At 58.4% G+C, this 109,526-nt stretch carries 121 protein-coding genes and 2 tRNA genes (2 of these 123 cut by a window edge); 50 read left to right on the top strand and 73 right to left on the bottom strand.

Going from position 1 to position 109,526, the window contains the following annotated elements; translation table 11 throughout:
• Positions 1-253: the 5' end (the start) of an exodeoxyribonuclease III gene (gene xthA / locus BK658_RS19135; protein ID WP_123583632.1), read on the bottom strand. It extends 560 nt beyond the left edge of the window; only the first 253 of its 813 coding nucleotides appear in the window; its start codon is at positions 251-253; the stop codon falls past the left edge of the window.
• A gap of 174 nt (positions 254-427) precedes the next feature.
• Between xthA and BK658_RS19130 the strand changes: the two genes are divergently transcribed.
• The 7 genes from BK658_RS19130 to BK658_RS19100 all read left to right on the top strand — a co-directional run bounded on the left by BK658_RS19130 (position 428) and on the right by BK658_RS19100 (position 11,552).
• Complete coding sequence (locus tag BK658_RS19130) at positions 428-1,078, top strand: GNAT family N-acetyltransferase (protein WP_123583631.1); 651 nt, start codon at positions 428-430, stop codon at positions 1,076-1,078.
• Between the two features lie 65 nt (positions 1,079-1,143).
• The gene (locus tag BK658_RS19125; RefSeq protein WP_123583630.1) at positions 1,144-2,871 is read left to right on the top strand and encodes an autotransporter assembly complex protein TamA; all 1,728 of its coding nucleotides are present in this window, start codon (positions 1,144-1,146) and stop codon (positions 2,869-2,871) included.
• Positions 2,868-6,539, top strand: coding sequence for a translocation/assembly module TamB domain-containing protein (locus BK658_RS19120; protein WP_123583629.1), 3,672 nt, complete (start codon positions 2,868-2,870; stop codon positions 6,537-6,539). The genes BK658_RS19125 and BK658_RS19120 overlap by 4 nt, the downstream gene beginning before the upstream one ends.
• Before the next feature lie 255 nt (positions 6,540-6,794).
• Positions 6,795-7,268 carry a MarR family winged helix-turn-helix transcriptional regulator gene (locus tag BK658_RS19115; RefSeq protein ID WP_123583790.1) on the top strand — a complete coding sequence of 158 codons (474 nt, stop codon included), beginning with the start codon at positions 6,795-6,797 and terminating at the stop codon, positions 7,266-7,268.
• The gene (locus BK658_RS19110; protein WP_123583628.1) at positions 7,265-8,740 is read left to right on the top strand and encodes an efflux transporter outer membrane subunit; all 1,476 of its coding nucleotides are present in this window, start codon (positions 7,265-7,267) and stop codon (positions 8,738-8,740) included. The genes BK658_RS19115 and BK658_RS19110 overlap by 4 nt, the downstream gene beginning before the upstream one ends.
• Positions 8,741-8,755: 15 nt before the next feature.
• The gene (locus tag BK658_RS19105) at positions 8,756-9,958 is read left to right on the top strand and encodes an HlyD/EmrA/EmrK family protein (RefSeq protein WP_123583627.1); all 1,203 of its coding nucleotides are present in this window, start codon (positions 8,756-8,758) and stop codon (positions 9,956-9,958) included.
• 64 nt (positions 9,959-10,022) lie between these two features.
• On the top strand, positions 10,023-11,552 hold the full coding sequence (locus BK658_RS19100) for a DHA2 family efflux MFS transporter permease subunit (RefSeq protein ID WP_123583626.1): 1,530 nt from the start codon (positions 10,023-10,025) through the stop codon (positions 11,550-11,552).
• 124 nt (positions 11,553-11,676) lie between these two features.
• Here BK658_RS19100 and BK658_RS19095 read toward each other — a convergent pair whose 3' ends face one another.
• Together BK658_RS19095 and BK658_RS19090 are read right to left on the bottom strand one after the other, a co-directional pair.
• Positions 11,677-12,429 (bottom strand): UDP-2,3-diacylglucosamine diphosphatase, encoded by a 753-nt coding sequence (locus BK658_RS19095; RefSeq protein ID WP_123583625.1) that lies wholly within the window; start codon positions 12,427-12,429, stop codon positions 11,677-11,679.
• On the bottom strand, positions 12,426-12,929 hold the full coding sequence (locus BK658_RS19090) for a peptidylprolyl isomerase (protein WP_054597864.1): 504 nt from the start codon (positions 12,927-12,929) through the stop codon (positions 12,426-12,428). The genes BK658_RS19095 and BK658_RS19090 overlap by 4 nt, the downstream gene beginning before the upstream one ends.
• Before the next feature lie 278 nt (positions 12,930-13,207).
• On the opposite strand from BK658_RS19090, the gene BK658_RS19085 reads away from it, so the two are divergent.
• Positions 13,208-14,905, top strand: a complete 1,698-nt coding sequence (locus BK658_RS19085) for a glutamine--tRNA ligase/YqeY domain fusion protein (protein WP_123583624.1) — start codon at positions 13,208-13,210, stop codon at positions 14,903-14,905.
• Positions 14,906-14,948: 43 nt separating this feature from the next.
• A complete protein-coding gene (gene cysS / locus BK658_RS19080) occupies positions 14,949-16,331 on the top strand; it encodes a cysteine--tRNA ligase (protein WP_123583623.1) in 1,383 nt (460 codons plus the stop codon).
• A gap of 336 nt (positions 16,332-16,667) precedes the next feature.
• Here the strand turns inward: cysS and BK658_RS30040 are convergent, their stop codons facing one another.
• From BK658_RS30040 to BK658_RS18965, 23 genes are all read right to left on the bottom strand, one after another.
• Positions 16,668-16,904 (bottom strand): hypothetical protein, encoded by a 237-nt coding sequence (locus BK658_RS30040; protein ID WP_185019859.1) that lies wholly within the window; start codon positions 16,902-16,904, stop codon positions 16,668-16,670.
• Positions 16,905-17,079: 175 nt separating this feature from the next.
• A complete protein-coding gene (gene nuoN / locus BK658_RS19070) occupies positions 17,080-18,543 on the bottom strand; it encodes an NADH-quinone oxidoreductase subunit NuoN (RefSeq protein ID WP_019689813.1) in 1,464 nt (487 codons plus the stop codon).
• A 7-nt stretch (positions 18,544-18,550) separates the two neighbouring features.
• Entirely contained in the window at positions 18,551-20,083 is a 1,533-nt protein-coding gene (gene nuoM, locus BK658_RS19065; RefSeq protein WP_123583622.1) for an NADH-quinone oxidoreductase subunit M, read from the bottom strand.
• A gap of 39 nt (positions 20,084-20,122) precedes the next feature.
• Complete coding sequence (nuoL, locus tag BK658_RS19060; RefSeq protein ID WP_123583621.1) at positions 20,123-21,976, bottom strand: NADH-quinone oxidoreductase subunit L; 1,854 nt, start codon at positions 21,974-21,976, stop codon at positions 20,123-20,125.
• The gene (gene nuoK / locus BK658_RS19055) at positions 21,973-22,281 is read right to left on the bottom strand and encodes an NADH-quinone oxidoreductase subunit NuoK (protein ID WP_054597859.1); all 309 of its coding nucleotides are present in this window, start codon (positions 22,279-22,281) and stop codon (positions 21,973-21,975) included. The genes nuoL and nuoK overlap by 4 nt, the downstream gene beginning before the upstream one ends.
• A 4-nt stretch (positions 22,282-22,285) precedes the next feature.
• Complete coding sequence (nuoJ, locus tag BK658_RS19050; protein ID WP_123583620.1) at positions 22,286-22,786, bottom strand: NADH-quinone oxidoreductase subunit J; 501 nt, start codon at positions 22,784-22,786, stop codon at positions 22,286-22,288.
• 9 nt (positions 22,787-22,795) lie between these two features.
• Positions 22,796-23,341, bottom strand: a complete 546-nt coding sequence (gene nuoI / locus BK658_RS19045; protein WP_218570730.1) for an NADH-quinone oxidoreductase subunit NuoI — start codon at positions 23,339-23,341, stop codon at positions 22,796-22,798.
• A gap of 12 nt (positions 23,342-23,353) precedes the next feature.
• Positions 23,354-24,361, bottom strand: a complete 1,008-nt coding sequence (gene nuoH / locus BK658_RS19040) for an NADH-quinone oxidoreductase subunit NuoH (protein WP_019689819.1) — start codon at positions 24,359-24,361, stop codon at positions 23,354-23,356.
• On the bottom strand, positions 24,358-27,072 hold the full coding sequence (nuoG, locus tag BK658_RS19035; protein ID WP_123583618.1) for an NADH-quinone oxidoreductase subunit NuoG: 2,715 nt from the start codon (positions 27,070-27,072) through the stop codon (positions 24,358-24,360). Before nuoG ends, nuoH begins: the two co-directional genes overlap by 4 nt.
• Before the next feature lie 136 nt (positions 27,073-27,208).
• A complete protein-coding gene (gene nuoF / locus BK658_RS19030; protein WP_123583617.1) occupies positions 27,209-28,564 on the bottom strand; it encodes an NADH-quinone oxidoreductase subunit NuoF in 1,356 nt (451 codons plus the stop codon).
• The gene (gene nuoE / locus BK658_RS19025; protein WP_007970445.1) at positions 28,561-29,058 is read right to left on the bottom strand and encodes an NADH-quinone oxidoreductase subunit NuoE; all 498 of its coding nucleotides are present in this window, start codon (positions 29,056-29,058) and stop codon (positions 28,561-28,563) included. Before nuoE ends, nuoF begins: the two co-directional genes overlap by 4 nt.
• Positions 29,059-29,060: 2 nt before the next feature.
• A complete protein-coding gene (gene nuoC / locus BK658_RS19020) occupies positions 29,061-30,845 on the bottom strand; it encodes an NADH-quinone oxidoreductase subunit C/D (RefSeq protein ID WP_123583616.1) in 1,785 nt (594 codons plus the stop codon).
• 72 nt (positions 30,846-30,917) lie between these two features.
• Positions 30,918-31,592 (bottom strand): NuoB/complex I 20 kDa subunit family protein, encoded by a 675-nt coding sequence (locus BK658_RS19015; protein WP_019689823.1) that lies wholly within the window; start codon positions 31,590-31,592, stop codon positions 30,918-30,920.
• Positions 31,593-31,602: 10 nt separating this feature from the next.
• Complete coding sequence (locus BK658_RS19010; RefSeq protein WP_007905050.1) at positions 31,603-32,016, bottom strand: NADH-quinone oxidoreductase subunit A; 414 nt, start codon at positions 32,014-32,016, stop codon at positions 31,603-31,605.
• A gap of 635 nt (positions 32,017-32,651) precedes the next feature.
• Positions 32,652-33,977 (bottom strand): isocitrate lyase, encoded by a 1,326-nt coding sequence (aceA, locus tag BK658_RS19005; protein ID WP_054597855.1) that lies wholly within the window; start codon positions 33,975-33,977, stop codon positions 32,652-32,654.
• A gap of 498 nt (positions 33,978-34,475) precedes the next feature.
• Positions 34,476-35,309, bottom strand: a complete 834-nt coding sequence (locus BK658_RS19000; protein ID WP_123583615.1) for a secretin N-terminal domain-containing protein — start codon at positions 35,307-35,309, stop codon at positions 34,476-34,478.
• Between the two features lie 261 nt (positions 35,310-35,570).
• The gene (locus tag BK658_RS18995; RefSeq protein ID WP_123583614.1) at positions 35,571-35,996 is read right to left on the bottom strand and encodes a GNAT family N-acetyltransferase; all 426 of its coding nucleotides are present in this window, start codon (positions 35,994-35,996) and stop codon (positions 35,571-35,573) included.
• The gene (locus BK658_RS18990; RefSeq protein WP_123583613.1) at positions 35,989-37,155 is read right to left on the bottom strand and encodes a ribosomal protein uL16 3-hydroxylase; all 1,167 of its coding nucleotides are present in this window, start codon (positions 37,153-37,155) and stop codon (positions 35,989-35,991) included. The genes BK658_RS18995 and BK658_RS18990 overlap by 8 nt, the downstream gene beginning before the upstream one ends.
• A gap of 85 nt (positions 37,156-37,240) precedes the next feature.
• Positions 37,241-38,611 (bottom strand): adenylosuccinate lyase, encoded by a 1,371-nt coding sequence (gene purB / locus BK658_RS18985; RefSeq protein ID WP_103319869.1) that lies wholly within the window; start codon positions 38,609-38,611, stop codon positions 37,241-37,243.
• Between the two features lie 128 nt (positions 38,612-38,739).
• On the bottom strand, positions 38,740-39,363 hold the full coding sequence (hflD, locus tag BK658_RS18980) for a high frequency lysogenization protein HflD (RefSeq protein ID WP_123583612.1): 624 nt from the start codon (positions 39,361-39,363) through the stop codon (positions 38,740-38,742).
• Entirely contained in the window at positions 39,360-40,493 is a 1,134-nt protein-coding gene (gene mnmA, locus BK658_RS18975; RefSeq protein WP_123583611.1) for a tRNA 2-thiouridine(34) synthase MnmA, read from the bottom strand. The genes hflD and mnmA overlap by 4 nt, the downstream gene beginning before the upstream one ends.
• A gap of 59 nt (positions 40,494-40,552) precedes the next feature.
• Positions 40,553-40,999, bottom strand: coding sequence for an NUDIX hydrolase (locus tag BK658_RS18970; protein WP_123583610.1), 447 nt, complete (start codon positions 40,997-40,999; stop codon positions 40,553-40,555).
• Between the two features lie 212 nt (positions 41,000-41,211).
• Positions 41,212-43,437: an NADP-dependent isocitrate dehydrogenase gene (locus BK658_RS18965; protein ID WP_123583609.1), complete on the bottom strand. Its 2,226-nt coding sequence runs from the start codon at positions 43,435-43,437 to the stop codon at positions 41,212-41,214.
• Positions 43,438-43,940: 503 nt separating this feature from the next.
• Here BK658_RS18965 and icd point away from each other — a divergent pair.
• Complete coding sequence (icd, locus tag BK658_RS18955) at positions 43,941-45,197, top strand: NADP-dependent isocitrate dehydrogenase (RefSeq protein ID WP_123583607.1); 1,257 nt, start codon at positions 43,941-43,943, stop codon at positions 45,195-45,197.
• Positions 45,198-45,277: 80 nt separating this feature from the next.
• Here the strand turns inward: icd and cspD are convergent, their stop codons facing one another.
• Positions 45,278-45,541 (bottom strand): cold shock domain-containing protein CspD, encoded by a 264-nt coding sequence (gene cspD / locus BK658_RS18950; protein WP_123583789.1) that lies wholly within the window; start codon positions 45,539-45,541, stop codon positions 45,278-45,280.
• Positions 45,542-45,764: 223 nt separating this feature from the next.
• On the opposite strand from cspD, the gene clpS reads away from it, so the two are divergent.
• Both clpS and clpA read left to right on the top strand, forming a co-directional pair.
• Positions 45,765-46,127 carry an ATP-dependent Clp protease adapter ClpS gene (clpS, locus tag BK658_RS18945; RefSeq protein ID WP_015094394.1) on the top strand — a complete coding sequence of 121 codons (363 nt, stop codon included), beginning with the start codon at positions 45,765-45,767 and terminating at the stop codon, positions 46,125-46,127.
• 29 nt (positions 46,128-46,156) lie between these two features.
• Positions 46,157-48,427: an ATP-dependent Clp protease ATP-binding subunit ClpA gene (gene clpA / locus BK658_RS18940; protein WP_123583606.1), complete on the top strand. Its 2,271-nt coding sequence runs from the start codon at positions 46,157-46,159 to the stop codon at positions 48,425-48,427.
• Between the two features lie 1,003 nt (positions 48,428-49,430).
• On the opposite strand, the gene infA is transcribed toward clpA, so the two are convergent.
• The 4 genes from infA to trxB form a co-directional block, all read right to left on the bottom strand.
• Complete coding sequence (gene infA, locus BK658_RS18935; protein WP_002553999.1) at positions 49,431-49,649, bottom strand: translation initiation factor IF-1; 219 nt, start codon at positions 49,647-49,649, stop codon at positions 49,431-49,433.
• 111 nt (positions 49,650-49,760) lie between these two features.
• A complete protein-coding gene (locus tag BK658_RS18930) occupies positions 49,761-50,468 on the bottom strand; it encodes an arginyltransferase (protein WP_123583605.1) in 708 nt (235 codons plus the stop codon).
• A gap of 58 nt (positions 50,469-50,526) precedes the next feature.
• A complete protein-coding gene (aat, locus tag BK658_RS18925; RefSeq protein WP_123583604.1) occupies positions 50,527-51,207 on the bottom strand; it encodes a leucyl/phenylalanyl-tRNA--protein transferase in 681 nt (226 codons plus the stop codon).
• Between the two features lie 64 nt (positions 51,208-51,271).
• Positions 51,272-52,222, bottom strand: a complete 951-nt coding sequence (gene trxB, locus BK658_RS18920) for a thioredoxin-disulfide reductase (RefSeq protein ID WP_123583603.1) — start codon at positions 52,220-52,222, stop codon at positions 51,272-51,274.
• A 333-nt stretch (positions 52,223-52,555) separates the two neighbouring features.
• On the opposite strand from trxB, the gene ftsK reads away from it, so the two are divergent.
• The 6 genes from ftsK (at position 52,556) to cysG (ending at position 60,246) form a co-directional block, all read left to right on the top strand.
• Positions 52,556-54,961 carry a DNA translocase FtsK gene (gene ftsK / locus BK658_RS18915; RefSeq protein WP_103316443.1) on the top strand — a complete coding sequence of 802 codons (2,406 nt, stop codon included), beginning with the start codon at positions 52,556-52,558 and terminating at the stop codon, positions 54,959-54,961.
• 58 nt (positions 54,962-55,019) lie between these two features.
• Positions 55,020-55,643: an outer membrane lipoprotein periplasmic chaperone LolA gene (gene lolA, locus BK658_RS18910; RefSeq protein ID WP_019689841.1), complete on the top strand. Its 624-nt coding sequence runs from the start codon at positions 55,020-55,022 to the stop codon at positions 55,641-55,643.
• Positions 55,644-55,857: 214 nt separating this feature from the next.
• Positions 55,858-57,183: a replication-associated recombination protein A gene (locus tag BK658_RS18905; RefSeq protein WP_020723510.1), complete on the top strand. Its 1,326-nt coding sequence runs from the start codon at positions 55,858-55,860 to the stop codon at positions 57,181-57,183.
• On the top strand, positions 57,180-57,554 hold the full coding sequence (crcB, locus tag BK658_RS18900) for a fluoride efflux transporter CrcB (protein WP_054597839.1): 375 nt from the start codon (positions 57,180-57,182) through the stop codon (positions 57,552-57,554). The genes BK658_RS18905 and crcB overlap by 4 nt, the downstream gene beginning before the upstream one ends.
• Before the next feature lie 16 nt (positions 57,555-57,570).
• On the top strand, positions 57,571-58,851 hold the full coding sequence (gene serS, locus BK658_RS18895) for a serine--tRNA ligase (RefSeq protein WP_123583602.1): 1,281 nt from the start codon (positions 57,571-57,573) through the stop codon (positions 58,849-58,851).
• The gene (cysG, locus tag BK658_RS18890; RefSeq protein WP_123583601.1) at positions 58,852-60,246 is read left to right on the top strand and encodes a siroheme synthase CysG; all 1,395 of its coding nucleotides are present in this window, start codon (positions 58,852-58,854) and stop codon (positions 60,244-60,246) included.
• Between the two features lie 117 nt (positions 60,247-60,363).
• On the opposite strand, the gene BK658_RS18885 is transcribed toward cysG, so the two are convergent.
• The 9 genes from BK658_RS18885 to BK658_RS18845 all read right to left on the bottom strand — a co-directional run bounded on the left by BK658_RS18885 (position 60,364) and on the right by BK658_RS18845 (position 65,252).
• Entirely contained in the window at positions 60,364-61,365 is a 1,002-nt protein-coding gene (locus BK658_RS18885) for a glutathione S-transferase family protein (protein WP_123583600.1), read from the bottom strand.
• Positions 61,366-61,453: 88 nt separating this feature from the next.
• Entirely contained in the window at positions 61,454-62,455 is a 1,002-nt protein-coding gene (locus BK658_RS18880) for a glycosyl transferase family protein (RefSeq protein ID WP_123583599.1), read from the bottom strand.
• Complete coding sequence (locus BK658_RS18875; protein WP_123583598.1) at positions 62,452-62,787, bottom strand: TusE/DsrC/DsvC family sulfur relay protein; 336 nt, start codon at positions 62,785-62,787, stop codon at positions 62,452-62,454. The genes BK658_RS18880 and BK658_RS18875 overlap by 4 nt, the downstream gene beginning before the upstream one ends.
• Positions 62,784-63,083: a sulfurtransferase complex subunit TusB gene (gene tusB / locus BK658_RS18870; protein ID WP_123583597.1), complete on the bottom strand. Its 300-nt coding sequence runs from the start codon at positions 63,081-63,083 to the stop codon at positions 62,784-62,786. Before tusB ends, BK658_RS18875 begins: the two co-directional genes overlap by 4 nt.
• On the bottom strand, positions 63,083-63,445 hold the full coding sequence (gene tusC, locus BK658_RS18865) for a sulfurtransferase complex subunit TusC (protein WP_123583596.1): 363 nt from the start codon (positions 63,443-63,445) through the stop codon (positions 63,083-63,085). Before tusC ends, tusB begins: the two co-directional genes overlap by 1 nt.
• A gap of 3 nt (positions 63,446-63,448) precedes the next feature.
• Positions 63,449-63,841, bottom strand: a complete 393-nt coding sequence (gene tusD / locus BK658_RS18860; protein ID WP_123583788.1) for a sulfurtransferase complex subunit TusD — start codon at positions 63,839-63,841, stop codon at positions 63,449-63,451.
• 65 nt (positions 63,842-63,906) lie between these two features.
• The gene (locus BK658_RS18855; RefSeq protein ID WP_123583595.1) at positions 63,907-64,611 is read right to left on the bottom strand and encodes a YoaK family protein; all 705 of its coding nucleotides are present in this window, start codon (positions 64,609-64,611) and stop codon (positions 63,907-63,909) included.
• Between the two features lie 3 nt (positions 64,612-64,614).
• A complete protein-coding gene (locus BK658_RS18850) occupies positions 64,615-64,944 on the bottom strand; it encodes a DUF6388 family protein (protein ID WP_123583594.1) in 330 nt (109 codons plus the stop codon).
• A 59-nt stretch (positions 64,945-65,003) separates the two neighbouring features.
• Positions 65,004-65,252 (bottom strand): hypothetical protein, encoded by a 249-nt coding sequence (locus tag BK658_RS18845; protein WP_019689854.1) that lies wholly within the window; start codon positions 65,250-65,252, stop codon positions 65,004-65,006.
• A gap of 188 nt (positions 65,253-65,440) precedes the next feature.
• Here BK658_RS18845 and BK658_RS18840 point away from each other — a divergent pair, with 188 nt between their 5' ends.
• The 3 genes from BK658_RS18840 to BK658_RS18830 all read left to right on the top strand — a co-directional run bounded on the left by BK658_RS18840 (position 65,441) and on the right by BK658_RS18830 (position 67,181).
• Positions 65,441-65,779 (top strand): hypothetical protein, encoded by a 339-nt coding sequence (locus tag BK658_RS18840; protein ID WP_123583593.1) that lies wholly within the window; start codon positions 65,441-65,443, stop codon positions 65,777-65,779.
• Positions 65,780-66,036: 257 nt separating this feature from the next.
• A complete protein-coding gene (locus BK658_RS18835; RefSeq protein ID WP_123583592.1) occupies positions 66,037-66,672 on the top strand; it encodes a lytic polysaccharide monooxygenase auxiliary activity family 9 protein in 636 nt (211 codons plus the stop codon).
• Between the two features lie 317 nt (positions 66,673-66,989).
• Positions 66,990-67,181, top strand: a complete 192-nt coding sequence (locus BK658_RS18830; RefSeq protein WP_123583591.1) for a DUF2188 domain-containing protein — start codon at positions 66,990-66,992, stop codon at positions 67,179-67,181.
• A gap of 80 nt (positions 67,182-67,261) precedes the next feature.
• Here the strand turns inward: BK658_RS18830 and BK658_RS18825 are convergent, their stop codons facing one another.
• From BK658_RS18825 to BK658_RS18805, 5 genes are all read right to left on the bottom strand, one after another.
• Complete coding sequence (locus BK658_RS18825) at positions 67,262-67,462, bottom strand: hypothetical protein (RefSeq protein ID WP_123583787.1); 201 nt, start codon at positions 67,460-67,462, stop codon at positions 67,262-67,264.
• 91 nt (positions 67,463-67,553) lie between these two features.
• Complete coding sequence (locus BK658_RS18820; RefSeq protein WP_123583590.1) at positions 67,554-68,267, bottom strand: SOS response-associated peptidase family protein; 714 nt, start codon at positions 68,265-68,267, stop codon at positions 67,554-67,556.
• 28 nt (positions 68,268-68,295) lie between these two features.
• Positions 68,296-68,949, bottom strand: coding sequence for a TetR/AcrR family transcriptional regulator (locus tag BK658_RS18815; protein WP_185019864.1), 654 nt, complete (start codon positions 68,947-68,949; stop codon positions 68,296-68,298).
• Positions 68,936-69,787 carry a 3-hydroxybutyryl-CoA dehydrogenase gene (locus tag BK658_RS18810; protein WP_123583588.1) on the bottom strand — a complete coding sequence of 284 codons (852 nt, stop codon included), beginning with the start codon at positions 69,785-69,787 and terminating at the stop codon, positions 68,936-68,938. Before BK658_RS18810 ends, BK658_RS18815 begins: the two co-directional genes overlap by 14 nt.
• A gap of 16 nt (positions 69,788-69,803) precedes the next feature.
• Positions 69,804-70,988, bottom strand: a complete 1,185-nt coding sequence (locus tag BK658_RS18805; protein ID WP_123583587.1) for an acetyl-CoA C-acyltransferase family protein — start codon at positions 70,986-70,988, stop codon at positions 69,804-69,806.
• A gap of 133 nt (positions 70,989-71,121) precedes the next feature.
• Here BK658_RS18805 and BK658_RS18800 point away from each other — a divergent pair, with 133 nt between their 5' ends.
• Positions 71,122-72,144 carry an AraC family transcriptional regulator gene (locus BK658_RS18800; RefSeq protein WP_123583586.1) on the top strand — a complete coding sequence of 341 codons (1,023 nt, stop codon included), beginning with the start codon at positions 71,122-71,124 and terminating at the stop codon, positions 72,142-72,144.
• Positions 72,145-72,225: 81 nt separating this feature from the next.
• Here BK658_RS18800 and BK658_RS18795 read toward each other — a convergent pair whose 3' ends face one another.
• The 6 genes from BK658_RS18795 to BK658_RS18770 all read right to left on the bottom strand — a co-directional run bounded on the left by BK658_RS18795 (position 72,226) and on the right by BK658_RS18770 (position 77,834).
• Positions 72,226-72,648: a VOC family protein gene (locus BK658_RS18795; protein WP_123583585.1), complete on the bottom strand. Its 423-nt coding sequence runs from the start codon at positions 72,646-72,648 to the stop codon at positions 72,226-72,228.
• A gap of 218 nt (positions 72,649-72,866) precedes the next feature.
• Entirely contained in the window at positions 72,867-74,330 is a 1,464-nt protein-coding gene (locus tag BK658_RS18790) for a GDL motif peptide-associated radical SAM/SPASM maturase (protein WP_123583584.1), read from the bottom strand.
• 152 nt (positions 74,331-74,482) lie between these two features.
• Positions 74,483-75,067, bottom strand: a complete 585-nt coding sequence (locus BK658_RS18785; protein ID WP_123583583.1) for a DUF1842 domain-containing protein — start codon at positions 75,065-75,067, stop codon at positions 74,483-74,485.
• Between the two features lie 53 nt (positions 75,068-75,120).
• The gene (locus tag BK658_RS18780; RefSeq protein WP_123583582.1) at positions 75,121-75,753 is read right to left on the bottom strand and encodes a DUF1842 domain-containing protein; all 633 of its coding nucleotides are present in this window, start codon (positions 75,751-75,753) and stop codon (positions 75,121-75,123) included.
• A 40-nt stretch (positions 75,754-75,793) separates the two neighbouring features.
• Positions 75,794-75,982 carry a DUF1843 domain-containing protein gene (locus tag BK658_RS18775; RefSeq protein ID WP_123583581.1) on the bottom strand — a complete coding sequence of 63 codons (189 nt, stop codon included), beginning with the start codon at positions 75,980-75,982 and terminating at the stop codon, positions 75,794-75,796.
• A gap of 310 nt (positions 75,983-76,292) precedes the next feature.
• A complete protein-coding gene (locus tag BK658_RS18770; protein WP_123583580.1) occupies positions 76,293-77,834 on the bottom strand; it encodes an FAD-dependent oxidoreductase in 1,542 nt (513 codons plus the stop codon).
• A gap of 214 nt (positions 77,835-78,048) precedes the next feature.
• Here BK658_RS18770 and BK658_RS18765 point away from each other — a divergent pair, with 214 nt between their 5' ends.
• From BK658_RS18765 to BK658_RS18750, 4 genes are all read left to right on the top strand, one after another.
• On the top strand, positions 78,049-78,573 hold the full coding sequence (locus BK658_RS18765) for a cupin domain-containing protein (RefSeq protein ID WP_123583579.1): 525 nt from the start codon (positions 78,049-78,051) through the stop codon (positions 78,571-78,573).
• Between the two features lie 149 nt (positions 78,574-78,722).
• Entirely contained in the window at positions 78,723-80,012 is a 1,290-nt protein-coding gene (locus tag BK658_RS18760; protein ID WP_123583578.1) for an NAD(P)/FAD-dependent oxidoreductase, read from the top strand.
• 25 nt (positions 80,013-80,037) lie between these two features.
• Complete coding sequence (locus BK658_RS18755; protein ID WP_123583577.1) at positions 80,038-80,595, top strand: helix-turn-helix domain-containing protein; 558 nt, start codon at positions 80,038-80,040, stop codon at positions 80,593-80,595.
• A 23-nt stretch (positions 80,596-80,618) separates the two neighbouring features.
• On the top strand, positions 80,619-81,965 hold the full coding sequence (locus BK658_RS18750; RefSeq protein ID WP_123583576.1) for a glutamine synthetase family protein: 1,347 nt from the start codon (positions 80,619-80,621) through the stop codon (positions 81,963-81,965).
• A 47-nt stretch (positions 81,966-82,012) separates the two neighbouring features.
• Here BK658_RS18750 and BK658_RS18745 read toward each other — a convergent pair whose 3' ends face one another.
• Complete coding sequence (locus BK658_RS18745; protein ID WP_123583575.1) at positions 82,013-82,687, bottom strand: DUF3313 domain-containing protein; 675 nt, start codon at positions 82,685-82,687, stop codon at positions 82,013-82,015.
• 405 nt (positions 82,688-83,092) lie between these two features.
• Here BK658_RS18745 and BK658_RS18740 point away from each other — a divergent pair.
• Together BK658_RS18740 and BK658_RS18735 are read left to right on the top strand one after the other, a co-directional pair.
• Positions 83,093-83,166, top strand: a tRNA-Cys gene (locus BK658_RS18740).
• A 193-nt stretch (positions 83,167-83,359) separates the two neighbouring features.
• Positions 83,360-83,446 (top strand) — tRNA-Leu (locus BK658_RS18735).
• Between the two features lie 81 nt (positions 83,447-83,527).
• Here the strand turns inward: BK658_RS18735 and BK658_RS18730 are convergent.
• Genes BK658_RS18730 through BK658_RS18710 form a run of 6 tightly spaced genes read right to left on the bottom strand, consistent with a single transcriptional unit; the run spans position 83,528 to position 85,884 of the window.
• Positions 83,528-84,562, bottom strand: coding sequence for a site-specific integrase (locus tag BK658_RS18730; RefSeq protein WP_123583574.1), 1,035 nt, complete (start codon positions 84,560-84,562; stop codon positions 83,528-83,530).
• The gene (locus BK658_RS18725; RefSeq protein ID WP_123583573.1) at positions 84,563-84,772 is read right to left on the bottom strand and encodes a DUF4224 domain-containing protein; all 210 of its coding nucleotides are present in this window, start codon (positions 84,770-84,772) and stop codon (positions 84,563-84,565) included.
• A gap of 42 nt (positions 84,773-84,814) precedes the next feature.
• On the bottom strand, positions 84,815-84,985 hold the full coding sequence (locus BK658_RS30035; protein ID WP_185019858.1) for a hypothetical protein: 171 nt from the start codon (positions 84,983-84,985) through the stop codon (positions 84,815-84,817).
• A gap of 50 nt (positions 84,986-85,035) precedes the next feature.
• Positions 85,036-85,224, bottom strand: a complete 189-nt coding sequence (locus BK658_RS18720; RefSeq protein WP_123583572.1) for a hypothetical protein — start codon at positions 85,222-85,224, stop codon at positions 85,036-85,038.
• Between the two features lie 46 nt (positions 85,225-85,270).
• The gene (locus BK658_RS18715; RefSeq protein WP_123583571.1) at positions 85,271-85,555 is read right to left on the bottom strand and encodes a hypothetical protein; all 285 of its coding nucleotides are present in this window, start codon (positions 85,553-85,555) and stop codon (positions 85,271-85,273) included.
• Entirely contained in the window at positions 85,552-85,884 is a 333-nt protein-coding gene (locus tag BK658_RS18710; RefSeq protein WP_123583570.1) for a hypothetical protein, read from the bottom strand. The genes BK658_RS18715 and BK658_RS18710 overlap by 4 nt, the downstream gene beginning before the upstream one ends.
• A 112-nt stretch (positions 85,885-85,996) precedes the next feature.
• Between BK658_RS18710 and BK658_RS18705 the strand changes: the two genes are divergently transcribed.
• Positions 85,997-86,638 (top strand): hypothetical protein, encoded by a 642-nt coding sequence (locus BK658_RS18705; RefSeq protein WP_123583569.1) that lies wholly within the window; start codon positions 85,997-85,999, stop codon positions 86,636-86,638.
• A 21-nt stretch (positions 86,639-86,659) separates the two neighbouring features.
• Here the strand turns inward: BK658_RS18705 and BK658_RS18700 are convergent, their stop codons facing one another.
• Positions 86,660-87,283 carry a hypothetical protein gene (locus BK658_RS18700; protein ID WP_123583568.1) on the bottom strand — a complete coding sequence of 208 codons (624 nt, stop codon included), beginning with the start codon at positions 87,281-87,283 and terminating at the stop codon, positions 86,660-86,662.
• Positions 87,284-87,800: 517 nt separating this feature from the next.
• Positions 87,801-89,447 carry a DNA cytosine methyltransferase gene (locus BK658_RS18690; protein ID WP_404943189.1) on the bottom strand — a complete coding sequence of 549 codons (1,647 nt, stop codon included), beginning with the start codon at positions 89,445-89,447 and terminating at the stop codon, positions 87,801-87,803.
• An 81-nt stretch (positions 89,448-89,528) separates the two neighbouring features.
• On the opposite strand from BK658_RS18690, the gene BK658_RS18685 reads away from it, so the two are divergent.
• Both BK658_RS18685 and BK658_RS18680 read left to right on the top strand, forming a co-directional pair.
• Positions 89,529-89,804 (top strand): hypothetical protein, encoded by a 276-nt coding sequence (locus BK658_RS18685; protein ID WP_123583565.1) that lies wholly within the window; start codon positions 89,529-89,531, stop codon positions 89,802-89,804.
• An 81-nt stretch (positions 89,805-89,885) separates the two neighbouring features.
• On the top strand, positions 89,886-90,071 hold the full coding sequence (locus tag BK658_RS18680; RefSeq protein WP_123583786.1) for a hypothetical protein: 186 nt from the start codon (positions 89,886-89,888) through the stop codon (positions 90,069-90,071).
• A gap of 11 nt (positions 90,072-90,082) precedes the next feature.
• On the opposite strand, the gene BK658_RS18675 is transcribed toward BK658_RS18680, so the two are convergent.
• Positions 90,083-90,487, bottom strand: coding sequence for a hypothetical protein (locus BK658_RS18675; RefSeq protein ID WP_123583564.1), 405 nt, complete (start codon positions 90,485-90,487; stop codon positions 90,083-90,085).
• A 101-nt stretch (positions 90,488-90,588) separates the two neighbouring features.
• On the opposite strand from BK658_RS18675, the gene BK658_RS18670 reads away from it, so the two are divergent.
• Both BK658_RS18670 and BK658_RS18665 read left to right on the top strand, forming a co-directional pair.
• A complete protein-coding gene (locus tag BK658_RS18670) occupies positions 90,589-91,146 on the top strand; it encodes a hypothetical protein (protein WP_123583563.1) in 558 nt (185 codons plus the stop codon).
• Positions 91,147-91,241: 95 nt separating this feature from the next.
• Positions 91,242-91,637 carry a hypothetical protein gene (locus BK658_RS18665; RefSeq protein WP_123583562.1) on the top strand — a complete coding sequence of 132 codons (396 nt, stop codon included), beginning with the start codon at positions 91,242-91,244 and terminating at the stop codon, positions 91,635-91,637.
• 32 nt (positions 91,638-91,669) lie between these two features.
• Here the strand turns inward: BK658_RS18665 and BK658_RS18660 are convergent, their stop codons facing one another.
• From BK658_RS18660 to BK658_RS18640, 5 genes are all read right to left on the bottom strand, one after another.
• Positions 91,670-91,978: a hypothetical protein gene (locus BK658_RS18660; protein ID WP_123583561.1), complete on the bottom strand. Its 309-nt coding sequence runs from the start codon at positions 91,976-91,978 to the stop codon at positions 91,670-91,672.
• 81 nt (positions 91,979-92,059) lie between these two features.
• A complete protein-coding gene (locus tag BK658_RS18655) occupies positions 92,060-93,688 on the bottom strand; it encodes a YqaJ viral recombinase family protein (RefSeq protein WP_123583560.1) in 1,629 nt (542 codons plus the stop codon).
• On the bottom strand, positions 93,685-94,575 hold the full coding sequence (locus BK658_RS18650; RefSeq protein ID WP_123583559.1) for a RecT family recombinase: 891 nt from the start codon (positions 94,573-94,575) through the stop codon (positions 93,685-93,687). The genes BK658_RS18655 and BK658_RS18650 overlap by 4 nt, the downstream gene beginning before the upstream one ends.
• 323 nt (positions 94,576-94,898) lie before the next feature.
• The gene (locus BK658_RS18645) at positions 94,899-95,348 is read right to left on the bottom strand and encodes a hypothetical protein (protein WP_123583558.1); all 450 of its coding nucleotides are present in this window, start codon (positions 95,346-95,348) and stop codon (positions 94,899-94,901) included.
• 3 nt (positions 95,349-95,351) lie between these two features.
• Positions 95,352-95,600 carry a hypothetical protein gene (locus BK658_RS18640; protein ID WP_123583557.1) on the bottom strand — a complete coding sequence of 83 codons (249 nt, stop codon included), beginning with the start codon at positions 95,598-95,600 and terminating at the stop codon, positions 95,352-95,354.
• A gap of 93 nt (positions 95,601-95,693) precedes the next feature.
• On the opposite strand from BK658_RS18640, the gene BK658_RS18635 reads away from it, so the two are divergent.
• Both BK658_RS18635 and BK658_RS18630 read left to right on the top strand, forming a co-directional pair.
• Positions 95,694-96,053: a VOC family protein gene (locus BK658_RS18635; protein WP_123583556.1), complete on the top strand. Its 360-nt coding sequence runs from the start codon at positions 95,694-95,696 to the stop codon at positions 96,051-96,053.
• 205 nt (positions 96,054-96,258) lie between these two features.
• On the top strand, positions 96,259-96,777 hold the full coding sequence (locus BK658_RS18630) for a DUF1993 domain-containing protein (protein WP_123583555.1): 519 nt from the start codon (positions 96,259-96,261) through the stop codon (positions 96,775-96,777).
• A gap of 133 nt (positions 96,778-96,910) precedes the next feature.
• Here BK658_RS18630 and BK658_RS18625 read toward each other — a convergent pair whose 3' ends face one another.
• The 5 genes from BK658_RS18625 to BK658_RS30815 all read right to left on the bottom strand — a co-directional run bounded on the left by BK658_RS18625 (position 96,911) and on the right by BK658_RS30815 (position 100,131).
• Positions 96,911-97,288, bottom strand: coding sequence for a hypothetical protein (locus BK658_RS18625; protein ID WP_221178613.1), 378 nt, complete (start codon positions 97,286-97,288; stop codon positions 96,911-96,913).
• A 78-nt stretch (positions 97,289-97,366) separates the two neighbouring features.
• Positions 97,367-97,570, bottom strand: a complete 204-nt coding sequence (locus BK658_RS18620; RefSeq protein WP_123583553.1) for a hypothetical protein — start codon at positions 97,568-97,570, stop codon at positions 97,367-97,369.
• Positions 97,571-98,004: 434 nt separating this feature from the next.
• On the bottom strand, positions 98,005-98,832 hold the full coding sequence (locus BK658_RS18615; protein ID WP_123583552.1) for a hypothetical protein: 828 nt from the start codon (positions 98,830-98,832) through the stop codon (positions 98,005-98,007).
• Between the two features lie 38 nt (positions 98,833-98,870).
• Positions 98,871-99,737, bottom strand: a complete 867-nt coding sequence (locus BK658_RS18610) for a hypothetical protein (RefSeq protein ID WP_148049732.1) — start codon at positions 99,735-99,737, stop codon at positions 98,871-98,873.
• The gene (locus BK658_RS30815) at positions 99,688-100,131 is read right to left on the bottom strand and encodes a helix-turn-helix domain-containing protein (RefSeq protein ID WP_404943031.1); all 444 of its coding nucleotides are present in this window, start codon (positions 100,129-100,131) and stop codon (positions 99,688-99,690) included. Before BK658_RS30815 ends, BK658_RS18610 begins: the two co-directional genes overlap by 50 nt.
• 88 nt (positions 100,132-100,219) lie before the next feature.
• Here BK658_RS30815 and BK658_RS18600 point away from each other — a divergent pair, with 88 nt between their 5' ends.
• The 13 genes from BK658_RS18600 to BK658_RS18545 all read left to right on the top strand — a co-directional run bounded on the left by BK658_RS18600 (position 100,220) and on the right by BK658_RS18545 (position 107,429).
• Complete coding sequence (locus BK658_RS18600; protein WP_123583550.1) at positions 100,220-100,432, top strand: transcriptional regulator; 213 nt, start codon at positions 100,220-100,222, stop codon at positions 100,430-100,432.
• 81 nt (positions 100,433-100,513) lie between these two features.
• Entirely contained in the window at positions 100,514-100,939 is a 426-nt protein-coding gene (locus BK658_RS18595) for a phage regulatory CII family protein (protein ID WP_123583549.1), read from the top strand.
• 63 nt (positions 100,940-101,002) lie between these two features.
• On the top strand, positions 101,003-101,821 hold the full coding sequence (locus BK658_RS18590) for a phage antirepressor KilAC domain-containing protein (RefSeq protein WP_123583548.1): 819 nt from the start codon (positions 101,003-101,005) through the stop codon (positions 101,819-101,821).
• A complete protein-coding gene (locus tag BK658_RS18585) occupies positions 101,818-102,150 on the top strand; it encodes a hypothetical protein (RefSeq protein WP_123583547.1) in 333 nt (110 codons plus the stop codon). Before BK658_RS18590 ends, BK658_RS18585 begins: the two co-directional genes overlap by 4 nt.
• Positions 102,147-102,905, top strand: a complete 759-nt coding sequence (locus BK658_RS18580; protein ID WP_404943188.1) for a YdaU family protein — start codon at positions 102,147-102,149, stop codon at positions 102,903-102,905. The genes BK658_RS18585 and BK658_RS18580 overlap by 4 nt, the downstream gene beginning before the upstream one ends.
• Positions 102,886-103,704, top strand: a complete 819-nt coding sequence (locus BK658_RS18575) for an ATP-binding protein (protein ID WP_185019857.1) — start codon at positions 102,886-102,888, stop codon at positions 103,702-103,704. The genes BK658_RS18580 and BK658_RS18575 overlap by 20 nt, the downstream gene beginning before the upstream one ends.
• Positions 103,704-103,871, top strand: coding sequence for a hypothetical protein (locus BK658_RS30030; protein WP_185019856.1), 168 nt, complete (start codon positions 103,704-103,706; stop codon positions 103,869-103,871). The genes BK658_RS18575 and BK658_RS30030 overlap by 1 nt, the downstream gene beginning before the upstream one ends.
• The gene (locus BK658_RS18570; RefSeq protein WP_123583545.1) at positions 103,871-104,359 is read left to right on the top strand and encodes a hypothetical protein; all 489 of its coding nucleotides are present in this window, start codon (positions 103,871-103,873) and stop codon (positions 104,357-104,359) included. The genes BK658_RS30030 and BK658_RS18570 overlap by 1 nt, the downstream gene beginning before the upstream one ends.
• Before the next feature lie 109 nt (positions 104,360-104,468).
• Positions 104,469-104,939: a hypothetical protein gene (locus BK658_RS18565; protein WP_123583544.1), complete on the top strand. Its 471-nt coding sequence runs from the start codon at positions 104,469-104,471 to the stop codon at positions 104,937-104,939.
• Complete coding sequence (locus BK658_RS18560; protein WP_123583543.1) at positions 104,936-105,547, top strand: recombination protein NinG; 612 nt, start codon at positions 104,936-104,938, stop codon at positions 105,545-105,547. Before BK658_RS18565 ends, BK658_RS18560 begins: the two co-directional genes overlap by 4 nt.
• Complete coding sequence (locus BK658_RS18555; protein ID WP_123583542.1) at positions 105,544-106,221, top strand: hypothetical protein; 678 nt, start codon at positions 105,544-105,546, stop codon at positions 106,219-106,221. The genes BK658_RS18560 and BK658_RS18555 overlap by 4 nt, the downstream gene beginning before the upstream one ends.
• Before the next feature lie 207 nt (positions 106,222-106,428).
• Positions 106,429-106,773, top strand: coding sequence for a hypothetical protein (locus tag BK658_RS18550; protein WP_123583541.1), 345 nt, complete (start codon positions 106,429-106,431; stop codon positions 106,771-106,773).
• Between the two features lie 323 nt (positions 106,774-107,096).
• Positions 107,097-107,429 carry a phage holin, lambda family gene (locus BK658_RS18545; RefSeq protein WP_085747314.1) on the top strand — a complete coding sequence of 111 codons (333 nt, stop codon included), beginning with the start codon at positions 107,097-107,099 and terminating at the stop codon, positions 107,427-107,429.
• Positions 107,430-107,496: 67 nt separating this feature from the next.
• On the opposite strand, the gene BK658_RS18540 is transcribed toward BK658_RS18545, so the two are convergent.
• On the bottom strand, positions 107,497-107,937 hold the full coding sequence (locus tag BK658_RS18540) for a hypothetical protein (RefSeq protein ID WP_123583540.1): 441 nt from the start codon (positions 107,935-107,937) through the stop codon (positions 107,497-107,499).
• A gap of 133 nt (positions 107,938-108,070) precedes the next feature.
• Positions 108,071-108,508: a hypothetical protein gene (locus BK658_RS18535; RefSeq protein WP_123583539.1), complete on the bottom strand. Its 438-nt coding sequence runs from the start codon at positions 108,506-108,508 to the stop codon at positions 108,071-108,073.
• 254 nt (positions 108,509-108,762) lie between these two features.
• On the opposite strand from BK658_RS18535, the gene BK658_RS18530 reads away from it, so the two are divergent.
• The gene (locus BK658_RS18530) at positions 108,763-109,293 is read left to right on the top strand and encodes an HGGxSTG domain-containing protein (protein ID WP_123583538.1); all 531 of its coding nucleotides are present in this window, start codon (positions 108,763-108,765) and stop codon (positions 109,291-109,293) included.
• Positions 109,268-109,526: the start of a terminase large subunit domain-containing protein gene (locus BK658_RS18525; protein ID WP_123583537.1), read on the top strand. 1,031 nt of this gene lie beyond the right edge of the window; the window shows 259 of its 1,290 coding nt (coding positions 1-259); its start codon is at positions 109,268-109,270; the stop codon falls past the right edge of the window. The genes BK658_RS18530 and BK658_RS18525 overlap by 26 nt, the downstream gene beginning before the upstream one ends.

The following is a 109,526-nucleotide window of genomic DNA, read 5'->3' as shown; positions in this document are numbered from 1 at the left end:
CTTCATCGCCGGCAAAGCCTTTGTGCAACGCGAGCGGTGCCTGACGTGACATAAGGGCGACGCCGTAATGACCTTTCTGGCCGTGGAAGCTCACGTGATAGCCCAGCGCCTCAAGCTCGGCGAGCGGGAACTGGTCATCATGCACCTTGGTTTCCTGCAAACCGATGACGTCCGGCTGGTGCTTCTCGATCAGTGCCGCCAGTTGATGGGGGCGGGCGCGCAGGCCATTGATGTTGAACGAGACGATCTTCATGGTCGGCAGTCCTGGCAAAAGTGCGATGCTAGCTGACATGTAGGAAGGGAGCCAGCGTGGCAGTAGTCTGGATGCACTGCTAATGTCCTTTAGCGTGGGAACGATCGCTGCTATGCCGGGTTCGTACTAACAGAAGCGGGCCATTCGAGTCCCGCCCAGGGGAGATAGACCGTCATGCCTGAAACCTCTAACGCGATGGCCGACGTTCATCGGCTCGACAGTGGCTATTCGCACGAGGCCCGCTCCTTGCTGTACCACGCCTATCGACATGAGCCGGTCTTCAAGTACCTGTTCGAGGCTGAACGCCCAGGCTATGAACACCGGGTCCGAGCCACGGTACGGGAACTGGTCGAACAGCATTTTGCGCAGGATTTGCCGGCGATCGGTCTGCTGGTCAATGACCGGCTGATCGGCATTGCACTGATCGCACCGCCGCAACGTCGTCTAGGCATCACCGAGAGCTGGGCCTGGCGCCTGAAGATGGTACTGAGCGCCGGGTTGCGTTGCACCCGACGTTATCTGGAGTACCACGCGGCGGTGGCCGCCTGTGTGCCATCGGACTCGGTGCATGTCTTGCCGTTGCTGGGGATTCATCCAGAATTTCAAGGCCAGCACTTTGGCGAGCAGTTGCTCGAAGCGGTGCATAACTGGTGCGCGGTCGATGAGCATTCCCAGGGTGTGGTACTCGACACCGGAAATCCGCGTTATCTGGAGTTCTACAAGCGGCAGGGTTATGAAGAGATTGGCGAGGTGGCGGTAGGGCCTGTTCTCGAACACGTGTTTTTCCACGCCAATCCACAGGTGCTACATAGCGCAACAGGTTAAGGTCGAACTTTTGTTCAGATTGTTCGCTCTATCACGCCCCTACGCTCGTGATAGCATCCGTGCCTATGAAGTTTCCAGGAAGATTTACCAGCGGTTTGCTCGTGCTGTTCAGTAGTGTAGCGGCCCTGGCGCAAAGTGAATTGGACGTCAGGATCAAACCGTCCAACGATGAACTGAAGGCCAATATAGAGGGCTATATCGGCAGCCTCGGCGATCGCGATGAGGAAGCCTTGTTGCGCTTTCGTCGTGGCGCCGAAGAGCAAGCCCGCAAAGCCGCCCAGGCCTTGGGTTATTACCAGCCCCATATAGAAAGCGAAGTCAAAAACGGCAAATCGCCAACGTTGGTGTTGAACATCGACCCCGGCGAGCCGGTGCATTTGCGCAACGTGACCATTCGTGTCGACGGTCCGGCTGCCAGCCTCAAATCCTTTCGTGTGCCCAAGAGCGACCTGCTCAAATCCGGTGCTGTGCTCAATCACGGCCATTACGAAGACGCCAAGCGGCTGATCCAGAATCAGGCTTCGCGCTTCGGCTTTTTCAGTGGGCGTTTTACCAGCCAGAAACTGTTGGTCGACCCTCGGGCCGGTGTCGCGGACATTGAGCTGATTTACGACAGCGGCCCGCGTTATGCCTTGGGCAAGGTCAGTTTTACCGGCGATACGCCGTTTGACGAAGACCTGCTGCAACGCATGGTGCCATTCAAGAGCGGGGCACCGTATGACTCCGAACTGATCGCCGAACTCAATCAGGCGTTGCAATCGAGCGGTTATTTCGACGCGGTGCGAGTTGATGCGGCGCCAACCGCTGCGGCCAATGACGTGATTCCGGTGGCGGTCAAACTCGATACGCGCAAGCCGCGCACCATGGGCCTGGGGCTGGGCTTTTCGACTGACGTCGGGCCGCGAGCCAAGGCCAACTGGACGCGGCACTGGGTCAACGCCGAAGGCCACAGTTATGGTTGGGAAGCGGAAGTCTCGGCGCCACGGCAGAACGTTGGCCTCTGGTATGACGTACCACTGGATCCGCCGCTCACCGACAAGCTGCGCTTTGCTGGTGGTTATCAAAATGAAGAGCTGGCCAACACCGACAGCCTGAGCAAGTTGCTGACTCTTGGGCCTGAATGGCACAGCAAATTGCCCAGCGGCTGGCAGCGGGTGATTTCGTTGAAATGGCAGCGCGAGGAGTATCGCCTTGGCGACGATTCGGGCCTGAGTACCTTGCTGATGCCCGGCATCAGTTATTCCTATCTGCGCAGTGATAACCGCATCGACCCGCACAACGGTTATCGCCTGCAATTCGAGAGCAAGGTGGCCAAGCAAGGGTTGGGTTCGGACAACAACGTGGTGTATGGCACTGCATTGATCAAAGGCATCACCACGGTCTGGGACAACCATCGGTTCCTCGCTCGTGCGCAGCTCGGTGGCAGTGCCACCAATGGTTATCGAACCATTCCGCCGTCATTGCGCTTCTTTGCCGGTGGCGATCAGAGCGTGCGCGGTTACGACTATCAGAGTTTGTCCCCGGAAAACTCCGCCGGCGAGCGCGTGGGTGGGCGTTACATGGTGGCTGGCAGCGTCGAATATCAATATTCCATCGCCGAAAAATGGCGCATCGCAACCTTTGTCGATCAGGGCAACTCGTTCAACACGCTGGACCTGCCGAGCCTCAAGACCGGGGTCGGTGTCGGCGTGCGCTGGGTCTCGCCGGTCGGGCCGATCCGCCTTGACCTGGCTCATGCGCTGGATGATCCCGGTGGTATTCGTTTGCACTTTTCCATGGGGCCTGAGCTGTGAAGCGTGGTTTGAAAATAGCGTTGCTGGCGATGCTCTCGCTGGTGGCGTTGCTGTTGCTGAGCATCGGCGCCTTGCTCGGAACGCAAACCGGCAGCCGTTGGACGCTGGATCGGGTGCCGGGTTTGAGCGTGGAGAATTTCCAGGGACGCCTGGGCGGCCAATGGAGTGCCGATCATTTGCTCTGGCAGCAAACGGGCAGTCGGGTCGAGCTGAACAAGCCGGTGTTTGCCTGGTCGCCGCTGTGCCTGCTGCGCATGACCCTGTGCATCGAGCAATTGAAGGCTGAGCAAGTCATTCTGCAATTTGCCCCAAGCAACGAAGCCAGCAGCGGGCCGATCAGCCTGCCGGAGTTGAAATTGCCGGTGGCGATCCAGTTGGGCGAGGTGCAGATCGGCAGCCTGTTGCTCAACGGCAGCGAGCAGCTCAAAGACCTGCAACTGGCCGCGCACTGGACGACCAGGGGGTTGCAGATCGACTCTGTGCATCTGCAACGCGACGACCTCAGCCTGGATTTGTCCGGGCTGCTGCAACCAATCGGCAACTGGCCGCTCAGCGCCGAAGGCAAGCTGACCTTGCCGGCACCGGGTAAAGCACCGTGGACGCTGGCGCTGAAAGTCGACGGCGATTTGCTGAAAACCCTGAACCTGCGCGCCGACAGCAGCGGTTACCTGCAAGGTCAACTGACGGGTGAGTTGCAACCGTTGGTGGAGAACCTGCCGGCCAAGGTGCGGATTACCGCCGATGGCTTCAAGGCCAGCGCCGACTTGCCAGACACCTTGCAGCTCAATCAGCTGGAACTGACCGGCAACGGTGACCTGAAAAACGGGTACCAGTTGCTCGGCAAAGCGACATTGCCGGCCGAGCAGGGACCGGTCGCGTTGCTGCTGCAAGGCAAGGTCGACGCCAAGGGCGCGCAGATCGCCGGGCTCGATCTGAGCGCCAACGACACGCAAAACCTGAAATTGAGTGGCCAGCTCGATTGGTCCGAGGGCCTCAGTGCCGAGGCGAAAATCGATTGGCTGGACTTCCCGTGGCATCGGCTGTACCCGCTGATCGACGAACCCCAGGTGGCACTGCGCAGCTTCAACGGTGAGGTGTCCTACCGCGACGGCAACTACCTGGGCAACTTCAAGGCAGCGCTGGATGGCCCGGCCGGAGCGTTCAGCCTGAGCAGTCCGTTCAGCGGCGACCTGACGAAAATCTTCCTGCCGGAATTCAAACTGGCTGCCGGGCAGGGCAAGGCCGAAGGGCATTTGAATCTGCAATTCGCCAATGGCATTGCCTGGGACACTGCACTGGACCTGTCGGCGATCAACCCGGCGTACTGGCTGGCGGAGCTGCCGGGAACCCTGGCCGGCCCGTTGCGCAGCAAGGGGGAAATGAAAGATCAGCAACTGAGCCTCAATGCCGACCTCGACCTCAAGGGCAAGCTGCGCGGTCAGCCGGCAGTCTTGCAAGCCAAGGCCGACGGCGTCGGCGAGCGCTGGAACCTCAGCGCGCTGCATATCCGTCTGGGCGACAACCGCATCGATGGCAGCGGCAGCCTGCAACAGAAACTCGCCGGCCAGATCGACATCAAGGCACCACGTCTCGGCCAGCTCTGGCCGCAGTTGCGCGGTCAGCTCAACGGTCGGGTCGACGTTGCCGGCAACCTCCAGGCACCGCAAGGCAAACTTAGCCTGCAAGGTGTGCAGTTGGCGTTCGACGACAATCGCCTGCAAAGCCTGAACCTCGACGCCAGTCTCGACAGCGCGCAGCGGGCGAAGATTGACCTCAAGGGCAGCGGCATTCAGGTTGGCGACAACTCATTGGGCACGCTGACCGCCAGCGGCCAGGGCGATATCAAAAACCAGAAGCTGCAATTGGACCTGCAAGGTCCGCAACTGAAACTGGCGCTGGGCCTCGACGGCGCTCTGGATAAAGGCAATTGGCGCGGCCGTTTGGTCAGTGGCGACATACAGGCTGGCGGTCAGGACTGGAAGCTGCAAAATCCGGCAAAAATCGAACGCCTGGCCGACGGCAAGCTGACCTTCGGCGCTCATTGCTGGATGTCCGGGCAGGCTAGCCTGTGCGGCGAAGACCAGCGGCTGATACCCGAACCGAAGCTGCGTTACCACCTCAAGCAGTTCCCGATCGACAGCCTCGCGCAATGGCTGCCGAAAGACTTTGCCTGGCACGGAAAGCTCAATGCCGACGTGCAACTTGACCTGCCGGCCAGCGGCCCGAAAGGCCAGATCATGGTCGATGCCAGCGGCGGTACATTGCGCATGAAGGAAAAGGATCAGTGGCTGGATTTCCCTTACCAGACCCTGAAGCTGACCAGTACCCTGAACCCGAAACGCATCGACACGCAGCTCGACTTTGTCGGCGGCAAGTTGGGCGAGCTGATGGTGCAGGCGCAGATCAATCCGCTGCCCAAGAACAAACCCTTGAGCGGTTCGTTCCGTCTGAGCGGTCTGGACCTGTCGGTGGCGCGACCGTTTGTGCCGATGGTCGAGAAACTGACGGGGCGCCTGAATGGCAGCGGCAGTTTGTCGGGCGGGCTGCTGGCGCCGCAGGTCAATGGCAACCTGACCCTCAGCGACGGTGAAATCTCCGGACCGCAACTGCCGACGCGATTCGAAGCGTTGCAGCTTCAGGCGCAGATTGCCGGCGAGAGCGTGCAGCTCAATGGCGGCTGGAAAAGCGGCAAGGCCGGGCAGGGCAGCTTGAGCGGGCATGTCGCCTGGGGGCAGGCGTTGGTGGTGGACCTGAGCCTTAAAGGCACACAACTGCCGGTCACGGTCGAGCCATACGCCGTGCTGGAAGTGGCGCCGGACCTGAAAATCTCGATCAACAACGACAAACTGGCGATTGTCGGCAAGGTGCTAGTGCCCAAGGGCGAGATCATCGTGCGTGAATTGCCGCCGTCAACGGTCAAGGTGTCCGATGACACGGTGATCGTCGGTCACCAGACCGAAGCGGGTAAACCGCCGATGGCCATGGCGATGGACATCAATGTGGTGGTAGGCGAGGACAAGCTCAGCTTTGCCGGGTTCGGCCTGACGGCGAACCTGCAAGGTCATGTGCACATCGGTGACAACATGGACACCCGCGGCGAGCTCTGGCTCAACGATGGCCGTTATCGTGCGTATGGCCAGCGCCTGACGGTACGGCGTGCGCGGCTGCTGTTCGCCGGGCCCATCGATCAGCCGTACCTGGACATCGAAGCGGTGCGCCAGACGGACGACGTGATCGCCGGTATTCGCCTGAGCGGCAGCGCCGAACAGCCGACCACGCAGATCTTCTCGGAACCGGCGATGAGCCAGGAACAGGCATTGTCCTATCTGGTGCTCGGGCGTCCGCTGACCAGCAACGGCGAAGACAACAACATGCTGGCTCAAGCTGCGCTGGGACTGGGCTTGATGGGCAGTTCCGACCTGACCGGCAGTTTGGCCAAGGATTTGGGCATTCAGGACTTCCAGCTCGACACCCAGGGCAGCGGCACCACCACCAGCGTGGTGGCCAGCGGCAACCTCTCCGAGAAACTCAGTTTGCGTTACGGCGTCGGCGTATTCGAGCCGGCCAACACCATCGCGCTGCGCTACAAGCTGAGCAAAATGGTCTACCTGGAAGCCGCCAGCGGCATCGCCAGTTCGCTGGATATCTTCTACAAGCGGGATTTCTAAACCCCCGTCCTTCCAAATACACCGAATTGATCGTTCCCATGCTCCGCGTGGGAATGCATCTCGTGACGCTCCGCGTCACTCCCCAAAGCAGACGCAGAGCGTCTATTGAGGCATTCCCACGCAGAGCATGGGAACGATCAACTACGCCATTTATCCGCTAATTACAAAGCTTCCTAACTATTACGTTGACATTCGCTGCCTAGGCAGTAATATCTGGACATACTTTCCCTGCCTAGGCAGCTAATGGGTGGTCAGATGAAACATTTCACGTCGTACGATTTTCACAATTGCCACCTCGGTCTTTTGCTCGGGCGCGCCGCGCTGCTCAAGGACCGGATCATCGATACGCACATGGAACCCCATGGCATCACCGCCGCGCAGTTCAAGGTGCTGATCATCATGGCCCAGTTTGGCGTCGATACCCCGGCTGAGCTGTGCCGGCACCTGTCACTGGACAGCGGTTCGATGACCCGCATGCTCGATCGTCTGGAACAGAAGGGTTTTCTCTCCCGCCAACGCTGCGAAGGCGACCGCCGTCAGGTACGGCTGGTGCTGACCGGGGAAGGCCAGAAGCTGGCCGACCGTCTGCCGCATATCGGTGCCGAGGCGATGAACGAACTGGCAGGCGCCATCACGCCAGAAGAGTTGAAAACCCTGGAGCAGATCCTGAAGAAAATTTTGCTGGCGGCCGGTGACTCGATCACCTTGCTGCGGGTAGGTGACAAATGAGCACTAAAACCTTGCGTACTCGCGTCAGCCTGGTGCTGTTGGCCATGAGCCTGGCCGGGTGTGCCAGCTACAGCGGCCTGAACACCCAAGGCGTGAGCCTCGATGCGAAAAACCTCAAGGCCGGACAGTCCCTCAACGGTGTCACCCTGTCGCCGGCGGCCTGGCCAAAAAGCGACTGGTGGAAAAGCCTTGGCGATCCGCAGCTCGACGGTCTGATTCGCGAAGCCCTGCACGACAGCCCGGACATGCAGATTGCTGACGCCCGGGCCCACCAGGCCAGTGCCGCCGCTTATGCCGCCGATGCTGCGCGGATGCCGACCCTCGATGCCAGCGCCAGTGTCAGCCGCTCGCGCCTGGCCCGTGACAAGGACCCGACCGGAGTCGGTGGCAGCTACGCCACGGTGCGCAGTATCGGCGCCAGCTTCAATTACACCTTTGACCTCTGGGGCGGTCAGCGTGCCACCTGGGAAGCGGCGCTGGGCCAGGCTCGCGCGGCTGAAGTCGATCAGCAAGCCGCACAGCTGACCTTGTCGGCCGACGTCGCCCGCGCCTACAGCAACCTGGGGCAGGCCCATATTGTTTATGACCTGGCTAACGACGACCTCAAGCGCACCCGGCAAATGCTCGATCTGAGCAAGCGCCGGCTGAGCTCCGGCATCGACAGCCAATACCAGTACCAGCAAACCGAAAGCCTGGAAGCCAGCTCCGAAGCCACGTTGATCGACGCTGAAAAGACCCTGCAGAGCGCGAAAATCGCCCTGGCCGTGTTGCTCGGCAAAGGTCCGGATCGCGGTAATGAAATTGCCCGTCCGAAAATCCTTCAGGCCAGCGCGGTGGCGCTGCCGTCGACACTGCCGGCCGAGTTGCTCGGTCGCCGCCCGGACCTGATCGCCGCGCGCTGGCGGGTCGAGGCGGCGAGTAAAAGCATCGACGCCGGTAAAACAAAGTTCTACCCGAACCTCAACCTGAGCGCGGCCGCCGGCACCGAATCGTTGTTGGGTGACGCGATGTTCGGTTCGGCGAGCCGCTTCTTCAACATCATGCCAACCGTGTCGTTGCCGATCTTCGATGGCGGCCGCTTGCGCGCCAACCTCGATGCACGCGACGCCGACTATGACCTTGCCGTCGCGCAGTACAACAAGACGCTGGTGAAAGCGTTGGGGGATGTCAGCGACACGATTTCCCGGTTGCGTGACATCGGTCGGCAGATCGGTGCGCAGCAACACGCCACCGACATTGCCCAGGACTCTTACAACACGGTGGTCCAGCGTTACGGTTCCGGCATCGGTAACTACCTGGACGTGCTCAGCATCGAGCAGCAATTGCTCCAGGCCCAGCGCCAGTTGGCGAACCTGAATGCCGAGCAGATCGATCTGTCGATTCAACTGATGCAGGCACTGGGCGGCGGGTTTCAAGCCGACACCCTGGCCGCGGCCACCCCATCCCCAGCGCCTGCCACGCTGAATCAATAATTCAAGGTACTTGTCATGGCCACTATCGAAAACAACCCAACGCCTGAAAGCGCCCAAGACGCGGGCAATCCAGGCAAACGCAAATTCATGCTGCTGGTGCTGACGATCCTGGTGATTGTGGGCGGCCTCGGTGTCTGGGGCTGGCACGAATTCTACGGACGCTGGAGCGAGAGCACCGACGATGCCTACGTCAACGGCAACGTGGTGGAAATCACTCCGCTGGTCACTGGCACGGTTGTCAGCATCGGTGCAGACGATGGCGATTTGGTCCACGAAGGCCAGGTGCTGGTCAACTTCGACCCGAACGACGCGCAAGTCGGCCTGCAAAGTGCACAAGCCAATCTGGCCCGAACCGTGCGCCAGGTGCGCGGCTTGTACAGCAACGTTGACGGTATGAAAGCCCAGGTCAACGCCCAGAAAGCTGAAGTGCAGAAGGCTCAGGACAACTTCAATCGCCGGAAGAATCTCGCGGCGGGCGGGGCGATTTCCCAGGAAGAACTGTCCCACGCACGGGATGACCTGACCTCGGCGCAGAACGCCCTGGCCAATGCTCAGCAGCAACTCGCCACCACCAGCGCGCTGGTCGATGACACCGTGGTTTCGTCTCACCCGGACGTCCAGGCCGCCGCTGCGCAAGTGCGTCAGGCTTACCTGACCAACGCCCGCAGCACGCTGATCGCGCCGGTCACCGGTTATGTGGCCAAGCGCACCGTACAGCTTGGCCAACGGGTTCAGCCGGGGACTGCGCTGATGGCGGTAATCCCGCTGGATCAACTGTGGATCGACGCCAACTTCAAGGAAACCCAGATGCGTGACATGCGCATCGGTCAGCCGGTGGACATCGAAGCCGACCTCTATGGCAGCGACGTGAAATACAACGGCACCATCGACAGCCTTGGCGCCGGGACCGGTAGCGCGTTTGCCTTGCTGCCGGCGCAAAACGCGACCGGTAACTGGATCAAGATCGTTCAGCGAGTGCCGGTGCGGATTCACATCAACGCCGAGCAACTGGCCGCACATCCGTTGCGGGTGGGCCTGTCGACGATGGTCAACGTCAATCTGCACGACCAGAGCGGTCCGGTGCTGGCGCAGCAATCGCCACAAAGGGCTTCGTTCAGTACCAACGTCTACGACCGTCAGTTGGCCGAGGCCGACGCGATGATCACGCGCTTGATCCACGACAACAGCTCACTGGCGGCCAAAACCGCTCAACGCTGATTCGCCAATCCCTCAGCTGCGGCCGTAGCGGTCGCAGCGACTGCCTCGTTTCAAAGGATTCGCGATGAGTACTAACGCGTCTTTCAAGCCGCCCAGCCTGGTGCTCAGCACCATTGGCCTGTCGCTGGCGACCTTCATGCAGGTGCTCGACACCACCATCGCCAACGTGGCGTTGCCGACTATTTCCGGCAACCTGGGCGTGAGTTCGGAGCAGGGCACCTGGGTCATCACTTCGTTCGCCGTGAGCAACGCCATCGCGCTGCCGTTGACCGGTTGGTTGAGCCGGCGTTTTGGCGAAGTGAAGCTGTTTCTGTGGGCGACCATCCTGTTCGTGCTGGCATCGTTCCTCTGCGGTATCTCGACCTCGATGCCGGAACTGGTCGGCTTCCGGGTGGTGCAAGGATTGGTGGCAGGGCCGTTGTACCCGATGACCCAGACGCTGCTGATCGCGGTCTATCCGCCAGCGAAACGGGGGATGGCCCTGGCATTGCTGGCGATGGTCACGGTGGTCGCGCCGATTGCCGGTCCCATACTCGGTGGCTGGATTACCGACAGTTATAGCTGGCCGTGGATTTTCTTCATCAACGTGCCGATTGGCGTGTTTGCGGTGATGGTGGTCAAGCAACAGCTCAAGGAACGTCCGGTAGTGATCAGTCGCCAGCCGATGGATTACATCGGTCTGTTGACCTTGATCATTGGTGTCGGCGCACTACAGATCATCCTCGATAAAGGTAATGACCTGGACTGGTTCGAGTCGAACTTCATCATTATCGGTGCGGCTATTTCGGTGATTGCGCTGGCGGTGTTCGTGATCTGGGAGATGACCGACAAGCACCCGGTGGTGAATCTGCGGCTGTTTGCTTATCGCAACTTCCGCATCGGCACCATCGTGTTGGTCTTGGGTTACGCCGGGTTCTTTGGCATCAATCTGATTCTGCCGCAGTGGCTGCAAACCCAGATGGGCTACACCGCGACCTGGGCCGGATTGGCGGTGGCACCGATCGGTATTCTGCCGGTGCTGATGTCGCCCTTTGTCGGCAAGTACGCGCACAAGTTTGACCTGCGGCTGCTGGCCGGGCTGGCGTTCCTGGCAATTGGCCTGAGCTGTTTCATGCGCGCTGGCTTCAACAATGAGGTGGACTTCCAACACGTGGCACTGGTGCAGTTGTTCATGGGGATTGGCGTCGCGCTGTTCTTCATGCCGACCCTGAGCATTTTGATGTCGGACCTGCCGCCGCATCAGATCGCCGATGGCGCGGGCCTGGCGACATTCCTGCGGACCCTGGGCGGCAGCTTTGCGGCATCGCTGACCACCTGGATCTGGATTCGTCGCGCCGATCAGCATCACGCTTACCTGAGCGAAAGCCTCAGCACCTTCGATCCGACGACCCGCGATACGTTGAATACCTTGGGCGGGGCGGGCAATCCTGCGTATGCGCAGCTCGATCACCTGCTGACCAGCCAGGCGTACATGCTTTCCACCGTGGATTACTTCACGCTGCTGGGCTGGGGCTTTATGGGATTGATTCTGCTGGTATGGCTGGCCAAGCCGCCGTTTGCGGCGAAGGCGGGGCCGGAGGCGAGCGGACATTGAGTCAAACACATTCCCTGTGGGAGCGAGCCTGCTCGCGAAAGCGGTGGATCAGTCAACAAAGATGTTGAGTTTGAGTCCGCCATCGCGAGCAGGCTCGCTCCCACATTGAGTCTGTGTTTGACCGTTAGCTGCCGGGAGCTGCCAGTTGTGGCGGTGGAGCGAAATCAAACGCCGCCAGCTGAAACCCTTGCTCATCCACCTGCAACGCCCACCCCTGGCGATCCCAATCCCCCAGCACAATGCGCTTGGCCGCTTGCTCGCCAATCTGCAATTTGTGGATGGCGGGGCGGTGGGTGTGGCCGTGGACCAGGGTTTTCACGCCGTACTGCTGCATGATCCGCGGGATTTCCTCGGGGGTCACATCGACGATGTCGTTGGCTTTCATCCGGGTTTGCGCGCGGCTTTCGCTGCGTAGCTTGCGCGCCAGTTTGCGGCGGGTGCGCAGCGGCAGATGGCGCAGGATGAACAAGCTGATGGGGTTGCGCAGATAACGGCGCAGTTTCATGTAGCTTTCGTCGCGGGTACACAGGCTGTCGCCATGCATCAACAGCACCGGCTCACCCGCAAGTTGCACGACACTCGGGTCCTTGAGCAGGGTGCAGCCGGCTGCTTTGCAGAAGGCCTTGCCGAGCAAGAAGTCGCGATTACCGTGCATCAGGAATATGGCCGTGCCGCTGTCGCTAAGTTCGCGCAGGGCCTGGCAGATGGAGCGTTGGAAGGGGCTCATGGCGTCGTCGCCAATCCACACCTCGAAAAAGTCGCCGAGAATGTACAGCGCTTGCGCCGAACGGGCGCGGGTGGCGAGCAAATCCAGAAACGCCCGGGTAATGTCCGGGCGCTCCTCTTCCAGATGTAAATCTGAAATCAGCAATATCACTCAATGATCTCGGCTTTCTCGATGATCACGTCGTCTGCTGGTACGTCCTGGTGACCGGATTTCATGGTGGTCGAAACACCTTTGATCTTGTCGACAACGTCAGTGCCTGCAACCACTTTACCGAATACCGCGTAGCCCCAGCCCTGTGCAGTTTTGCCGCTGTGGTTGAGGAAGCTGTTGTCAGCGACGTTGATGAAGAACTGTGCGGAAGCCGAATGCGGCTCCATGGTGCGCGCCATGGCGACGGTGTACTTGTCGTTGGAAAGACCGTTGTCAGCTTCGTTCTGGATGCTTGGACGCTTGTCTTTCTTTTCCTTCATGCCTGGCTCGAAACCGCCGCCCTGGATCATGAAGTTGCCGATGACACGGTGGAAAACAGTGTTTTCGTAGTGGCCGGCTTTAACGTATTCAATGAAGTTGGCCACGGTGATCGGGGCTTTCTCTGCGTTCAGTTCCAGGACGATGTCGCCGTGGTTGGTGGTCAGTTTGACTTGAGTCATGATCGATACTCTTTTAAGGAGAAGCGTTTTCAAGGAATTCGTGGCTTTCGGGGCGCTGCGAGACGCGTGCGACCCCCTGCCTGTTTGGCAAAAAATCGCCAAGGTGCGCAGTTTAGCGTGATGGCCGCGAATTTCGAGGCTGTTTTTCATATCCGGTGGATTAAAAGCAGCAGTTTTAGGGCCTGCTCTGTCAGGCGCTTGACCGCATCGGCTATGATAGCGGCTTTGTTTTGTCAGGCCCTTTATTCTGGCCACGCACTTGTACGTTCAAGGATCCTATGAGCAAGCCGACTGTCGACCCCACCTCGAATTCCAAGACTGGCCCTGCCGTGCCGGTCAATTTCCTGCGCCCGATCATCCAGGCGGACCTGGACTCGGGTAAGCACACGCAGATCGTCACCCGTTTCCCGCCTGAGCCCAACGGCTACCTGCACATCGGTCACGCCAAGTCGATCTGTGTGAACTTCGGCCTGGCTCAGGAATTCGGTGGTGTGACGCACCTGCGTTTCGACGACACCAACCCGGCCAAGGAAGACCAGGAATACATCGACGCCATCGAAAGCGACGTCAAGTGGCTGGGCTTTGAGTGGTCTGGTGAAGTGCGCTATGCCTCGCAGTATTTCGACCAGTTGCACGAGTGGGCGGTTGAGCTGATCAAGGCGGGCAAGGCCTACGTCGACGACCTGACCCCTGAACAAGCCAAGGAATACCGCGGCAGCTTGACCGAGCCGGGCAAGAACAGCCCGTTCCGCGACCGCTCGGTTGAGGAAAACCTCGACCTGTTCGCCCGCATGAAGGCCGGCGAGTTCAAGGACGGCGCACGCGTGCTGCGGGCCAAGATCGACATGGCCTCGCCGAACATGAATCTGCGCGACCCGATCATGTACCGCATCCGTCATGCCCATCACCACCAGACCGGTGACAAGTGGTGCATTTACCCGAACTACGACTTCACCCACGGTCAGTCGGACGCCATCGAAGGCATCACCCATTCGATCTGCACCCTGGAGTTCGAAAGCCATCGTCCACTGTACGACTGGTTCCTCGACAACCTGTCAGTACCGGCGCATCCGCGTCAGTACGAGTTCAGCCGTCTGAACCTGAACTACACCATCACCAGCAAGCGCAAGCTCAAGCAACTGGTCGATGAAAAGCACGTCAATGGCTGGGACGACCCGCGCATGTCGACGCTGTCGGGCTTCCGTCGCCGTGGCTACACGCCGAAATCGATCCGCAACTTCTGCGAAATGATCGGCACCAACCGTTCCGACGGCGTGGTCGACTTCGGCATGCTCGAATTCAGCATCCGTGACGACCTCGACCACAGCGCCCCGCGCGCCATGTGTGTGCTGCGTCCGCTGAAAGTCGTGATCACCAACTACCCGCAAGGCCAGGTCGAAAACCTTGAACTGCCTTGCCACCCGAAAGAAGACATGGGTGTGCGCGTTCTGCCATTCGCCCGTGAGATCTACATCGACCGTGAAGACTTCATGGAAGAGCCGCCGAAGGGCTACAAGCGCCTGGAGCCAGCCGGTGAAGTGCGTCTGCGCGGCAGCTACGTGATCCGTGCCGACGAAGCGATCAAGGATGCCGATGGCAACATCGTTGAACTGCGTTGCTCGTATGACCCTGAAACCCTTGGCAAGAACCCTGAAGGCCGCAAGGTCAAAGGCGTGATTCACTGGGTGCCGGCCGCGGCCAGCGTCGAGTGCGAAGTGCGTTTGTACGACCGTCTGTTCCGTTCTCCGAACCCGGAGAAGGCCGAAGACAGCGCCGGTTTCCTGGACAACATCAACCCTGACTCACTGCAGGTCCTCACCGGTTGTCGTGCTGAACCCTCGTTGGGCAATGCACAGCCGGAAGACCGTTTCCAGTTCGAGCGCGAAGGTTACTTCGTCGCGGATATCAAGGACTCGAAACCGGGCGCTCCGGTATTCAACCGTACCGTGACCCTGCGTGATTCGTGGGGCCAGTGATCATGCAGGCCTGACCGGCTTTGCATAGAGAGAAGGAACCGTCGTGCTTACGATCTACAACACGCTCACCAAGAGCAAAGAAGTCTTCAAGCCGCTGGATGGCAACAAGGTGCGCATGTACGTTTGCGGGATGACCGTGTACGACTACTGCCACCTGGGCCACGGCCGCAGCATGGTCGCGTTCGACCTGGTGACCCGCTGGTTGCGGTTCAGCGGTTATGACCTGACCTACGTGCGCAACATCACCGACATCGACGACAAGATCATCAATCGCGCCCGTGAAAACGGCGAGTCGTTCGAAGCGTTGACCGAGCGCATGATCGCGGCGATGCACGAAGACGAGTCGCGCTTGAATATCCTCAAGCCGGACATGGAACCGCGCGCCACCAGCCACATTGCCGGCATGCACGCGATGATCCAGACCCTGATCGACAAGGGCTACGCCTACGCGCCGGGTAACGGCGACGTGTACTACCGCGTCGCCAAGTTCATGGGCTACGGCAAGCTGTCGCGCAAGAAAATCGAAGACCTGCGCATCGGCGCCCGCATCGAAGTCGACGAGTCGAAACAGGACCCGCTGGACTTCGTCTTGTGGAAAGCCGCCAAGCCAGGTGAGCCGAGCTGGGAATCGCCATGGGGCGCCGGGCGTCCGGGCTGGCACATCGAATGCTCGGTGATGTCGACCTGCTGCCTCGGTGAGACTTTCGATATTCATGGCGGCGGCAGCGACCTTGAGTTCCCGCACCACGAAAACGAAATCGCCCAGAGCGAAGCGGCCACCGGCAAGACCTACGCCAACGCGTGGATGCATTGCGGGATGATTCGCATCAATGGCGAGAAGATGTCCAAGTCTTTGAACAACTTCTTCACCATTCGCGACGTGCTCGACAAGTACCACCCGGAAGTCGTGCGTTACCTGCTGGTATCGAGCCACTACCGCAGCGCGATCAACTACTCGGAAGACAACCTCAAGGACGCCAAAGGCGCTCTGGAGCGTTTCTACCACGCGCTGAAAGGCCTGCCGAAGGTTCCGGCCGCCGGTGGCGAAGCCTTTGTCGAACGTTTCACCCAGGTGATGAACGACGACTTCGGCACGCCGGAAGCCTGCGCGGTGTTGTTCGAGATGGTGCGCGAGATCAACCGTCTGCGTGAGAGCGATCTCGATGCAGCGGCAGGTCTGGCGGCGCGCCTGAAAGAACTGGCCAGCGTGCTCGGTGTGTTGCAACTCGAAGCCGATGACTTCCTGCAAGCCGGTGCTGAAGGCCGGGTTGATGCAGCAGAAGTCGATGCGCTGATTCAGGCGCGCCTGACTGCCCGTGCCAACAAGGACTGGGCTGAGTCGGACCGCATCCGCGACCAGCTCACCGCCATGGGCGTAGTGCTGGAAGACGGCAAGGGCGGCACGACGTGGCGTCTGGCTGACTAAAGCCTGCTTGAGCTAAAAACAAAACCCGCCTTGTGCGGGTTTTTGTTTATGAGCAGGGCACAAGTGCAGCTGTGCTTGGGCTGACGCCATCGCGAGCAAGCTCGCTCCCACAGGGGATCTACTGTGAGCACACTATTCGTGCACACCTGCGATTAACTGTGGGAGGGAGCTTGCTCGCGATGGGGCCATTTGGATTGTTCCCATGCGCAGCAAATGAACGCCTCAATGGACGCTCTGCGTCCGCTTCGGCATGTGACGCGGAGCGTCACGGGCTGCATTCCCACGCGGAGCATGGGAACGATCAGTAAAACAGAATAGGTGTATGGAAGAAGATCCTCATTCGTGAGTCCCTTCAAATGCATCTTGTATCTCTTCCGTCAGTGGCGCGTAAAAGCTGTCTGGCAGGGTCAGTTTGTCTTTCATAGCGCCGATGCGCCGTCCTGAGGATTTCCCAGTAGTGGTTTTTGAAGGCTGCGGAGTTTCAGGAACTCCCCTTACCCGAATGTTGCGTTGTTGCTCAGTCGCCAGGCATTTAAAACCTTCGACCACTTCTGAAAAAATATCCTGTTTCATTGAATGCTCCTGATAGCCCGTTACACACCTTAGCGCTCAGTAACATCAGCCGGATGTCAGCCGCCACCGTTCTCTTTGCAGGCACATTCCGAGAAAGGGGAGAGCAGTCCCTCAAAACGCAAAAACGGCACCCGAAGGTGCCGTTTGTGTTTTCTGCTGCGTGTTGCTTAAGCGATCAACCCGCCAGGCCAGTCTGCTGAACCAGTGCCAGCAAAGGCTGTGGGTACAGGCCGAGGAAGAACGCCAGCACTGCGATGGCCAGCAGCATCACGCCGCCTGCCTTTTGTTCCCAGTGCAGCTGAGCGTCGACGCGACGCAGGTTTGGCTCGATCAGGTACAGGGTGACCATGACGCGCAGGTAGTAGAAAACGCCGATGGCGCTGCCCAGTACCAGGGAGCCGACCAGCCACCATTGGTGAGATTCGACACCGGTAGCGATGATGTAGAACTTGCCGATGAAGCCTGCGGTCAGCGGGATACCGGCCAGCGACAACATCATCACGGTCAGAACCGCGGTCAGGTACGGACGACGCCAGAACAGGCCGCGGTACTCGTACAGCGCGTCAGCGTCACGACCTTTGTAAGGCGAGGACATCAGGGTGATCACGCCGAAAGCGCCGAGGCTGGTGATCACGTAGGTGACCAGGTACACGCCGATGGCTTCCATGGCCAGACCCTTGCTCGCCACCAGGGCGATCAGCAGGTAACCGAAGTGCGCGATGGACGAGTAGCCCAGCAGACGCTTGAGGTTGCTCTGGGTCAGTGCCAACAGGTTACCGAACAGGATCGAGGCAATCGCGATCACGGTCAGCACGGTGCTCAATACACCGCTGCTGGCCACTGGCGAGATCTGGAACAGACGCACCATGACCGCGAATACGGCAACTTTCGAGGCGGTGGCCAGGAACGCTGCAACCGGTGCCGGGGCACCTTCGTAGACGTCCGGCGTCCAGAGGTGGAACGGTACCAGCGACAGCTTGAACGCCAGGCCGATCAACATCATGCCCAGGCCCATCTGCGCCAGCGGGCTTGGCAGGCCGGTGGCCGCAAGGGCGTGACCGATGCCGCTGAAGCTCAGGGTGCCGGCTTCGGCGTAGAGCAGGGCCATACCGAACAACAGGAACGCAGAACCGGCTGCCGACAGCACCATGTACTTGATGCCGGCTTCCAGTGAGCGCTTGTTGAAGAAGGCATAGGCCACCAGACCGTAGACCGGTACCGAGAGCAGTTCCAGACCGACGAACAACCCGGCCAGGTGCTGCGCGCTGACCAGAACCAGGCCACCGGCGGCGGCCATCAGGATCAGCAGGTACAGTTCTTCACGGTTGCCCGGGTAACCCGTACCGCCTTCGCCGAGGTAGGCATGGGCGAGAGTGACGCAAGCGAGGGTGGCGACCAGGATCAGCGCCATGTACAGGCAGGCAAAGCTGTCGATCTGCAGCAAGGGCGTCACGGCCAGAGGCGCAACTTTCAGGGCTGGCAGGATCGACAGCAAGGCCAGGTTCAGACCCGCGACCGACAGCAGGAAGGTCTGCGAGTGGTTGCGGCGCCAGGCGATTGCCAGCATCACCACGATGATCGTGGCGCTGGTGATCAACAATGGCGCAAGCGCGATAAAGTGTTGAATCGTAAAGTCCATAGCGCTCTTACCGGGCCGAAGCGAGTTGAGTGAAGGCGGTACCGAACCATTGCTGCACGCCATGCATCGTCGCGGCAGAGGTATCGAGGAACGGTTGCGGGTAGACGCCGATGTAAATCAGCAATGCCGCCAGTCCAACCACCATGATCATTTCGCGAGTATCCATGCCGTGCAGCACAGCGTCCGATTTGGACGGACCGAAGTAGGCACGGTGAATCATGATCAGCGAGTAGACCGAACCGAACACCAGGCCGGCAGTCGCGATCACGGTGACCCATGGCGCGCTGGCGAAGGTGCCGATCAGGATCAGGAACTCACCGACGAAGTTACCGGTCACCGGCAAGCCCAGCGAAGCTGCAGCGAAGAACAGGCTGATGGCGGGCAGGTAGGCGATCTTCGACCACAGGCCACCCATTTCACGCATGTCGCGAGTGTGGGTGCGCTCGTAGAGCTGGCCGCAGAGGATAAAGAGTGCCGCTGCCGACAGGCCGTGCGCGAGCATCTGGATCACTGCGCCTTGCAGGGCCAACTGGCTGCCGGAGTAGATGCCGATCAGTACGAAGCCCATGTGCGAAACGCTGGAGTACGCAACCAGACGCTTGATGTCGGTCTGGGCGAAAGCCAGGAACGCACCGTAGAAAATCCCGACCAGGCCCAGGGCCATGGCGAACGGCGCGAACTCGGCCGACGCATTCGGGAACAACGGCAGGGCAAAACGCAGCAGACCGTAAGCAGCGGTCTTCAGCAGAATACCGGCCAGGTCAACGGAACCCGCAGTCGGTGCCTGTGCGTGAGCATCCGGCAGCCAGGAGTGGAACGGCACCACCGGCAGCTTCACCGCGAAGGCGATGAAGAAACCAAGCATCAGAACGTACTCGGTGGTCAGCGACATCTTGGTTTTCAACAGGTCGGCGTAGTTGAAGGTAATCACGCCTGTGCTGTTGAAGTTGACCAGTACCAGACCCAGGATCGCCACCAACATGATCAGACCGCTGGCCTGAGTGAAGATGAAGAACTTGGTCGCCGCGTAGATCCGGGTTTTCTTGCCGTCCGAAGAGCTGTGACCCCAGAGCGCGATGAGGAAGTACATCGGCACCAGCATCATTTCCCAGAAGAAGAAGAACATGAACAGGTCGAGGGCGAGGAACACGCCGACGACACCGCCCAGGATCCACATCAGGTTCAGGTGGAAGAAGCCAACATGACGCTGGATCTCTTTCCACGAGCAGAGTACCGAGAGGACACCCAGCAGACCGGTCAGCATGATCATCAACAGCGACAGGCCGTCGAGGGCCAGGTGCACGTTGATACCGAAGCGCTCGATCCAGACATGCTTGAACTCAAGCGCCCAGGTCGGATCGGCACCAGGTGCCGGTGCAAATGAATAGTTACCGTGGGCCCACAGCCAGAGGCCGAGAGCGAGTTCCAGGGTCATGGTCAACAGCGCAATCCAGCGGGGGAGGGTAGCGCCGAAGCGCTCACCCATCCAGCACAGCAGGCCGCCGATGAAGGGGATCAGGATTAGCCATGGCAAAATCATGACGGGCTCGTTTCCTTTCGCAAGTTCGCAAGGTTCATATCAGACCGCTACCAGCACGACAGCGCCGATAACCAGCACGGCACCAGCAGCCATCGAGGCGGCGTACCAACGCAGTTGACCTGTTTCGGTACGGCTCAGGGAGTTGTGACCCCCTTTGGCCATACGCGGGATCAAACCGATGGTTTGGTCGAACGGGTCTTTGCGCAGCATGTGGCTGATCGCAAGGTACGGCTTGACGAACAGTTTGTCGTAGATCCAGTCGAAGCCCCAGGCCGCGAACCACCAGGCCGTGAGCAGACGGCCGATACCGCTGTTGGCGATGGCAGTAACGAAGCGACGCTTGCCGAGGAACAGCAGCGCGGCCAGCAGGATACCGGACAGGGCGATAGCGCCCGAGGCCAGTTCCAGGCTGTGCTTGGCTTCGCCGCCGGCATGGCCAACGCTTTCTGGCAGTACGCCGTGCAGTGGCGGAACGATCATCGCGCCAATGGCGGTCGACAGTACGATCAGCACCGACAGTGGCAGCCAGTGAGCGATGCCGTGACCTGCGTGGGCTTCGGTCTTCACTTCACCGTGGAACGCGATGAAGATCAGGCGGAAGGTGTACAGCGACGTCATGAAGGCACCCACCAGACCTGCATAGAGCAGACCGTGGTTGCCGCTGGCGAAGGCTTCCCAGAGGATTTCGTCTTTCGAGTAGAAACCTGCGGTCACCAGTGGCAGGGCTGCAAGGGCCGCGCCGCCGACGATGAAGCTGGTGTAGGCCAGTGGCAGTTTCTTCCACAGACCGCCCATCTTGAAGATGTTCTGCTCGTGGTGGCAGGCAACGATCACCGAACCGGAAGCAAGGAACAACAGGGCCTTGAAGAACGCGTGGGTCATCAGGTGGAAGATCGCGCCTTCCCAGGCACCAACGCCCAGCGCCAGGAACATGTAGCCGATCTGGCTCATGGTCGAATAGGCGAGAATACGCTTGATGTCGGTTTGGACCAGGGCTGCGAAACCGGCGAGCACCAGGGTCACACCGCCGACGATGCCGACCAGGTGCAGGATATCCGGCGCCAACGCAAACAGACCGTGCGTACGGGCGATCAGGTAGACACCGGCGGTCACCATGGTCGCGGCGTGGATCAGTGCCGAAACCGGGGTTGGACCGGCCATCGCATCCGCCAGCCAGGTTTGCAGCGGCAGTTGCGCGGATTTACCGACAGCGCCGCCCAGCAGCATCAGGGTCGCCATGACGATCCAGAAGTCACCGGTCTTGAAGTGCTCAGGTGCTTTGACCAACAGCTCTTGAATGTTCAGCGTGCCCAACTGCTGGAACAGGATGAACAGGCCGATGGCCATGAACACGTCGCCGATACGGGTGACGATGAAGGCTTTGAGTGCGGCGTTACCGTTGTTGCGGTTGCTGTAGTAGAAACCGATCAACAGGTAGCTGCACAGGCCCACGCCTTCCCAACCGAAGTACAGGAACAACAGGTTATCGCCCAGCACCAGGAACAGCATGCTGGCGATAAACAGGTTGGTGTACGCGAAGAAGCGCGAGTAACCGTCTTCACCGCGCATGTACCAGGACGCGAACAGGTGGATCAGGAAGCCCACGCCGACGACCACACCGAGCATGGTCACGGACAGGCCATCCAGGTACAGGGCGAAGTTCGGCTTGAAGTCGCCTACCGACATCCACTGCCACAACACCTGGGTGACGTGACCGCCTTCAGGCGGCGCGACGTTGAACTGCCAGATCACATAGGCAGCAACGATTGCCGAGAGGCCGATGGAGCCGACGCCGATCAGCGCCGAGAGGTTTTCCGAGAGGCGGCCGCGTGAGAACGACAGCAGCAGGAAACCGATCAGGGGGAATACGAAAGTCAGATAGAGAAGGTTCATCCGCGCATCTCGCTGGCAGCGTCGATATCGAGAGTGTGGAAGCGGCGATGCAACTGCAACAGAATCGCCAGGCCAATACTGGCCTCGGCGGCTGCCAGGCTGATCACCAGGATGAACATGATCTGTCCATCCGGCTGGCCCCAACGGCTACCGGCAACGATGAAAGCCAGTGCAGAGGCATTCATCATCACCTCCAGGCTCATCAGCACGAAGAGAATGTTGCGGCGGACCATCAGGCCAACCAGACCGAGGCAGAACAGGATGCCGGCAACCGCCAGACCATGCTCGAGAGGGATAGCAGGCATAAAGTTACTCCTTCGCCTCGTTGCGGCCCAAGTGGAACGCCGTGACGGCTGCGGCGAGCAGCAGCATCGAGGCGAGTTCGACCACCAGCAGATAAGGACCGAACAGGCTGATGCCCACGGCCTTGGCGTCTACGGTGGTGTGGCCGAGGCCGGTGCCGCTGGAATGGCTGAACAGTACATACAGCAGTTCAGCCAGCAGCAGCGCAGCCAGTACCACCGGCCCCGCCCAGATACCGGGCTTGAGCCAGACGCGCTCTTGCTGAACCGAGGCGGGGCCGAGGTTCAGCATCATCACCACGAACACGAACAGCACCATGATGGCGCCGGCGTAGGCGATCACTTCCAGTACACCGGCAAATGGAGCACCGAGACTGAAAAAGGTCATCGCCACGGCGAGCAGCGAAATAATCAGGTAGAGCAGGGCGTGTACAGGATTGGTGTTGGTGATCACGCGAAGCGTGGACACAACGGCAACTCCTGACGCGAAATAGAAAGCGAATTCCATCTTTCTTCCTTAAGGCAGCAAGCTCTTCACGTTGATCGGTTCGGCTTCATTCTGCGCGGAGCCTTTCGGCTTGCCAGCAATGGCCATACCTGCAACACGATAGAAGTTGTAGTCAGGGTTTTTGCCGGGGCCAGAAATCAGCAGATCTTCTTTCTCGTAAACCAGGTCCTGACGCTTGAACTCGGCCATTTCGAAATCCGGTGTCAGCTGGATCGCGGTGGTCGGGCAGGCTTCCTCGCAGAGGCCACAGAAAATGCAGCGCGAGAAGTTGATACGGAAAAACTCCGGATACCAGCGACCGTCTTCGGTTTCGGCTTTCTGCAGCGAGATGCAACCAACCGGGCACGCCACGGCGCACAGGTTGCAGGCTACGCAGCGCTCTTCACCGTCAGGGTCGCGGGTCAGGACGATACGTCCACGAAAGCGTGGCGGCAGGTACACCGCCTCTTCCGGATATTGCAGCGTGTCGCGCTTGCGGAAGGCATGGCCGAAAATCATCACCAGGCTGCGAAGCTGGGTGAAGAAGCCATGCACGATGTCAAAAATATACTTCATGATTCTCTATCCTCACTGAGCCGCGATGGCGGGCGTGTTGAGCAACACGATCGCAGCGGTCACCAGCATGTTGACGAGGGTCAGCGGCAGGCAGAACTTCCAGCTGAAGTCCATCACTTGGTCATACCGTGGGCGCGGAATCGAGGCGCGCAGCAGGATGAAGAACATGATGAAGAACGCGGTTTTCAGTGCGAACCAGATGAACGGGATCTGCGGCAGAATGCCGAACGGACCGTGCCAGCCACCGAAGAACAAGGTTACCAGCAGCGCCGAAATCAACACGATGCCGATGTACTCGCCGACGAAGAACATGCCCCATTTCATGCCGGCATATTCAATGTGGTAACCGTCGGCCAGTTCCTGCTCCGCTTCCGGCTGGTCGAACGGGTGACGGTGAGTCACGGCGACGCCGGCAATGAAGAAGGTCAGGAAACCGAAGATCTGCGGAATGACGAACCACAGGTGCTGAGCCTGGTAATCAACAATGTCGCGCATGTTGAACGAGCCGACCTGGATCACGATGCCCATCAGCGACAGGCCCATGAACACTTCGTACGACACGGTTTGTGCCGAGGCCCGCAAGCTGCCCAGCAGGGCGAACTTGTTGTTACTCGACCAGCCGGCGAACAGCACCGCGTAGACCGACAGACCGGCCATGGCGAAGAAGAACAGGATGCCGATGTTCAGGTCCGCGACACCCCAGGTCGGGGTGATCGGGATGATCGCGAAGGCAATCAGCAAGGCGCTCATGGCCACGACCGGTGCCAGGGTGAAGATCACCTTGTCGGCGAACGGCGGCGTCCAGTCTTCCTTGAAGAACATCTTGATCATGTCGGCGGCGATCTGGAACGCGCCGAACGGGCCGACGCGGTTCGGACCGTAACGGTCCTGCCAGAGGGCGAGCAAACGACGCTCGACCCAGCTCAACAGCGCGCCGCAGACCACCACGGCGAGCAGAATCACGATGGCCTTGAGCACCGCGATGATGATGTCGATCACTTCAGGAGTGAACAAGGTCATTGCGCTGCCTCCTGCAGACTGTCAACGGATTTGCCAAAGATTGCCGGTGGAATGCCGGCGATACCCGCAGGCAACGCCACCAGGCCGGCGCCCAGTTCTTCGTTGATGCGCAGCGGCAGACGCAGGGTCTGGCCGGCAACGTTCAAGCTCAGCATGGCACCGTCATTGACGCCCAGGCGATCGGCTTCGGACTTGGCCAGCGACACGTAGGCGGCTGGAATGCGTTCCTGGACCGGAGCGGCTTTCGAAGAGTTCTCTTCGCTGCCGAACAGGTGATAGAACGGCACAACCTGCCAGGTGCCCTGGGCCGGGTTGAATGCACGCGGGACACTGGCGAACCAGTTCAGCGAATCACCCTGGCTTTCGATCAGGCGAGCACCCGGATCACCGGCACGCAGGTGACCACCAACTTCGTCCTGGAACTTGTTCCAGGCTTGCGGCGAGTTCCAGCCCGGCGACCAGGCGAATGGCACTTGCTGACGCGGTTCGACGGAACCCGAGTAACCTTCCATGGAGAACGAGAACGCGGTGTCGTTATCCTGGGAAGTACGCGGCTCGTGTACGCTGATGTCGGCGCGCATGGCGGTCCGGCCACTGTAACGCAACGGTTCGCGAGCCAGTTTCAGGCCTTTGATCCGGAACGACGCGGACGGTGCAGCGTTGACGATAGCGGCCAGTTGTGGAGTGCTCGAAGCGCAGGCAGCGGTGACGTGGTCCAGTTGGGTCCAGTCGATCGGCTGGTTCAGCAGGGTTGCGCGCAGGGCATGCAGCCAGCGCCAGCCTTCGTGAACCAGGATGCTTGCATCGAGGTAAGTCGGGTCGAAGACCTGGAAGAAGCGCTGGGCGCGGCCTTCCTGGCTGACCAGCGTACCGTCGCCTTCAGCGAAGCTGGCGGCTGGCAGAACCAGGTGCGCGCGATCGCTGGTAGCGGTTTTCTGATGGTCGGCGACGATCACCACTTTGGCGGCGGTCAGGGCCGCATCGACCTCGGCTTTGTCGGTACGGGTGTACAGATCGTTTTCCAGCACCACGATGGCGTCGGCGCGACCAGAGATCACCGCTTGCAGGGCTGCGTCGACCGATTCGCCGCCGAGCATGGCCAGGCCGAGGCTGTTGGCCTCTGGCACGATCAGGCTGATGGAGCCGTTCTTCTCGCGCAGCTTCAGGGCTTTGGCGATGTTCGCCGCCGCTTCGATCAGCGCTTTGGAGCCCAGCGAAGTGCCGGCGATGATCAGCGGGCGCTTGGCCGCGAGCAGGGCGTTGGCAATGCGCTGAGCCAGTTCGAGGGCTTCGCTGTCCAGGCCTTCAACGGCTGGAGCGCTGGCGTCGAGGGCGTGAGCCACGGCGAAACCGATACGTGCCAGGTCGTCTGGAGCGGCGTGAACGCATTCTTCAGCCACGTCGTCGAGCTTGGTTTCAGCCAGGCTTGCGATAAACAGCGGGTTCAGTGCGTGCTGGCCGATGTTTTTCACCGCGGCGTCGAGCCAAGGCTGAACGCGCATGGCGTCGGCCATGTCTTCGGCTTTGCCTTTGACCGATTGACGCAGGGCCAGGGCCATGCGCGCAGCGGTCTGGGTCAGGTCTTCACCGAGGACGAAAATCGCGTCGTGGTCTTCGACGTCGCGCATGTTCGGGATCGGCAGCGGGCTGTCTTTCAGCACCTGCATGACCAAGCGAATACGCTCAAGCTCGGAAGCTTCGATACCCGAGTAGAAGTGCTCGGCACCGACCAGTTCGCGCAGGGCGTAGTTGCTTTCAAGGCTGGCACGCGGCGAACCGATACCGACGATGTTGCGACCACGCAGCAGGTCAGCGGCTTTATCCAGTGCTTCGTCGAGGCTGAGCTTTGCGCCGTTGGCCAGCAGTGGCTGACGAGGGCGATCTTCGCGGTTGACGTAGCCATAGCCGAAACGGCCACGGTCGCACAGGAAGTACTGGTTCACCGAACCGTTGAAACGGTTTTCGATGCGACGCAGTTCGCCGTAACGCTCACCCGGGCTGATGTTGCAACCGCTGGAGCAGCCATGGCAGATGCTTGGCGAGAACTGCATGTCCCATTTACGGTTGTAGCGCTCGGAGTGAGTCTTGTCGGTGAACACACCGGTCGGGCAGACCTCGGTGAGGTTGCCGGAGAACTCGCTTTCGAGGGTGCCGTCTTCAACGCGACCGAAGTACACGTTGTCGTGGGCGCCGAATACACCGAGGTCAGTACCGCCGGCGTAGTCTTTATAGAAACGTACGCAGCGATAGCAGGCGATGCAGCGGTTCATTTCGTGGGAAATGAACGGGCCCAGTTGCTGGTTCTGGTGGGTACGCTTGGTGAAGCGGTAACGGCGCTCGTTGTGGCCGGTCATGACCGTCATGTCTTGCAGGTGGCAGTGACCGCCTTCCTCGCACACGGGGCAGTCGTGCGGGTGGTTGGTCATCAGCCATTCGACGACGCTTGCGCGAAACACTTTGGCTTCTTCGTCATCGATGGAGATCCAGCTGCCGTCGGTCGCAGGGGTCATGCAGGACATGACGATACGACCACGCTTGTCGTTCTCGTCGGTGTACTGCTTGACGGCGCACTGGCGGCAAGCGCCAACGCTGCCGAGGGCGGGGTGCCAGCAGAAATAAGGGATATCGAGGCCTAGCGACAGACATGCCTGTAACAGGTTGTCTGCCCCATCGACTTCGAGCTCTTTGCCGTCTACGTGGATAGTGGCCATGGTTCAAAGTTCTTCGTTGGCCCGGTGTCAGCGGGCGTGGCTAATGGAATCTTGTTATCCGTCCAAATCCAAACAGCCTTGAAAGGCGTCATCGGACGAAAGGCGAACGGCACGGACCGTTCGCCTTTTTAAAGCGTTATGCGCCGACTACGATCGGCCTTGCCAGAGGCGGGGCGGCGGCGCGGGTGGGCGCGATACCGGCTTCGAACTCTGGACGGAAATACTTGATGGCACTGCCCAATGGCTCCACGGCACCCGGTGCGTGAGCACAGAAGGTCTTGCCTGGGCCGAGGAAGCCGACCAGACCCAGCAGGGTCTCAATGTCACCGGCTTGCCCTTCACCGTTCTCGATGGCGCGCAGGAGCTTGACGCTCCACGGCAAACCGTCACGGCACGGGGTGCAGAAACCGCACGACTCACGGGCGAAGAACTCTTCCATGTTGCGCAGCAGGGACACCATGTTGACGCTGTCGTCGACCGCCATGGCCAGGCCGGTACCCATACGGGTGCCCACTTTGGCGATGCCGCCGGCGTACATTTGTGCGTCCAGGTGTTCCGGCAACAGGAAGCCGGTGCCGGCGCCGCCTGGCTGCCAGCACTTGAGCTTGTAACCGTCGCGCATGCCGCCAGCGTAGTCTTCGAACAGTTCACGACCGGTGACGCCGAACGGCAGTTCCCACAGGCCAGGGTTCTTCACTTTGCCGGAGAAGCCCATCAGCTTGGTGCCGTGGTCTTCACTGCCTTCGCGAGCGAGGGATTTGTACCAGTCCACGCCGTCGCCGATGATCGCCGGCACGTTGCACAGGGTTTCGACGTTGTTCACGCAGGTCGGCTTGCCCCATACGCCAACAGCGGCAGGGAAGGGCGGCTTGGAGCGCGGGTTGGCGCGGCGGCCTTCGAGGGAGTTGATCAGTGCGGTTTCTTCACCGCAGATGTAACGCCCGGCGCCGGTGTGGACGAACAGTTCGAAATCGAAACCGCTGCCCAGGATGTTCTTGCCCAGCAGGCCTGCAGCCTTGGCTTCTTCCACGGCACGGTTGAGGTGCTTGGCGGCGGTGGTGTATTCGCCACGCAGGAAGATGTAGCCACGGTAGGTTTTCAGTGCGCGAGCACTGATCAGCATGCCTTCGATCAGCAGATGGGGCAGTTGCTCCATCAGCATGCGGTCTTTCCAGGTGTTGGGTTCCATTTCATCCGCGTTGCACAGCAGGTAGCGGATGTTGATGGATTCGTCTTTGGGCATCAGGCCCCACTTCACGCCAGTGGGGAAGCCCGCGCCGCCGCGACCCTTGAGGCCGGAGTCCTTGACGGTCTGGACGATATCGTCCTGGGACATCTCGGCGAAGGCTTTACGCGCTGCCGCGTAGCCGTTCTTGGCCTGGTACTCGTCGAGCCAGACTGCCTCGCCGTCGTCACGCAGACGCCAGGTCAGCGGGTGGGTCTCTGCGCTGCGCTTGATGCGGTTGGCAGGGCCGAAGGAAGTCAGGGTCATACGTAGCCCTCGAGCAATTTGGCAACGCCAGCAGGCTGCACGTCACCGAATGTGTCGTCGTCGATCATCAACGCCGGCGCCTTGTCGCAGTTGCCGAGGCAGCAGACCGGCAGCAGGGTGAAACGACCGTCGGCGGTGGTTTGACCCAGGCCGATGCCCAGCTTGCTCTGGATTTCGCTGACCACCGACTCGTGGCCACCGATGTAGCAGACCATGCTATCGCAGACGCGAATGATGTGACGGCCCACTGGCTGACGGAAGATCTGGCTATAGAACGTCGCCACGCCTTCAACGTCGCTGGCCGGGATGCCGAGGATTTCGCCGATGGCGTAGAGCGCGCCGTCAGGCACCCAGCCACGTTCCTTCTGGACGATCTTCAGGGCTTCGATCGACGCTGCGCGCGGATCTTCGTAGTGATGCAGCTCGTGCTCGATGGCCGAGCGCTCGGTTTCGCTCAGGGCGAAACGGTCTGTCTGGATAAGCGTGCTGTTCATGCTTAGCGGTCCACGTCGGCCATAACGAAGTCGATACTACCCAGGTACGCGATCAAGTCCGCGACCATGCTGCCTTTGATCACCGAAGGGATCTGCTGCAGATGCGGGAAGCTTGGGGTGCGAATCCGGGTGCGGTAGCTCATGGTGCCGCCATCGCTCGTCAGGTAATAACTGTTGATGCCCTTGGTCGCTTCGATCATCTGGAAGGATTCGTTGGCCGGCATGACCGGGCCCCACGAAACTTGCAGGAAGTGCGTGATCAAGGTCTCGATGTGCTGCAGCGTGCGCTCTTTCGGCGGCGGCGTGGTCAGCGGGTGATCCGCCTTGTACGGGCCTTCCGGCATGTTGCGCAGGCACTGGTCGATGATCTTGATGCTCTGGCGCATTTCTTCCACGCGCACGATGCAACGATCATAGGCATCGCCATTGGCCGCCAGCGGCACTTCGAATTCGAAGTTCTCGTAGCCGGAGTACGGACGGGCCTTACGCAGGTCGAAATTGCAACCGGTCGAACGCAGGCCTGCACCGGTGACGCCCCATTCCAGGGCTTCTTTGGTGTTGTAGGCAGCGACGCCGATGGTCCGGCCACGCAGGATGCTGTTGTCCAGTGCGGCTTTCTGGTATTCGTCCAGACGCTTTGGCATCCACTCGACGAAGTCTTTGACCAGTTTTTGCCAGCCGCGCGGCAGGTCGTGGGCGACGCCACCGATGCGGTACCAGGCCGGGTGCAGGCGGAAACCGGTGATGGCTTCGATCACCGTGTACGCCTTCTGGCGGTCGGTGAAGGTGAAGAACACCGGGGTCATGGCGCCGACGTCCTGGATGTACGTACCCAGGAACAGCAGGTGGCTGGTGATCCGGAAGAACTCGGCCATCATGATGCGGATGACGTCGACCTTCTCTGGGACCTTGATGCCGGCCAGCTTCTCGACCGAGAGCACGTACGGCAGGTTGTTCATCACGCCGCCGAGGTAGTCGATACGGTCGGTGTACGGGATGAAGCTGTGCCAGGACTGACGCTCGGCCATCTTCTCGGCGCCACGGTGGTGGTAGCCGACGTCCGGCACGCAGTCGACGATTTCTTCGCCGTCCAGTTGCAGGATGATGCGGAATGCACCGTGAGCGGAAGGGTGGTTGGGACCTAAGTTGAGGAACATGTAGTCCTCGTTGGCGCCGGAACGTTTCATGCCCCAGTCTTCAGGCTTGAAGCGCGCAGCCTCTTCTTCAAGCTGATGCTTGGCCTGCGTCAGGCTGAACGGGTCGAACTCGGTGGCACGGGCCGGGAAGTCCTTGCGCAGCGGGTGACCTTCCCAGGTCGGCGGCATCATGATGCGGGTCAGGTGCGGGTGGCCGGCAAAGTTGATGCCGTACATGTCCCACACTTCACGCTCGTACCAGTTGGCGTTCGGCCAGATACCGGTCACGGTCGGCACGCTGAGGTCGCTCTCGGACAAGGCGACCTTGATCATTACGTCACTATTACGTTCGATCGACATCAAGTGATAGAACACAGTGAAGTCGGCACCGCTCGGCAAACCCTGGCGCTTGGTGCGCAGACGCTCGTCCACGCCGTGCAGGTCATAGAGCATGACGTACGGCTTGGGCAGGTTGCGCAGGAAGGTCAGGACTTCGACGAGTTTGGCACGGGCAACCCAAAGCACCGGCATGCCGGTGCGGGTGGCCTGGGCGCTGAACGCCTCAGGGCCAAAACGGTTGTTCAATTCGACGACCACATCCTGGTCGTCTGCCTTGTAAGGCGGGATGTACAGAGCACTGCCTGTAGTCATGGTTTTTTATCGCTTTCGGTCAACGTAAAGAATGAAGCCAGTTTCTCGTTTCTTTGTAAGAACAGATCTGGATCAGACTTCGTCGGGGCTGCGCAGGTTGGTTACCTGAATACGCTGTTCGCGGCGCTGTTCCTTTTGCGAAGGCATCTCGGCGCGGTAAACGCCTTGATCGCCAACGACCCAGGAAAGTGGGCGACGCTCCTGGCCAATCGACTCCTGCAACAGCATCAAGCCTTGCAGAAAAGCTTCAGGGCGGGGCGGGCAGCCAGGCACGTAGACGTCCACGGGCAGGAACTTGTCCACCCCTTGAACGACGGAGTAGATGTCGTACATGCCACCGGAGTTGGCGCACGAACCCATGGAGATAACCCACTTCGGCTCGAGCATCTGCTCGTAGAGACGCTGAATGATCGGCGCCATCTTGATGAAGCAGGTTCCGGCAATAACCATGAAATCCGCTTGACGCGGCGATGCCCGGATAACCTCGGCGCCAAAGCGCGCGATGTCGTGGGGCGCCGTGAAGGCGGTGGTCATTTCCACGTAGCAGCACGAAAGACCGAAGTTATACGGCCACAGGGAGTTCTTACGCCCCCAGTTGATCGTGCCGTTAAGCACGTCTTCGAGCTTGCCCATGAAAATGTTTTTGTGGACTTGATCTTCTAACGGATCGGAGACGGTTTCCCGTGCGCCGATTGGGTACTGCTCGTTAGGAGCATCGGGGTCGATCCTGGTGAGATTGTATTGCATCGCCAAAGCCTCATTGTTTCAGCTTCGCCTGCCGCTTACGACGAGCTTCCGGAGCCCAATCAAGGGCGCCCACTCGAAATAGGTAGACAAGACCTGCCAACAGAATTGCTATGAAAACGAGAGCTTCGACGAATCCGGTCCAGCCGCTTTCGCGGACGGACACAGACCAGGCAAAGAGAAATAGGGCTTCGATATCGAAGATCACGAACAGCATCGCGACCAGATAGAATTTGGCTGAGAGCCGTAAGCGGGCGCCACCGGTAGGTAGCATGCCGGACTCGAACGGTTCGTTTTTGCTGCGGCCCCAGGCTTTTGACCCGAGGAGGCTGGAGACGCCGAGCATGAAGGCGCACAAGCCGCCGACACCCAGAAGGAAAATGGCAAAGCCCCAGTTGTGGGCCATGAGTCCTGTCGCTTCGGGCATGCTGGTAATCCTTAACAGAGAGCAAAGGTCTCTGAGCTTGAAAAGAAATAAAGCAGTGACGATATGTCGCAGCAATCAATCGCGGTGATTTTATGGCTAAACACCGAGCAAGTAAAATTCCTGTAGCGAAATTATTTATAAGAATAAGGACATAGCGCACCTCAAAAGGCCTGCAGCCCATGCGTTACGGGCATTAGCCGGGGTTTTGTCAATAATGTTTTGTGTGAGTTGTAACGAGCATGAATGACGCCAAATGATAATCAATATTGTTTGCGGTGGTTTTTGAACTGTTATTCGGGGTGATGGCTGGAAAGTTGCGCTTACATGCCGGCTACTGCAAGTAGCGCGCGGGGCCGTTTTACCCTGTTTTGCCGATTGAAATACCGCTCTGGATCAATGTTTTTCCTTTGGTCGCCATCATCCCTTGTGGGAGCTTGCTCGCGATGGCGGCCTTCCAGTCGATACGGTGCTGCCTGAAAGTCCGCTATCGCGAGCAAGCTCGCTCCCACAGGTTTTTCTGTGTTTGTGAAATCGCGAGCAAAAAAACGCCCCGAATCAGTCGGGGCGTCAGATGTGCGGCATTCCGGTTAGTTTTTTAGCCGGTCCGGAAGGGCCGTTTGCTCAGGTGAAGCGGATCAGTGGAACTGCTCTTCTTCGGTGGAGCCGGTCAGTGCAGTCACCGAAGACGAGCCGCCCTGAATCACGGTGGTCATGTCGTCGAAGTAGCCGGTGCCCACTTCCTGCTGGTGCGCCACGAAGGTGTAGCCTTTGGCCGCGTCAGCGAACTCCTGCTCTTGCAGCTTCACGTAAGCAGTCATGTCGTTGCGGGCGTAGTCGTGCGCCAGGTTGAACATGCTGTGCCACATGTTGTGAATGCCGGCCAGGGTGATGAACTGGTGCTTGTAGCCCATGGCGGACAGTTCGCGCTGGAACTTGGCGATGGTCGCGTCGTCCAGGTTTTTCTTCCAGTTGAAGGAAGGCGAGCAGTTGTACGACAGCAGTTGGTCCGGGTATTCCTTTTTGATCGCTTCAGCGAAGCGACGGGCTTCGTCCAGGTCCGGCTTGGCGGTTTCGCACCAGATCAGGTCGGCGTACGGTGCGTAGGCCAGGCCGCGAGCGATAGCCTGGTCGAGGCCGGCGCGTACTTTGTAGAAGCCTTCCTGGGTGCGCTCGCCAGTCACGAATGGCTGGTCGTACGGGTCGCAGTCGGACGTCAGCAAATCAGCAGCGTTAGCGTCGGTACGGGCCAGGATGATGGTCGGAGTACCGGCAACGTCAGCGGCCAGACGAGCTGCGATCAGCTTCTGTATGGCTTCCTGGGTTGGAACCAGTACCTTGCCGCCCATGTGGCCGCATTTTTTCACGGAAGCCAGTTGGTCTTCGAAGTGAACGCCGGCAGCGCCTGCTTCGATCATGCTCTTCATCAGCTCGTAGGCGTTCAGAACGCCACCGAAACCGGCTTCAGCGTCGGCAACGATCGGTGCGAAGTAGTCGATGTAGCCTTCGTCGCCCGGATTTTTGCCGGCTTTCCACTGGATCTGGTCGGCGCGACGGAACGAGTTGTTGATGCGCTTGACCACGGTCGGTACGGAGTCGACCGGGTACAGCGACTGGTCCGGGTACATCGATTCTGCAGAGTTGTTGTCTGCAGCAACCTGCCAGCCCGACAGGTAGATCGCCTGGATACCGGCTTTAACTTGTTGTACTGCCTGGCCGCCGGTCAGGGCGCCCATGCAGTTGACGAAATCTTTCTCGGGGCGGAAGGCTGGCTTGGCACCCTGGGTGACCAGGTTCCAGAGCTTCTCGGCGCCCATTTTTGCAAAGGTGTGCTCAGGTTGAACCGAGCCACGCAGACGGACGACGTCAGCAGCGGAGTAAGTGCGTGTCACGCCTTTCCAGCGCGGGTTTTCAGCCCAGTCTTTTTCAAGGGCTGCAATTTGCTGTTCGCGTGTCAGTGCCATGGAGATAAACCTCGTCGCATAGGTCTGGTGGAAAATTCCTGTTGCCAGATACGCACATTCAAATGGGGCGTAGATGGCTGCTCGCTGACCAGAAGCTTAGGTGGTCAAGTCGGGTCTGGCGGGGAAGGCGACGGGATGAACGATGGGCTCGAGGATGAAAGCTGAGCAGGTAAGGGCGAACTGGCGGGCGCATTCGGGCGTCGTGGGCCTTTATACGATCATCAGTGTGTTGCCGGGCTACCTATTACGCTTCCGTCCCTCGGGACAACTTCGTTCCAGTCGCAACCTCGTCAAACACACCTTGTGGGCGGTACAGACACGAATCGGCTCAGGTCGGTAAGGTTAGAGCGCGATCCGAAGGCCCTTGCCAGGGCCCCTGATTAGCGGGAGCGAGGCCATCATGCCTTCGCTTTTTTGGCCCGTCAAACGTTCTGTAGTGCTATTTTTCAAGCACTACATATTTAGTCTAATACGACTAATCAGTCAGTTTTTGGTGTGCTAGTCCAAGGCGTCGACTTTTACTCGCAACGTCATGTCATCCCGCCCCTGAGTAGAGTAGCTGCGGCTCATAGCCTGTTTGTCGGCTTGCGTCTGGCGGTTGACGCCAGCCAGAGTGATCCACTCGCCCAGGCGGCCGCTGACGGTTGTGTCGGTACTTTGCACGTTCACTACATCGGGACGTTCCTGGCTCATGCGGTCACGGTTGGTACTGATTGCCAGGTGAACGATGTCGCCGGTAACGCTGGCGGTGACGTAGAAACCCTGGGTGACGTTGCGGTATTGGGTCTGGCTTTGCAGGTGGGCGTAGTTGTTATTCGGGTTTTGTGGCTGGCCGGAGGTGTTGCTCTGGGGCTGGTTTTGCGGCTGGCGCGAGGTGTTTATCTGGTTTGGCAGGTTGGTGTAGGCGTCGGTCTGGGTGGTGGTCAGCGGCACGCTCTGGCCGATCTGGATCAGGGCGGGTGTGCCTTCGCTGGTCTGGACCTGCTGGATACCGCCTTCACGGCTGTCGGTGCTGTAGGTGATGATCTGCGTTTGCTGATCGGCGTTGTTGCGCTGGTTGTTTTCATTGGTGTCGACAGTGATCAGCAGGCGCTTGGGCACGGTGTCAAGCTGTGCGATCAGGGCTTTGAGTTCGTTGATCTTGTCGGGTTCGGCGTTGACGATCAGTTGGTTGCCGTAGGCGCTGACCTTGCCGTCCCTGCCGATAAAGTTCTGCGCAACCGGCAGTAGGTCGGCGCTGGTGCGATTGTTGAGCGGCACCACCTCGGTCGCAGCGACGACCGAAAAACTGCAGGTCAGCAGCAGCGTGGTGAGCAGGGTGCGTAGGGACATGTCCGTTATCTCCGCGATCAAAGGCTTGAGTTTGCCAGTTTGTCGGCCTGCGGTGGGTCAAGTTGAATCGTAGACAGCAAAACGCCCCGACATCGGAAAATGTCGAGACGTTTTGGGGCGTTCTCTGTGGCGAGCGGGCTTGCCCGCGTTGGGCTGCGAAGCGGCCCTAAAACTGCCGCCATGGTTTAACTGAAGCATCGCGGCGCTTATATTGGGGCTGCTGCGCAGCCCAGCGGGGGCAAGCCCCCTCGCCACAAGGTCTCAAGCCGAATTGCGCACCATGTCCACGTGCGGAATCCCTGCTTCCAGGAACTCTTCACTGACCACGGTAAAGCCCAGGCGCTCGTAGAACGCTGTGGCCTGAACCTGGGCGCTGAGCATTTGCTGCTTGAGCCCGCGCTTCTCGGCTTCGCCGATCACTGCTTGCATCAGCTTGTCGCCGACCTTCAGGCCGCGCCAGTCCTTGAGCACCGACACCCGGCCGATGTGACCATCGGGCAGCAGGCGGGCGGTGCCAATCGGAAAGTCGCCTTCGAAGGCGAGGAAATGCACGGCGCTCGCGTCGTCGGCATCCCATTCCAGTTCGGGTGGAACGGATTGCTCGGCGATGAACACCGTTTCACGAATGCGCCGGATCTCGGCGTTATCCTTTTGCCAGTCTGCGACACGTACGTGAATCTTATTCATCGGCAAATCCCAGGCTACCTTGCTTGACCAGTTCGCACAGCAGGTTGCGGCCGTCTTCATCGCTCAGCCATTGGCCAAGGTTGTCGACGTGCAGCGCATCGGCGGCGCAAATCATTTTCAGCAGTTCGCGCAGCTTGCCCGGCAGATAACGGCTCTGGCCGCTGGCGAACAGCAGCAGGTCGTCGTCGACTTCGGACCAGGCCAGGCGCGCGCTTGGGTTGCGAATCAACACAGCGCCTTGTTCAAGGCTGCTCAGCAGGTCGTCCTCTTCCAGTTCCGGGCCAACCACCAGTTCCGGGTAGCGTGGCTCGGTCATGAACTGGCCGAACCAGGTCAGCAACAGGCGCTCGTCGCTCATGTGCTCGGCCAGCAGGCTTTTCAAGCGGTCGAGTGCGTCATGCTGGATCTGGTGCGGGTCGATCGCTGGCTGTGCGTCGGCATCGGTGTAACGCTCTTCGTCAGGCAGGAACTGGCTGAGGAAGTCGGTGAAGTGGGTCAGCACTTCGGCGGCGCTTGGGGCGCGGAAGCCGACCGAGTAGGTCATGCAGTCATCGACGGCCACGCCGCAGTGGGCCAGGCGCGGCGGCAGGTACAGCATGTCGCCCGGTTCCAGGGTCCACTCGTCGGTGGCTTCGAAGTCGGCGAGGATGCGCAGGTCGGCATGTTGCAGCAGCGGACTGTCGGAATCGCACATCTGGCCGATTTTCCAGTTGCGCTTGCCGTGGCCTTGCAGCAGGAACACGTCGTAGTTGTCGAAGTGCGGGCCGACGCTGCCACCTGGAGCGGCAAAGCTGATCATCACGTCGTCGATGCGCCAGCTCGGCAGGAAGCGGAAGTTTTCCAGCAGCTCGGCGACTTCCGGCACGAACTGGTCGACGGCCTGCACCAGCAGGGTCCACTCGCGTTCAGGCAGCTTGCTGAATTCGTCTTCGGCGAACGGGCCGCGACGCAGTTCCCAAGGGCGCTCGCCGTGCTCGATGATCAGGCGCGATTCGACTTCTTCTTCCAGCGCCAGACCGGCCAGTTCGTCGGCGTCGATCGGGCTTTCGAAGTCAGGGATCGCCTGGCGGATCAACAGCGGTTTTTTCTGCCAGTAGTCGCGCAGGAATTCCCGTGCCGTGATGCCGCCCAGAAGTTGAAGAGGAGTATCAGGATTCATGTGTAACCTATTGAAAAAAAGCACTTTTCAGACGGGAATAAAAACGCCCGGCGCTGCCGGGCGTCTCAAAGGGTCAAGCGGTCGATCAGATGCGTTTGGCTTGTGCCACGGCGTTGCCGATGTAGTTGGCCGGGGTGAGCTTTTTCAGCTCGGCCTTTGCTTCGGCAGGCATGTCCAGTGCATCGATGAAAGTCTGCAACGCTTCAGGGCTGATGCCCTTGCCGCGCGTCAGTTCTTTCAGCTTTTCGTACGGGTTTTCAATGTTGTAGCGACGCATCACGGTCTGGATTGGCTCGGCCAGAACTTCCCAGCACGCGTCCAGGTCCGCAGAAATTTTCTGAGCATTGAGCTCTAACTTGCTGATTCCCTTGAGACTTGCTTCGTATGCGATCACGCTGTGGGCGAAGCCGACACCGAGGTTACGCAGTACGGTGGAGTCGGTCAGGTCACGCTGCCAGCGGGAGATCGGCAGCTTGCTCGCCAGGTGCTGGAACAGTGCGTTGGCGATGCCCAGGTTGCCTTCGGAGTTTTCGAAGTCGATCGGGTTGACCTTGTGCGGCATGGTCGAAGAGCCGATTTCGCCAGCAATGGTGCGCTGCTTGAAGTAGCCCAGGGAGATGTAGCCCCAGATATCGCGATCGAAGTCGATCAGGATGGTGTTGAAGCGAGCGATCGCATCGAACAGCTCGGCGATGTAGTCGTGCGGTTCGATCTGCGTGGTGTACGGGTTGAAGCCCAGGCCCAGCTCGTCTTCGATGAAGGCGCGGGCGTTGGCTTCCCAGTCGATCTCAGGGTAAGCCGACAGGTGAGCGTTGTAGTTGCCCACGGCGCCGTTGATCTTGCCCAGCAGCGGTACGGCAGCGACTTGAGCGATCTGGCGCTCCAGGCGGTAAACCACGTTCGCCAGTTCTTTGCCCAGGGTGGTCGGCGAAGCCGGCTGACCGTGGGTGCGCGACAGCATCGGCACGTCGGCGAAGCGGATGGCCAGTTCGCGGATAGCTTCGGCGGTTTGGCGCATCAGCGGTAGCATCACGTCATCACGGCCTTCGCGCAGCATCAGGGCGTGGGACAGGTTGTTGATGTCCTCACTGGTGCAGGCAAAGTGGATGAACTCACTGACGTTGGCCAGCTCAGGCAGCTTGGCAGCCTGTTCCTTGAGCAGGTACTCAATGGCTTTAACGTCGTGGTTGGTGGTGCGCTCGATCTCTTTGACGCGCTCGGCGTGTTCCAGAGAGAAGTTTTCCGCCAGGGTGTTCAGCACGGCGTTAGCTTCGGCGGAGAACGCCGGTACTTCGCTGATGGCAGGGTGAGCGGCCAGGCGCTGGAGCCAGCGGACTTCAACCAGGACGCGAGCACGGATCAGACCGTATTCGCTGAAAATCGGGCGCAGGGCCTGGGTTTTGCCGGCGTAGCGGCCGTCAACAGGGGAAACCGCAGTGAGCGAAGAGAGCTGCATGGGGTGTTCTCGGACAGTCGGGCAACGAAATGGGGCGCGTATCATACATGAAAAAATTCCGCTGGTCCGTTGCCAACTGACCAGCGTCTTACGCGTTACAGGCTAAAAATCAGTATTGCAGACGCAGTTCAGCTGCTGTGCATCAGCGGATAAAGCTCTTTAAGCAGTTTGCGGCGACTGATCACCAACTGCCAGCGATGACCGCCGAGCTGCCGCCACAAGCGCGCCGAGCGGATGCCGGCCAGCAACAGGGCGCGGATCTTCGAGGCGTTGCTTGGTTGCTGCAGGTTGCGCATGTCGCCGTGCACCTGAATACGTTGGCGCAGAGTGCTCAAGGTGTCCTGATACAGCGCGCCACAGGCGGCGATCACGTTTTCGTGGGCCGGGCCGAAATGCTCGACCTGGGACTGAATCTGCGGCAGGCGCTTGCCGATCACTTCAAGCATGTCGCCGCGCTTGGCCAGTTGCCGCTCAAGACCGAGCATCGACAGGGCATAGCGCAGGGGTTCGCGCTGCAAGGTGCTCGGGTCGCGTTCGAGGGCGCCGATCAAGGCGCGATAACCTTCGCGCAGATTGAGATCGTCGCCGCCGTAGACCTCCAGCGTGTCCTTGGGGTCGATGATCAACAAGCTGCCAAGCATGCAGGTCAGGCCGGCTTCGCTGACCTGCCCGGTCTTGGCAATCTTGTCGACCAGGACGGCGGCGAGAAATACGCCGCCGAGCGCTATCAGTTGCTCCTGAGTCGGGCTCATGCGCGCGAATCCTTGCTGCTCCAGGGTTCGGCGACTTCGATGACGCCGCCACCGAGGCAGATTTCACCGTCGTAAAACACTACGGATTGACCTGGGGTGACCGCGCGCTGCGGGTCATCGAAGGTGGCGCGGTAGCCGTTGGCGGTTTTTTCCAGGGTGCAAGGCTGGTCGCTCTGGCGATAGCGGACTTTCGCCGTGAGTTTGCGCGGCGAACTCAAGTCGACCGGGTTGACCCAGTAGATGTCCGAGGCAAGCAGGGCTCGGGAGAACAGATAAGGATGGTCATTGCCCTGGCCAACGATCAGCTCGTTGTGTTCCAGGTCCTTGATCAGCACGTACCACGGCTCGTCGCTGGCGTCTTTCAAGCCGCCGATGCCCAGGCCCTGACGCTGACCGATGGTGTGGTACATCAGGCCATGGTGGCGGCCGATCACTTCACCTTCGGTGGTTTTGATGTCGCCTGGCTGTGCCGGCAGGTATTGCTTGAGGAAGTCGCTGAAGCGTCGTTCACCGATAAAGCAGATGCCGGTGGAGTCTTTCTTCTTCGCGGTGGCCAGGTCGTGTTTCTCGGCAATCGCGCGAACTTCGGGTTTTTCCAGTTCGCCGACCGGGAACAAGGTCTTGGCAATCTGTTCGCCACCCACGGCGTGCAGGAAGTAGCTCTGGTCCTTGTTCGGGTCCAGGCCTTTGAGCAATTCGGTACGGCCATCGATGTCGCGGCGGCGCACGTAATGGCCGGTGGCGATCAGGTCGGCGCCGAGCATCATGGCGTAGTCGAGGAACGCCTTGAACTTGATTTCACGATTGCACAGGATGTCCGGGTTCGGCGTGCGGCCGGCCTTGTATTCGGCCAGGAAGTGCTCGAACACGTTGTCCCAGTACTCGGCGGCGAAATTGGCGGTGTGCAGCTTGATGCCAATCTTGTCGCACACGGCCTGGGCGTCCGCCAGGTCGTCCATGGCGGTGCAGTATTCCGTTCCGTCGTCCTCTTCCCAGTTCTTCATGAACAGGCCTTCCACCTGATAACCCTGCTCGATCAGCAGTAGAGCGGAAACGGAAGAGTCCACGCCGCCGGACATGCCGACAATGACGCGCTTCTTTTGTGTGTCAGAAGGGGCTGGATCACGCATAGGGATTTAATGAGTGTCTTGAAAAAGGACGCGATTCTATCAGGCCCGAGCCTGCAAGGCTAAAGAGAAGGGCGGATCAGTTCGAGACTGAAGAGTTTACCGCTCAGGTAATCGTCGATACAGCGAATAATCAGCTCGCTACGCCAGTGCTCGCGTTGTGCAAGGAGTTCGTCGCGGGTCAGCCATTTTGCGCCGATGATGCCGTCATCGAGTTGATAATCGGGGTGATGTTTCAACGCTTTGGCGGCAAAGCAGACGCGTTGGTAGGTCACTCCGTTGCTTGGAGCGGTGTAGAGGTAGATACCCACCACGCCAGTTGCTTCAACGTCCCAGCCGGTTTCTTCGAGGGTTTCACGAATGGCGGCTTCGGTCAGGGTTTCGTTCGGGTCCAGATGCCCGGCCGGTTGATTGAGTACCGCGCGTCCGGCCTTGAGTTCTTCGACCATCAGGAAGCGGCCATTGTCTTCGACGATGGTGGCGACGGTGATGTGGGGTTGCCAGTCCATAAAGCTTCCTCGATCTAATGCTGGAATAAAAACAATGTGGGAGCGAGCCTGCTCGCGATAGCGGTTTATCATTCAACATTGATATTGACTGACTCGCCGCAATCGCGAGCAGGCTCGCTCCCACATTTGTCCGGTGTTCGCATTGGAATTGTGTGAAGGCTGGAAACAGAAACCCCGGCACGGGGCCGGGGCTTCTTTGCATCCTTACAACCTTAAACCAGCGCAGCAATCGCCGCGTTGAAGGTGTTGCTTGGGCGCATGGCCTTGCTGATCAGCTCGGCGTCGGCGTGGTAGTAACCGCCGATGTCGACTGGCTTGCCCTGAACGGCATTGAGCTCGGCAACGATGGTTGCTTCGTTCTCGGTCAGGGTTTTCGCCAGTTGGCTGAACTGCGCTTGCAGCGCTGCGTCTTCAGTCTGGGCGGCCAGGGCCTGAGCCCAGTACAGCGCCAGGTAGAAGTGGCTGCCGCGGTTGTCGATGTTGCCGACTTTGCGCGATGGCGACTTGTTGTTGTCCAGGAACTGGCCGGTGGCCTGATCCAGGGTCTTGGCCAGCACCAGCGCCTTAGGGTTGTTGTAAGTAACACCCAGGTGCTCAAGGGAAGCGGCCAGGGCCAGGAACTCGCCCAGGGAATCCCAGCGCAGGAAGTTTTCTTCCAGCAACTGTTGAACGTGCTTCGGTGCCGAACCGCCAGCGCCGGTTTCGAACAGGCCGCCGCCATTCATCAGTGGAACGATCGACAGCATCTTGGCGCTGGTGCCCAGTTCCATGATCGGGAACAGGTCAGTCAGGTAGTCGCGCAGTACGTTGCCGGTCACCGAGATGGTGTCCTTGCCTTCGCGAGTACGGGCCAGGGTGAAGGCCATCGCGTCGACTGGCGACATGATGCGGATGTCCAGGCCGGAGGTGTCGTGGTCCTTCAGGTAAGCCTGAACTTTCTCGATCACTACACCGTCGTGGGCGCGCATTGGGTCCAGCCAGAAGATCGCCGGAGTTGCGCTTGCGCGAGCACGGTTGACGGCCAGCTTGACCCAGTCCTGGATCGGCGCGTCTTTGGTCTGGCACATGCGGAAGATGTCGCCGGCTTCAACCGGTTGCTCCAGCAGAGTGCGACCAGCGCTGTCGGAAACGCGAACCACGCCGTTTGCCTTGATCTGGAAAGTCTTGTCGTGGGAACCGTACTCTTCGGCTTTTTTCGCCATCAGGCCAACGTTTGGCACGCTGCCCATGGTGGTTGGGTCGAAGGCGCCGTGTTGCTTGCAGTCTTCGATTACCGCCTGGTAGATGGTGGCGTAGCAGCGATCCGGGATCACGGCCTTGGTGTCATGCAGTTGGCCGTCGGTGCCCCACATCTTGCCGGAGTCACGGATCATGGCTGGCATCGAGGCGTCGACGATGACGTCGCTCGGCACGTGCAGGTTGGTGATGCCCTTGTCGGAGTTGACCATCGCCAACGATGGACGAACGGCGTAGACCGCCTGGATGTCCGCTTCGATCGCCGCTTGCTGCTCGGCAGGCAGGGCCTTGATGCGGGCGTACAGGTCGCCGATGCCGTTGTTCAGGTTGAAGCCGATCTGTGCCAGCACGTCGGCGTGCTTGGCCAGGGCGTCTTTATAGAACTCGGCAACGATCTGGCCGAACATGATCGGGTCGGAGACCTTCATCATGGTGGCTTTCAGGTGAACCGACAGCAATACGCCTTTTTGCTTGGCGTCTTCGATTTCTGCGGCGATGAAGCTGCGCAGCGCGTTTTTGCTCATCACGGCGCAATCGAGGATCTCACCGGCTTGTACGGTGGTTTTTTCTTTCAGGACGGTGGTGGTGCCGTCTTGAGCGATCAGTTCGATTTTCACGGCGTCAGCGGCGTCGATCAGGGCAGCTTTTTCGCTGCCGTAGAAATCGCCGGTGCTCATGTGAGCAACGTGAGATTTGGAGTCTTTGGCCCAGGCGCCCATTTTGTGCGGGTGCTTGCGAGCGTAGTTCTTGACCGACAGCGGTGCGCGACGATCGGAGTTGCCTTCACGCAGAACCGGGTTTACCGCGCTGCCCTTGATCTTGTCGTAACGGGACTTGGCGTCCTTGTCAGCGTCGCTGGTGACGGTTTCCGGGTAGTCCGGCAGTGCATAGCCCTGGGCTTGCAGTTCTTTGATCGCGGCCTGCAGTTGCGGAACCGAAGCACTGATGTTCGGCAGCTTGATGATGTTGGCTTCAGGCGTGACGGCCAGCGCGCCCAGTTCGGCGAGGTGGTCGGCTACGGCTTTATTACCCAATTGCTCGGGGAAGCTGGCCAGGATGCGCCCTGCAAGAGAGATATCGCGGGTTTCCACGGCGATATCAGCGGAGGCGGTGAAGGCCTCTACGATAGGCAACAGTGAATAGGTGGCGAGGGCTGGGGCTTCGTCGGTGAAGGTGTAGATGATCTTCGAGCGGTTGGGCATATTCGGATTAACTCTCTTCTTTGCTAAAGCGTGCGCAGAAACTCGAGGGCGCCGGGTAAGCGCGTTCGTTCAAAGTCATCCATGAGCCGAATGTCGAGGTTTCTTCGCGGTGATGTTGGGTGCATCAGTCGAGCGTCAAGCGGGTGGACTGCGGTAACAGTCCGGCTTATCGGGCGTAAAGTCTCGTAGCTATTTATCCAGGAGCAGGAGCTTCGCCTGCGTGACCCTGCGGTCAGCGGCGGCATTATACATAGGTAGCTGGCAATCTGCCGATGGTTCATATGCAACGATTCTCGTCCATTGGTCTAAAGGTCGCAGGTGCGCGTGCGGCGTAGAGTCGTCCACCGTGCTTGAGTTTGGCGCTTTTCCCTTTGCTTTCAGACTTGTACGTCGTGAACTGTGCAGCTTTGCGGCAGATGGATGGAACATAGGGTTTGCGTGCCGATTTAACTGGGGTACGCTCGGACGAAGCCAGATGTTCAATCCAAACAATGGAGTTCAGCATGGGATACAAGAAGATTCAGGTTCCAGCAGTCGGCGACAAAATCACCGTCAATGCAGACCATTCTCTCAATGTTCCTAACAACCCGATCATCCCTTTCATTGAAGGTGATGGTATTGGCGTTGATATCAGCCCGGTCATGATCAAGGTTGTCGATGCTGCTGTTAAGAAGGCTTACGGCGGCGAGCGCAAAATTTCCTGGATGGAAGTCTACGCCGGGGAAAAAGCGACTCAGGTTTACGATCAGGACACCTGGCTGCCTCAGGAAACTCTGGACGCAGTCAAGGATTACGTGGTTTCCATCAAGGGCCCGCTGACCACGCCGGTCGGTGGCGGTATCCGCTCCCTCAACGTTGCTCTGCGTCAGCAACTCGACCTTTATGTGTGTCTGCGCCCAGTGCGCTGGTTTGAAGGCGTGCCGAGCCCGGTCAAGAAGCCTGGCGACGTCGACATGACGATCTTCCGCGAGAACTCGGAAGACATCTACGCCGGTATCGAATGGAAGGCCGGTTCGCCGGAGGCGACCAAGGTCATCAAGTTCCTTAAAGAAGAAATGGGCGTTACCAAGATCCGTTTCGACCAAAATTGCGGTATCGGCATCAAGCCGGTTTCCCTGGAAGGCACCAAGCGCCTGGCACGCAAGGCTCTGCAATACGTTGTCGACAATGATCGCGATTCGCTGACCATCGTCCACAAAGGCAACATCATGAAGTTCACCGAAGGTGCCTTCAAAGAGTGGGCCTACGAAGTGGCCGCTGAAGAATTTGGCGCAACCCTGCTCGACGGCGGCCCGTGGATGCAATTCAAGAACCCGAAAACCGGCAAGAACGTCATCGTCAAGGATGCCATCGCCGATGCCATGCTCCAGCAGATCCTGCTGCGCCCGGCTGAATACGATGTGATCGCGACCCTGAACCTGAACGGCGACTACCTGTCCGACGCCCTGGCGGCTGAGGTGGGTGGTATCGGTATCGCGCCAGGTGCCAACCTGTCCGACACCGTGGCGATGTTCGAAGCCACCCACGGCACTGCACCGAAGTACGCCGGCAAGGACCAGGTAAACCCGGGTTCGCTGATTCTGTCTGCTGAAATGATGCTGCGTCACATGGGCTGGACCGAGGCGGCCGAGCTGATCATCAAGGGCACCAACGGCGCGATCTCGGCCAAGACCGTGACCTATGACTTTGAACGTCTGATGGAGGGCGCCAAACTGCTGTCTTCTTCCGCGTTCGGTGATGCGCTGATTTCGCACATGTAAGCTGGTTTGCGCTAAATAAAAAACCGACCGACTCAAATGATGAGTCGGCCGGTTTTTTTATGCCTGAATGCCGGGTGGTGTCAGCTCAGCACAGGTTCGTGCTGGACGGTCGTTGCAGGTGCGGGCGCCTTGGCCTTTACTGTAGCTGAGTCGATGTTGACCGCGTGCAGGCCTTTGGGACCCTGGATGATCTCGAAACTCACGGGTTGGCCTGCTTTCAAGGTCTTGTAGCCGTCCATTTTAATGGCCGAGTAGTGGGCAAAGAGATCTTCGTCCTTGCCGTCCTCGTTGATGAAGCCATATCCCTTGGCATTGTTGAACCACTTGACCTTACCGCTAGCCATGCTCATATCCCTCTGCAACAGACTCCATCACTGGAGTATCATCCAGTTAATCCGCATCAACCCTGAAATGGGGTTGACTGTGCGGACCTTTTTTACCCATCGTGGGCTCTATTGGTTGTAACACTGATTTGCCGATAGTCAAGGTGACCAAGCAGTCGGGGTTGAAAAGCTCTGGGGCCGCCCCCACCACTGTATTCAGCTCAACTAACGAACCTTTCTTTCCATGCATGCTATCAGCCAGATTCGACTAACATTCAATCAGGATCGCCCTGATTTACACGACGACGATTCAGCAGGCATTGCTGTACAGGAGGCTAAGCCTGCGTTACAGGCGCCGCCGATGTACAAGGTGGTTTTGTTCAATGATGACTACACACCGATGGATTTCGTCGTCGAAGTGCTCGAGGTGTTTTTTAACCTGAATCGCGAGCTGGCGACCAAGGTCATGCTGGCCGTTCACACAGAAGGACGGGCAGTATGTGGAGTGTTTACCCGCGACATCGCCGAGACCAAGGCCATGCAGGTCAACCAGTACGCCAGGGAAAGCCAGCATCCGCTACTCTGTGAAATCGAGAAGGACGGTTAACGCCGACCACTTGGGTATGAGGTGAAGCTATGTTAAACCGCGAGCTCGAAGTCACCCTCAATCTCGCCTTCAAGGAGGCGCGTTCGAAACGTCATGAATTCATGACCGTCGAACACCTCCTGTTGGCTCTATTGGATAATGAGGCTGCCGCCACCGTTTTGCGTGCCTGCGGCGCAAACCTCGACAAACTCAAGCATGACCTGCAGGAGTTCATCGACTCCACCACGCCTTTGATCCCCCTTCATGACGAGGATCGCGAAACCCAGCCAACCCTGGGCTTCCAGCGTGTACTGCAACGTGCTGTCTTTCATGTACAGAGCTCGGGCAAACGCGAAGTGACTGGCGCCAACGTGCTGGTTGCAATCTTCAGTGAGCAAGAGAGTCAGGCGGTGTTCCTGCTGAAACAGCAGAGCGTTGCACGCATCGATGTCGTCAATTACATCGCTCATGGCATCTCGAAAGTGCCAGGGCATGGCGAACACTCTGAAGGTGAGCAAGATATGCAGGACGACGAGGGCGGTGAGTCTTCTTCTTCAGGCAATCCTCTGGATGCATATGCCAGCAACCTCAACGAACTGGCGCGCCAGGGTCGAATCGACCCATTGGTCGGGCGTGAAATGGAAGTTGAGCGTGTCGCGCAGATTCTGGCGCGTCGGCGTAAAAACAATCCGTTGCTGGTCGGCGAGGCAGGCGTGGGTAAAACCGCAATTGCCGAAGGTCTGGCCAAGCGCATCGTCGACAATCAGGTACCTGATCTGTTGGCCAATAGCGTGGTTTATTCGCTCGATCTGGGCGCGTTGCTCGCTGGGACCAAGTACCGCGGCGATTTCGAGAAGCGCTTCAAGGCGTTGCTCAATGAGCTGAAAAAACGTCCGCAGGCGATCCTGTTCATCGACGAGATCCACACCATTATTGGTGCAGGTGCCGCCTCTGGTGGTGTCATGGATGCTTCGAACCTGCTCAAGCCGCTGCTGTCGTCGGGTGATATCCGTTGCATCGGCTCGACCACGTTCCAGGAATTCCGTGGAATCTTCGAGAAAGACCGTGCCCTGGCTCGGCGCTTCCAGAAGGTCGATGTGTCGGAGCCTTCGGTCGAAGACACCATTGGTATCCTGCGCGGTCTCAAGGGGCGTTTCGAACTTCATCACAATATCGAATACAGTGATGAAGCCCTACGTGCCGCTGCCGAGCTGGCATCACGCTACATCAATGATCGGCACATGCCGGACAAGGCCATCGACGTCATCGACGAGGCGGGCGCCTATCAGCGTCTGCAGCCAATCGAGAAGCGTGTGAAGCGCATCGAGGTGGCTCAGGTCGAGGACATCGTGGCGAAGATCGCGCGGATTCCGCCAAAACACGTCACCAGCTCCGACAAAGAGCTGTTGCGTAACCTTGAGCGCGATCTGAAGTTGACGGTGTTTGGCCAGGATGCGGCGATCGACTCCTTGTCGACCGCGATCAAGCTGTCCCGTGCGGGTCTGAAGTCGCCTGACAAGCCTGTCGGTTCGTTCCTGTTTGCCGGCCCTACCGGTGTCGGTAAAACCGAAGCGGCCCGGCAACTGGCCAAGGCGCTGGGGATCGAACTGGTTCGCTTCGACATGTCCGAATACATGGAGCGCCACACCGTTTCGCGTTTGATCGGTGCACCTCCGGGCTATGTCGGGTTCGATCAGGGCGGCCTGCTGACTGAAGCGATCACCAAGCAGCCTCACTGCGTGCTGTTGCTCGATGAGATCGAGAAGGCGCATCCGGAAGTCTTCAACCTGCTGTTGCAGGTCATGGACCACGGTACGCTCACCGATAACAACGGGCGCAAGGCAGATTTCCGTAACGTGATCGTCATCATGACGACCAACGCCGGTGCCGAAACCGCAGCTCGGGCTTCTATCGGCTTCACACATCAGGATCACTCGTCCGACGCAATGGAAGTGATCAAGAAGAGCTTCACGCCGGAATTCCGTAACCGTCTGGACACCATTATCCAGTTTGGTCGCCTCAGTCATGAGGTCATCAAAAGCGTGGTGGACAAGTTCCTTACCGAACTGCAGGCGCAGCTGGAAGACAAGCGTGTACTGCTCGAGGTCACCGACGCTGCACGCAGTTGGCTGGCGGCTGGTGGTTACGATGCGACCATGGGTGCACGACCAATGGCGCGTTTGATCCAGGACAAGATCAAGCGTCCGCTGGCGGAGGAGATTCTCTTTGGCGAACTGGCCGAGCATGGCGGTGTGGTGCACATCGACATCAAGGATGGCGAGTTGACCTTCGACTTTGAGACTACTGCTGAAATGGCCTGACGGTTGTTGCTGTTGCTTTAAAGCAGAAGGCGCCTGATGGCGCCTTTTTGCTGTCTGCGGGTTGGGGTTGGGTTTGGGTTTGGGGGTGTATATCCGTTGCTGCGGTAACGGCGGCTGGCGGTTTCGCTCTTACAGCGAGTCCCTTTTTCAAACGCCAAAAAGGAACCAAAAGGCTTCGCCCCAAGCGTACGGCACCTCGCCTAGGCTCGGCGTTCCCTCGTTACGGTATTCATCAGGAGGCATCGCCTACGGTCTGCTTCGCGACGACCTCCTCTCGATGTGTCCGGCTGCGCCGTACGGCGCTGCGCGCCAACCTCCTGATGAACACCTCCACTCGGCCTCCCGACGGGGCGGGTGGATCTAGATCAACAGCAAAGCACGGCGACCTCCCGGTCGGCCTGAGTGGTGAGAGCGCGGATCGTTCCCACGCTCAGCGTGGGGATGCATCCTGTGACGCTCTGCGTCACGATTCGTGAGCTGATGCAGGGCGTGGGAATGATCAAGTTCCCTGTGGGAGCAAGGCTTGCCTGCGATGGCGGTCTGACTGTTGATCGGTTTTTGGTGGATGTACTCGAATTACATTGGGGCTACAAAACGCTTTGGCTTTGGCTTTGGCTTTGGCTTTTGATCTTGATCTGCTTTTGATCTTTCGCCCCATCGGCAGGCCGAGCGTAGGTGTCCATCAGGGGGTAGGCGCGTAGCGCCGTTCGACGAAGTCGAACACATCGAGAGGAGGTCGTAGCGAAGCAGACCGTAGGCGATGCCCCCTGATGGGCACCGTAGCGAGGGAACACCGAGCCTAGGCGAGGTGCCGTACGCCGGGGCGAAGCCTTTTGCTTACTTTTCGGCGTTTGGAAAAGTGAGTCGCTGTAAAAGCGAAACCATAAGTCGCCGTTACCGCAGCAACGGATATGCCCCCCAGCCAAGGGGCCAGCTAAAGCCCTGAACAAACCCCAGACAAACAAAAACGCCCGGCAGAACCGGGCGTTTTGTATTGACTTGATTAACGAGCGCGGTAAGTGATCCGCCCTTTGCTCAAATCATAGGGCGTCAGCTCGACGCGCACTTTGTCACCGGTAAGAATACGAATGTAATTCTTGCGCATCTTGCCGGAAATATGCGCGGTTACGACGTGCCCATTTTCCAACTCCACACGAAACATGGTGTTGGGCAGGGTGTCGACGACAGTGCCTTCCATTTCGAAGCTGTCTTCTTTCGACATGCAGTAAAGCCCTCGGTATCCAATGAATGGCCCGGTGCAACTGCGCCAGGCAAAAGCGGCGTGCATTGTGCCCGAAAAGTGGGGTTTAAGCCAAGGGCTTTAGGGCTGAACCTAGTTCAGTACCACCCAGCGCTGATTAATCAGCAGCTCTATGGGGCGATATTGGGTCTTGTAGTTCATTTTCTTGCAGTTTTTGATCCAGTATCCGAGGTAAACCGCGTCCAGTCCCAAGCGCCGGGCTTCGTTGATCTGCCAGAGAATCGCGTAACGCCCCAGGCTGCGGCGATCTTCTTCGGGCTCATAGAAGGTGTAGACCGCCGACAAGCCGTTGGGCAGCAGATCCGTCACGGCGACCGCCAGCAGACGGCCTTCGAGGCGGAACTCATAGAAACGCGAAAACGGCAGGTCGCGGACCAGAAAGGTCGAAAACTGATCGCGGCTGGGCGGGTACATGTCGCCATCGGCGTGGCGCTGTTCGATATAGCGTTGGTAAAGATCGAAATATTCTTCGCTGAAACCCGGTTTGGCCGGGCGAACCTGCAGGTCGGCATTGCGTTTGAAAATGCGTTTCTGCTGGCGGTTTGGCGAAAACTGTGCAACCGGAATGCGCGCAGGCACACACGCATTGCAATTTTGGCAATGCGGCCGGTACAGGTGATCGCCACTGCGACGAAAACCCATTTCCGACAGGTCTGCATAGACATGCACATCCATGGGCTGGCTAGGGTCGAGGAACAGCGTGGTGGCCTGTTCATCGGGCAGATAGCTGCAAGAGTGGGGCTGAGTGGCATAGAACTTGAGGCGCGCCAACTCGGTCATGAATCAACCCTCGGGAATAGCTGTTCAATTAAGTGTAAGCCACGAGCGCAAAAGTCGCTCAGCAAACCCATGGGGCGCCGCTGGCTTGATCAAGGTGTTGCTGCAGATAGCCAGCAAACTCTCGGCGCGGGATAGCCCGGGCACCCAGACTGTGCAGATGACCGGTCGGCATCTGGCAGTCGATCAGCACGAAACCGGCGTCCTTGAGGTGGTTGACCAGCGTGGCGAAGCCGACCTTGGAGGCGTTGTCTGCACGGCTGAACATCGACTCACCGAAAAACAGCCGACCCATGGCGAGGCCATAGAGCCCGCCCACCAGCACCCCTTGGTCCCAGACCTCGACCGAGTGGGCGTATCCGCGAGCGTGCAGCTCCATGTAGGCGGTTTGCATCGCTTCGGTGATCCAGGTGCCATCGGCGTACTCCCGCGGAGCTGCGCAGGCGCGTATGACGGCCGGGAAGTCCTGATCGAACGTCACGTCGTAACGCTTTTGGCGCAACAGCTTGCCGAGACTGCGAGAAACATGCAATTCGTCGGGAAACAATACGGTGCGTGGGTCCGGCGACCACCAGAGGATCGGCTGGCCCTCCGAAAACCACGGGAAACAACCGTGGCGGTAAGCCTGGATCAGCCGATCGGCGCTCAGGTCGCCGCCAGCGGCAAGCAGGCCGTTGGGGTCGCGCATGGCTTTTTCCAGCGGCGGGAATTTCAGGGAATCGCGTTGTAACCAGGTCAGCATGGTATCCAGGCTTGCAGAAGGGGAGGGCAGCGGCAGGCCTTGGCCTGCCGCAATGAATGTCTTATCAGTTGTCGTCCAGGTACTTCTCGGCGTCCAGTGCCGCCATGCAGCCGGCGCCCGCGGAAGTCACCGCCTGACGGTAGACGTGGTCGGCCACATCGCCGGCGGCAAACACCCCCTCGATCTCGGTGGCGGTGGCATTGCCTTCGCTGCCGCCCCGGACTCGCAGGTAGCCGTTATGCATCTCCAGCTGACCCTGGAACAGGTCGGTATTGGGTTTGTGGCCAATGGCGATGAATACGCCGGTCAGCTCCAGGTCTTTCATCTCGCCGGTCAGGCTGTCGCGCAGGCGTGCACCGGTTACGCCGCTGGCATCACCCAATACCTCTTCAAGGTTCTGGTTCCAGTGCAGGCGAATGTTGCCATTTTTGGCACGTTCGAACAGTTTGTCCTGAAGAATCTTCTCTGAGCGCAGTTTGTCGCGACGATGAATCAGATGCACTTCCTTGGCGATGTTGGCCAGGTACAGCGCTTCTTCAACGGCCGTGTTGCCGCCGCCAATCACCGCGACCACCTGATTGCGGTAGAAAAAACCATCGCAAGTGGCACAGGCAGAAACGCCTTTGCCGGCGAAGGTTTCTTCAGATGACAGCCCCAGGTATTGCGCCGAAGCACCGGTCGCGATAATCAGTGCATCGCAGGTGTAGGTGCCGCTGTCGCCAGTGAGGCGAAACGGCCGCTGCTGCAACTCTGCGGTGTGAATGTGGTCGTAGACGATCTCGGTGTCGAAACGCTCGGCGTGTTTTTGCATGCGCTCCATCAGCACCGGGCCGGTCAGACCTTCAACATCGCCAGGCCAGTTGTCGACTTCAATGGTGGTGGTCAATTGACCGCCGGCTTGCAGGCCCGTAATAACGGTCGGCTTGAGGTTGGCGCGAGCGGCATAAACGGCGGCACTGTAACCGGCAGGGCCGGAACCCAGAATGATCAGGCGTGAATGCTTAGCTTCGCTCATAAAAACACCTCATAAGCCTTTGTCACAAAAGAGAATGCATGCTCAAATTGAAGCGCGCGCAATGTACTTTTGGCTATGCTACACCTTAGCTGCTCTGGCGTGGCATCGTGCGGGCAAACCCGTACAATGCCGGTCTGTATCGGAATGTCCGAAATAAAAGATCGTCCGAACGCGGCGCGAGCCTTCGGCAGCTCCTACGGATTTAGATTTCAATGTCAGAGTGTTAAAAGTAGTCTCTGTTGCGCTCGTTAACTTTGTTACCTGCCCGGAGTGGGCAGTTTTTTGTAGTCAATCAACAGTTGGACGCGCTACAAGCGCAGGAAAAGACGCGTTTTGAAGAAATCCACCGCAGCACCTAAAACAGTAGTTCCACTCTGGCGTCAGCATCTGCACTACCGGCTCAAGGAAGGTGCACTGATCGCCATCGGTGCCTTGTGCCTGTTCCTGATGATGGCCTTGCTGACCTATGGCAAGGACGATCCGGGCTGGAGTCATAACAGCAAAATCGACGATGTACAGAACTTCGGTGGGCCGGCCGGCTCCTACAGCGCCGATATCCTGTTCATGGTGCTGGGTTACTTCGCCTATATCTTCCCGCTGTTGCTGGCGATCAAGACTTACCAGATATTCCGCCAGCGCCACGAACCGTGGCAGTGGAGCGGCTGGCTGTTTTCCTGGCGCCTGATCGGCCTGGTGTTTCTGGTGCTGTCGGGCGCAGCCTTGGCGCATATCCATTTCCACGCCCCGACCGGTTTGCCGGCCGGCGCCGGCGGTGCATTGGGTGAAAGCCTGGGCGATCTGGCAAAGAACGCGCTGAATATCCAGGGCAGCACCCTGATGTTCATCGCGCTGTTTCTGTTCGGCCTGACCGTGTTCACCGACCTTTCATGGTTCAAGGTGATGGACGTCACCGGCAAGATCACCCTCGACCTGTTCGAACTGTTCCAGGGTGCTGCCAATCGCTGGTGGGCTGCGCGCACCGAACGCAAGCAACTGGTTGCACAATTGCGTGAAGTCGACGATCGGGTGCACGAAGTCGTGGCTCCGACCGTGACCGACAAGCGCGAGCAAGCCAAGGTTAAGGAGCGCTTGATCGAGCGTGAGCAAGCCCTGAGTAAGCACATGTCCGAGCGCGAGAAGCAGGTTCCGCCGGTGATTGCGCCAGCGCCACCGAAAGCTCCACCTCCAAGCAAGCGTGTCGAAAAAGAGAAGCAGGCGCCGCTGTTCGTTGACAGCGCGGTCGAAGGCACCTTGCCGCCGATCTCGATTCTCGACCCGGCAGAAAAGAAACAGCTCAACTATTCGCCTGAGTCGCTGGCTGCCGTTGGCCATTTGCTGGAAATCAAACTCAAGGAATTCGGCGTCGAAGTCTCGGTGGATTCGATTCACCCAGGCCCGGTGATTACCCGTTACGAAATTCAACCGGCGGCCGGGGTAAAAGTTAGCCGTATCTCCAACCTGGCCAAAGACCTTGCGCGTTCGCTGGCAGTGACCAGTGTGCGGGTGGTGGAAGTGATTCCCGGCAAGACCACGGTCGGCATCGAGATTCCCAACGAAGACCGGCAGATCGTGCGCTTCTCCGAAGTGCTGTCGACGCCGGAATATGATGACGCCAAGTCCCCGGTCACCCTGGCCCTGGGCCATGACATCGGCGGTAAGCCGATCATCGTCGACCTGGCAAAAATGCCTCACCTGCTGGTGGCCGGTACTACCGGTTCCGGTAAGTCGGTGGGCGTGAACGCGATGATTCTGTCGATTCTGTTCAAGTCGGGCCCGGAAGACGCCAAGCTGATCATGATCGACCCGAAAATGCTTGAACTGTCGATCTACGAAGGCATTCCGCACCTGCTGTGCCCGGTGGTCACCGACATGAAGGACGCCGCCAACGCGTTGCGCTGGAGCGTGGCCGAGATGGAGCGTCGCTACAAGCTGATGGCGAAGATGGGTGTGCGTAACCTGTCGGGTTTCAACCAGAAGGTCAGAGAGGCGCAGGAAGCCGGTACGCCGTTGACGGATCCTTTGTACAACCGCGAAAGCATTCACGACGAAGCTCCGCTGCTGACCAAGCTGCCAACCATCGTGGTGGTGGTCGACGAGTTTGCCGACATGATGATGATCGTCGGCAAGAAGGTTGAAGAACTGATCGCACGGATTGCCCAGAAAGCCCGTGCGGCGGGTATTCACTTGATCCTTGCGACCCAGCGACCGTCGGTGGATGTGATCACCGGTCTGATCAAGGCCAACATTCCGACCCGTATGGCGTTCCAGGTATCGAGCAAGATCGACTCGCGAACCATCATCGACCAGGGTGGTGCCGAGCAGTTGCTGGGTCACGGTGACATGCTCTATATGCCGCCGGGCACCAGTCTGCCGATTCGGGTTCACGGCGCGTTCGTTTCCGACGATGAAGTTCACCGGGTGGTTGAAGCCTGGAAACTGCGCGGTGCACCGGAGTACAACGACGACATCCTCAACGGTGTCGAAGAGGCGGGTAGCGGTTTTGAAGGCAGCAGCGGTGGCGGCGACGATGATGCTGAAACTGACGCGCTCTATGACGAAGCGGTGCAGTTCGTGCTGGAAAGCCGCCGCGCCTCGATCTCTGCGGTTCAGCGCAAGCTGAAGATCGGCTACAACCGCGCTGCGCGCATGATCGAAGCCATGGAAATGGCCGGGGTCGTGACCTCCATGAATACCAACGGCTCGCGCGAAGTGCTTGCACCAGGCCCGATGCGCGACTGACCGGTGCCGCGTGAAGTCACGCGGCACGCCATTCAAACGAATATCAAAGAGGACTCCCATGCGTCTTATCCGCATGTTGCTGCTGCCGGTACTGGCTTTAACCACGCTTTCGGCCCACGCCGATGACAAGGACGTGGCGCGTCTGACTCAGTTGCTCGAAAAGTCGCAGACCTTGACCGCACGTTTCTCTCAGCTGACCCTCGACGGCAGCGGTACTCAGTTGCAGGAAACCGCTGGCGAAATGTCCTTGCAGCGCCCGGGCCTGTTCTACTGGCACACCGATGCACCGCAAGAACAGCTTATGGTGTCGGATGGCAAGAAGGTTTCCTTGTGGGACCCGGACCTGCAACAGGTCACCATCAAGAACCTTGATCAGCGGCTGACCCAGACTCCAGCATTGTTGCTGTCCGGTGATGTGTCGAAAATCAGCCAGAGCTTCGCCATTACGTCCAAGGAAGCCGGCGGCGTGATCGACTTCACGCTCAAGCCCAAGACCAAGGACACGCTGTTCGACAGCCTGCGCCTGTCGTTCCGCAACGGTATGGTCAATGATATGCAGATGATCGACAGCGTCGGTCAGCGCACCAACATCCTGTTCACCGGGGTCAAGGCCAACGAGCCGATTCCGGCCTCCAAGTTCAAGTTCGACATCCCCAAGGGTGCCGATGTGATTCAAGAATAAAGAGCAGCAGTAACCCAGTGCTGGGCATTAGAAGGAAGGTGCAGCACACACACACACACACACAACCTGTGGCGAGGGAGCTTGCTCCCGCTGGACTGCGTAGCAGTCCCATTTTTAGGGCCGCTTCGCGCCCCAGCGGGAGCAAGCTCCCTCGCCACAGGGTATTCGCCAGACTTGAGAACTACGTAATAATCCGAGGTTTTAACCCTACGTGATGGACCTGTTTCGCAGTGCTCCGATAGCTCAGCCCTTGGCCGCCCGTTTACGGGCCGCCAACCTGGATGAGTACGTCGGTCAGGAACACCTGTTGGCCCGCGGCAAGCCGTTACGCGAGGCGCTGGAGCAGGGTGCCTTGCACTCGATGATTTTCTGGGGCCCGCCGGGCGTGGGTAAAACCACCCTGGCGCGTCTGCTCGCGGAAGTCTCGGATGCGCACTTTGAAACGGTCTCGGCGGTGCTGGCCGGGGTCAAGGAGATCCGCCAGGCGGTGGAAGTCGCCAAGCAGCAGGCCGGGCAATATGGCCGCCGAACCATTCTGTTCGTCGACGAAGTCCATCGCTTCAACAAGTCGCAACAAGATGCCTTTCTACCGTACGTCGAAGACGGCACGCTGATTTTCATTGGCGCGACCACCGAAAACCCGTCGTTTGAACTGAACAACGCGCTGCTGTCCCGTGCGCGCGTCTACGTGCTCAAGAGCCTCGACGAAACCGCATTGCACAAACTGGTGCAGCGGGCGTTGACCGAAGAGCGCGGCCTTGGCAAGCGTCAGCTGAGCCTCGGCGACGACGGCTTCAAGATGCTGCTCAGCGCTGCTGACGGTGACGGCCGGCGCCTGCTGAACTTGCTGGAGAACGCCTCCGACCTGGCGGAAGACGGCACGGAAATCGGCGTCGAGCTGCTGCAAAGCCTGCTCGGCGACACCCGGCGCCGTTTCGACAAGGGCGGCGAAGCGTTTTACGACCAGATCTCTGCGCTGCACAAATCGGTGCGCGGTTCCAACCCGGACGGCGCGCTGTACTGGTTCGCGCGCATGCTCGACGGTGGCTGCGATCCGTTGTACCTGGCCCGGCGCGTGGTGCGCATGGCCAGCGAAGACATCGGCAATGCCGACCCGCGTGCCTTGAGCCTGTGCCTGGCAGCGTGGGATGTGCAGGAGCGACTGGGCAGCCCCGAAGGTGAGTTGGCGGTCGCGCAGGCGATTACCTATCTGGCCTGTGCGCCGAAAAGCAATGCGGTTTATATGGGCTTCAAAGCCGCCATGCGCAGCGCTGCCGAGCATGGCTCGCTGGAAGTCCCGCTGCATTTGCGCAATGCCCCGACCAAGCTGATGAAGCAGCTCGGTTACGGCGACGAGTACCGTTATGCCCACGACGAACCGGACGCTTACGCGGCCGGCGAAGATTATTTCCCGGAGGAACTGGAGCCGCAGTCGTTCTATCGTCCGGTACCACGTGGCCTCGAATTGAAGATCGGCGAGAAGCTCAACCACCTTGCGCAGCTGGACCGTCTGAGCCCCAAACAGCGGAGAAAACCTTGATTCCCTTGATCGTTGCGGTCTCCGTCGGCGGTATTGCCGGCACATTACTGCGTTTCGCGACCGGCAACTGGATCAATGCAAATTGGCCACGGCACTTCTATACCGCTACGCTGGCCGTTAATATCATTGGCTGCCTGTTGATCGGCTTTTTGTACGGTCTGTTTATGTTGCGCCCGGAAGTGCCGATTGAGGTGCGTGCCGGGTTGATGGTGGGCTTCCTTGGCGGCCTGACGACTTTTTCATCCTTTTCACTGGATACGGTGCGCTTGCTCGAAAGCGGGCAAGTGCCGCTGGCCCTGGGCTATGCGGCGATCAGCGTATTCGGCGGGCTGCTCGCGACCTGGGCTGGCCTATCCTTGACCAAACTTTGATAAACGAGAGACCGACATGCTCGATTCCAAACTGTTACGTAGCAACCTTCAGGACGTAGCGGATCGCCTGGCATCCCGCGGCTTCAGCCTGGATGTTGCGCGCATCGAAGCGCTGGAAGAACAGCGCAAGACCGTCCAGACCCGCACCGAAGCACTGCAGGCTGAACGTAACGCGCGCTCAAAATCCATCGGTCAGGCCAAGCAGCGCGGCGAAGACATCGCGCCGTTGATGGCCGACGTCGAGCGCATGGCGAATGAGCTTGGTATCGGCAAAGTCGAACTGGACGAGATCCAGACTGAGCTGGACTCGATCCTGCTGAATATTCCTAACCTGCCGCACGAGTCGGTGCCGATTGGTTCCGACGAAGACGGCAATGTCGAAGTGCGCCGCTGGGGCACGCCGACCACCTTCGACTTCGAGATCAAGGATCACGTCGCGCTGGGCGAGAAGTTCGGCTGGCTGGACTTTGAAACCGCCGCCAAGTTGTCCGGTGCCCGTTTCTCCCTGCTGCGTGGGCCGATTGCCCGCCTGCACCGTGCCCTGGCGCAGTTCATGATCAACCTGCACACCACCGAGCATGGCTATGAAGAGGCTTACACGCCTTATCTGGTCCAGGCGCCGGCCTTGCAGGGCACCGGTCAGCTGCCGAAGTTCGAAGAGGACCTGTTCAAGATCAGCCGCGAAGGCGAAGCCGATCTGTACCTGATTCCGACCGCGGAAGTGTCGCTGACCAACATCGTGGCTGGCGAAATCGTCGACGCCAAACAACTGCCGATCAAATTCGTCGCTCACACTCCGTGCTTCCGTAGCGAAGCCGGTGCGTCGGGCCGTGACACCCGCGGGATGATTCGTCAGCACCAGTTCGACAAAGTCGAAATGGTCCAGATCGTCGAGCCGTCGACTTCGATGCAAGCGCTGGAAAGCCTGACCGCCAACGCCGAGAAAGTCCTGCAACTGCTGGAATTGCCATACCGCACCTTGGCGCTGTGCACCGGCGACATGGGTTTCAGCGCGGTCAAGACCTACGATCTGGAAGTGTGGGTCCCGAGCCAGGGCAAATACCGTGAAATTTCGTCGTGCTCCAACTGCGGCGATTTCCAGGCCCGTCGCATGCAAGCACGTTTCCGTAACCCGGAAACCGGCAAGCCTGAGCTGGTCCACACCCTGAACGGTTCCGGCCTGGCGGTCGGTCGTACGCTGGTGGCGGTGCTGGAGAACTATCAGCAGGCCGACGGTTCGATCCGCGTGCCTGCCGTGCTCAAGCCGTACATGGGCGGCCTTGAGGTCATCGGCTAAATGGAATTTCTGCCGCTGTTTCACAACCTGCGCGGCAGTCGTGTGTTGGTCGTCGGTGGAGGGGAGATTGCCTTGCGCAAATCCCGTCTGCTGGCCGATGCCGGCGCGCTGCTGCGGGTCGTTGCGCCTGAGATCGAAGCCCAGTTGCGTGAGCTGGTGCAGAACAGTGGCGGCGAGCTGGTGTTGCGCGGCTATTGTGAGTCGGACCTCGACGGTTGCGGGCTGATCATTGCCGCCACCGACGACGAACCGCTGAATGCACAAGTCTCCAAAGATGCTCATCGGCGCTGCGTGCCGGTCAATGTGGTAGACGCGCCGGCCTTGTGCAGCGTGATCTTCCCGGCGATTGTCGACCGTTCGCCGTTGGTGATTGCCGTGTCCAGCGGCGGCGATGCGCCGGTGCTGGCGCGGTTGATCCGCGCCAAGCTGGAAACCTGGATTCCCTCGACCTATGGCCAGTTGGCCGGGTTGGCGGCGCGTTTTCGCAATCAGGTCAAAGGTCTGTTCCCGGATGTGCAGCAACGTCGGGCGTTCTGGGAAGAGGTTTTCCAGGGGCCGATCGCGGATCGTCAACTGGCCGGGCAGGGCGCTGAAGCCGAGCGTTTGCTGTTGGCGAAAATCAACGGCCAATCCCCCAACGCTCCAGGTGAGGTGTATCTGGTCGGCGCAGGGCCGGGTGATCCGGATCTACTGACATTCCGCGCCTTGCGGCTGATGCAGCAAGCCGATGTGGTGCTGTATGACCGCCTGGTGGCACCGGCGATTCTTGAGCTGTGCCGTCGTGATGCCGAGCGGATTTATGTCGGTAAGCGACGTGCCGATCACGCGGTGCCTCAGGATCAGATCAACCAGCAATTGGTGGACCTGGCCAAGCAGGGCAAGCGTGTGGTACGGCTGAAGGGCGGTGATCCGTTCATCTTTGGCCGTGGTGGCGAAGAGATCGAAGAACTGGCGGCCCACGGCATTCCGTTCCAGGTCGTGCCGGGTATTACTGCTGCCAGCGGTTGCGCGGCCTACGCCGGGATTCCGCTGACCCACCGTGATTACGCGCAGTCAGTGCGCTTTATCACCGGTCACCTGAAGGATGGTACCTCGGATCTGCCGTGGGGCGATCTGGTCGCGCCAGCGCAAACCCTGGTGTTTTACATGGGGCTGGTGGGGCTGCCGATCATCTGCGAAGAATTGATCAGGCATGGTCGTTCAGCGGACACGCCGGCGGCGTTGATTCAGCAGGGCACGACCCCTAATCAGCGGGTTTTCACCGGCACGCTGGCCAACCTTCCACAGCTGGTGGCGGAGCATGAAGTGCATGCGCCGACATTGGTGATCGTGGGAGAAGTGGTGCAACTTCGCGAGAAACTCGCATGGTTTGAAGGCGCCCAGTCGCAAGTCTGAACACCGAGTTGCTGCCATCGCGAGCAGGCTCGCTCCCACAGGGGATTTGTGAACGACACAAATTAAATGTGGGAGCGAGCCTGCTCGCGATGGGTCCCTTGAAAAATCAGATTGAATTCAAGTCCTGCGCCAAACCCCTTTCCCGCTCAACCGCTCCCGATCATGGGCTACGGTGAAATTCTGCGCCGGTCCCTTCGGCACAATGCCGGTCGGATTGATCGTGCGGTGGCTCGCGTAGTAATGCCCCTTGATGTGGGCAAAGTCCACGGTGTCGCTGATCCCCGGCCACTGATACAGCTCACGTAGCCAGTTCGACAGGTTCGGGTAATCGGCGATCCGCCGCAGGTTGCACTTGAAGTGGCTGTAATACACCGCGTCGAAGCGAATCAGCGTGGTGAACAGGCGAATGTCCGCCTCGGTCAGGTATTCGCCCGCCAGATAGCGCTTCTCGCCCAAGCGGTTTTCCAGCCAGTCGAGTTCACTGAACAGCTCATCGAAAGCTTCTTCATAGGCGGTTTGTGAGGTGGCAAACCCGGCGCGATACACGCCGTTGTTCACCGCCGGATAAATCCGCGCATTCAGCTCATCGATTTCAGCGCGCAAGGGTGGTGGGTAGAAGTCCAGGCCGTTGCCGGTCAGACCGTCGAACGCGCTGTTGAACATACGGATGATTTCCGCCGATTCGTTGCTGACGATGCGCTTTTGCAGGTTATCCCACAGTACCGGCACTGTTACGCGACCGGTGTAGTTGGCGGTATCGGCGGTGTAGCGCTGGTGCATAAACGTGAGGTGGTCGAGTTTGTCGCCCGTGGAGCCGAAGGCCTTGTCGAAGGTCCAGCCGTTTTCCAGCATCAGCCAACTGACCACTGACACATCGATCAGGCTTTCCAGGCCTTTGAGCTTACGCAGAATCAGCGTGCGGTGCGCCCAGGGACAGGCGAGCGAGACATAGAGGTGATAGCGACCCGCTTGTGCAGGGAAGCCGCCTTCGCCGCTGGGGCCGGGTTTGCCGTCGGCGGTCAGCCAGTTACGGCGCTGCGCTTGTTCGCGCTGGAACGCGCCGTCCTTGCTGCTTTCGTACCACTGATCACGCCAGTGCCCTTCAATCAGCAAACCCATCTTGAACTCCAAAGTCGTTAAACGTTGGAGTTGAGTCTATTCCTATACCTTCGAACAAAAAGCGCAAAGGTTGGGCGTTAATGATCGATTAAATAGATTTGTCGCGAGCATCCCAGAACTGCTGGGCCTTGACGAAGGCTTCATCACGCGGCGTACCGAGGCCGCGCAAGGCCAGGGCCATGGTCGAAATCAGCGCCAATTGCGGGTAGCTGTCGACCACGTCGCCGCGCCATACGGCTTTCAAGTGTTCCGGGTCGAGGCTCGCCGGTTTGACGTGGCGTTGCGCCGACAGCTGCGGCCATTCCTCGTCCCAGCTCTCACCGCCGGTGGTGCCGTACAGATGACTGATGGTGTCCGGGTTGATCTCGATCTCGCCGCCATCGCCCTTGATCACGATCGCATTATCGCCCAGCAAGCCGCTGGCGTCGCGGTGTACGCCCTGATAGCCGGGGTGGAAGATGCTTTGCAAGCCGCAGCGCGCGCCCAGCGGATTGAGAATCCGCGCCAGCGAGTGGATTGGCGAGCGCAGGCCGAGGGTGTTGCGCAGATCAATCATCCGTTGCAGTTGCGGCGCCCAGTCGCCTAGCGGGATGAACGCCAGGTTGCCTTGATCCAGCGCCTCACCCACTTGTTGCCAGTTACGGCACAGCGGGATCTGCAATTGCTCGAGCAGTTGCTCGCTGTACAGCCGCCCGGCGGTATGCGCGCCACCACCGTGCATGAGGATTCGCACGCCGTTTTGCGCCAGGCACTTGGCCGCCAGCAGATACCACGGCAGGTGGCGTTTCTTGCCGGCGTAGGTCGGCCAGTCCAGATCGACACCCAGGGCTGGCGCGTTCAACCGCTCGCGTAAGGCTTCGGTGAAACCTGCCAGCTCTTCCGGGCTTTCTTCCTTGTGCCGCAACAGCATCAGGAAGGCGCCGAGTTGAGTGTCCTCGACCTTATCGTCGAGCAGCATACCCATGGACTCGCGGGCCTCTTCGCGGGTCAGGCTGCGAGCGCCGCGTTTGCCTTTGCCGAGAATCCGCACGAACTGCGCGAAAGGGTGTTCGGCAGGTGTTTCAGTGATCAGTGGGGCGAAATCGGTCATAGACAATTCGTCGGTTTGGGCAGGCCCGCCAGCTTGGCGGCAAGTTTGGCGGGAGTGCCTTTGAACAATCGGTTCAGGTGCAGGCTGTTGCCCTTGTCCGGGCCCAGCTTCAGCGCGGTGTATTTGATCAACGGGCGAGTGGCCGGCGACAGCTGGAACTCCTGATAAAACCCACGCAGCAGCTCAAGGATTTCCCAGTGTTCGGGGCTCAGCTCAAGTTCTTCGGCGGCGGCCAGGGCAGCGGCGACTTCGGCGGACCAGTCACCGAGATCAACCAGGTAACCGTCCTTGTCTAGATCGATGCGACGAGCGCCTACGGTGAGCGAATTCATAACCAGCTGTTGACCTTGTCATAGTGAATCGACAGTTCGACAAAGGCCGGATAATCGATGCTTTTGACCCAGTCGGGCACGTGTACACCGCGAGCCTGGATGTCTTCGTCGAGGACGAACAGACGCAAGGTTTCGCTTTGCGCTTGCAGCGCGCTGAGTGGCGCTGTGCCGAGTTGCAAGGCGTAGACCGCATCGCCACTGAGCAGAACGGCATCGCTCGCACCCAGCACGCGCAGGCAGCTGGTCAGCCGGTTATCGGTAAACGGCGAGTGAGACAACACATGCAAAGTCGACATCAGAGGGTGATCACTTGGTCATAACGGTCAATAACGGCCGAGATCTGTTCAGCGGCCAGTACGTGCAACGGTTCGAGGCTCAAGGCCATCGGCATCAATCCGCGTGCGGTTGCACTCTCGCCACACACGTACAGGTCTTCAATACCAAACAACCCAAGCGCCTGCAGGTTGGCGCTGAGGTCTTTTTGTTGCACGGCTTTGGCGTTCTGCCCGGTGGCGAGCTGGAACACGCCGTCATCGAGAAACAGCAGGCCGATCGGCAAATCGAAGGCGCCGCCGGCGAGTACGATATCCAGCGCTTCACGGGCGCTTGGGCCAGACCAGGGGGCCTGCCGGCTGATAATCAGCAAGGATTTAGGCATGTTTCATGGCCCTCCAAAACAGATCAGGCGATCGGCGTCTTGCACCGCATCGTGCAACTGCCCGAGCCCGGACAATTCCCACGGTGCGCTGACATTGATTGCCGTGCGCTGATAACGCCTGGCTTCTGCTTCATCCAGCACACCACGACGCAAGGCTGCAGCAATACACACTACGCCGTCGAGTTGGTGCTCGCAGACGAAGTTGCGCCATTGCAGCGCCAGGTCCTGCTCATCCTGTGGCGTAACGACGTTGCTCGACGCGTTGTAAACGCCGTCCTGATAGAAAAACAGTCGCACGATCTCGTGCCCACCGGCTAGCGCTGCCTGAGCAAACAGCAGGGCGCGGCGCGAGGAGGGCGCATGTGCGGCGGAAAACAGCGCGATGGCGAACTTCATGGTGAACTCTGACAACAAATCTGCGGCCATGATAAAGCTTTATCGCCGGTGCGGCGAAGGGCTATTCAGCGCGGCATATAGCCCATCTGCCAGCGCCGTGGAATCTTCAGTGAAATAGCGCCGAGCACGCCGGCCAGCAGGCCGCTGGCATACAGGGCTTGCAGGCCGAGATGGTGTTCGAGCACTGCGCCCAGGACGGCGCCGGCAAACATGCCGGTCCACGGGATCAGTTGCACCCGCCAGCCATTGCGGCGTTCGCCGAGCAACCAGCGTCCCAGACCGCGCCCAAAGCGTGACAGGGCACCGGTGACGTAGGTCAACCCGACCGGAAAGCCGTTGACCTGTTCGACGGCGGCGTTGAGCATCCCCATGGCGATGATCGCTGCCAGCAACGCCGGAAATTTAGCCTCGAATGGCCATGCAGCGGCGCCGCACAACAGGGCCGCGACGCACAACATCAAGGGCAGGGCGCGTCGGCCGCTGAATCGGCTGACCACAATGCCCAAGGCGTTGCCGACGACAAACATGGCGACCAGCACCAGCAACCGCAAGGTCATGCCCAGATCTCCGCCGCTGATCGCTACCGCCAGGCGGGTGGTGTTGCCGCTCATGAAGGAGACGAAGTCGCCGGTGGCCATGAAGCCAATAGCGTCGGTCATGCCGGCCAGCACGGACAGGCTCGCCACCAGCAGCATGCCGATCCGGCCGCGCCATTTTTGCACGTGCAACAGGCCCGGTGTATGGGCGCGATTAGGTGAAGACGGCAGCATTCGTCAGCTCTCGAGACCCTGCAGTTTGCGATATTCCTTCCAGTCCATGCCGGCCATTTGCGCCACTTCCTTGTGAACCTCCAGCCGTTGGGCTTCATAGTCCTCAACAGTGGTCACGGTCAATTGCAACGTCAATTCCCAGGCAAACAGGCCCAGGCGCTCGGCCTCTGCCTCGTAGGCTTCGTGCAGCCGTTCGTTGCGATACTGCGCCATGGTTTCGCCTTTGGCCTGGGCGGCCAGAGGGTTCAGGTGATCGAGTTCTTCGCGTAACGCCGGTCGTGCATTGAGAAATCGTTGCAACGCCAGTTCGTGCTGCGAGTCGATGGGGGCCATGGACCGTCCTTGTCAAAGGAAAAGTATGCGCGTCTTGAGGGCGTTTGCCTTGACGCGGGTCAGGAGGTCTTTTTCTTGTTGGCTTTGGCCTCGGCGGCCAGGCACTCAAGTGCAAACTGCTCGGTGTAGGTCATCTGGATCGGCGTGGTTTCACCTTTGACGGTTCTTTCGCCATCGAGGATGTAGCGAATGCGCTTGTCGGTCACGCCAATGCGTTTGGCGATCCACGACGGAGTCTGACCGATCTGGCTGATCAGCTTGTCGGCGTAGTCGGTGGAAGGTTTGTAGAACTCGGCATTGGGGGTCATGGGCTTTCCAGAAGAAGTTGCTCGGCGCGACGCGCCAATTATGGCGCGACAGGGTGCGCGAATCGGCGCGGGCTGTCGCTATCTATATAAAGTAATGCAGAGCGGCGCCATGAGGAAGAACCTTGCCTGGCGCTTCGGAGTAGCCGCTTGCGGTGATACAGTCAGCGTTTTGCGAATAAGGAAACACAATGCGTATTTTGATGGTGGCGCTGGCTGGCGTGTTGCTGGCGGGTTGCGCGGGATCGACGATGAAAGAAGCGCGCTCCCAGAGCCCCTACAAGACGCTCGCCTCGAACAAGCCTGATCTGGTCGTCGCCCAGTGCGTGCAGTTTGCCTGGCAAGACGAGGCGGTGTTCGGTGTCGACGCCAGTGGTTACCTGCAACCCGGCGAAACCGGCGGGTTCACCGTTTACACCCGTTCGGCCGAGGCCTTCATTGACGTGCAAGGCGGCGCATTGAAGTACTACGCCACTCAGGACAACTGGGTTGCCAAGCGCCGACTGGCAGCACTGGCAACCTGTTTGTGAGTCAGTGAGCGTCAGGTCCCTGTAGGGCGCAACTGTCTTGATGTGAATCGTTCTGATTGCAGGGTTGTGTTGTAGTACTTTTGCCAGTCTAAACGTAGGAATTCATACATTTAACTGTATGGATAACCAGTATTTGTTGGGTTCGGTTCAAAAGCGCGATTGAAACGCGAAAAAAGCGGCCATGGACTTCACCTGTCATTCGGTTAGGTTGAAAGCGTTCCTCAGGAAGGAACGTTCTTAATCAACGGAGTGAAAAAATGAACAAGCCACAAACACAAGCGCAACTCAAACATGGTCGTGTCACTATCCCTGCCAGCCGCGGCTCTGTCGCTATGGAGGTCGGTCTCCTGGAAGGGTGGGAGGTCAACGAAATGGAAGGCGGAAAGAATTTCCCGTCACTGACTGCCGGGCCTTTCCCCGCACCGTATCAGACGGACAGCGACAGCGTCGCACCACCGGCTGATGGTTTTATCCTCAGCGGTGGCAAGGCTGATGCTCGTGATTGCATCAACTTCACCAACGAAGAAATGAGCAAAAAGCTCAATCGTCCATTCACCTGGCCACTGCTGAACGTGAACCCGGGCCAGGCCTTTCATGTCACCTGGCAGTACACTGCGCCTCATACCACCCGCGGCTACAGCTGGTTCATCACCAAGGATGGCTGGGACCCGAAACAGCGCATCAGCCGTGCGCAACTCGAGGCCAAACCGTTCGCGGAAGACTTCTACACCCAAGTGCCTTATTACGCGCACAGCAGCGAACTCAAAGCCAAAGTCGAACATGAAGTGAAGTTGCCAGCAGGCAAGAAAGGCCATCACGTCATCGTGCTGCTGTGGATTGTCGCCAACACCGGCAACGCCTTCTATCAAGCCTTCGATGTGGACTTCAAGTAAGGCCTGGCTCGTGGAGTGATACCCAACAGGTTCTAAAGGATTAGAGCCGAAAGCCCGGCAGCGATGCCGGGCTTTTTTAGTTTTTCACGGAGCCCTGGGGGGCCAAAAAAAAGTAAAAAAAAGCCCGCGGGAGGGTGCGGGCCGAAAGTTTCTTGAATGAGCGGCCGGGAATATAAGCGCTAAGGGCTGAAATCACCGTGAAAGATGTTTCATATCTGCGCGTCGGACCGTTCGACCGTTCAACCTATTGAGCCCACAGAATGCCAAGCCGGGTGTAAGTTAGGTTCGGACTTGTCTGTACTCGAATGGAGGTGACTATGAGTGCCCCGATGCTTAGCAAAATGCAGATGAACGGTTATCAAGTGGTCAGCGTCAACAGCGGTCTCTGGAAGGTCTGTACCCGTAACGACCGGCTCGGATCCTTTGGCAGTCGAGAAGAAGCGCTGGCCTATGCCGCGTCATTGCCCGCCCGTGCACCCAGAGCGAAAGCCGTTTCCAATACACAGTGAGGCGATCATCTGGATGAGTGTGTCGGTCTTTCTTCCAGTTGCGTAAACGAAAAAGAGCCCGCTTATGGCGGGCTCTTTCGTCAGGAGTTATCAGTCGACTCAGGTTTGCGTCGATCCTTGCCGGCAGGATTGCCGGTGTTCAGAAGCCTTCTCTCCACCATCACATTTTCAAGTGCCTGGCGGTCTGAAGGTTGCAGCTGATGTTCCCTCTCTTTGAGCTCAAGCAGAATCGGGCTGGACCAAGTGCGATAGGTCCGCTCGGCCATTCGAATCGGGTTCATTTTCGTCTCCCAGACCAAGTGCTCGCTAACAGCGCGACGCGTTTCCATACCGCGAAAATCCTAGTTGAGAAACCCGGGTGGCGCCACCCGATCAGCCATTGCTTTTGTGATCGCCACTGATGATCTTGCCGACCGGCGTGATGAGATCAGGTCTCTGGTTCTTCACGTTGCCTATCGCCATATCCACCTTGAACCACTCGAAGGTTTCGGCAGACTCGCCCTGGTACAATACCATCTGCTCGGCACTCTCCTTGGGCATCGCCAGGTTGAGCCACTCTCGGGCCAACTCCGGCGACAGCACCACCGGTCGCCGATCATGTAGATCGACCAGGCCACCAACACTGTCGGCGGTGAAAATCACAAAACCATCGTCCTTCTTCGGTTCCCTGCCACCCGCAGGGTACTGACCAATGGCTGCGCAGAGTATGGGAGCCCGATCGCGGCGCCGGATCAGGTAAGGCTGTTTATTCGGGCCACCTTCATAAGCCCATTCGAACCAGTTATCGATGGGCACGATGGCGCGGTGCGGCCAGATCGCCCGGAAGAACGAACCGTGTGCGACTTTCTCGACCCGGGTATTGATGGGCACGGAGTTGTCTTTCGACCAGGCCGGTCGCCATCCCCAGCGTACCCGGTCAGCGTGCAGGGTTTCGCCTTCGAGGTGAAAGAGTGCGACCTGAGTCGATGGCGCGACGTTGTACAGACCCAGAGGCTGGTCGCCCACAGTATTGACCAGGGCATTGGGCATGCTCAGCGCCGCGACGAAGTCGTGGATGCCTCGGTACTGCGAAAGTCTTCCACACATTGGAAAATCCTCCGGTGGAGCTTTCAGCTTAGCCGAGTCGCGCCCAGGGTGGAGGCGCCGCGAGCGGATCTATTGTCTGAAGGACGGGCAGATCGCAGGAGGTATGGGCCAGCAAACCTGCAATGGCCCCGGTCAGCAGGTTCTCCAGCAGTTCGTTGCGTTCCCGATCCTCCAGCGGGTGCAGCGCCAGCCAGCTGGGTGCGCTGTTGAGCATGCTGGCAATGGTGTGTCCGGCAGCCAGTAACCCTTGTTCACTGAATCGGGGCGATGGGCAGAGGATCATCAGCAATTGCCGTTCGTAATGCTCCTGCAACTGCCGAACACGCGCCTGTTGATCCTCGTTCAGGCAACCGCTGTCGCGCTCTACCAGGCGAAAGTGCCAGGGCATTTCCCGATGCAGGCTCAGGTGTGCATGGATAACGTTGTGCAGGCTGCCGCGCAGGTCTCGCGGCTGTCGCTCGATGCGTCCGAGGGTTGCCAGCAGCTCCTCATAAAATTCTTCGATGAGGTCGAGCAGCAAGTGCTGCTTGCTCGGGTAATGATGATACAGCGAGCCTGGGGCGAGCCCCAGGAACGCTGCCAGCTCACGCATGCCGACCTGGCCAAAACCCTTGCTGGCGAACAGCTCCAGGGCCTTGTCCCGGCTCTCGGCGAAGCGTGAGCAACGCTCAGCCATAGGTATGGAAACCGCGGCCGGTCTTGCGCCCCAGGTAACCCGCGGCGACCATTTCCTTGAGCAGCGGAGCGGGGCGGTACTTGCTGTCGTTGAAGCCGTCGTAGAAGGCCTGCATGATCGCCAGCAACGTATCCAGGCCAATCAGGTCGGCCAGCGCCAGCGGACCTATCGGCTGGTTGCAGCCCAGACGCATGCCTGCATCGATGTCTTCGGCGCTGGCCAGGCCTTCCTGAAACACCAGGATCGCTTCGTTGATCATCGGCACCAGAATCCGGTTCACCACAAAGCCCGGACGGTTACCGGCGGTGATCGCGGTCTTGCCCAGGCGTTGCGCCAGTTCCAGGGCCAGGGTGTGCGTGGCGTCGCTGGTTTGCAGGCCGCGAATCACTTCGATCAACCCCATGACCGGCACCGGATTGAAGAAGTGCAGGCCGATGAAACGGGCCGGCGAACTGACGCTGGCGGCGAGCTCGGTGATCGACAGCGATGAGGTGTTGGAAGCAATCACGCAGTCGGCGCTGACCTGAGCGGCGATCTGTTGCAGCACCCGCAGTTTCAGTTCGAGGTTTTCAGTCGCGGCCTCGATCACCAACTGCACGTTGCGCAGGGTGGCGTAGTCGGTGCTGGTGCTGATCTTGTCCAATGCCGCGAGCTTTTGCTCCTCGGTCAGCGACGCCTTGGCGACCTGCCGGTCGAGGTTCTTGCCCACGGTCGCCAGCGCTTTTTGCAGGGCGCTGTCGGAGATGTCCAGCAAGGTCACGTTGAAACCGGCCAATGCGCAGATTTGTGCAATGCCGTTGCCCATGGTGCCGGCGCCGATGACGCCAATGTTCTGCAGATTCATCTTCATGTCCTTCTGGTCAAACCCGTTCGAACAACACGGCAATGCCTTGGCCGCCGCCAATGCACATGGTCGCCAGGGCATAACATCCCTGAATCCGATGCAGTTCGTGAATGGCCTTGGTCGCGATGATTGCGCCGGTGGCGCCGACAGGATGACCCAGGGAGATGCCCGAACCGTTCGGGTTGACCTTCTCGGGATCGAAGCCCAGTTCTTGCGCCACAGCACAGGCCTGGGCCGCGAAGGCTTCGTTGGACTCGATGACATCAAGGTCGGCAACGGTCAGGCCCGCCCGCTTGAGCACCAGGCGGGTGGCGGGAATCGGACCCAGGCCCATCATTGAAGGCTCAACGCCGGCGTGGGCATACCCCACCAGCCGGGCCATCGGCTTGAGGCCTTGTTCCTGCACGAGTTGCCCGGTGGCCATGATCAGCGCGCCAGCGCCATCATTGAGGCCAGAGGCGTTGCCGGCGGTGACGCTGCCGTCTTTTTTGAACGCGGGTTTCATGCCGCTCAATTGCTCGAAGCTGACCTCTGCCCGTACATGCTCATCCGTCGCAAACGAAACCGTGCCTTTGCGGCTCGCCACTTCTATCGGCACGATCTGCCCGGCAAAACGCCCTTCGGCAATCGCCCGGGCGGCACGTTGCTGGCTGAGCAGCGCCAGTTGATCCTGGGTCTGACGGGAGATGCCGTAGTGTTCGGCGATGTTTTCTGCGGTGATGCCCATGTGGAAGCCGGCAAACGGGTCTTGCAGCACGCCGAGCATGTAGTCGATGCCCTGAATGTCACCCATTCGTGCACCCCAGCGTGCCTGTGGCAACAAGTAGGCACCACGGCTCATGGACTCGACACCACCGGCCAGCACGGCAGATGCATCCCCGAGCATCAGACTTTGTGCCGCACTGACAATCGCCTGCAGACCCGAACCGCAGAGGCGGTTGACGTTGAAGGCCGGGGTTTCTTTCGGCAGGCCGGCATTCATCGCCACGGCCCGTGAAATGTAGGCGTCGCGCGCCTCCGTCGGGATCACATGCCCCATCACCGCATGACCGATGTGTTCGGGCGCCAGACCAGATCGTTCAATGGCTGCGCGGCATACGTCGGTTGCCAACTGAATAGGCGGCACATCCTTGAGTGAACCGCCAAAACTGCCGATGGCAGAACGGACCGCGCTCACAACAAAAATATCGGAAGGGTTCATGTGGGTTTCCTGAAAGAGGTCTTTTTTGTTGGGTACGAGTCTAGAATCAGCAACGCCGCAGGCCTATGCCAGAACTGTTCAACGGTGATGGCGTTTTTTGCCACTTTCAGATGCTGAGGAGAGAGACGAGCACATGCGGGAAACGGATTCGGTGGCGGTCTATTTCATGTATCCAATGATCCATGCCCTGCGTGAAAATCCGCAGCGTCTGCGGTCGGTACTTGAGCAGGTGGGAATCGATCCGGCACTGATGGATCAGCCTACGGCACGGGTGCCGGCCACTGCTTTTGCGGCGTTATGGCTGGTGCAGATTAGTGAGTTGAACGACGAGTTCTTTCAGCTGGACTCCCATGGCATGCCGCCGGGTAGTTTCGCCTTGATCTGTCGGGCATTGATTCAGGAGTTGACGTTGGAAAAAGCCATGCGTCAGTGCCTGGCCAATTTCGGCCTGTTCCTGCGAGACTTTCGCGGCACGTTAACGGTGCGTGGCAAGCGTGCAGTCATCAGCTTGCAGACTCAGGCGCAAAACAGCGACGTCGCGCATTTCGGTGAAGAGACGTTCCTGGTGTTGATGATCAGTCTGCTGTGCTGGCTGGGCGGGCGGCGCATTCCCATCGATCGTGCGGACTTTCGTCATGAGCGGTTGTCGCTCAATGATGATTCAATGCTCTGGGGTGCCAACCTGACCTTTGGCGCCGAGCGCACCGAGATCGAGTTCGACAGCCGTTATCTGCAATTGCCGGTGGTTCAGGACCTTGCTTCACTCAAGGCATTTTTGCGCAGTGCGCCGCAGTGGCTGGTGATTCGTTTCCGTAACCAGCATGGCCTGGCATCGCAGGTTCATCAGCGTTTGCGCAACAGCCATTACAGCCAATGGCCGACCCTGGAGGCGTTCGCGATCGAACAGCATTTGAGCCCCAGCACCGTTCGCCGAAAACTGGAGCGCGAAGGCTGTTCATTCCAGGAGATCAAGGACGAAGTGCGTCGTGGTGTTGCCTTTGAACAGCTGCGCCAGAGCCAATCGAGCATCACCGCGATTGCCGAGCAGATCGGTTTTCAGGAGCCCAGTGCCTTCCATCGGGCGTTCAAGAAGTGGACCGGTGAGAGTCCGGGGCGTTACCGGGCGAGGTTCCAGAGCAAGCGCCTCGATAGCTGATGTGTACCTGGCCAGCACGCCACTCATCGAGTGGCGTTTTTGTTGGCGCATGGCCGGTCGAGCGCAACGAAAAGACCGGTATCAGTGTGCTTGCTGGTCTGCTTCGCAATTGACCATCCATGGCACCCCGAAACGGTCAACCAGCATACCGAAGCGTGCGGCCCAGAACGTTGCCTCCAACGGCATTTGAATGGTGCCCTGGTCCGCCAGTGCGGTAAAAATTCGCTCGGCTTCAGCGATGCTGGTGACATTCAGCGAAACAGAGCAACCGCTGATGCCGTGGTAGGGCCGCTCAGGCGTGGTGTCGGACCCCATGAGGACCTGGTCGCCGACAACCAGCCGAGTATGGATGATTCGGTCATGGCAACTCGCCGGCATTTGATCGCGAGCCGGCGATTCACCGAAGGTCATCATCATTTCAAGGGTGCCTTGCAGGCATTGCGCGTAGAACGTGAAGGCTGCTTTGCAATCACCGTTGAAGATCAGGTAGGGATTGATTTTCATCGTCAGCTCCAGGAATGCAGAGGGAGAAGGCACTATTTGTTCCGGCATGCCCGCGTGGGTAAAACCATGGGAAAGACGTTCAGCTATCGAGTAGCAGGGTGCTAATTATGGCTGACAGGTGTCGTTTTTTTAGATGATTTTGTTTGCTGCGTGCGAGCGTTATGACTGGAGGACAAAAGATTGCAGGGGGCATTGCGCCCCCTGGTATTGAGGTCACGCTACATCAAGTTGCTTTGCGGCAATCCCAGCAGGCCGGTCAGCGTATTGAGGATGGTTTGCTGTCGGGCGCGGTTTGCCTGGTGCTCGGCTTCTGCGGCGGCGACATCGGCAGCGCAGTGAGGGCAGGTCACTTCGTGTGCGTGGATGTACTGCAAGCAGCCACGACACAGTGCCAGTTGCGGCGGAATACGTCCTTCGTCAGGCGATTTCTGGCCCTGGTTCGCCCAGGCCAGTTTGATCACCTGGCCGCTGTCGCTGACGCTGTTGACCTTCTCGCCGGTGTCTATGCGTTCGGTAATCAGGTCAAAACGTCCGACGGCGAAGGAGGTCTTTGCTGCGTCTTCGAGTTTGACAATTCGTTCGCGCAGTCCCTTTTTCTGCAGGTCCAGCGCGCGGTAGTGACAGTAGGGGTTGTTGCCGGGTTTGCCGAGCAAGGAGTGTGAGGTCCAGGTACAGCCGCCACGGCAGACATCGTTGTAATAGCAGCTTCGGCAGTAGCCCCATAGATCATCGACACCGCGCAGGCGGCCAAAGTGCATGCCTTCGCTGTAGTGCCAGATATCGTGCAGGCTCATGTTGCGCACGTTGCCGCCGGAAAAGCCCACCGTTGCCAATGAAGGGCAACCTTTGACGGTGCCATCGGCTTCGAGTGCCAGCACGGTTTGCCCGGCCGCGCAGCCGCTCCAGTGCACGCGCTCGTCACCGAAGCCACGCCACATGTGTTCATAAGGGCCGTAGTAACCAATATTGTTGCCCACGTTCATCAGCAGGCCGCGATCAACGCCCTCGCGGTAAAGGCGTGCCAGCAACGGCATCACTTCAAGCAGTTGATAGGGCTGCAACAACAGCTCCGGATGATCGACGGCATTGCCCATGGCGACCGTCAGCTGGATCTGCCAGTGGGTGGCGCCGAGTTCGATGATCAAGTCCATCAGTTCGGGCAGATCGGGCAGGGTGGCCGCGCCGATCTGGGTGTTGACGCTCACTGCAAGCCCCGACTGTTTGGCGCGTCGCAGGGTATCGATAGCCTTGTCGAACGAGCCCGGGACATTGCGCACAGCGTCATGCAGCGGGGCCAGTCCATCCAGCGAAACACCGACGCCATTGAGCCCGGCATCCACTGCGGCCTGCATTTTTGCCGGCGTCAGGTTGCGTCCACCGGTTTGTATCGCGCAGTACATGCCGTGATCGTGGATAGCCTGGATCAGTTGAGTCCAGTCCTTGCGCAAATAGGCTTCACCGCCGATCAAGGTGATTTCACGGGTGCCGAGTGCCGCCAGGGAATCGATGACATCCAGGCATTCCCGGGTGTTCAATTCATCGGGGCGTCGATGGCCTGCGCGTGAGCCGCAATGCAGGCATTTGAGATCGCAGGCCAGGGTGATTTCCCAGACCACATGGACCGGCACGTAGCGTTTGAGGTCGGTTTCACTGAGGTAGCGGGCGGGGCGATTGTCTGACATGGAAAATCCTTGCGCACAGACACGTACGCGGCACGAATCCATCGAAGTGTTCGCGCCTTCCTTAGCATCAACGGCGCGAGCGGATTTACCTCTGGGGTTGAAAGGTCCCGGGCTCGGTCACTGGTGGTTTGCCCCAGCCCGGGCATTGCCGGTTAGCGTGCTTCCAGTCGGGCGATTTCTGCTTGCAACTGTTCCAGCGCACTGCGCAAGGCGCCGCTGCTGGCCAGTTGCTGTTCACCCTGGCTCACCACGGCCTTCAGTTGCGCCAGGTCACCGCTGGCTTGCGCTTGCTGCACGGCAACCGCGTAGAGCGGGTGCGCATGTGACGGCTGCTCGACCCGCTGATTATGAGCAGGCGCCTGGCTGACAGCCGCGTGTCTCACTGGCGTCCAGTGGTCTTGATCGTAGTACTTGTAGTCGGCAAAACCGCTGGCCCAATCGGCGCCTAGAATGCCGCGCAGGTCGAAGGTCTGGGCGATTTGGCTGTTAGGGCCGCTCGGGCTGCCATCCAGAGTGAGGATGATGTGGTTTTCCGCATCGGCAGTCAGTTTGGCCTCGGAATACTCACCCCAAACCTGGGCACGGAAATTGACAGGGGGGTAGGTGCTTTGAAAAATGCTCGCAATACCGCTGACTTTCTTGTTGACGGTATCCACCAGCAGCTCCAGGGTCAAAACCGGTGCGCCGAGTAGCGAGCTGGAAACGTTGAGGCGCGTGTGAAAAAGTCCAATTGACATGGTGCAACTCCCTTAATTGTATTCAGGACAAGCCAGGCACATTCAGTTGCCGGTCAGCGGCGTTCCAGCCTGCTGATTTCACCCTTGGCAGCCTCAAGTGCACTCTGCAACTGGGGTTGCTGGTCCAGTTGTTGTTTGGCAAGGCTTGCCAGATTTTTCATCTGGGCCAGGTCACCGCTGGCAATGGCGCCCTGAATCGGCGCGGCGTACAGCGGCATGATCGGCGGATACGGCAGGATTACCGGGCCGGGTTCCAGCGGCAGTGGATAGGCCCTGGAAGGCACCGACTCGACGAGATGGGCGGGCGCAGTGACCTTGACCCTGCGCTGACCATTGAAGTACTCGTAGTTGGCGACCCCTGCTTTCCAGTCGTCACCGACCACCAGATGCAACTTGAAATTCACGATGGAGTTCGAGCTCGGACCACCCTGGTTGCCTTGAACGGTGATGAGGATTTTGCTGACCCCGGGTTTCATCACCGTCATGTAGGTGTACTCACCCCAGACATCGGAATGCACATCCAGCGGCGGGTTGGTTGCCTGAGTGATTGCGGCAGTACCGCTTACTGTTTGCTCAGGTGTAAACACCAGCAAATTGAGCGCCAGGTTTTGTGCACCCGGTTGCTGAGTACCAATTTGATAGCAGAGTGGGAATAAACCGACAGACTGTTGAGAAGAACCAGACATAATTATTGCCTCCATTGCAATAGGGGAGCGGAAACAGCAGTTAGTGCTGTTCCAGGCGTGCGACTTCCTTAGCCAACTGCTCGTACGCGCTACTTAGTTCTTTGGGTTCTGGCTTGGATGCATCGCGTTGTTTCAACAATGTTTTCATTTGCGGCAGGTTGCCTGCCTTGATCGCGCTTTGGATGGCCACCCCATAAGGGGGCATGCTATGGCCAGTTGATTTGCTCATAACGATTCCTTCCGTGGTTGTGCGAATACTGCTGTCATCAGCAGTTTTTGCAGTTAAGCAGGCGTTGATAAATATGCAATGGGCAATGGGCTAGTACGGCTGATAAATTGTTAATATTATTTTATTAATAGCGACGCGTTAGGAGGTTGGCTGTTTGTTATCAGGATTGGCTATGAGAGAGTGCGCTGGGTTCTTTCCTCATAAGCAGGACGAGTTTTTATCGCCATTAATAATGAATGTGCGCAGTTGTTTATTTTTCTGGTCATTAAGTACGATAGTTCCAATAAGAACATCTTCTTATTGCGAGTCTTCAGCCTTCTTGAGCGGCAATTCGCCGAATGATCTGCAAGGCTTCCTCGCGCAGCAACGGCTGTTTCATCCGCTCGGCCAGCAATGCCATTTGCCGCGAATATTCGCAGGCGACCACTGCTTCGACCTGTTCGCCCTTGCACAGCAGGGCGATGAAGGCATATTGCTCTGGGTTGCCTTCGAAGACGATCCGGTCCCATTGGTCGGCGTGACCGAGCATCTCGAAGGTCTTGTCGAAGTGATACGTCCAGAAGAACGGCACATCCACGTAGCGTGTTTCAGCACCCAACATGTTTTGCGCAGCGACCCGCGCCTGCTGCTGCGCCAGGCGCCAGTGCTCGATGCGTGTGGGGACACCTTGTAAGGCAAAGGAGGCGATGTCGCCGGCGGCCCACAGTCCTGGCGCAGCGCACATGCCCTCGGTTACCGGTAACCCGCCGTCATCGTCCAGCTCAACACCTTCGAGCAGGTCGGTGACCGGGTTGACGCCGATGCCGATCAGCACCAGATCGGCGGGAAGTCGTTGACCATTTTCGAGCAGAACGGCCTCGACGTTGTCCTGGCCCTCGAACGCCTTCGGCTGGGTATTGGCATGAAAGACCACGCCGTTGTCTTCGTGCAGGGACAAAATCGCCAGGCCGATGCGCTCGCCGAACAGCGTGCTGAACGGTGTTTCATGGTGCGCGACCACGCTGACTTCCAGGCCATGGCGGCGCAGGGCCGATGCCGACTCCAGGCCGATGAAGCTGGCACCGATGATGACCACCCGGGCACCGGGTTTTGCGATGTGCAGAATGCGCTCGGCGTCCGTTCGTGAACGCAGCGCCAGGATGTTGTGCAGATGCGCACCGTCTACCGAAAGCGGCCTGGGTTCGCCGCCACTGGCCAGAAGCGCGGCGTCGTAGTCGAAGGTGCGTCCGTCACCCAGGGAAACCCTTTTGGCGGCTACATCGAGACGGATGACCTCACCTTGAACACGCTCGATGTACTGTACGTTGTAAAAGCGTTCATCGAGCAGCGGTGGCGTTTCTTCGACGGACATTTCCCCGGCAAGGACATATTTGCTCAGCACCGTGCGGTCATAGCCGGGGTCCGTTTCGCGATCGATCAACACCAGGCGACCGGCAAAGCCGTGTTCACGCAGGGCGGCTGTTGCCGCTGTACCCGCAGCGCCTGCACCGACGATCACGAAGCAGCGTGAATCAGCGGCACGAACTGCTTCGATGGGCGCAAGGGGTTGGTCGTCCACGTGTACGTCGCCATCGACCACGTTGGCCGGATAGCGGATCAGTCCATTCAGGGCTGGCGGTTCGCACAATTGACCGTCTTCGACCGTGAACATCGCCTTGTGCCACGGGCAAATCAGCCGACCATTGCAGACAATGCCTTCGTCCAACGGAGCCTGCGCGTGCGGACATTCGCCCTGATAGGCGTAGACCCGTTCGCCGGCCCGCAACAGCACGATCTTCAGTGCGCCGATTTCAACGCGAGTACCGCGGTCTTCACGAAGATCGGTAAAGCGGGCGACGTTGTGCAGGGACATGACAACTCTCCGGGGGGCGGGATTTTCCGTTGGCGTCGGCAGCGGCGGGGGGGCGTCAGTGAAACTGCAGCCCCGCTTGGCAGGCTCGACCCTTACAGTAAAGCAGTGAAAGCGATTGCCCATTGAAACCCTGCATCGATGCTCCCGGGATCGCTTGCGTTGCGTTCCACGCCATGCAAACTTTCGTGACTCCACCTGACTGATGGCTTTTAGCATGACGGATAGCAAACTCGGCAGACACACTCCCGGCGCCCAGGACATCGTCGCCGCGCTCGATCTGGAACCCCATGTGGAAGGCGGTTTTTACCGAAGAACCTTTCAGTCTGACCACCAGCTCATGGTCGAGACCACAGGGGGGCGGCGCTATGCAATGACCTCGATCTATTACCTGCTGACGGGCACGTCTCCCGTCGGCCACTTTCATTTGAACAAATCCGACATCGTTCACTACTACCATGTAGGCGATGCAATTCAGTACTTCCTCATCTATCCGGACGGCGCATTGAAAACCGTGGTGATGGGCAATGACGTCACTGCCGGGCAGCGCCTGCAACTGCACGTGCCTGGTGGTGTCTGGAAGGCATCGCAGCTCATGGATGGACCGGCTGCTTACGGCCTGATCAGTGAAGCCGTTTCGCCAGGGTTTGATTTGGCGGATATGCAATTGGGCAGTCGGTGCAAGCTCAGCGAGCTGTTTCCAGAGCATTCGATCTTGTTTGAACAGCTGGCGCGAGCATAAAGCGCCAGTCAGTCAAGTGTTGGCGCCCCCGAAAAGATCGCAGCCTGGCGATTCATTGGGTTGCAATGGATGGGTAGAGTGTTGCGTTCGTGAAATTTATTCTGTAGTTTTTCATGAAATTATAAAAACATAATTTCATGAGTGCCCGAATGTTTCAGCAATCCTCGCAGCATGTCGCCAGCTATTACGCCCACAGTTGCGCTGATCGCCTGTTGGATCGGGCCGCTCTGGAAGGTGAACACACTGCCGAGGTGCTGATCATCGGTGCCGGCTTCAGTGGTTTGCATACAGCTTTGCGCCTGGCCTTGGCTGGCAAGCGCGTGACGTTGCTGGAAGCCAGTCGTGTTGCCTGGGCTGCCTCGGGGCGCAATGGTGGGCAGGCGATTCTCGGCTGGTCGTGTGACATGCCGCCTCTGGAGGCTGCGCTGGGTCATGAACGCGCGCGGCGCTTGTGGGACGGCATGCGCTGGGCGGCGCAGGAACTGCGCGAGTTGCCTGTACGCCATGGTTTCGACTGCGATTATCGCCCTGGCCATTTGTGGACGTCGGTCATGCCACGTCGGGTCAGTCTCCTGACAGAGTGGCAACGCGAGGCTAGCCATAAGTGGGGCCACGATGGCCTGCAATTCATTGCGCGTGAGCAGTTACCGCAGTGGGTCGCCAGCGAGCGTTATCAGGCGGGGCTCTATGACCCCGAAGGCGGCCATCTGAATCCATTGAAGCTGGCGCTTGGCCTGGCCGCAGCCATCGAGCGTGCTGGTGGCTGCATCTTTGAGCAGAGTAAAGCGCTGAGCTATCGCGAAGAAGGCGATCAGTACCTGGTGACTACTGAGCGCGGGAGCATTCGGGCAAATGTCCTGGTGCTGGCGTGCAATGCCTATCTTGATCAACTCGATCCTGCACTTGCCAGTTGCGTGTTGCCGGTGGGCACTTATCAGGTAGCCACCGCGCCGCTGACCCCCGAGCAAGCCAGCGCGCTGCTGCCGAGTAATGTCTGTGTCACCGACAACCAGTTTGTCCTCGATTATTTCCGTCGCACACCGGATAACCGCTTGTTGTTCGGTGGTGGCTGCACCTATCTGGGCGGGATGCCCAAAGACATCGCTGCCGCGACACGGCCCTATCTGGAGCGGGTCTTCCCGCAGCTCAAAGGTGTCGAGCTGGAGTTTGCCTGGGGCGGGCATATCGACCTGACCCTCAAGCGCACCCCCGACATTGGCCGGCGCGGCGACCTCTACTGGCTACAGGGTTATTCCGGGCATGGCGTGCTTCCAACATTGGCGGGGGCTCGCGCCGTGTCCGATGCGATTCTCGGTCAGCCGGACGAGCTGGCCTTGTACCAGGGTTTGAGTAATGACAGCTTTCCCGGCGGTAAATACCTCGCAGCGCCATTGGAAGCCATCGGCAAGGCCTGGTACCGACTGCGCGACAGCATTTGATGAGTCATCTTCCGGAATTACTGCCATGAACAAGCAAGAAGAAATCGCCGCGCTGGCGATCCTGATCCACGATCTGCGCAAGCACAAGAAATACACCCTCAAGGCATTGGCCGACAAAATCGACCGTTCCGTGGGCTTTCTTTCGCAAGTCGAACGTGGCTTGTCACGGCCGACCGTGGCGGACCTGACCGCGATCAGCGAAACCCTGGGAGTGCCAACCACCTACTTTTACAGCTTGCCGAAACCCAAGGTGTTGCCTTGGGTGACCCGCCCGGATGAGCGCCGCACGTTGTACTACGCCAACGGGATTACCGACATTCTGGTCTCGCCGAAGATCAGGGCTTCGTTCTCGATGCTCGAAAGCCAACTGGAGGCCGGCGCCAGCAGTGGCGAGCGACATTTGAGCGACAGCTCCGAGCAGGGCGGCTACGTGCTGGAAGGCGCATTGACGCTGTGGTTGGGCGATGATGACGAGCCAGTCACCTTGCAGGCCGGCGACAGTTTTCAGCTCGACAGTCACACACGCTGTCGCTACGGCAACCTCACTGACCAGCTCACGCGAGTGCTTTGGGTTTACACCTAATAACAATAAAAGGAACAACAACGATGGATGCTGCCTGCTCTGATCTGCTGGCCGAAGTTCGTGCTTTTCGCCAACGCTACCCCGAGGTGCGCTATGTCGACCTGATTTCCCTGGATATTCCCGGGCATTTCTACGGCAAGCGTTATCCGATCGAGATGCTCGAAAAGGTGGCTGCCGGCAGCGCCCTCAAGCTGCCGCAGAACTGCGTGTTACTGGGCGTGCAGGGTGGGCTATTCAAAATCGGCGACTACTGTTTTAACGACGGCGACCCAGATGCTCTGCGGCGCCTGGTGCCAGGCACGCTCAAGCCGGTGAGCTGGGAATCGAAGCCGCTGGGTCAGATGCTGATCACCTCGGACGGCACTGAAAAACCGATTGTCTTCGAGCCACGCGAGGTCCTCGCGCAAGTGCTTGAGCGGTTGCGCGGTAAAGGTATTCATCCGGTAGTGGCGTTCGAGCTGGAGTTCTATCTGTTCGATAAACAGTTGCGTGAGGGGCAGCCACAGTTCCCCCGCGATCGGCTGTCGGACGATGCCGATGATCAACCGAACATGCACATCGAACGGCTGTCGCGCTTTTCGCCGGTGCTCGATGAAATGGTCGAAGCGGCGAGGGCGCAAGGCATCAATACCACGGTGATCACTGCCGAACTTGGGCCGGGCCAGTTCGAGATCAACTTCGGTCATCTTGATGACGGCCTGCGTGCTGCCGATTGGGCGGCGCTGTTTTGTCGTAGCACCCGCGGCGTCGCGCTCAAGCACGGTTACCGCGCCAGCTTCATGGCCAAGCCTTACTTGCAGCATCCGGGCAGCGGCATGCATGTGCATGTCAGCCTCTATGATGCCGAGGGTAAAAACCTGCTGGCAGCCAACCAACAACAAGCTCTGCGGCATGCGGTGGCCGGCTGCCTGGAACTGTTGCCGCATTGCATGCCGATCTTCGCACCGAACCAGAACGCCTTCCGTCGTTTGGGCGGTACGGTGAACGCGGCGACACGTGCCAACTGGGGGGTCGAGGATCGCGATGCGTGCGTGCGGATTCCCGATTCGGATTCGAAAAATTTGCGCATCGAGCATCGCCTGGCGGGCGCGGATGCCAACCCTTATCTGGTGCTGGCAGCGATTCTGGTGGGATTGGAGCAGGGGCTGGAAACTGGTCGCGAGCCGATTGCAGCGCTCAATGAAGACCGCAACAGCGGGATCGATTTCCCGCTGGAAATGCTCGAAGCCGTGCGCGCCATGCAGCATCAGCCACAACTGCGCGAGGGTTTGGGGGCGGAGTTTGTTGATGTGTACTGCGAGAACAAGCGCCAGGACCACCTGGCCTTCATGCAGGAGATCAGTGCGCGCGAGTACCGCTGGTATCTGTAACGATCGCCGACTCAGCCCCGTGAACCGAGTCGGCGTTTACCTCGGTGTTATCGAAGGAATGCCTGCATGTCGCTGGTCAGTTTCTTTAGTGCCACCTTGAAGTCGTTGGCGGTCACCTGCTGGCTTGTATTCTGCAACTGCTTACCGAAGACCTTGCGAGCGACTTTAGCCACGGTTTGGCCGTTGCTCGCGTCGATCATCTCGGCTTCGATGTACAATTCGGTGTCTTGGTCGCGGTGACCGGTGGCTGCCTGAGTCGCGCCTATCGCGGCCGCGACCGGAACCACTTCATACCATTTCATGCCCTCGTTAGAGGCCGTGACCCCGGTAATCGCGGCGCGTACGACCAGGACGCGAGAACCGGCAGGGGCCGACTGAACATCAGACACCACACGGTACTTCTGGCTCAGTGTGCTCTTGGCACTGTCTGTCATGTAGGTTTGCAGCTGATCCAGCGTCTGGCGGTTGACTCGCTCATTGGGCTTGGGGGCCGGGTACAGTTCCAGCTGCTTGAAGGCCACCGTGTTGTAAGCGTTCGGGTTCCAGGAAGGCGTCACCCAACGCATGGCTTTCTCGCCGCTGGGGGTGGTGACTTCTTGCAGGTTGCTGTAGTTGGGAAGAAACCCTGAGTATTGTTCCTTCTGTGTAACTTTTGAGGTGCAACCGCCGAGCAGCAGGCCGGTCAAGGCAACACCGACAAGCAAGTTTCTGGATAGGTCCATGTTTTTAATCCGTAGGTTGAGATGTTTTATTCAGGTCGCCTTAGTGGTGAGGCCGGTATTATCCGTGTCGATTACCTACCTCACTCAGCCACAGCCCGCCAGAAACCTGGATCCCTCGCGAATCAGCGTAGGTACGAATGGCGAAATATCCAGTAGTGATACTCGTGGACGCATTGCTCCGTGACATCGTCTGCCTGGTTGTGGAATGCACCCGGTAGGGTGCTATAGAATTTTTTTCTTCCTGTTCTTGACATGCCCGACGAACACGTCCAGAATTGCGTCCATTCCTGATTCAGGAACGAGAAAAACCCTTTAGATATCAAAGGGTTGGAAACAGATAACAATCCAGTTTCCCTCTCCAGTTTGTATGCGTTTGATGTTGTTTTTAGGGCATTGGACGTTTGAGGCCGAGTAGCAAAATGGTTATGCAGCGGATTGCAAATCCGCCTACGCCGGTTCGATTCCGACCTCGGCCTCCACTATAAATAGCTCCGTAGATCACTGATTTACGGAGCTTTTTTATTTGCAGTAGATGGCAAGATTTTGTCTTGAATTTGACGTCAGCGAACTTGCTTAGAGAGGAAGGGGTGTATATATTTCTTCCCCTGCTGCACTGCACCAAAAAAGATTGATCGTTCATTCGATTGTTCTTGAAGGCTTCACCGCGCTACCGCCCGAATGGCGAAACTGGTAGACGCATGGGACTTAAAATCCCCCGTTCGTAAGGACGTGCCGGTTCGATTCCGGCTTCGGGCACCATGAATATCAAGGGCTTGCGTGAGATACCTCACGCAAGCCCTTATCAATTCCGCTCCGCAAAATAATTACCCGCTCCGCAATTCACTTGGTTGGCGTGACCTTTTTGCCTATACGTTTACGGATGTAGTTTTCGGTCATAACAACAGTCGTATGACCAAGTTGATCCCGTGCTTGCAGGATATCTCCGCTCGACTCTGCCTTGTCAGTGCCAGCTTTTGCTCGCAGGTCACGCATCTGGAAGTCAGCCTTTTCAACTCCCGCCGCTTCTCGCGCCGCATCAAACCTCCCTCGCAACATGCTGGTGGTCATGGGTTGGCCGTTGTCCATAACAATAAGTTTGCTGGTGCGGATCTTATGACCGGCCTTTCTGGCAAGGATCCGGTCAATCACAACCTTCAACTCTCCAACAATCTCAATCCGCCTTTTTGCTCGGGTTTTCCCTTGCTGCACTGCCAGTCTGTCGTCGCGGATATCTCGTTCGTCCATTTTTAACGTATCGGCGATTCGTTGCCCAGTCAGATAAAACAGGTCTAGGGCATCTTTGAGCGGCTGATCGGCATGCTTGTACACCTCGGCCAGCATCTCGTCCTCGACGTATGTATCACGGCCTTTCTCTTTGTTGCCCTTTACACCTGCACAGGGGTTTGCCAGCGCTGTATAGCCACTAGTCCTGGCAAAGTTCCAGATAGCGCTGAGCAGTGCCTTTTCCCGGTTCGCTCTGACCGGCGCTTCTTTGCCGCGCAGCCTTAGATATTGAACGACATGCTGTGGCTCAATAGCTTCGAGCGGCGCCGGCGGATCGTTGAAAAACTTCAGCAGCTGCTTCAGCTCCCGAGCGTTATCCTTCTGCGTGGCTGGTGCTTTCGTCGGGACCACTTCCTCCATGTACTTGTCCGCGACATAGGCGAAGGTCAGAACATCCTGAACCATCGCGGAAGAGACCCGGGTCTTTTCGAGCCTTGCATACTCAACAATGGCCAGGCCGTAGTCACCACCCAGCGGGATTTCTTTGCGCGGCTTCTCTCCAGTGTCGTAGTAGTAAAAAACGTTTCCGCTGCGCTGAGTTCTCTTCCTGAGCCGGGTAATGCTGTCAGGCTTCGATGGCTTCCTTCCCATTTACCCCGCCTTACGTGGCTGCCAAGTTGGTTTTGCGATTGCAGCGCTTGCCTCTCCGGTCAATGCCGAAGTGATCACGCAGGGCCAGCCACTGCGCTTGATGGTGTGGCGGATGCCATTGCGCTTGAGCACGGTTATTTGTCCGGCCTTCGTCCCGGCGCCAGTGAGGAGTCGCATTTCTTCCGGACTTAAAAATTCTATTTGAGACATGTCTTTCTCCATGCTGCGCGTGGCGGCAGAAGGTGGGGAGGGTTACGCCGAGCGTTTGCCGTCGGCATCCAGGCTGTAGTAGCTGCGGCAATTGCAACGCGGGCAGACCAGGTCGCGCATGCCGCTGATGGTGGTGTTCGGCACGCTTGTGCGGTCGGTGTGCAGGTGTTTGTTTCGGCAGCGGGTGCATTGGACTTTCTGTTCTTCGGGCATGAGTGTTCCTCGCCCGCCGTTCACCGGCAGGCTGGTAGGTGAAAGAGGGGTTAGGGGTAGTTTTTGCTGATGCGCTTGGCGATGTCTTGAAGCGATTCGGCCATGTACCACATGTCGTTGTTGTCGCGGCGTGACACGACCATGGAGCGGGCGACGTTCCGGCCCATCAGGATTGCGATAGCCAGACGGATCAGAGCGGCCTCGAGCTTGCGCCGAAGGAGTCCTTTACGAAGGATCATCACCGTGGCCCCGTGTAGATGAGCCAGGCCATGTAGGCGAGGGCGATCATGATGCTGCCTCCCTATCGCGCCATTTTTCGTAGCCTTCGCCATACTCCCAGCAGTAAGTGGCCGGCCAAGCACCACGCACCGAGCTGTCGACGATGTTGTAGTGCCATCCGCCATTGGCCGGCGTGGTTTTAATCCACACGTGTTGCGCGCCGCCGAGGTTCCAGTCGCCGTAATCCTTGATGACCTCGTTCATGAATTCATTCAGGTCGTGGTGGCCCCTGCTCATGACGATGTAGGTATCACCGCCGACGCTTTCTACTTCAAGCGGGTATTTTCTCATAGCGCCACCCGCCGGCCCCAGATGCAGACAGGACCGTCCTCCGCATCGTGAATCGACAGGATGAACCAGCCTGGTTCGGCGGGGTTCTGAATCTCCCACACTGAGCAATCAACCTGGCCGTCTTCCATGTAGACGTTGAACGCGTCGGTCGACACGTCGCTCTCCATGTACGTGACCCTCGTTTCCACCTGGTGGCGTGCGCACCAGTCGTTGAATTGCTCTTCGGTGATTTCGTCGTCGAATTCCGACAGGTAATCAGGGTGGGACCACCAACCGTCTGCATCGCGATGGACCGGCAGAGGTTGAATCAAAACGGTTTCTTCAGGCATGACTGTTCCTTTGCCGCTATAGCGGCTGACTTTGAAGGGGGTATGTGGTCGACATTCAAAGATGTCGAGTGTCTAATGCTTTTTCACAAAACTCTGATAGTAAGGGAATGCAATGAAAAATGTAGAGAAGGTCCAGTTCGATGATGGTGTTCTTTCAACTATATTTTTTCATGAGTTAAGATGGTTGTGCGCAAATATAAAACGCAATACAGATAATCTGTTTGAGACCTGCAAGGTTCCAGATGAAGGATTCGTGATTCAGGTGGATCCTGAAATGCATTCGGTTATTTCGTCGATACTTACTGATGCGGCAAATATTAAAAAGCTTTCAGTTACGGCCGGGGCTAAGCTCAACGGAGAAAACTCTGAGCGCTATCAGATGCGCCTTGGTCGGGCTAAAGCCATCGAGAGTTTTCTTAAAAATATTGGCTTGATAGAGATGCACAAAGTTAAAGTTAGAAACACACTTGAGCATTTTGATGAGTATTTGGATGAGTCGAATTTGGAGCTTACCAAAAAGCCTAAGGGAACCCGTGCTGCCTATAATATGATCATCTCTCATTGGGAGGTTACTCAGCCGAGGCTTTACCCAATACGACTGTATGTGTCATCAGAGCGAAAATTTTACAACATGAAGTGGGTTGTAGATATCGGAAAGCTGGCAGACGAAGCAGTGGCTATTCTCAATAAGTTTTCCACAGAGAAAACATTTGGCCATGAAGCAGATCCCGGCGGACTTATGATTAACGTTTAAAGTGAAGAGTCATCGCTTCGCTCATCCTACAATCTCCATCGATACCAGATCATGGGCATTCAGAACCGGCTTCGGTGTGTAGGTCAGCGTGCCGTCGAGGATCGCTTCCTTGATGGCTTCGAACTCCCAGGCGTAATACTGGGATTCGACGTAGACGCGCATTTCGCCGTAGTCGTGCTTCTTGCGGCGGATGAAAGCCTCGGCGGCGTCCTTGGTGAAGTGGCTGTTCACGATCTCCCAGCGCTTGTTCCAGCCTGTAACCGTGTGGCTATCGCACTCGGAGAGGTATTCCCACTGGTCGTCCTCGTCCAGATCCAAGAACCCGCACTCTCGGTCGGCCTGCAGAGACTCATCCAGCTCGGCGCGCTCTTCATCGTCCAGGTCGTCCCAGTATTCTTTCGGGCTAAACCATGACCGATCCTCAAGGCACACAACTCGACCTTCCGCGTACTCAGGATCAAATCCGTAGTCGATTCGTTTGGTCTGTACGGTGAACAGCGCTGCCGCGGTGCCGTGAGAGCGAACTCCGGCACCGACGCAGTCGTGATGCAGACGCTGCACGAAGTCGGCCCAGGTTGCTGCGCTGAGCGGATGACCAGTGGCCAGGCTCGGAAGCGGCTGGACCGGGTTGTTTTCTGTGGGCATGGGGCGTCCTATGCCGGGTCATGCCCGGGCGGTGGATGGGTGAAGGATCGTGTGGACTAGAACCAATTCAAACTGACATGATCCTTTTCTTTTGGATGGGGCAGGCTGCCGTGGAGAGAAAGACCATAGGGATGGTTATGGCAGTTGGGCTCGCCGTACTTGTTGGGAAAGGGATGCTTGATAGCCATAACCGGCCAGTTCCTCCAAGTAATGCCGGCTCTAGCGTTACTCGGGAAAATGCCGCCCCAAGTCAGCCGAGCGCATTAAGAGAGCCCACCAAGGCTGTCGACTCCGCGTTTGACCATGACTTTTCGAATATCAGTAGCAGCCGTAACCTGACGAAAGCAGACCTTGCTTGGCATGCACTCAACACCTACGGCTGGGACTGCGAGGAAGTCGTTGATGTGCAGCCGGCAGAGCCAGGCAAGAAGTATTCAGTAATTACCTGCGCAAATTCTCGCAAGCTCCGGGTATACCCGCGCAGTGATGCTCACCCGATCATAACCAACATGAAGGGTCAGCTTGACTGAAGCTGCTGCAAAATCCGCGTTCCGATCCAGCGAATTACGGTGACCGCCTTGCTGTTCCCGATCGCCTTGTAGCGCGGGCCGTCCGGGCATTCACTGGCGGGCTTGCCGCGCCATGGGATCAGTGTGTAGTCGTCGGGCATTCCCTGGAGGCGCTCGCACTCGCGAGGAATCAGCCGGCGAACTCTGCTCGTTGTGATCAGCGCCTCGCTGCCGCCACCGGCGTCTCCTGAAGAAGACCGGAGAGATGGAAGGCCCGGGCTGTACTCGCTGATTCCACGAAGAACCGAAACTATCGGCTGTCCGCTACCGGTGCCGTCCTCACTGCCGTCGAAGCCGTCGGCTTTCAGCGTGTGGGTGATCTCGCCAGTGATGCACACGGCAACCTGGCCGCCGGCGTTCGCATGGCTGCCCGAGTGGTTCATGGCGCGCAGCGTTGGCGCAATCACGCCAGCGTCTGCCCCGTGATCCTTGCAGGAGAAGGCAAGCACTGCGTTTTCCTGCCCATTGTTTCGTCCAAGCGCGAAGGCGGTAGTGCTGCTGAAGCCTGGGTCTTGCGTGCCGTGAACCACCAGCAATCCCGACTCTGCGTCCTGCTGAGTGGCGCTGCCGGCCGCCTTGCCGTTGGCATTGAGTGTGCCGGCCACGACGAAGGCTACCGAGTCAGCGCGGTGGCTGCTCTGAGCCTGGGCTCGAAGCGCTGGCGCTGTGATTGGGATATCGTCGAGCGAGTAGCCTCCAGACTTGCGTGCCCCGCCGGTTAGCGTCGGGGCGACAAAGAACGTCTCGCTTTCCATGTCGAGTCGGCTGTCCTTGGCGGTGAGCGTTGCCGATCTTTCGACCGATCCGCCCAGGCTGTGACCACCAAACGCCGGCACACCGCAGAACACTCCGACTGCCGGACCTTCGTCGCCCTCACAATTCGGGCAACCGTAATGCCCTAATGACTCATCGAAGGTGTATCCGCATCCGCACTGGAGCGCAGGGCCGAAAGGAGCTGTTCCGGTAACGTCTTGCCCCTCGCCTCGGCGCGGCGCAGTATCCCGGCGCACGCCTTCTCGCTCAAAAAGTACCTCGGTGGGATCGAATCCGTTTCGAGCACTTGCGACAACGAACACACGACGGCGTCGTTGGGCCAAGCCGAAATATTGGGCGTCCAGGACCCGCCACGCGATTGTTCTTTTGGGTCCATACACACAACCAGCGTCCGTCCATTTCTTCCCCGAAGGCTGCAGCTCGCAGTCTTCCCCAGCAAGCGCGCCAAGAAAGCATCCGAAGGCGTTCCCTTTGTCACTGAGGACACCGGGGACGTTTTCCCAAACGACAACGGAGGCGGGCTTACCTCGGCTGGCGCGAACATAGTCAGTTGCATCTGCAAGCTCCACGTATTTGATGGTGAGGGCGCCTCGCGGATCGGTGAGGCCTTGGCGCATGCCGGCGACACTGAAGGCCTGGCACGGGGTTCCGCCGACAAGGATGTCCGGCGCGGCGATCCTGCCGGCCAGTACTTGGGCGCCGAGTTTGGTCATGTCGCCGAGGTTCGGCGTGTTGGGGTAATGGTGGGCCAGCACCGCGCTGGGGAATGGCTCGATCTCGGCGAACCAGGCGGCGCGCATACCCAGCGGATGCCAGGCCATGGTCGCTGCTTCAATTCCGCTGCAAACGCTTCCGTATGAGATCATGGTCATCCCTTTTGGTAAAATCAGTTGAGAGTAAACATGTCGATGCTTGCCTATCTGGACCCCACTAAATTGAGCTGCGCATTTGCGTTTTTTTCTGCCATCGCCTGGACCAGGTCGGCAACGGTGCGGGTGCCTTACAGCCTTAGGGATTCCAATGGAGAGCTCATGCAGGCGCCAAGCACGGGGATTGATAAAAAAGGTAGGTTCAACCTTCAGGACACTACATATAAACAAGCGTATTGGAACCGTTTGGCTGCTGGTTTCGGGGCAGTGGCTGCGATGTGTCAAGCCATAAAGGAGTTTCCCCTTTGACTGATCCGTCCTCGCCGGCTGGCGTGATTCAAAAAGTTGGAGTATTTGTTTATGTCGAACTCAGCTTGGCTGGAGGCCGACATGAGATTGCAAAGTGATATTGATGCACTCGCGGCGATCGAGGAAGACGCCCGAGCGATGCTGAAGCGAATAGGAATTCCCGACGACAAGCAGAAGCTTGAGGTCGTTATTTGCTTGCGGCAGATAATTGAGCTTGCTACCTACAGGCAGGCGATTGACCTATTTACAGACAATTCAGCGCAATAGGTGAGGGCGGGTCAGGCGCGCCTGGCTTTGAAGTAGCACATGGCCTTCGAGCTATAGCAGTTGTCTTGCAGGTCTTCGTAAGCCTTGTACTTGGCTTGACTGCGCGTGGCTGCCCAGACTGTCTTCACCCAGTGGCGGGCGTCGCCAATGTAATGCTCAACATCGAACCAATCGACCCATGGAGGGATGACTTTCCACTCCTTGAGCGGCAGGGTCTCGGCCATTTCGCCGTATTGCACTTCATGGGTTGGGTGGTAGTTGCTGATCCGCTTCTTCGAGTCTTCGTCCAGCACCACGCCGATGTAGTGGCCGCGGTCGGCCAAGATGATGCCGGGCTTACCGTAGGCGATGACACGGCGCCCGATTTCGGCGGGCACCTGATAGTGCTGCCGGACGTATGCGAAGTTGTAGCTCATGGTATGTCTCCACTCAGGCGCCTGCCTCGCTGGCTGGCGTGATTCGTTGAAGTGGGGTATTTGTGTTCGGGCCGGCATGGAGTCGGAACGAGGAGATTCAGATGGCCGATTCGCCGTGGGACATGCTGTCCGCTATTGGAACGATGACCGCAGTGGTCGTGGCCTTAGGAGTTTCTGGTCATGCAGCTTGGGTAACCCGGAGGGCGGACAAGGACCGTTCAGAATTGGTTGCGGCAAAAATGCTGAGTCCAATCACGGTACTGGAAAGAAAAGCGTCCTACCTATTTGCCTGGTTTTGTTTCAATGATGTAGAGCCCGCTGATGGGCACATGAATATTCTCAGAGCTATACAAGAGCTTGATGTATTGGCTGGAGCCATTTCCATTGACGATTTGTACCCTCTACTTCATTTGAAAAGTCATGCCGCCAAGAGGGCAGCAAGAGCATTGGGGCTTATCCAGAGTTTTTCCTCCGACGCCACCGCAATGCTTGCCCATCACTCCTGGAGTAATGTCGCGTTGCGCGAGACTCATCATAAAAGATGGGCTGTAATGCTTTCTGATATCAAAGACCACCTCGCTATCGCCGTATTGGCTTGCGAGGTTGCAGCTTCGACAGGTGCGCCACGACCCACGACTGAAGAAATAATGAGGCCATAGTACTTGTGCTTGCCGTGACCGATGGTGGCAATTTGGTTTGGGTTGGGTTATTACGGGTGACCGGCATGAGGCCGGCTTAATTAGAGGGAGTTGCCGTGTCTGTCGTAATTACTTTTGATTTGACCAAATACAACGAGAACGATCACTCCCGGCTGAAGGCAATGTTTGAGCGATTCGGCTGGGAGAATCTTGGCGGAACGGCATATCGCTATCCGAAGCTCGGAACTGCCGACCAGCCTGTAGAAGATTGGTTGAACCATGTGGTGCCAGCTTTAATGGCGTTCAGAGCATACCTCCGCAAACACGCCGGGGTTTCTTTGGAGCGATTCACGATCGATACAAATTCTTCGGCTGGCTACAACCCGGCAACGGGCTTCGGTAATGGCCCACTGCCAGGAAAGCAGGCAGCTGAATACAAACCTGATCACCCTCACTTTTTTGGAAAGAAGAACTTGGCTGAATGGCTTGATGGAATTGACTATCCATACTGAGCCATAAACCGCTGTCGTCGAAGAGGGTCGGTTCAGATATCGACGCAGGTCTCCGAAAATCGCTCAAGCCGTCGCGACCAACTTTCAGAAATTACGATTTCAGGTCGCGACATGCTTGCGAAGCGTGCCGACTCGTCTGCCGGCGCTGCGGCCAGATTGATGATGAACGTCGACACCGTCTCCTGCCACTCTTCGAAGCCGTGGCGCTCGCCGAGGATCTGAAGGGCGTCATCGAGCGCTTTCGAAACAATCAGCGATCGCTTCTCGGCGCCGATCCGTTCGAGCAAGGCCTTCTCCTTGGCGCGCTTGTCCTTCTGCAGTTCTGCATTGCTCTTGGCCATGGCCTACCTCTTCGATTCCACTGGCCGGCAGGTCCAGCCAGGACTGCCGGCGTCGTTGATTTACTACTCGCTTGATCTTGCTCATGCCGCGGCGTTCACCAGGGTTACGCCGGCCATGCTGAAGAGCGAGCCTTGATGCGCAACCAGAGCGTCGAGCGCTTCCCATTTCACGGTCAGCACGCTGAGTGGCGCGAGGCCGCCGGCTACGGCGTGCACCAGGGCTTCCAGATCCGTGACTTCCACTCGGTAGGTCACCGGTTTGGCTGTCGCTGCGGGCTTCGCAATTGCGGCAACTGCTGGAGCGGCTTTCATCGGGGAGGGCGTTGGTGCTGGTTGTGCAGGTGCTGGTTCGATTACGTGTTTTGCCTCATCTGCAATTCGCTGCAGCCCCTCCTTACGAATCCGCTCACGCTGAGCCTCTTCCTTGGTGGTCTCGGCTTTCTGATGCTCCGAGATCCGCACCTTGATCAGCGCAACCAGGTCGTCATTGGCCTTAAGCACCAGCTGCTGGACGTCGTTGAACAGGAACACGTAATCGGCAGCGAGCTCGACCAGGCTGGCCAGGTTGGCGCGGATGCTGTCGCCGATCTGGCTGGCAGCGATCTTCGCCCGGGCCAGCTCTGAGTCGGCGGCATCGCGCAGACTGCTGATGCTCTTCTTGCCTTTGATGGCGCCGGCGAAGTCTGCCGGTACCGCAGGCATACGAGCCTTGCCGCCCAGCGACGTGTTGATCTGATCGATGTGGGCTTGCAGTGCTTTGACCGCACCCATGACGATGTCTTCGCGGATGCTGACCTTGCGAGCCTTTACCAGCTTGTCGAGCATCAGGCGCTTGGTGCGTGCTTCGGCGCTGATCTCGTCGATGGTACGGAAGAGGGCGTCGATGCTTTCTGTCTGGCTCAGTGCGTGCTGTTTGGCGGCTGCCAAGCGCTCTTCGACATCACCGCACCACTTGACCGTCTTCTCGGCATCGGCGAAGTGCTGGTCGGTTTCCAATTCGGTGTTGATCGCCGCGAAGACTGCCAGTGAGTGCGCCTTGAACTGCTCCAGGTTGCTGGCGGTGACCATGCCGGTGACTTCGATACGCAGCGCCGGCAAGCTTTCAGGTGTCTTGCCAACGGCCTCAGGAAGAGCCTCGACCGGTGTGAAGTCGAGCAGGTCGGCCTGGAACTGCTTCCATCCGGCAACGAGTGTTGCGGCGCGACCCGGTACGGGCGTGTATTCCATCGACACGAAATTGTCTTCAGTGCCATCGGAGCAAACGAAGATCACTTTCTCCGCACCGCTCACCAGCAGTTGCTGCTCAAGCTGCCAGTAGTAGTGCGGGTCCAGCGTGCCGGCCAGCACGTCGGCGGCGAGCTGCTCGTTCCACATTTTGTGCTCGAACAGTGTTTCGCCGAGCATGGTGCAGCCGTCGAGCGAGGCGAGCAGGTCACCCTCGGTACCGACAACGGGGAACAGGTCTTCGCCGATCCTCACTTCCAAGATTGGCCGCGCCATGGCTTCAGCTTCATGGCCCTTGTCGAACAGGTATTTCTGCACCCACCACGACACGTCGCGGTCGAGTCCGGTCTTCTTGGCGTGGAGCAGTTCGGTGCGCTTCATCTGCTTCGAAGCGCCCATCATCGCCGGTGCCTCGGAGGCAGTGAAGTAGTTGGCACGGAGCGCGTGCCAGGCTTCGGAACCCTGAGCGACGTTATGGATTTTCATTCTTGCTCTCCTTCAATCGGTGCGAGGGCGTTGATCTTTTCGATCTGCTCCTCACTCAGGGTGAATTTGCTGCTGACGGTTGCGATCAGGTGGTCAGGGGATGACTTGCCGGCGTCAACCGCGATCTGCCATTTCGGTAGGTTCTCAGTGAGCTTTTCTTCGGGGTAGGGCGGAAGCTCGGCGGTGCCCTGGGCTTTCGCTGGCGAAACGTCGCGGATGATCGGTGCTGTTTCCTCGAGTTCGTCCGGGCTGTACACGCCAAGGATCACGTCGGGGCAATAGAGGCGGGACCAGCGCTTGGTGGCGAGATAGGCCAACTGCTGGCGAGGATCGTCCGCCCAGAGCGTGCTGTTGCGGGTGCGGGCCTGAGCCAGTAGTAGCTCAAGTACACGGGGCTCTTCTTCACCGCGAAACGTAGCCCAGACCTTTACGCCAAGACCTTCCTCATCCTCCAGCTTCCAACCTGGCTGGCGGTACTGCTTGCCCTCGCCATTGGTCTTGATGTCGAACTTGCCGATCACCTTTTCCCAGGCGCCGTACCACTCGTAGTGCAGTCGATCCAGAACCGGCGCGCAGGTGGTGATCACTGCGTTGACCAACTGGGCCTCGTAGCCGAGCACGCCATTCACCAGGTGCGTTTTCTGGGCGACCGCAAACGGGTTCATCTTCCATTGCATCGACTGCATCACCACGGCGAGACAGTCAGCCGAGTTGCCGTTGAAGTGCTTGGGCACTGTGGCGCGGCCGGTGGCCATGACATCGGCCAGGCGCATCATCTTGTCGAGGCTGTCGCCGTCGAGCACCAGAGCGCTGGTGCTGGTCGCGGCATGAGGAAGAACGTGCAGAGTTTGTTCGTGCGCCACTGGCGCCACGCCTTGAGCAGACATGAGTGTCTCCCGCGCCATCCTTGCGGGGCGCTGTGAAATTGGATTCGAGTTACTTCGGTGCGATCAGATCGGCCAGGGCTATCAGTGCCAGCCAGCCGGACCAGCCGTGAAGGGAGGTTGCGACGCTGCGCCAGATGAGGTGGCAGGTCGTCATGCAGACTCAACGAGAGATAGAAGGCGCTCGCCCAGCTTGATCTTGGCGGCGACCTGCTCACGAGTGACACCGGCGATCTGAGCGACCTCAGTCAGTGGTAGGCCTTCACGCCGAAGCTTCGCGCAGCGCTTGGCCAAGTTTTGACCGCGTAGATGTGCACCGTGGCCGCTCATGCTGCATCCTCCCTCAATTGTTCAGCGCGATCGGCAGCTCGGTCGGCGACAAGCTCATCGGCGCGTGCCCGGCCATACTCGTTGGCCCATGGCCGAATCAGTGCCTCGGCGATATCGTGCAATGCCGTGGGGTGCTGCTCGTTCTTCGGCTGGCCCAGCGCTTCAATCGCCAAGTCGTATGCCTTGCGATGAACCCGGCGACCGTCGGCGATGATCTCGCACAGCAGGTGCTCAATCGGATACTCGCGGTTGTCGGTCAGTAGCGGAGCGATATGCTCCTGGGCGCCCAAGTGCTCAGCCAGCGCTTCCCACAATGACTGCGGCGTGACCAAGGCAACTGACTTGCCGTTCGCTCGCGGCGCAGTGACGTTCTCGCCGCAGATAAGCTTGTTGATTGCATCGTGGAGCCAGTCAGGCCCTTCCGGTGTTTCGAGGAAATTCAGCATGACCTACTCCTTTTGTTCAAGCTGGCGTGCCAGGGCGCACGCTTCATTGTGATCGCGGCGAAAGCCCCGGACCTTGTCGGTGCGACTGTCCACCACATGGAAGAAAGCTTTACCCGCCAGCCTCACAACGAAGCGCGGCGGTGCGCCGGGCACCGGTTGGCCGATCAACTCGTAGAAGTCGGCGATCGCTATATGTGAGCGTTGACGCAGTGCCTTGCGAACATCGTTTGCGAGCTGAATGGCTGGGTGCATGGTTGCTTCCAGAGTGGTGAGGGGGGGGTGATGTAGTGAGGATTTACGTCTAATATCGTCGGTTGAATTGAGTGACCAACCAGGGAGGGTGATATGAAGCCAGCAATCAATGCGGTGATCATTTATGCGAAGGATGTCGCGAAAACATCTGATTTCTACACTCGGCATTTTGGGTTTTCCGCATTGCCGGAACTCAATGGCATCACGGAGCTGAGCTCGCCGGCAGGCGGTGTCAAGCTACTTCTGCACAAGGCAGCTAAAAGCGTTAAGACCGGTCAAGCTTGCATCAAGCTCGTTTTCGATGTGGGTGATGTTCAGGCTTTCAAAGATGCCGCCGCAGCAATGGGGCTGAATTTCGGGGCTACACATGAGGCCGAGGGATACAGCTTTTCCAATGCCAAAGATCCGGACCAAAATAACGTCAGCATCTCCAGTCGCGCTTTCAGGTCGTGATCTGATTCAAAACCACTCGGCTGCACTCATCTATTCCGCTGGTTGCCGTTGGGCGCGGAGGGGAGTGCATGCGGGTGGTGTCGGATAAGAGGAAATTGCTGTTAGCGGATGAAGTACAGCGATCTGCTAGGATTCAGGACGCCAGGCGAGACCGAGAAAGTTAAATCGATTGCGCCCGCATTGAATTACTACTTAGGGAAAAGCCATGTCGGTCTATGCAATTACCATCCCCTGTTTCGCCCAGATGCTGCGATCCTTATCATCTATTTTGTCTAAGGGCGAGGCTTACGCTCGTGAGCGCGGCTACGATCCGAAAGCTCTACTTGAAGCGCGGATTGCACCGGATATGCACGATCTAAGCCGGCAAGTTCAGTATGCTTGTACTCAGGCACAGGAGGCTGTTCAGCGGCTTACACAACAGCCATTGCAATCGCTCGATCCTCCCGAAAACTTTGCTGCGGCGAAAGCGCTGATCGAGGCTACTCTGGCAGTTCTTGCCTCGGCGGATCGCGCCCAGATAGATAAAGGCGCAGAGCGCCAAATCGCGATTGAGTTACCAAATGACATAGCTTTCGATATGACCGGTAGTGAATACGCGGTGAACTGGGTCACGCCACAGTTCTACTTTCACCTAATCACGGCATATAACATCCTGCGCCATAACGGCGTGCCCCTCGGGAAAGCCGATTACGTACAGCACATGTTCTCCCACCTGAGACAGTAAAAATGCACCACTGAGTACTATCAGGTACCTGAGCGGGCCGCTGGAAGCCCTATAAAGCACCCAGGCCCGCTATTGGTGATGGCCTGGGTTTGCAGCATCAAGTTTTCGTCAGGCTGACGTGGCGCTGGTTGATTCAGGCAGCTTGTTTGGTGAAGGTTCGAATCGTCGCGACCTTCTCTTCCTCGACGCAATCCAGTTCGTAGGCCTCACTCATCCATTCGATGGCATCCGGTTCAGCGTGTTTGCCGCCACCGTAGTAATGCGTCCAGCCGATCCATGTGCCGTCTGGTAGCTGAGCAGCGACCGACTTGGCTTCGTAGTGGCGACCACCGTCGCACGGGATATCCGTTTCAACGTCGCCGCAGCGAGTCTCGTTTCGGCAATCCCAGTGCTCACCGGCTTCTACCAGTGCGGCATAACCTGTATCCGCATCGACACCGGTCATCGCGGCGTAGTTCGGGGCTTCCTTTTTTTGCCAGCGCGCATCGAGCGCCAGGATCAGGAATTTCACTTTCTGCTCAGGTGTCATCGATCTACCCTAGGTTGATTTCCCGTCTGGCCCTGTCGCCAAGACCAGCCAGTGAAATCGTCATGCCGCTTTCAGTGCTTTGATTGCTTCGCCCCGATCTTGGGCGACTCGAACGTGTTCAGTGGCGCGGGTATCGGCTTTCAACTTGCCCAACCAGTCACCGTTTTTCTTGCACTTCGCAGCTTCCGCTCTCGAATGCTTTGCGTAATCGCGAAACTGCCTGGCTTCGGCGCGCAGGCGGGGAATATCGTCTTTCGTCAACATCTAGCTTCCTCCCGGTTGTTTTCCCAATGCACCCGTCACCAGGTGCATCAGTGAAACTTTCCGCCGTGACCCGCTACTGGCGTCGGTCACTGGCCTATCTCAAGTTGTTCTTCCAGCCACGGGCCTTTCGGCTTGTTCTCCCGCTGGATAACTGTTCTTGGCGTTTTACGCTGCACGCCCGGGTCAGTTGCCAACCCTCTGAACCGTTGAGGCCGGTTCATCGCTGCCTTTGAATCTGGGCCGGTGGTGATCCGGCAAGGTGTGTCGCTAAAGAACGGCGGACTGTGAGGCCCTTCGCAGTGGCTGTGTGTTGCTGCGATGGAGGAAATATAAGCGAGCTTATCAATGGCGTCAATAAGTGTGCTTATATTATTTTTGGTGGGCGAAAAAAAACCCGCTTTGTGCGGGCTTTCATTCGAGCGGGGTAGGGCGCGCTAAGCGTCTTCTAGGATGCGTTTAGCAAACGGCATGGCCGCCTCTGTTTGGTCTACACCGCCATCTGCCAATACGTATTCAACTCCAGCGCGGTTGGAGGCGAACTCAAGTTCTGTTGAATAGGCTCCGAAAATATCTTCCTGGTGAGGACTTAGCTCGCGATCAGGTATCCACAGGCCAAGCATCAAGTGATCCTTGTTGTGGCCAATATCGATCTCGCGGAGCGCTAGCAGCTGGTTTATACGGCGATGGGCCGCATCGCGCTGCTGGGAGCACGAAGTCACCGCTACATCTAGGGAGGTCAAGTTGATCGCTAGGTGCGTTCCCACGTAGGAAATAGGCACCTTAGCTCTACCTCCGTACAGAGCCACTTTAGGGTTGAAGCGGATGTTCATACCTTCCCTAGAGGCAAGCACAATCTGTTTAATTTTTTCTTGGAAACGAGTTAGCGAACGGTCGCCGGGTTCCATTCCTGGAGAAGAGTCATTTGCTTTAGCGCTGAATATCGAAGAGTGAGTAAGCGCTGACTGCATAATGGCGGCAAGCGACGTGTTTTTCGTCGGTGTTATCCTCCCCGCGTAGACCCCATCCATGTCAGGGCTCCAGTGTTTCAGCTGTCCGCCAGTGGATAAATAAGCTTGCAGCTCAGCATTTACGCTGCCTGCAAGATTAAATAAATCCTTTCCGTATCGCCCAAAAACCTTTTCGAGAGGCTCAGCGGATAGCGTGCCAATGACTCTTGGGGCGGAGCCGTCATCAGGAACTATCGCAACCCCCGAAGTGATCCGCTCACCGGAAAAAGTAATGGGCTCTAATTGGATCGCCATCCAGCGAGCACTGACCAGATTCCGTGATGATCGGCCTTTTAGGAAAGTTTCGGCTGCGTCAAAGACAGATGGCCCAACTGGAGACGATTGCATAGCAGTGGCACCGTGTGATGAATTCGTTCGCGCAGGAAATTGATGATGTCCTGCCTATCCGTGGCTGGGTCAATTTTGGCGAAATAGCCGTCCTGGTCAAGCTCATCCAGGCAAAGTGACGCACATTTGTTGACTAGCCCATGGGCCTTTTTGAGAATCCTATTTCGTACTGCTTCGTCCCAATCGGCGACGCTATGGTCTACCAAAAGGTTTCGCACCTCAATTGCAGGATCGTCCAGACCCCACATGTCCCAGTACGTCCCAGTAAGCGATCTTCCGTGGTCGATCAGCCAGAATTCTTGCTTGCCAGGAGCATAGATAATGTTGCCTTGATGGCGATCATCATTGGCTACGAACTCGTCAAGCGCAATTGTTCCATCAAGGTCAAATTGACTATGTACAGCCTTAGCAAAGGCATGCGTTGGATTACGCATCGCGCGCTCAAGGCTATAACTGCGGGTTCCGGCTTGTTGGCTTGCAAAGCAAACCATAACCCCGCGACCAGAGAATGAAGATTCGAATCCCTCCAAGTCTGCTGTATCGAGCAAAACCACAAAGGGTCTCGGGATTTTCATGCCCAGTGCCCGCCCAACTTGAGCGGTAGTCAATTCAGCAATAATTCTTCGAGGGTCAAGGCTCAGCTTAACGTAGCCAGTGACAGTCTCACCGGAGTCGCTCAGTAATTCGGCCTTGTATGTCTCGCCGTCACCGCCCTCGCCAATACGGCCAAGGATGGTCGTAACATCGGCATGGCCAATGGGCTCAAGGCTGGTCTTTGTTGAGTTCTTCAAAGCGGGCAGCAATCCCTTCAAGTAATACTAGGTCCGTCTCTTTTAGCCGTCCGGCGATAGCGGCTTTTTCAATTCTCTCGATAGCCGCCAGGCTTCGCGGAGTAACGATGCCTTTAAGGTTTTGGAGAGCCTTAAACGCGATAGAGTCAAAAGCGCTCTCTTGGTCGTCCGGACTAACGTCTGGCTCGCGCACATCTTCTTCGCTGCCTGTCATAGGCCCGATTTCGTCGGAAAGCCATATCGAATTAACACCGCATACGTGGGCAATTTTCGATAAATGGGCGCTCTGTAGATTTTTTCCCGTCTCGAGCTGAGAAATTACAGGCTGCTCAACGCCAACCTTCAGCGCCAATGCGCGCTGGGTCAATTTTGCGTGTCGGCGGGCATCTTTTATGCGTTCGGCGAGCGTAGTCATGATTGCAAATCTATAAGTTCGCTTATGCGCTTGCAAATAAGCCTCCTTCTTCATACGATATAAGCAGGCTTATCAGGAGGGCTCTCATATGACCCCTATCGAAAGGCTCGTCGACTTTTTCGGCGGCCAAACCAAAACCGCTTTAGCACTCAACGTTTCACAAGCCGCAGTTTCGTACTGGGTTGCCGGAATTCATCCAATGCGGGCCGAAAAGGCCTTCAAGGCAGAAGAGTTGACCGGTGGAAAAGTTACCGCTCGTGAGCTGTGCATGTGCCAGAAGAGCGCCCAGTCCGCCGCGTAACAATCCCTGTCCGCCGACCCATTGAGCAAATGATCACCCCTGCATCAGCAGGGCGCCACGTAAAGAATTTCGAGGTGTTACATGCAGGAATTGATGAAGGCGATCTATGACGTGGTTGATGACCACGGCACCAAGAAAATTGCCGAGGGCGCGGACTTCAAGTCACGGACGCTTCTTTCCCAGAAGGCTAATCCGGACTACGACACCCATCGCATGAACGTGGAAGAGTTGCATCGGATCATGAAGTTCACTCAGGACTTCCGGCCGCTCAAAGCATGGGCGGAGGCATTTGGTTTCGACCTGGTTCCAAAGGAAAAGCCAGAAGGCATCGATCTCAACGCCGCGCTTCTGCGGCTGCATGCAGATCTTGCTGACGTTACCCGACTCGCGTTCGACGCACAGGCTGATGGGCGCGTCTGCTCGGTCGAGAAAACAAGCCTGCTCAAGGAGGCTGAAGAAGTGATCGTCAGCCTGGAAGTGTTCAAGCAGTCCGTGAAGGCTGCGTGATTTCAGACACAAAAAAGCCGACGGAGAGGTCGGCTGATTCGATAACACTTTGTGAGGCCGATTATGCAGAGCCAGCTCATTTCAAGCAATACTCCCAACCATGTCGCGACACGTTTTCATGATTCGCAAAACGTGTCGCGCTCCGTCACGATGTCTTCGCAAGAGATCACCGATCTGGTCGGCGCTCGGCATGACAGCGTCAAGCGCACCATTGAGCGCCTGGCAGAGAAGGGCGTAATCCAAATCCCACCAATGGTGGAAAAGCCTACCGGAGGGCGGCCTTCGGCTGAGTATGTTTTCTCGGGCGATAAGGGCAAGCGTGATTCGATCGTTGTCGTCGCTCAGCTCAGTCCGGAATTCACTGCGACACTGGTTGACCGTTGGCAGGAACTGGAAGAGCGGAGCGCAAAGCCAGTCTTCGATTACGCGGCTGCGCTCAACGATCCGCGCACCTTGCTGGCATTACTCACCCAGAACGTGACCAAGGTCGTCGCCCTGGAAGCGGACAACACCGAGCTTTCCCATGAAAACCTGATGCTCGAGCAGAAGGTCGCCGCCGACGCACCGAAGACAGCCTTTTTCGACGCAGTGACTGTCACGCACGAAACCTATTCGGTGGCCGAAGCGGCCAAGCTGATCGGCACCGGCCAGAACCGCCTGATGGCATTCCTGCGCCAACGCCGCTGGGTCACCATCCGCAAGAACGAACCGATGCAGAGCCCGATTGAATCCGGCTACCTGACCGCGAAGCTCAGCACCTTTGAGCACCCCGAGAATGGCAAGACCACCGTGTCCACCCCTCGGGTGACCGGCAAAGGCCTGACGAAGCTCCAGGCTCTGTGGGCGCGTCGCGATGCTGATCTGCTCGGAGGTGCGCTGTGATTACCACCAAACGTCTCCAGCTCATACTCCGCGTTGCCGATCGCGCACTGGCACACCAGATCGCAATGGACAACTCCGCTGAAGCGCATCGCGCCCTCGACCAAGGCTATTACGACTTCTTCGAAGAGAACGGCCGCCCGTTCCACGACAACCGCCCGATCAATCCGGAAGTGGAAGAATTCCTTCCGGTCATCGAAGCGACTCGCCACCTCTACATCGCCCGTTGCAACGCCCGCCAAGCCGCCAACACAGCCAAGCGCAAGCTCAAGCTGGCTGTTCGTGCTGTCGAGCGTTACGACGCCACTGAATGCACCCAGGGGGTCGCATGATGCATTACTTCAAGCGAAACATTGGCGACTACCACAAGAAAGCCGGCCGCCTGACCATGCTTGAGCACGGTGCGTACACGCTCTTGCTCGACGCGTGCTACGACCGTGAACGCTTCCCCACGATGGAGGAAGCAATCGACTGGTGCTGGGCCAGAAACAAGGAAGAAATCGACGCAGTTGAGCTTGTTTTGCGCAAGTTCTTTGATCTCATTGATGGTCGTTACGTGCAGCTCCGTATTCAGGATGAGATCGACGCTTATCACGCCATATCCCTGAAAAACAAAGAGATAGCCGCAAATCGTGAAGCAGCCAAGCGCACGAAGCGTGCACCAAGCGTGAACGAACCGGCACCTAACCAAGAACCACTAACCATTAACCAAGAACCAATAGATCAAGAGCATACGTCGCAAGCGACGACGGATGACCTGTTTCCAAAGTTCTGGGCGCTGTACCCACGCAAGCAGGACAAGGCCAAGGCGCAGAAGGCTTGGACGAGGCTGAAGGTCACTGAAGACTTGTTCGCCCTGATCGTCAAAGGCCTGTCTATGCAGGTTGTTTCCGCTGACTGGCTCAAGGACAGTGGCAAATACGTCCCGCTGCCAACCACTTGGCTCAACGGCAAGCGCTGGGAAGACGAGGTCAAGGTCGTCAGCAACGTGCACCCGTTCCCGAGCAAGTCTCGTCACACCGAACTGGACCAGATCGACCACGCTGCCAACCTCGAGGTGAATGCCGATGGCTCGTATCGCATCTAACATCGTGAGCGTGATCGGCGTGTTCGGCCAGATCCTTGAGTCGCAGAAGCGCCAGTGCCCAGCGCACGGAGAATTCACCGACTTCCTGACCGGCCTGGGCAAGGCTCGCTCGGCGGTGTGGTCAGGCTGCCAGCGCTGCGCCGATGAAAAGCGTGCTGAGGCTGATCGTGTCGAGCAGGAAGCGTTGACTAGCGAGAACGCGCGTCGCGCCATCGAATCCCGGGTTGGTCGTTCCTGTATTCCGCCACGCTTCGCTGATCGCAGCTTTGCCAACTACCGCGCCGGCAGCCTCGGACAAAAGAGTGCACTGGCCATCTGCACAGAATACGCCGAGAGCTTCCCGTCGCACGCCCAGCGCGGTCGTAGCCTGATGCTTCTGGGTAATGTCGGCACCGGTAAGACCCACTTGGCCGCAGCCATTGGCAACCACGTCATGCGTGAGTTCGGCCTGACTGCGCTCTATGTCACCGCCGGCGCCGTGATTCGCCACGTCAAAGCATCGTTCGACCGCGACACCGCGCACAACGAGGTACAGGCCTACCAGCTTTTTGCGGCGCCGGACCTGCTGATTCTCGACGAGGTGGGCGTGCAGAACGCCACGGAGTTCGAGCGGACGGTGATGTTCGAGCTGATCAACTCCCGGTACGAAGCCATGAAGCCGACGATCGTGATTTCGAACCGTAGCCGGGATGACCTGCCGGCCTACATGGGGGATCGCGTCGTCGATCGCCTGCGTGAGAACGGCGGGAAGCTGATCTTGTTCAACTGGGAATCGCAGCGTGGAAAGGAGGGGGGTTGATGGGCATCGATATTGGGCGGAAGAGTTTAACAACGCTGATGTTCTGCTTGTTCTGGATCATGTTTGCAATTGCCATGCTGGCCTTTAACCAGCGTGACGAAGCCAGAAAAATCCATGCCGAGCTCGAAGGTAAGTCTCTGGTCTGCCGCATTGAGGAGAGGCACTGATGGATATCACCGAGTTGAAACGGCTGGCTGAGGGTTTGATTTCTGCGAACGAGGCGTATATCGCCGATGAGTGTAATGACGCTCTCGCTACGAATTGGGCCGCCGCAGACGACGCTTACCAAAATGCGACGCTTCCAGAAGCCATTCTGACCCTGATCGCCGAGAACGAGGCTCTGATGCAGCAGGTGTCAACGCTCCAGTCCGACGCCAATAGCTGGCAGTCCGGCTATGACGAAGGTCGGCGCATGGGTGACAAGACGGCACGGACCGAGCGCGATCAGCTCAAGGCCGACCTACAGATCGCCGACACCGCCTGCTTCCTGAGTATCGCGGAGAACAAGAAACTCAAGTTTGAGAACGGGGCGCTGCTCGATGGCATGACACGAATCATGCGCGCCACCCGCCTGGGCGATTCGGCATTCGCAATTGCCTGCGAAGTGATTGGAGAGCTGAGTGGCGCTGCCATGGGCAAGGGAGAGCAGCCATGAGCGGATTAGGGAACGAAATTGCCAAAGCTGCCAAGCGCGCACTGATTTACGGAGTTGTCACGTTGGTGATGATCGCAGTAGCCGCCTTCGTGCTGGGGAGGTATTCGGCATGACCGACAAAATCTCCGTCAACAGCCAGGCCAAGCTCACCGAAGCCATCACCAGCCTGACCACCATGTACCGGGACAAGAAGTTCGTCGTGGTTTCCCTGCGCCCTGGCAAGGACCGCACGCTTGATCAGAACTCGCTGTGGTTTGGGATGTACAAGCGCATCGCTGAGATGACTCAGATCGGTGATGCGGCCGACGCCCGGCGCTACTGCAAGCTGCACTTTGGTGTGCAGATCCTGCTGAACGAGGATTCGGAGTTCCAGGCGGCTTGGTATCGGGTCATGCGCCATCTGCCCTATGAGGAGAAGCTGGCCATGATGGGTGGATGCAAGCTGTTTGGCCCTGACGGTTTCCCCGTTACCAGTCTGTTCAACCGCGCCCAGGGCGTGGCCTACACCGACCGCATCGCCGCTTTCTTCACCGGGCAGGGTGTTGTGTTCACCGACCTGCTCAGCAAGGAGGCCGCATGAAGCGCACTCCACTACAACGCAAAACTCCACTCACTTCGGGCGGCAACCGCAGAAAGCGCTGCCCGTCATGCCGAGTGATGTTTACGCCTGCACGCGACTCGCAAGCCGTATGCGGGGAGATCGAGTGCGCCATCGCTCACGGGAGGTCAGAGAAGGGCCGGGCAACCACGCGTAAAGCCCTGGCGAATGTCGAGCGCCGCGAGATCAAGGTCCGCAAGGAGAAGCTGAAGAGCAGGGCGGATCGCTTGCGCGAAACACAGGTCGTGTTCAACGAGTGGATTCGCCTGCGTGACACCGCGCTGCCGTGCGTGAGCTGCGGCCGGCATCACCAAGGCCAGTGGCACGCCGGGCACTACCGGACTGTAGGAGCGAACCCGGAGCTGCGCTTCGACCCCCTCAACGTCCACAAGCAGTGCGCGCCGTGCAACAACCACAAGTCCGGCGACATCGTGAATTACCGAATTGAGCTGGTGAAGCGCATCGGCGCCGACAAGGTGGACTGGCTCGAAGGACCGCACGACCCGAAGCGCTACACCATCGAAGACCTGAAGGCCATGAAGGCGGATTACCGGGAAAAAATCAAAGAACTGAAGAGGGCAGCAGCATGAAGCTAATCGGAGCACGTCAGGCATGGACTGACTCTCAACACGAATCGAACGCCTCGATCACCGCAGCGGCCATCGACTCCGCACAGTCGGCGGCAACACTGAAGAAGACCAGAGCCCGCCAGCATGAGGTGGTGTTCGCTGCGATGGGGGATGACAAGGAAGAGCGCATTCTGGCCACCCGCCAGCGGATCAGCATCAGTGAGACGCGTCGCAAGCCAATTGGCCGGTCCACCGCTCGGGCCGCGCATCTGGTCACGATGGGGAAGATCCAGCGCGCGATTGAAACACTGCCATTCCAGGTGCAGCAGCTCGGGCATTTCCTGTATCACCCATGTATGACGATGCTGCATGTCATGAATGCCGAGAAGCTGATTTCGGCAAGGGCTGATTTCTCTGGCCTGTCCGATGCCAAGAAGATCAAGGCTGAATGCCTGATCACTATGGCTTTACGGTCATACAAGGGTGAGGTGAGTCGAGCAGCAGAGTGGGGCCCGGTTCGCATCTCTGAGGAGATGAAGGCCTTCTATGGCGTGGTGATTGAGATCACTCAGTGGGCTCGGGACTGGAAAGGGGTGTGGGATTCACTGAAAGAGGTGATCAAGGAAGTGGATCTAGATGCTCAACAGCCAGTTTGGCAGGTTATTCACTCGGAAAATGAAGAAAGTGCGGCATAAACATATTGACATGTCGAGTATTTCACGGTAATTTTCCCATAGTGCGCAATTTACGCAACACGCACATGAATATCTGAACCCGGCCACTGCGCCGGGTTTTTTATTGCCTGCTGTTTGAGCTGGATTTGGTGACATGCTCCCAACGTGCTTGATCTGATTGGATCCAATTTGATAGCGTGCCAGGGGAATTTATCTCGGAGGGCACCTATGAATTTTCTCAACACTGCTTCATCGCTCGTTTCGCAGTTCTTTTCGACAGGATTTATGGCCCTATTGCTGACTGGGATAGCAATATTCGTGGTGCGGATCGATGTCTATTCGGAAAGAAACTGGGTCTACGGTGTGCTTGCGTTACTACTGGCCGTACTGATAATTGCTCCCCATGGATGGAACGTAGTTTTCCCTCCGGATATGAGGGATTGGGCGTCGCTGATGGAAAGTCGTGATAAGGCTTCCGAGGCCTCTCTTTTCAAAGCTGACCTTTTTGGGGTTTTGTTCGGAGCCGGTGCTGCATTTATTGGCTGGCTAATGCTTCGGGAGAAAAGGTGGTAAGTGCTCCGCGGAATGTTGAAGCCCGGCCAAGTGCCGGGCGTTTTGTATCTGCCGTTCGTCAGCGTTCGGCACTTGCTGGCCTGTGTCACGAAGCACCTCTCGACGAGGAAACGGCGGACGTGGATGCCACAGACTCTGTGAAAACCGAACATCCAATCCCTTAACGATTTCTACCAATTATTGAGCCCGGCCGCTGCGCCGGGCTTTTTCGTTTTCGGCTCCACCACACCCATCGCTCTGAGCTGGGAGTGCTGTTGGGGCTGATTCAAATCTGCAGGTCATGGCCTGCCATATTCCTAACTCCCTGACGGGGAGGAACCGAGATGCCAAACATGCCAGACAAACCAGACACCTGGGCGATTGCGCTTGCGTGGTTGAGCCAGCATTCGCCAATCCTCTATGCGGCTGCGCTGTCTTGCGCTATGGCAGTCCTGCGCATCACCTACGGTGGCGGTACACGGCGCCAGATGCTGGTGGAGGGAGCCATCTGTGGCGGCTTGACCCTGACCATCATCAGCGGGCTGGATTTCTTCGGCCTGCCCCAGAGCATGGCCACCTTCGCTGGCGGTTGGGTTGGCTTCCTGGGTGTGGAGAAGATCCGCAACATTGCGGACCGGGTGACTGACTTCAAGCTGCCAAGCCGCAAAGCCGAGTAATCCGCGACACGTTTTGCGAATCAGCAAATTGTGTCGCGAGATGCAGTGAGGATTCACTACGGATATGTTAGGGGTAGGTAATATCTACTCTGACCAAGGGGAGGTTATTGGCATCGTATGCACAACGATAGGACTCTCCAGCATCAGCGCTTTGCTTAGGCAGCAGCTCGCATTTAAGCGTGTACGTGATGCCGCCATCCGTAGCGGAAAAGCCCTTGATTGCTTCTTGTGGCGAGAGAGAGCCTATAGAGCCCAGTTGACCGGCTAACTTGATCACTGGCCCTCCGGCAAGTTCGTACTTCTGCGTTTGGGAGCACAACCTACCCTGAATGAGCTTCCCGTCGATAGTGTTGCTTCCATCGGTACAGAATCGAACCTGAAGCCATTTATCGAGCACGACAGTTTGTGTTGGAACCTCAGCTTTGGGTGCTGGTGGAGGGCCACTTTGGCAGGCGGCGGTGAGACCGGCTGTAACGAGTACGCCAACGATTTTCAGGAAAGTATTCAATGGCCATTGTCCTTTGGCTGGTAGGGCGGGCAATGTATTTGATCTTGCGAAACTTGAGAATCGCATTTGCGCTTAACTGCGCCCAGGTCGGATAGGTGTGCCGCAGGTGCATGCGGCACTGGTGGATAGCCACCTATTTGCTATAGGTGACGTTCGCACTTACCAGCAACTGATCATTGATTGTGACCTTGCATTTACGTTCGATTTCGACCTTTTTGTCGGAACCCAAAACGGGCTCACACTGCAAGAAGACTTTCTTGCCTTGGTAATCCTGCGTAATGCCAACAGTGGTCTTGCTCACAGGCTCCTTGATGAATTTTCGGTTCCATGGGCCAAAGTAGATTTCAGGCTCGCCACCTCCAAAGAATCCAGACTCAGCTGTGGCACAGAGAGTCCCTTCCATTCTCTCGCCATCGATGATGTTCGCATCGGTGTAACAAGCGATTCTGCCTTTTTCGGTTGCCAGCTCAATTGGCCCTCTATTGGTCCAGGTCGGGGGAGTGACACAGCCTGCCAAGGTTGCGACCGCAATCATGGAGGCTAGTAAGTGAAGCTTTTTCTTAATCGGCATTGTTCCATGCGTCCTTTCATTGATTTGGGCGCACTGAATACCGGCAATCAGCCACTATTTCAAGTTTTAGAGAAGCCCCATGACAACCAAGCAACCCGACTGGGAGGCAATCGAACGCGCCTACCGGGCGGGATTGCTGCCCAGTTCGGTCCGGGCCTAATCGCGCCTGACAGCTATCAAATGACCAGCGAATGACGTTCGAGCGACGCTGAATGATCGTTCTGCGAAATTAACCCCATGAATGAGATTAGCCCATGGCCCTATGCGGCGCTAAAACGCGCTCAGGGGAACCATGCAAGCGACACGCTGTTCCGGGTTCCTCGCGCTGCAAATTACACGGCGGCAAGAGTTCTGGTCCGCCCAAGGGCAGCAAGAATGCCGCGAAGCCTGGCTCGATCTACAGCCAGTTCCTGACCGATGAAGAGAACGACATGCTCGCCAGTATTGAGCTGGGGCGTGTCGATGACGAATTGCGCCTGACTCGTGTTCGCCTGATGCGTGCATTGGCCAGGGAAAACAAGTTCGGCAACGAGCTGGAAATTGACTCCGAGAAGATCGAGGACGGCGAGAAGACGACCACCAGCAAGGTGCGCGACTACTCAGGATTGATCGACCGCCTCACTGCTCGTGTTGAGAGCCTGGAGCGAACCAAGGAAGACCTTGAGACCCGCAGGCTCACGAACGAGAAGCTACGCCGCGATCTGGAAGATCCGAACCAGGGCTTGCCTGAGCCGAAACAAGTAATCATCGGGGTGGAAGATGCAAGCGACCCTGAAGCTGAATAAGCCGCAGTTCGAGTTCATCAAGCACCCCAAGAAGTTCTCAGCGTTCGTAGGTGGTTATCGAAGCGGCAAGACGTTCGTTGGCTGCGTTCGGATGTGCATCAACGCACTGGAGCACCCTGGGATTCCTCAGGGTTACTTCGCCCCGACCTATCCGCAGATCGCCGACATCTTCTACGACACCATGCCGGTGGTCGCTGAGGCGTTCGGCCTGATCGCCGATATCGTAGCGAGCA

This window comes from Pseudomonas brassicacearum, assembly GCF_003732175.1.
GTDB lineage: Bacteria > Pseudomonadota > Gammaproteobacteria > Pseudomonadales > Pseudomonadaceae > Aquipseudomonas > Aquipseudomonas brassicacearum_G.
This window is presented reverse-complemented; position numbering and strand designations above follow the sequence as displayed.

What these genes read in the sequence shown, in the direction of transcription:
- BK658_RS30040 (WP_185019859.1), bottom strand. Translation starts at nt 16,904, where the DNA reads ATGAAACAGGATATTTTTTCAGAAGTGGTCGAAGGTTTTAAATGCCTG.
- BK658_RS18640 (WP_123583557.1), bottom strand. Translation starts at nt 95,600, where the DNA reads ATGCACCCAGCCATTCAGCTCGCAAACGATGTTCGCAAGGCACTGCGT.
- BK658_RS18995 (WP_123583614.1), bottom strand. Translation starts at nt 35,996, where the DNA reads ATGAATAAGATTCACGTACGTGTCGCAGACTGGCAAAAGGATAACGCC.
- lolA (WP_019689841.1), top strand. Translation starts at nt 55,020, where the DNA reads ATGCGTCTTATCCGCATGTTGCTGCTGCCGGTACTGGCTTTAACCACG.
- nuoE (WP_007970445.1), bottom strand. Translation starts at nt 29,058, where the DNA reads ATGAACAGCACGCTTATCCAGACAGACCGTTTCGCCCTGAGCGAAACC.
- BK658_RS18785 (WP_123583583.1), bottom strand. Translation starts at nt 75,067, where the DNA reads ATGTCAATTGGACTTTTTCACACGCGCCTCAACGTTTCCAGCTCGCTA.
- BK658_RS18630 (WP_123583555.1), top strand. Translation starts at nt 96,259, where the DNA reads ATGTCGGTCTATGCAATTACCATCCCCTGTTTCGCCCAGATGCTGCGA.
- BK658_RS30815 (WP_404943031.1), bottom strand. Translation starts at nt 100,131, where the DNA reads ATGACTACGCTCGCCGAACGCATAAAAGATGCCCGCCGACACGCAAAA.
- cysG (WP_123583601.1), top strand. Translation starts at nt 58,852, where the DNA reads ATGGAATTTCTGCCGCTGTTTCACAACCTGCGCGGCAGTCGTGTGTTG.
- BK658_RS19130 (WP_123583631.1), top strand. Translation starts at nt 428, where the DNA reads ATGCCTGAAACCTCTAACGCGATGGCCGACGTTCATCGGCTCGACAGT.
- BK658_RS18650 (WP_123583559.1), bottom strand. Translation starts at nt 94,575, where the DNA reads ATGTCTGCTCAAGGCGTGGCGCCAGTGGCGCACGAACAAACTCTGCAC.
- BK658_RS18790 (WP_123583584.1), bottom strand. Translation starts at nt 74,330, where the DNA reads ATGTCAGACAATCGCCCCGCCCGCTACCTCAGTGAAACCGACCTCAAA.
- BK658_RS18760 (WP_123583578.1), top strand. Translation starts at nt 78,723, where the DNA reads ATGTTTCAGCAATCCTCGCAGCATGTCGCCAGCTATTACGCCCACAGT.
- BK658_RS18905 (WP_020723510.1), top strand. Translation starts at nt 55,858, where the DNA reads ATGGACCTGTTTCGCAGTGCTCCGATAGCTCAGCCCTTGGCCGCCCGT.
- nuoJ (WP_123583620.1), bottom strand. Translation starts at nt 22,786, where the DNA reads ATGGAATTCGCTTTCTATTTCGCGTCAGGAGTTGCCGTTGTGTCCACG.
- aat (WP_123583604.1), bottom strand. Translation starts at nt 51,207, where the DNA reads ATGCTGACCTGGTTACAACGCGATTCCCTGAAATTCCCGCCGCTGGAA.
- cspD (WP_123583789.1), bottom strand. Translation starts at nt 45,541, where the DNA reads ATGGCTAGCGGTAAGGTCAAGTGGTTCAACAATGCCAAGGGATATGGC.
- BK658_RS18880 (WP_123583599.1), bottom strand. Translation starts at nt 62,455, where the DNA reads ATGACCGATTTCGCCCCACTGATCACTGAAACACCTGCCGAACACCCT.
- BK658_RS19000 (WP_123583615.1), bottom strand. Translation starts at nt 35,309, where the DNA reads ATGTCCCTACGCACCCTGCTCACCACGCTGCTGCTGACCTGCAGTTTT.
- BK658_RS18705 (WP_123583569.1), top strand. Translation starts at nt 85,997, where the DNA reads ATGAAAAATGTAGAGAAGGTCCAGTTCGATGATGGTGTTCTTTCAACT.
- BK658_RS18590 (WP_123583548.1), top strand. Translation starts at nt 101,003, where the DNA reads ATGCAGAGCCAGCTCATTTCAAGCAATACTCCCAACCATGTCGCGACA.
- BK658_RS19090 (WP_054597864.1), bottom strand. Translation starts at nt 12,929, where the DNA reads ATGACTCAAGTCAAACTGACCACCAACCACGGCGACATCGTCCTGGAA.
- BK658_RS18775 (WP_123583581.1), bottom strand. Translation starts at nt 75,982, where the DNA reads ATGAGCAAATCAACTGGCCATAGCATGCCCCCTTATGGGGTGGCCATC.
- icd (WP_123583607.1), top strand. Translation starts at nt 43,941, where the DNA reads ATGGGATACAAGAAGATTCAGGTTCCAGCAGTCGGCGACAAAATCACC.
- BK658_RS18635 (WP_123583556.1), top strand. Translation starts at nt 95,694, where the DNA reads ATGAAGCCAGCAATCAATGCGGTGATCATTTATGCGAAGGATGTCGCG.
- nuoM (WP_123583622.1), bottom strand. Translation starts at nt 20,083, where the DNA reads ATGATTTTGCCATGGCTAATCCTGATCCCCTTCATCGGCGGCCTGCTG.
- BK658_RS18965 (WP_123583609.1), bottom strand. Translation starts at nt 43,437, where the DNA reads ATGCCCAACCGCTCGAAGATCATCTACACCTTCACCGACGAAGCCCCA.
- BK658_RS18720 (WP_123583572.1), bottom strand. Translation starts at nt 85,224, where the DNA reads ATGATCCTTCGTAAAGGACTCCTTCGGCGCAAGCTCGAGGCCGCTCTG.
- BK658_RS18620 (WP_123583553.1), bottom strand. Translation starts at nt 97,570, where the DNA reads ATGTTGACGAAAGACGATATTCCCCGCCTGCGCGCCGAAGCCAGGCAG.
- BK658_RS18655 (WP_123583560.1), bottom strand. Translation starts at nt 93,688, where the DNA reads ATGAAAATCCATAACGTCGCTCAGGGTTCCGAAGCCTGGCACGCGCTC.
- BK658_RS18800 (WP_123583586.1), top strand. Translation starts at nt 71,122, where the DNA reads ATGCGGGAAACGGATTCGGTGGCGGTCTATTTCATGTATCCAATGATC.
- trxB (WP_123583603.1), bottom strand. Translation starts at nt 52,222, where the DNA reads ATGAGCGAAGCTAAGCATTCACGCCTGATCATTCTGGGTTCCGGCCCT.
- BK658_RS18595 (WP_123583549.1), top strand. Translation starts at nt 100,514, where the DNA reads ATGCAGGAATTGATGAAGGCGATCTATGACGTGGTTGATGACCACGGC.
- BK658_RS18840 (WP_123583593.1), top strand. Translation starts at nt 65,441, where the DNA reads ATGCGTATTTTGATGGTGGCGCTGGCTGGCGTGTTGCTGGCGGGTTGC.
- infA (WP_002553999.1), bottom strand. Translation starts at nt 49,649, where the DNA reads ATGTCGAAAGAAGACAGCTTCGAAATGGAAGGCACTGTCGTCGACACC.
- BK658_RS18990 (WP_123583613.1), bottom strand. Translation starts at nt 37,155, where the DNA reads ATGAATCCTGATACTCCTCTTCAACTTCTGGGCGGCATCACGGCACGG.
- BK658_RS18750 (WP_123583576.1), top strand. Translation starts at nt 80,619, where the DNA reads ATGGATGCTGCCTGCTCTGATCTGCTGGCCGAAGTTCGTGCTTTTCGC.
- BK658_RS18670 (WP_123583563.1), top strand. Translation starts at nt 90,589, where the DNA reads ATGGCCGATTCGCCGTGGGACATGCTGTCCGCTATTGGAACGATGACC.
- BK658_RS18680 (WP_123583786.1), top strand. Translation starts at nt 89,886, where the DNA reads ATGAGATTGCAAAGTGATATTGATGCACTCGCGGCGATCGAGGAAGAC.
- BK658_RS18770 (WP_123583580.1), bottom strand. Translation starts at nt 77,834, where the DNA reads ATGTCCCTGCACAACGTCGCCCGCTTTACCGATCTTCGTGAAGACCGC.
- clpS (WP_015094394.1), top strand. Translation starts at nt 45,765, where the DNA reads ATGCATGCTATCAGCCAGATTCGACTAACATTCAATCAGGATCGCCCT.
- BK658_RS18745 (WP_123583575.1), bottom strand. Translation starts at nt 82,687, where the DNA reads ATGGACCTATCCAGAAACTTGCTTGTCGGTGTTGCCTTGACCGGCCTG.
- BK658_RS18550 (WP_123583541.1), top strand. Translation starts at nt 106,429, where the DNA reads ATGAATTTTCTCAACACTGCTTCATCGCTCGTTTCGCAGTTCTTTTCG.
- nuoL (WP_123583621.1), bottom strand. Translation starts at nt 21,976, where the DNA reads ATGAACCTTCTCTATCTGACTTTCGTATTCCCCCTGATCGGTTTCCTG.
- BK658_RS19125 (WP_123583630.1), top strand. Translation starts at nt 1,144, where the DNA reads ATGAAGTTTCCAGGAAGATTTACCAGCGGTTTGCTCGTGCTGTTCAGT.
- BK658_RS18530 (WP_123583538.1), top strand. Translation starts at nt 108,763, where the DNA reads ATGGCCCTATGCGGCGCTAAAACGCGCTCAGGGGAACCATGCAAGCGA.
- nuoN (WP_019689813.1), bottom strand. Translation starts at nt 18,543, where the DNA reads ATGGACTTTACGATTCAACACTTTATCGCGCTTGCGCCATTGTTGATC.
- nuoI (WP_218570730.1), bottom strand. Translation starts at nt 23,341, where the DNA reads ATGAAGTATATTTTTGACATCGTGCATGGCTTCTTCACCCAGCTTCGC.
- BK658_RS18730 (WP_123583574.1), bottom strand. Translation starts at nt 84,562, where the DNA reads ATGGGAAGGAAGCCATCGAAGCCTGACAGCATTACCCGGCTCAGGAAG.
- BK658_RS18535 (WP_123583539.1), bottom strand. Translation starts at nt 108,508, where the DNA reads ATGCCGATTAAGAAAAAGCTTCACTTACTAGCCTCCATGATTGCGGTC.
- BK658_RS18970 (WP_123583610.1), bottom strand. Translation starts at nt 40,999, where the DNA reads ATGGACTGGCAACCCCACATCACCGTCGCCACCATCGTCGAAGACAAT.
- hflD (WP_123583612.1), bottom strand. Translation starts at nt 39,363, where the DNA reads ATGAGCCCGACTCAGGAGCAACTGATAGCGCTCGGCGGCGTATTTCTC.
- BK658_RS18830 (WP_123583591.1), top strand. Translation starts at nt 66,990, where the DNA reads ATGAGTGCCCCGATGCTTAGCAAAATGCAGATGAACGGTTATCAAGTG.
- tusB (WP_123583597.1), bottom strand. Translation starts at nt 63,083, where the DNA reads ATGTCGACTTTGCATGTGTTGTCTCACTCGCCGTTTACCGATAACCGG.
- serS (WP_123583602.1), top strand. Translation starts at nt 57,571, where the DNA reads ATGCTCGATTCCAAACTGTTACGTAGCAACCTTCAGGACGTAGCGGAT.
- BK658_RS30035 (WP_185019858.1), bottom strand. Translation starts at nt 84,985, where the DNA reads ATGCCCGAAGAACAGAAAGTCCAATGCACCCGCTGCCGAAACAAACAC.
- BK658_RS18555 (WP_123583542.1), top strand. Translation starts at nt 105,544, where the DNA reads ATGAAGCTAATCGGAGCACGTCAGGCATGGACTGACTCTCAACACGAA.
- BK658_RS19115 (WP_123583790.1), top strand. Translation starts at nt 6,795, where the DNA reads ATGAAACATTTCACGTCGTACGATTTTCACAATTGCCACCTCGGTCTT.
- BK658_RS18820 (WP_123583590.1), bottom strand. Translation starts at nt 68,267, where the DNA reads ATGTGTGGAAGACTTTCGCAGTACCGAGGCATCCACGACTTCGTCGCG.
- nuoG (WP_123583618.1), bottom strand. Translation starts at nt 27,072, where the DNA reads ATGGCCACTATCCACGTAGACGGCAAAGAGCTCGAAGTCGATGGGGCA.
- BK658_RS18715 (WP_123583571.1), bottom strand. Translation starts at nt 85,555, where the DNA reads ATGAGAAAATACCCGCTTGAAGTAGAAAGCGTCGGCGGTGATACCTAC.
- tusD (WP_123583788.1), bottom strand. Translation starts at nt 63,841, where the DNA reads ATGAAGTTCGCCATCGCGCTGTTTTCCGCCGCACATGCGCCCTCCTCG.
- mnmA (WP_123583611.1), bottom strand. Translation starts at nt 40,493, where the DNA reads ATGCGTGATCCAGCCCCTTCTGACACACAAAAGAAGCGCGTCATTGTC.
- BK658_RS30030 (WP_185019856.1), top strand. Translation starts at nt 103,704, where the DNA reads ATGGGCATCGATATTGGGCGGAAGAGTTTAACAACGCTGATGTTCTGC.
- BK658_RS18875 (WP_123583598.1), bottom strand. Translation starts at nt 62,787, where the DNA reads ATGAATTCGCTCACCGTAGGCGCTCGTCGCATCGATCTAGACAAGGAC.
- BK658_RS18545 (WP_085747314.1), top strand. Translation starts at nt 107,097, where the DNA reads ATGCCAAACATGCCAGACAAACCAGACACCTGGGCGATTGCGCTTGCG.
- BK658_RS18615 (WP_123583552.1), bottom strand. Translation starts at nt 98,832, where the DNA reads ATGGCGATCCAATTAGAGCCCATTACTTTTTCCGGTGAGCGGATCACT.
- BK658_RS18685 (WP_123583565.1), top strand. Translation starts at nt 89,529, where the DNA reads ATGTCGATGCTTGCCTATCTGGACCCCACTAAATTGAGCTGCGCATTT.
- BK658_RS18825 (WP_123583787.1), bottom strand. Translation starts at nt 67,462, where the DNA reads ATGAACCCGATTCGAATGGCCGAGCGGACCTATCGCACTTGGTCCAGC.
- BK658_RS18855 (WP_123583595.1), bottom strand. Translation starts at nt 64,611, where the DNA reads ATGCTGCCGTCTTCACCTAATCGCGCCCATACACCGGGCCTGTTGCAC.
- BK658_RS19105 (WP_123583627.1), top strand. Translation starts at nt 8,756, where the DNA reads ATGGCCACTATCGAAAACAACCCAACGCCTGAAAGCGCCCAAGACGCG.
- purB (WP_103319869.1), bottom strand. Translation starts at nt 38,611, where the DNA reads ATGCAGCTCTCTTCGCTCACTGCGGTTTCCCCTGTTGACGGCCGCTAC.
- BK658_RS19015 (WP_019689823.1), bottom strand. Translation starts at nt 31,592, where the DNA reads ATGCAATACAATCTCACCAGGATCGACCCCGATGCTCCTAACGAGCAG.
- BK658_RS18675 (WP_123583564.1), bottom strand. Translation starts at nt 90,487, where the DNA reads ATGAGCTACAACTTCGCATACGTCCGGCAGCACTATCAGGTGCCCGCC.
- BK658_RS18570 (WP_123583545.1), top strand. Translation starts at nt 103,871, where the DNA reads ATGGATATCACCGAGTTGAAACGGCTGGCTGAGGGTTTGATTTCTGCG.
- BK658_RS18795 (WP_123583585.1), bottom strand. Translation starts at nt 72,648, where the DNA reads ATGAAAATCAATCCCTACCTGATCTTCAACGGTGATTGCAAAGCAGCC.
- BK658_RS18580 (WP_404943188.1), top strand. Translation starts at nt 102,147, where the DNA reads ATGATGCATTACTTCAAGCGAAACATTGGCGACTACCACAAGAAAGCC.
- BK658_RS18845 (WP_019689854.1), bottom strand. Translation starts at nt 65,252, where the DNA reads ATGACCCCCAATGCCGAGTTCTACAAACCTTCCACCGACTACGCCGAC.
- BK658_RS18565 (WP_123583544.1), top strand. Translation starts at nt 104,469, where the DNA reads ATGACCGACAAAATCTCCGTCAACAGCCAGGCCAAGCTCACCGAAGCC.
- BK658_RS18575 (WP_185019857.1), top strand. Translation starts at nt 102,886, where the DNA reads ATGGCTCGTATCGCATCTAACATCGTGAGCGTGATCGGCGTGTTCGGC.
- BK658_RS18810 (WP_123583588.1), bottom strand. Translation starts at nt 69,787, where the DNA reads ATGAATCTGCAGAACATTGGCGTCATCGGCGCCGGCACCATGGGCAAC.
- BK658_RS18780 (WP_123583582.1), bottom strand. Translation starts at nt 75,753, where the DNA reads ATGTCTGGTTCTTCTCAACAGTCTGTCGGTTTATTCCCACTCTGCTAT.
- BK658_RS18725 (WP_123583573.1), bottom strand. Translation starts at nt 84,772, where the DNA reads ATGTCTCAAATAGAATTTTTAAGTCCGGAAGAAATGCGACTCCTCACT.
- BK658_RS18930 (WP_123583605.1), bottom strand. Translation starts at nt 50,468, where the DNA reads ATGACCGAGTTGGCGCGCCTCAAGTTCTATGCCACTCAGCCCCACTCT.
- BK658_RS18885 (WP_123583600.1), bottom strand. Translation starts at nt 61,365, where the DNA reads ATGGGTTTGCTGATTGAAGGGCACTGGCGTGATCAGTGGTACGAAAGC.
- nuoH (WP_019689819.1), bottom strand. Translation starts at nt 24,361, where the DNA reads ATGACCTTGTTCACTCCTGAAGTGATCGACATCATCATCGCGGTGCTC.
- BK658_RS18755 (WP_123583577.1), top strand. Translation starts at nt 80,038, where the DNA reads ATGAACAAGCAAGAAGAAATCGCCGCGCTGGCGATCCTGATCCACGAT.
- clpA (WP_123583606.1), top strand. Translation starts at nt 46,157, where the DNA reads ATGTTAAACCGCGAGCTCGAAGTCACCCTCAATCTCGCCTTCAAGGAG.
- BK658_RS18700 (WP_123583568.1), bottom strand. Translation starts at nt 87,283, where the DNA reads ATGCCCACAGAAAACAACCCGGTCCAGCCGCTTCCGAGCCTGGCCACT.
- BK658_RS18660 (WP_123583561.1), bottom strand. Translation starts at nt 91,978, where the DNA reads ATGGCCAAGAGCAATGCAGAACTGCAGAAGGACAAGCGCGCCAAGGAG.
- nuoF (WP_123583617.1), bottom strand. Translation starts at nt 28,564, where the DNA reads ATGACCCTGACTTCCTTCGGCCCTGCCAACCGCATCAAGCGCAGCGCA.
- BK658_RS18690 (WP_404943189.1), bottom strand. Translation starts at nt 89,447, where the DNA reads ATGGCCTGGCATCCGCTGGGTATGCGCGCCGCCTGGTTCGCCGAGATC.
- BK658_RS19085 (WP_123583624.1), top strand. Translation starts at nt 13,208, where the DNA reads ATGAGCAAGCCGACTGTCGACCCCACCTCGAATTCCAAGACTGGCCCT.
- nuoC (WP_123583616.1), bottom strand. Translation starts at nt 30,845, where the DNA reads ATGACTACAGGCAGTGCTCTGTACATCCCGCCTTACAAGGCAGACGAC.
- tusC (WP_123583596.1), bottom strand. Translation starts at nt 63,445, where the DNA reads ATGCCTAAATCCTTGCTGATTATCAGCCGGCAGGCCCCCTGGTCTGGC.
- BK658_RS18600 (WP_123583550.1), top strand. Translation starts at nt 100,220, where the DNA reads ATGACCCCTATCGAAAGGCTCGTCGACTTTTTCGGCGGCCAAACCAAA.
- BK658_RS18835 (WP_123583592.1), top strand. Translation starts at nt 66,037, where the DNA reads ATGAACAAGCCACAAACACAAGCGCAACTCAAACATGGTCGTGTCACT.
- BK658_RS18850 (WP_123583594.1), bottom strand. Translation starts at nt 64,944, where the DNA reads ATGGCCCCCATCGACTCGCAGCACGAACTGGCGTTGCAACGATTTCTC.
- BK658_RS19110 (WP_123583628.1), top strand. Translation starts at nt 7,265, where the DNA reads ATGAGCACTAAAACCTTGCGTACTCGCGTCAGCCTGGTGCTGTTGGCC.
- BK658_RS19010 (WP_007905050.1), bottom strand. Translation starts at nt 32,016, where the DNA reads ATGCCCGAAGCGACAGGACTCATGGCCCACAACTGGGGCTTTGCCATT.
- BK658_RS18765 (WP_123583579.1), top strand. Translation starts at nt 78,049, where the DNA reads ATGACGGATAGCAAACTCGGCAGACACACTCCCGGCGCCCAGGACATC.
- BK658_RS18645 (WP_123583558.1), bottom strand. Translation starts at nt 95,348, where the DNA reads ATGCTGAATTTCCTCGAAACACCGGAAGGGCCTGACTGGCTCCACGAT.
- aceA (WP_054597855.1), bottom strand. Translation starts at nt 33,977, where the DNA reads ATGGCACTGACACGCGAACAGCAAATTGCAGCCCTTGAAAAAGACTGG.
- BK658_RS19100 (WP_123583626.1), top strand. Translation starts at nt 10,023, where the DNA reads ATGAGTACTAACGCGTCTTTCAAGCCGCCCAGCCTGGTGCTCAGCACC.
- BK658_RS18805 (WP_123583587.1), bottom strand. Translation starts at nt 70,988, where the DNA reads ATGAACCCTTCCGATATTTTTGTTGTGAGCGCGGTCCGTTCTGCCATC.
- BK658_RS18560 (WP_123583543.1), top strand. Translation starts at nt 104,936, where the DNA reads ATGAAGCGCACTCCACTACAACGCAAAACTCCACTCACTTCGGGCGGC.
- BK658_RS18710 (WP_123583570.1), bottom strand. Translation starts at nt 85,884, where the DNA reads ATGCCTGAAGAAACCGTTTTGATTCAACCTCTGCCGGTCCATCGCGAT.
- nuoK (WP_054597859.1), bottom strand. Translation starts at nt 22,281, where the DNA reads ATGCCTGCTATCCCTCTCGAGCATGGTCTGGCGGTTGCCGGCATCCTG.